The organism is Streptomyces cyaneus (assembly GCF_004028635.1).
Lineage (GTDB): Bacteria > Actinomycetota > Actinomycetes > Streptomycetales > Streptomycetaceae > Streptomyces > Streptomyces cyaneus.
In genome coordinates this window covers 225915-341257 of record NZ_RQJW01000010.1, presented here as the reverse complement: position 1 = coordinate 341257, position 115343 = coordinate 225915, and the positions used below count along the sequence as shown (strand labels likewise).

Below are 115343 nucleotides of genomic sequence, written 5' to 3'. Positions count from 1 at the left end.
GCTCCGTCCGGACCGTGTCCTGACGGAGCCGGCGACCGTGCCTGTCGTCGAGCGATGCGCCACCGCCCCGCCCCGCCGCAGAGTACTCGCCGGACCCTCCGTCGGTGCGGCGGCTCAGGCTTCGGCCGTGCGCAGCCGGGCGAGGATTTCTTCCACCCGACGTCGGCGTGATCGACCAAGTCCGGATGACAGTTTCGTCACGGTTGGGCTCTGCGGCTCTCACTCATGCGCAGGCGACGGTCCCACGCCTCAGCGCAGGGTGAAGAAGATCATGGGGTTGTCCCTGCTGTCCCGCAGGGGGTGCCCCAGATCGAGGGTTCGCTTGACGTCGTTGAGGCGGTCGTGGATCTCGGGTGCGCGGGCCCGGGAGGGGGTGAAACAGGTGTTCTCCTGGTCGGCGAGCCAGCGCAGGACGACCGCGCCCTCGGTGAACGGCAGCGGCCTGCGGCCGTGGAAGACGTCGTGGACGCACACCGGTATGCCCGGTCGCATGCGCGGGAACAACTCGCGGATGTACCAGCGGGCGAAACTCGCCGAGTGCGCCGCGTCGATGAAGAGGAAGTCCGCGGTGTCCGGGATCTTCTCCAGGTTCTCCCGCGCGTCCCCCTGGGTGAACGTCCAGCGGCCGGTGGACAACTGCTCGGGGATGTTGCGCACGACGTGGTCCACGACGTCGTAGGAGTACAGGTGGCCGGTGCCATTGTCCCTCAGTGCCTGGAGGATCCAGGTGGTGGACCAGCCGTGGAAGGTGCCGATCTCCACCACCGTCTCCGGTCGGGTCTCGCGCAGCAGGAGGTAGGTGATCTCCGCTTCGATGTCGTCGAGTTGGGCCTTCAGCGAGGTCGGCGGCGCGAGCAGTTTCCGCTGCTTCTCGCGGGCCCGGTCGAGGTCGCCGGCGTAGGCGCGGTAGAGCCGGATGATGTGGTCGAGGTCGATGGTCTGGTGCATGAGCGCTCCGTGCGAAACCGGTCTGGTTGATCAAGGCGCGGTGACGCTAGAACGTGGGGACGACTCGGCACGTCCCACCCAGGTGCCAACTCCGGTGTCACACCTGGGTATGACGTGAGGTAGCCCCGGGGGCCGGGGGTGTGCCGGTGCCCGGATCGTGACGGTGGCGCCAGGCTTGCCCGTCCGTGATGACCGCAGTCGGCCGCGCCGGGCGTGGCTCAGCCGGACCTCCCCGGAGCGACCAGCCCCGACTCGTAGGCCATGACGACGAGTTGGGCCCGATCGCGGGCGCCGAGCTTGGCCAGCAGCCGGCTCATGTGGGTCTTGACGGTCTGTTCCGACACCACCAGCGTCGAGGCGATCTCCGCATTCGACAGGCCCCGCGCGACCAGCAGCAGGACCTCCGTCTCCCGTGGCGTGAGGCCGTTGAGCCGCAGGCGGGTGTTCGGGCGCGGGACGGGGCGGCGCCGAGCCACGTCCTCGATGAGGCGACGGGTGATGGACGGGGCGAGCAGCGCATCACCTGCGGCGATCACCCGCACCGCCTGGATGAGTTCGGCGACTGGGGCGTCCTTGAGTAGGAAGCCGCTGGCCCCGGCGTGCAGGGCCTCGTAGACGTAGTCGTCGATGTCGAAAGTCGTCAACATCAGCACCTTTGGGCGGTGCACCACACCGGGCGGCGGATCGAGCAGTCGGCGGGCCGCCTCCAGCCCGTCCATCTCCGGCATCCGTACATCCATCAGCACCACGTCGGGGTGCGTGCTGCGGCTGACCTCGACGCCCAGTCGGCCGTTGGGCGCCTCCCCCACGACGTCGATGTCGCTCTGCGCGGACAGCAGCGCGGCGAACCCCGAGCGCACCATGTCCTGGTCGTCCACGACGACCACGCGGATAGTCATGCCCATCTCTCCTGTCCTGGTCACCTGACGAACCCGTGCCGCCAGGCCACATGGCGGCGAAGGCGTGGTGGCTGCGGCGGTATCGCCGTACCGCTGCGGTACGGGGCTGAGACCGGGCTCCACTCTCCCCTCTCAGCAGGGACCACCACCTCGGCCGAACGGCCATGAGCAACCGGCCCGGACACGCGGGACCTCGGCCGAACGGCGGATTGAGGGGCAGGGAGTTGACAGGCAGAGTCGGGTGGGTCCCCGACCGACGCCCGCGTCCAACGCCGCCGACAACAACGGCACCACCCAGAAGTGGACCCTCACCTGACCTGAAGCCGATGGGCCGCCGGTCCGCGGGTCAATGGGCGCTGAGCGAGGCCCTGGAGGTTCCAAAACCTGGCACCGTCATACCCAGGTGTGAGGCCAGAAGTCAGCACCTGGGTGTGATGTGCGTTCGCAGTTCGATTTCCTACCTTCTGCGCGCCCCCGACAACGGCCACCAGCACGGAGCGCGCGCATGCACCAGCACATCGACTTCGACCACATCCGTAGCCTCTACTGGACCTGCGCCGACGGCCTCGGCCGGGTCCGTGAGAAGTAGCGCGAGCTGGTCGCACCGCCGCTCGCCGCCGCGCTCAGGAGCAGCGCGGACAGCCCCATGGTCTTCTTCGCCCTGGGCTGAAGACGCGCTGATCTCCAGGACCGCCAGGCCCAGGGCCCCTCTGCGCCGACGGTGAGAGTCAGCACGGCGGGGGCCATGTACGGGCCTCCCTGCACACATCCAGTCGGCCGTCCGGTCGCAGCCCTCGGAGCTCGCCATCAACACCGCACAGGGACAAACGCACCCTCTTCTCAAGCCTGCCGTCGTTCGATCCCGGAGTCCGCGACGCGAGCCGCATGCCGCACTGGCGGTCATCGTGCCCATGATGGTCACGCTGGCCCTGGGCCTGTGGGGGATACGCCGGAAGAACAGTATGTGGGGCGACGAATCCGTCACCTACCAACTCGCGCACCGCAGCGTGGCGCACATCTGGCGCACCGTCCAGCACGTGGACCTCGTGCACGCGCTCTACTACACGCTGATGCACGGGCTGTTCAAACTGTTCGGCGGTGAGCTGCTGACGTTGCGCCTGCCCTCAGTGGTGGCCATGTCCTTGGCCGCAGCCGGCGTCGGACTCGTGGGCCATCGTCTCGCCGGTTCTCGTGTCGGACTGCTGGCCGGTCTCGTCTTCCCCCTGATCCCTCAGATTCAGCTGTACACGCAGGAGGGCCGCTCGTACGCCATGGTGTGCGCTCTGGTCACCTGGTCCACATACCTGCTCGTCCGCACCGTCGCCCGCCCGTCCCGAGGGCGGTGGTGCGCTTACGGCCTTGCCATGCTGCTCGCCGGCCTGCTCCACGAGTTCGCGATCCTGGCCGTGGCCGCCCACGGCGTGACCCTGCTCGTCTCCGGGGTCCCTCGCCCTGTGATGCGGGCGTGGACGGTGGCGGCCTGGGGCGCCGCGGCGGGGCTGCTGCCGCTGGCGGTGTTCAGTGCGGGGCAGTCCGGACAGGTCGCCTGGATCGCCTGGCCGCACCCTGTGCAGCTGCTGGGCCTGCTGGCCATGGCGGTGGTGGGCGTCTGGTGCGCGCGAAGCCCCGTGACCGGGCGCGGGCCCATCAGCCTGGCAGCTCTGGCGCTGCCGATCCTGATCCTGCCCGGTCTGCTCCTTCTCCTTCTCCTGCTCGCGCCCATCAAGCCCCTGTTCGTCGACCGGTACGTCCTCTACAGCACCATCGGTTTCGCGTTGCTGCTGGGCGCCGGCATCGATCACGCCTTCCGTCGGCCGCCGACGGGATGGGCCCCGTGGGCGGTTGCGGCCGCGGTGCTGGCCTCCCTTATGCCGGTGAGCATGCACCTGCGGACACCGCAGAGCCGCCACGACGACGTGATCGCCATCGGCCGCGCGGTACGTCAGTCCGCCGGCCCCGGCGACGGTCTCCTCTACCTGTCGGGCCGCCACCGCGTCTGGACCCAGGCACGTCCGCAGGACACCCGGGTACTCACCGACCTCGCGCTGGCACGGGACGCCGTGTCCTCGGACACGCTGTCCGGCACCGAGCTGCCCGCCCAGGAGATCGCCCACCGCATGCGGGCCTTCCGACGCATCGTCGCAGTCCGCGACGCGGCGGGCGCGCACTCGGACATCAACGCCCAGGAACTGGCCAAACACCGCACCCTGGAACGGTACTTCCGCGCATGCACGACCAAGAACGTCACCGGCGCCCGCGTCACCGTCTACGCGCGCGACGACGTCCCGTGCCCCGGCCAGGAGAGCGGAGGAACGGATCAGCTGTAGAAGTTCTTCTGCCAGCGGTGTTTGGTCAGCAGGGCGAGTTCCTCTGCGGTCAGCGGCGGTGCCTCGGTGACCGCGGCATTGCGTTCCACGTTCGCCAATGACCGCATCCCGACGATGACCGTGGAGACCGCCTGCCCGGCGAGCGCGAACCGCAGTGCGGTGGAGGCGAGTTCGTCGACGCCGATCCCCAGGTCGGCGAGGAGCGTGTCCACGCGCTTTTGGACCTGGGCGGTCCGGTCGTCCCTGAAGTACCAGTTGCGCCAGTCGCCCTCGGGGAAGGTGACACCCGTACGGATCGAGCCCGTCAGGGCCCCCTCGTCGAGTGCGACCCGCCCGATCACCCCCACGCCGTACTCCTCGCAGGCCGGCAGCAGGGCGTCGGACGGGGCCTGCTCGAAGACGTTGTAGATGACCTGGACCGCATCCAGCACGCCGGTACGCAGCACCGTGAGCACGTTCTCGGGCTGGTGGTCCTTGACGGAGATGCCGAAGAACCTGATCTTCCCCTCCTGCTTGAGGGCGGCCACCGTCTCCAGCAGGTCACCCCGGCCGGTCCACTCGTCCTCCCAGGTGTGCAGCTGAAGGAGGTCGACGTGGTCGCGGCCGAGCTCGCGCAGGCTGGTCTCCAGGCTCTCGCGCAGGTGCGAGCCAGGGAACGCCTCCATGGGGTCGAGCCCGCTGGGCGCCAGCGAGACCGGGACCTTCGGCCCGACCTTTGTCGCCACGTACACACCGTCACCGCCGCCCGGGAGTTCCCTCAGCGCGCGGCCGACGACGCGCTCGCTGCGGTCGTACGCCCTGGCGGTGTCGATGAAGTTGACGCCCAGATCGAGGGCACGGTGCAGGGCACGGACGCCGGAGTCGTCGTCGGCGCCGACCCAGGCCCCCTGGCCCAGTCCCCAGGCCCCGTACCCGATCTCCGACACGGTCAGCCCGGTGCGGCCGAGTTCCCGAAAACGCATGTGCTGTTCAGCCCCTTGCTGACGGTCCATAGCAAGGGCCGCTCTGCGCGTGCCCCTCAATGCCACGACTTGCCTGCACGACCGTACAGACGGTGGCATTCAGTCACCACCTGCGGAGGATCACTGAAACTTTCGCTCGCACCGCGTCGGCGAGTCCGCGTCAGGCCGACCCGATCGTCGAGCGCCGCGTGCAACGGCGATACGAAGGCTCCGAGTTCGATGTCCGATGCCTCACCCCCGGCACGGCTCAACCGGCTCCCCGCAGTGGCCGCTGGTCGCCACCAGGGCGATGGTGGCCGCGCTCCCGCTCTCTACGGCGTGGGGCCGAGCGCACCGAGGCGGTCACGACGGCTCCTCTCCGCAGGCAGAGTCGCCGTAACTTCCCAGCCGCGGCGGTCGGAGCGGGGTCCCGTACGCAGCTTGCCGCCGAGCGCTGTGACCCGTTCGGTGAGGCCGACCAGGCCGAAGCCGCCGCCGCGTGCGGCCTTGGGCAACCGGCTGCCGCCGCGGCCGTCGTCGCGTACCGTCACCTCCAGCACGCGGCCGTCGTAGGTCAGGCCGACTGTCACCTCGGTGGCGTCGGCGGCGTGCCGCCGTACGTTCGTGAGGGCCTCCTGGACGACCCGGTAGGCAGCGGCCTGGACTTCCTGCGGCAGGTCGTCGGGGACTGAGGGATCGCGGCGCAGCGCGGTCTCGGGGCCGACGGGCCCGCGGAAGCCCTCCACCAGCTCGGGGAGCGCGGCCAGATCGCCCCTCGGACCGCGGTCGTCGGTCCCGGCCTCGGCGAACTCGGGGACCTCGCGCAACAGACCGACGGTGCGGCGCATGGAGGCGAGGGCCTCCACGGCGGCGCGTTCGACGTCCTTCAGGATGCCGCCCAGACGCTCGGGTTCCGAGGTGGCGAGGAGTTGGGCCAGCTGCGTCTGCACCAGGATCCCGGTGACATGGTGGGCCACGAAGTCGTGCAGATCGGCGGCCATGGCGAGGCGTTCGGCCCGCTGTGTCTCGGTGACCGCGACGCGGCGGCGGTGGTCCAGGGTGCGCAGGTACCCGCCGAGTCCGGCGACTGCACCCGTCGGCAGCAGGAACTGGAACGGGTTGACCGACGTGGCATAGGGGTGGCCGGCAACCGCTCTGTAGGGCAGGGCGAGAACCGCCGCACCGACCAGAACGCCGCACACCGCCGCCCATGGCGTGGGGCAGTCACGCACCGCGATCAGGAGCAGGCACAGCAGGATCACGACTTCGCCCGGGCCGTACCACAGCTCCCGGCCGGACAGGAACGCGACCGCCGTCATCGTGCCGGAGAGGGCCGCGGGCACGGCAGTGCGCACGGCCGCGGTGAGCCACGCCGGCCGCACGTGAGCGGGCCAGAGGACCGCCGCCAGACCGATCGGCAGCACGACCAGCTGAGGCCACAGCGGCCTGCCCTCGAAACCCGCCATCACCAGGTCCACACCTGCCGCGAGCAACAGCAGGACGATGCCGAACGCCCGCAGAAGGACCTGCCAGCGGGCAGCCGGTCCCGGTCCGCCGGACACATCAAGGGCACGCACGCGTTTCAGGAGATCCACGGCCCGACCCTAATCCCCCGCCGGCACAGCCGGATCAGCCGAAAGGCCACACGCCGCGATGCGGCAGGGCCGCGCAATCGGCCGAACGGCCGAGACTCCCCGAGAACAGGACTTCTCCCCGATTTTTCAGTGCCCGCGACGGGCTACTGACCAATCCCCCCGCGTCCAAGACTCGGTTCCGACCGACGGCAGCCCCCCGCCGACGGTCTCAGGCGGCCCCGGCTCACACCCCCCTCGTGCAGCCCGGGGCCGCCCCATGCGCCCGCGCAGGCGGCCGCGACTCGGGACCATCCACCGACCTATGGGGAAGCGAGAAAGCACCTTGCGGAACAAGCACGACAGCAGCAGGAAGAGACTGACGGCGCGGGGCGCCGCGTACGGGATACCGGCCCTGCTGGCGCTGGCCGGGCTCACCGCCACCACCGTCACCCCGGCGACAGCGGGCCCATCGGCGGCGGGCCTGTCAGCCGCGGCGGCGAGCGACTCGGCCCGGGCCGCCGCCCGCGTGACACTCGTGACCGGCGACACCGTGAGCGTGGACGGGACGGGCCGGGTGACCGATGTGCGGCGCGGCAAGGGCCGCGGACACATCGGCTTGTCCGTACGGCGGTTCGCCGGCCACACCTACGTCGTCCCGCAGGACGCGAACCGGCTGCTGGGCAGCGGACGGCTGGACCGCCGCCTGTTCGACGTCACCCAGCTCGTCAAGGACGGCTACGACGACGCCCACTTGGGTCGGCTGCCGCTGATCGTCTCCTATCGGGGCGGCAGCGGCACCCGGGCCGGTACCAAGCGGGCTCTGGCCTCCGCCGACGCCGAGGTCGAGCGTCTGCTGCCCGCCATCCGCGGCGAGGCGCTGTCCGCCGACAAGCCGGACGCCGGCGACGTGTGGCGGGCGCTGACCGACCCCGTCGGCGACCGCACCGCCGTGACCACCGCGCCCGGTATCGACCGGGTGTGGCTCGACGGGCGGGTCGAGACGGCGGCCTCCCAGGACAACGGCGCCCCAGACCCCGAGGGCGGTGTCGCGCAGATCGGTGCCCCCGAGGCCTGGAAGAAGGGCTACGACGGCAAGGGCGTGAAGGTGGCCGTCCTGGACACCGGCGTCGACGCCACCCACCCGGACCTGAAGGGCAGCATCCTCAAGGCGAAGGACTTCTCCGACTCCGGCTCCACTTCCGACGGGCAGGGGCACGGCACCCATGTCGCCTCCACCATCGTCGGCTCCGGGGCGAAGAGCCACGGCAAGTACAAGGGTGTGGCGCCCGGCGCGAAGCTGCTGGTCGGCAAGGTCCTGGACGACACCGGAGTCGGATCCGACTCGTCGATCATCGCCGGTATGCAGTGGGCCGTGGCGCAGGGCGCCAAGGTCGTCAGCATGAGCCTGGGCTCCACCGACACCCCAGGGGTGGACCCCATGGAGAAGGCCGTGAACGACCTGTCGGCCTCCTCCCATGCCCTGTTCGTGATCGCCGCGGGCAACGAGGGTCCCTCCGACACGACCCTCGGAACTCCCGGCTCCGCCGCGGCCGCGCTGACCGTCGCCGCGGTGGACCGCCACGACAAGATCGCCGACTTCTCCAGCCGCGGCCCGACCGCCGACGGCCGCCTGAAGCCGGACATCGCCGCACCCGGCGTCGACATTGTCGCCGCGCAGGCCGCGCACACCAGCGAGGGCGAGGAGGTGGCGCCCGGCTACGTGTCGATGTCGGGCACCTCCATGGCCACCCCGCACACCGCGGGCGCCGCCGCGATCCTCGCCCAGGAGCACCCCGGCTGGACCGGCGAGCAGATCAAGGCCGCGCTGACGGCGTCGGTGAAGCCTCTGACCGGCACCACCGCGTACGAGGCCGGGGCGGGCCGGGTCGACCTGACCCGGGCGACCGGCGCCGACGTCATCACCGAGCCGTCGTCCGTCGACTTCGGCACCGCGAGCTGGCCGCACCATGACGACCGGCCGGTGACCCGGACGCTCACCTACCGCAACCCGGGCACGAAGCCCCTCACCCTGGACCTGACCGCCGACGCCACCGGCCCCGACGGCGGCAACGCACCCACCGGCATGTTCACGCTCTCCCCGGCCCGGCTCACCGTCCCGGCCGGCGGCACCGCGCAGGCCACGGTCACCGCCGACACCCGGCTCGGCGGCGCAGACGGCGCCTACTCCGGCGCCGTGACGGCGACCTGCGGCGGACAGAGCGTGCGCACCGCCCTGGGCGTCATCCGTGAGGTGGAGTCGTACAAGCTGACCCTGACGGTCACCCGCCGCGACGGCAAGCGCGACGACGGGCCCGGCGTCACCGTGGCGGGTCTGGACACCGGCAAGCAGTACACGCCCTTCGACGACGACAAGGACCACCCCGACGGCACGGTCACCCTGCGGCTGCCCAAGGGCCGCTATCTGATCGACGTCCAGAGCATCGATCCCCGGGGAAGGACCGCCCTGATGGTGGCGCCCCACCTCGTGCTCGGCCACGACACCGCCCTCACCTTCGACGGGCGCAAGGCCAAGCCGGTGAAGGTCACCGCCCCCGACCGCCGGGCCACCCTGCGCGACGCGCAGGTCCTCTTCGCGGCCCACGGCGCCAAGTCGGGCTACGACTACGCCGGCGGAAACACCGTCGACGCCGACACCACCCTCGGCCAGGTCGGCCCCGGCACCCCGGCCGACTCCTTCGTCACCCAGCTCGGCGGGATCTGGCAGCGCACCGCCACCTCACCGACGTACAACCTGGTCACCACCCGTTCCGGCTCCTTCTTCACCGGCCTGAACCGCACCTTCTCCTCCACCCGGGGCATGGCCCGGGTGAACACCTCCGTCGCCACCGCCCTGCCCCAGGCCGGAACCGCCCCCCAGGTGAGCTGGTCCACCCCCGACTGGCCGCAGCTCGACCGGGCGTCCCTCTTTTCGGAAGGCGCCCGGCGTCCGGCCCCGACCGCCTCTCTCGTGCAGTACCTGAGCACCGACCGCGGTCTGCGCTGGAACCTGGGCGCCCGGATCGCCAACGGCTCGCACAACGAGGATTCGGTCTCCTTCCTCACCGCCCGCCGTTTCGAGCCGGGCCGCACCTACCGGGTCGCCCTCAACGGCGGCGTCCACGGCCCGGCCGTAGCGCCGGCGTCCGGAACCGGCGCCAAACGGCTCGGCGGGTACTACTACGTGTGCGTGCCGATGTTCTCCGACGGCCCGGGCAACCTGGCCTACCTCCCCCAGGCCGCCATCACCACCCGGCTCAGCTCCGGCTCCCGGGTCTTCACTTCCACCACGGACGACACCTGCCTGAACGTCTACGGCGGCCTGCCCGCCGCGCCGACGCGCTACCGGCTGTCCATCAGCACCGACCGCGCCAAGGACTACAGGACCAGCGACCACGTGGCGGCGGCGTGGACCTTCACCTCCCGCGACAACGGCGAGACCAAGGGGGTCCCCTTCCCCCTCTCCGTCGTCCGCTTCCACCCGAAGCTGAGCCTGACCAGCACCGCCAAGGCGGGCGCCCACGTCACCGTGCCGCTGTCGCTCCAGGGCCCGGCCGCGGCCAAGGGCCACCTCAAGTCGCTGACCGTGCGCGTGTCATACGACGGCGGCCGCACCTGGAAGCCGGTCACCGTCCACACGAACGACGCCGGCAAGCGGTACCTGACCCTCACCCACCCGAAGAAGCCCGGCACCGTCTCCTTCCGGACCTCCCTGGCCGACACCGAGGGCAACACCTACGCCGGCACGATCCACAACGCCTACCGCACGGTGCGGTGAGCGCTGCAACGCACGGCCGGGATTGACGGGACATCGGGCGGAAACCTGGCTTCGGCCCCCACAGCTTGTTGAAGGTGGGAAGGTGCCGCCCGGTGGGACGACGGGAGAAGCCGCTGGATCCGGACGCGGGTCCGGTCCAGCGGCCCGCCCACGACCAACGGCACCCTGCGCCTGTGGGGGACACCGCCGGGCAGTGGCTCCTCCGCAGCGACCTGCCCACACCAGGCGACGAGATCGACACCCTCGCCTTCACCGGCGACGGTGCCACCCTGAATGCCGGCGACCCGGACGTGCTGCTCCAGCGCCACCCGGTCTCCGGGTAACCCCCGGTCTCCGGGTAACCCCCGGTGCGCGTGGAACGCCCCGCAGAACTGCACCCACAGCAAGGCCGTCAGCAAGACGACGTCGTACCAGTGGTCGGTCGGGATGACCATCGGAGGCGAGGCGAAGAAGGAGCCGTTCCGCGCGATAGCGTCGCTCGCCGGGGGCCACCGCTCCTCGAGCACCTCGATGACCTACACGTCCGGCCTGGTACAGGCCGGGGAAGTTCGCCCAGCCCATCCGTGTGGTCGAGCGCCGGTGGCGGATCGGTGACTTCGTGGATGCCTACGTCCGCGCCGGCGACGAGGGCGCCCGACGGTACGCATTTGCTCCTGGGCGGACAACATCAAGGTACGGGAGTACGGGACCTTCCACTTCCACTGGTGACCGTTGCCCCCTGAACCACGGAGGCCCTGCCTCTGGCCAGTGTTCGGGCAGGGCCAGGGCCTCCGCCCTTCCGCCGCTGTCATCCACACCACGCGCGCGGCGGGGCCGCACCCACGAAGCGGGGACGCGGGGAATGAGGCGGACACCGCTCAGGCTCTGCTCCACGCGGAGGAGGACGGGCGGGCACCCTACCGGGGTCGGCACGGTTCCAGCCGGACGACCGTGACCTTTTCTTCGGCCGGGATCCGCTGGTGGAAGTCCTCCCTGCTGCGGGCCGGGCTGTTCCCCTCCCTTCGCCGGGAATCGGGAAGCGGGGCCGACCCGCCGTGCTGCGCGTGCCGACGCCGGGCACGTGGCCGGTGGCGACGTACGGGCATCTGCCGGCCCCGGCGAAGGACAAGCCGGCGAGCTGGGTGCTGGACCAGTTCGAGGAGGTCTTCACCTGTGCCGGGAGCGTGCGGAGCGGGCCCGCTTTATCGACCTGCTGCGCGCCGCCGGGAGCCGGACAGCCGACTGCGGGTGAGCATCGCCGTACGGGCGGACTGCTACGCCCGGTGCACCGGGCGCCGCGAGCCTGCGGCCACCGCGCGCCGCGGCATCGACGACCGCACCATGCAGCCCGGCCGGTTGAAGGCCTTGCTCGCCGAGGTCATGGTCACCGCCCGCCGAGCCATCTCGGGGGTCGGCGCAGCCAACGGCAGGCGCCGGTGCGGCCGGTACACCAGATCCGCGTGCAACTCATCGGCGACGACGAGCAGATCGTGGCGCCGCACCACATCCGCCACGGCGGACACTCGGCCCGGTGGACACACGGCCGACTGTCCCGCCGGAAGCCCTTCGTCGTCCCCGTCCTGCAGTGGCCCTTCGTTGTAGGCGCCCCCGGGGTGTGCGGTGCGTGACGACATCGGAAACGGCCGGCCAATCCTCGGCGCGAAAATTTTTCACCCTGACCAAACGGCCTGCTGAACAACGTCCCGCTCTCCAATCTCGGTCTCGTCCCGCCGGATTTCCCGATTCCCGGCACGAACCACGCCGGATTCCCGGCAGACCGAGCAACTGGAGACGCAGCACATGTCCCACGCAGTCAAGCGCAGCAGGAGTTCCCGCGGCCGCCTCGGCAAGGCTTTGCTCGTCGCGCTCAGCGCCACCGCGCTGACCGTCGGCCTGCAGGGCAGCGCCTCCGCCGCCGTGCTGACCCCGCTGACTCCGAACGCCACCGCCTTCCAGAAGAAGTACATGCCGCTGTTCGATTACGACTCGGACAGCTGCTTCCCCGCAGCGGCCATCGACACGAACGGAACTCTCAACGGCGGCCTCAAGAACAGCGGGCCGATCACCGGCGATTGCCGGGCCGGTCACCTCGGCAAAGCCAACACGTACGCGCAGTCGCTGTGCAGAAACGGCTGGTGCGCGTACGTCTACGCCCTCTACTTCGAGAAGGACCAGGGGACGGCCGGGACGGACCGCATCGGGCATCGTCACGACTGGGAGTCCGTCGTGGTCTTCCAGAAGCAGGGTGAGGAGCGCCCCCGCTACCTGGCCGCCTCCCGGCACGGCAACTTCAGCACCCACCCGATCAACGAGGTGCCCATGGACGGCAACCACGTAAAGATCGTCTACCACAAGGACGGCGGGGGCACGCACGCCTTCCGCTTCGCCAAGTGGGGCGAGGTGCCGGAGGCCTGGAGCAACGGCGGCTGGGACAAGCCGGGCCTGGTCACCCTGGACCGGATGAGGAGCGACCTGCAGACCAAGCTGTCCAACGCCGACTGGGGCAAGGCCAACTTCCCGCTGGCCGGCAACCTCGTCCACAACATCAACGAGGCCCGGCCCTCATCGGTCCCCGCGTTCTGACGCACGGGCCCCCTCCCGAGCCGTCCCCGCCGGGACACTCCCCCTGTCCCGGCGGGGCGCCGGCGGGGATCGACAGAGGTAGATCCCGGGGCGCGCCGGTTCGCACCCTGCGGCACAGGATCCACAAAGAGCACGTCAGAACGGTTGACGCTCCGATGGCCAGACCCTACATTCTGATCGATTTCCCGAACCTTGTTCGAAATGTCGGGCAATTTCCGGCACCCCCGCACGCCACCTCGGAGAGCAAGATGAGCGCAAACCCGCAGTTGTCCCGCCGCACCCTCCTGGGCATGACCGCCGCCGTCCCCCTCGCCCTGACCCTCGGCACGGGCACAGCCCACGCGGCCGACTCGGCGTACGCGATGGTGTACTTCACCGAGACGAACAACCGCGGCTCCGGCACCGACTACAACCTGCACCTGGCCGTCAGCCCCGACGGGCTCGAGTGGACGCCCCTCAACCAGAACAACCCCGTCGCCACCCCCACCGAGGGCGCCCTCGGCCTGCGCGACCCGTTCGTCCTGCGCAAGCAGGACGGCACCTTCGTCGTCCTCGCCACCGACCTCAAGGGCACCAACTGGAGCTACAACAGCCAGTACATCCACGTCTGGGACTCCGCCGACCTGCGCACGTTCACCGGCTACCGGCGCATGAAGCTGCACGGCATGGAAACCCACAGCTGGGCACCCGAGGCGTTCTGGGACGCCGGCCGCGGCCAGTACGCGGTCATCTACTCCTCGGTCAACGGCAGCGGCCACAACGTGATCATGGTCAACTACACCAGCGACTTCGTCACCGCCTCCACCCCGCAGGTCTTCTTCGACCCCGGATACGAAGTCATCGACGGCGACATGGCCCTGGGTGTGGGCGGCTACAACTACCTCTTCTTCAAGAAGGTCGACAAACTGGTGGCAGCCAGATCCACCACCCTGGACCCGGGCAGCTTCACCGAGTTCAGCACCAACGAAGGCGCCTCACACAACGGCAACACCGAGGCCCCCACGATCGTCAAGTCCCTGTCGTCCAACACCTGGTACCTGTGGGGCGACAACTACCGGCCCAACGGCGTCTTCTACGCCTGGCAGTCCACCGACCTCGCCTCGGCCACCTGGACCCCCCTCGACCAGAAGACCTACACCCAGCCGGTCAACTCCAAGCACTGCGGCATCACGCCGATCACCACGGCCGAGTACAACAACCTGCTCGCCAAGTGGGGCACCCCGACCTGGAACCGGCTCAAGTCGTACAACTTCCCGGGCCGTTACGTCCGCCACGCCAGCTTCGTGGCCCAGCTCGACGAGTACCCGATCACGCCCTACAGGGACTCGCAGTGGACCCTGGTCCCCGGGCTCGCCGACAGCTCCGGGGTCTCCTTCCGGTCGTCAAACTACCCGACCCGTTACCTCCGGCACATCAACTACGGGCTCCAGCTGGACGTGAACGACGGCACCTCGCAGTTCGCCGCCGACGCGACCTTCTACCGCGAAGCGGGCCTGGCGGACTCGAGCTGGGCGTCGTTCCGTTCGTACAACTTCCCGACCCGCTACATCCGCCACTCGAACTTCATGCTGCGCATCGACCCGGTCTCCTCGACCACGGCCCGGCAGGACGCGACCTTCCGGGTCGGGTACTGACCCTGGAAGGCACCCCTGTCTCGTAGTACACCTCCGCGCGGAACCGGACTGGACGCATCACCGTGCGCGTCCTCACCCCCGGTCTGGCCGGCCTGACATCCCAGGCCGGCCACAAGCCGTCGCCACCGCTGTCCGCCGAGCCGACCGCCATCAGCACCAACCAGGCCGGGGCCACCCCGCCACCGACGGGCTCGGCCTCCTGGAACAGCTCCGCCGGCAACACCACCAGCTGAGGCCACAGCGGTCGGCCGTCAACGCCGGCCAACAACTGGTCCACGCCTGCCGCCGGCAAGAGCAGCACGATGCCGAACGCCTTCAGAAGGCCCCGCCGACGGCCGTCCGGTCCGGGAGGCGTACCGAGGGCACGCACGCTGCTCAGAAGATCCACGGCGCGACCCTGACCTCCCCATTACCGTCTTCGTAGCCCCGCAACGGGGTTACCGGCCTTCGGAGTTGGCATGACTACCTCCCCTTGTCGAGTGCATGGCCCGGGGGGGTGGTGTCACCAGCTCCGAAGGCACTGACAGACCGCTGATTAGCGCCTCTGTGTGTCAAGCGACTGCTGCGAGTTGGTGTCGTTGATCGCGCTTCATGATCCGATAGACCACGTTCGACAGGCGCCGCTTCAAGGCCCGACGGGCTTCGGCGGGTGTCTTTCCTTCGGCGATCTTGCGCAGGTAGTACTCCTGACCGCGGCCGCCGTCCCGGATCTGGCAGACGGCGATGATGTGCAGTGCCGAGTTCAAGGCCCGGTTGCCGCCGGTGTTGAGACGGTGACGGACATGCCGGCCGCTGGAGGCATCCAGCGGCGCGCTTCCCGTGTAGCTGGCGAAGTGGTGTTCCGTGGGGAATCGGCTGATGTCGCCGATGTGGCCGAGGACTCTGGCGGCCAGCACAGTCCCGAGGCCCGGCAGCGCGGTCAGTGTCGTGCGGGAAGCCGCGAGGGCTTCGCGCATCTGCGCTTCGTTGTCCCTGACCTGCCGGTCGAGCCGGCGAAGGTCTGCCAGCAGATCGCGGGCGAGGTCGCGTCGGCAGTTGTCGGTCGCAGTGATGGGCCGGATGCCCTTCATCAGGGCGGCGGCCTTGTCCGCCGAGAGCCGGGTCGGAGCCCCTCCGGGCAGCAGGTCACGCAGCAGTGCATGAAGCCGGTTGGTGAGGCGGGTGCGTTCGTTGACCAGGTCGTCGTGCCGCTCGGTCAGCAGCCGCAGGATCGTCGACTGGCCCTCAGAAGTGACCTTGCGTAAGTCGGCGCGGAACAGTGCGACTTGGGCGACGTGCAGCGCGTCGGCGGGGTCGGTCTTGCGATCTCCACCTGTGGCCAAGAGGCGGGCCCTGGCGGACAGGGTCGAGGGCACGTCGACCACGTCTTCGCCAGCCGCGGCCAGCTGCTGGGCGAGCGTCCGCCCAAGGCCGCCGGCGCCCTCGACCGCGAAGCGGCGCTCGGACCACGGCTCGCACCACCGGACGAGCTGGCCGAAGGTTCCGGCGTTGACGACGAACTTCCGCTGGCCGATCTTGTGGCCTGCCGCATCGATCGCGACAGCGGTGTGAGAGGACTTGTGGGGGTCGATCCCGATGGTGATCACGCGCTTCCTGACCAGATGCTCGATGGGGCAGAAGTGTGCGGTGGGCACCCTGACTTGAAGTTGCGGTCTCACACATTCATGCCTCTGTCGAGCCACACCGCGCGGGTGCCGGACGGCGGCGGCACGCTAATCATGAGCCAGCCCTGCGGGGCGGCATGGGGCAATGCGAGCCCGTGCCGACCGGCACCCTGGACGCTACGGCTGCAGACCGGGCGTCTGAGGTCGATTTAACAAGTCAGGGGCATGACCACCGGCTTCTTCGCAGGTCGGGAGGCTCTTCGTAATGTGGATGTGGCGATCAGTGCCGTGGCAGGCCGGGTGAACAGCACCGAAGGAACCACGACGTGATCGACACCAGCGACATCGACGTCTACCTCGGACTGGACGTCGGCAAGGGCGAACACCACGCCACCGCACTCACCCCGGCCGGGAAGAAGACCTTCGACAAGCGGCTGCCCAACAGCGAACCCAAGCTCCGCGAGGTCTTCGCCGGGCTGCAGGCCAAACACGGCACCGTCCTCGTCATCGTCGACCAGGTGGCCTCGATCGGGGCCCTGCCGCTGGCAGTCGCCCGGGACCTGGGCTGCCACATCGCCTACCTGCCCGGATTAACGATGCGGCGGATCGCCGATCTCTATCCCGGCGAGGCCAAGACCGACGCGAAAGACGCGTTCATCATCGCCGACGCGGCCCGGGCGATGCCGCACACGCTTCGCTCGGTCGACCTCGACGACGAGACCATCGCCGAGCTCCAGATGATCGTCGGCTTCGACGACGACCTCGCCGCCGAGGCGAACCGCCTCTCCAACCGGCTCCGCGGCCTGTTCACCCAGATCCACCCACACCTGGAACGAGTCATCGGCCCGCGCATCCAGCACCCGGCCGTCCTCAGAATGCTGGACCAGTTCGGCTCGCCGGCACAGATCCGCAAGGCCGGACGCCGACGACTCATCACCCTGATCCGCCCGAAGGCACCCCGCATGGCCGAGCGTCTGATCAACGACGTCTTCACCGCACTCGACGAACAGACCGTCGTCGTTCCGGGCACAGACGCGGCCGCGCTGATCGTCCCGAGCCTCGCCAACTCACTCCAGGCGGTGCTCGACCAGCGCAAAATCCTCGCCCACCGGATCGAGGAACTGCTGGAGGCCCACCCTCTTTCCAAGGTCCTGACGTCCATGCCCGGCATCGGCATCAGGACCGGAGCCCGCATCCTCATCGACGTCGGCGACGGCACCGCCTTCCCGTCCGCCGCCCACCTTGCCGCCTACGCCGGCCTCGCCCCAGCCACCCGCAGCTCCGGGTCCTCCATCCGCGGCGAACAGCCCTCCAGACGGGGAAACAAGCAGCTCAAACGGGCCTTCTTCCTCTCCGCGTTCGCCGCCCTGGCCGACCCCGCCTCCCGCACCTACTACGACAAGAAGATTGCTCAGGGAAAGCACCACACCCAGGCTCTCCTCTGCCTCGCCCGACGCCGAGCAGACGTGCTCTTCGCGATGCTCCGCGACAAAACCTTCTACGAACCCCAGCCCGCCGCAGCTCGGTGAGGAGTTGAGACCGCTCGATCAGTCCTCCGGCCGCAGCCTCTGCCGAGCGGCCTCAAGCTGCTGGTCATAATCAGGCGCGAACAGCTCGGGAAGCGCCTTGTCGAGTGTTCCGGCGATCCGATGGATCGGCGCCCAGACCGCCGGATCGTCGACAACACGACTGAGGTCCGTCATCTGAAGCTTCTCCAGCCAGTGCGACAGGACCAGTGCCTCGTCACTCGTGAGCTTGATCGTCACCTGGCTATCACCCATGCACACCCCTACGGCTCGGCCCGCCCTCGACCACACGAACCTACTGGCCTTCGACCTTGACCAAACACATAGGGGCACCCCCCCCGGCCCCGCGGGATCAGCCGAAAGGCCACGTGCCGCGACGCGACGCGGCGCGCACATCGGCTGAACGGCCGAGACCTCGCGCGCAGGGACGGCTTCTCCGGATTTTTCAGTGCCCGTGAGGGGCTACTGACCAATTCCCCGCGGCCCAAGACTCGATCCCGGTCGACGGCACTCCCCCGCCGACGGCTCGGACGGCCCCGGCTCACACGCCCCCCTTTTTTGTGTGGGCCCGGGGTCGCCCACGCGCCCGCTCAGACGGGCTTTGCCCGGGACCATCCACCGACCTCCGGGACCATCCACCGACCGATGGGGAAGCGAGACAGCACAGTGCGGAACAAGCACAGCCGCGGCGGGAAGAGACTGACGGCACGGCGTACCGCGTACGGCATGGCGGCACTGCTGGCGGTGGCCGGGCTCACCGTCTCCGCCACCGTCACCTCCGCGGCACCGAGTGCGCCGACGGACCGGTCCGCCGGAAGTGCGAGCGGACCGGCTCGGGCGACCGCGCACGTGACGCTGGTGACCGGTGACACCGTCGGCGTCGACGGCCAGGGCAGGGTGACCGATGTCCGCCCGGGCAAGGGCCGGGAGGGCGTCGGTCACTCGGTACGGCACTCCGGAGGCCACACCTACGTCATTCCGTTCGACGCGGCCAAACTGCTGGCCGACGGGCGACTCGACCGCCGGCTGTTCGACGTGACGGAGCTGGTGAAGGACGGGTACGACGACGCCCGACACGTCCTCGCCACCGACACCGATGTCGAGCGCAGGCTCCCGGCCGTCCACGGCGAGGCGCTGACCGCCGACAAGGCGGACGCCGCGAAGGCGTGGCGGGCGCTGACCGACCCCGTCGGCCGGAGCAACGCTGTGACGGCGGCGCCCGGTATCGACCGGGTGTGGCTGGACGGCCGGGTCACCGTGACCTCGCAGGTCGGCGCCGCCCTCGACCCGAAGAGCGGAGTCGCGCGGATCGGCGCCCCGGCCGCCTGGAAGGCCGGCTACGACGGCAAGGGGGTGAAGGTGGCCGTGCTGGACAGCGGTATCGACGCCACCCACCCGGACGTGAAGAACAGCCTCCTCGCCGCCAAGGACTTCACCGGCGGTGGCTCGCCCGTCGACCTGACCGGCCACGGCACTCACGTGGCCTCCACCATCCTCGGCTCGGGCGCGATGAGCGGCGGGAAGTACAGGGGCGTGGCGCCCGGCGCGAAGCTGCTCGTCGGCAAGGTCACCGACGACTTCGGCCACGGCAGCGACTCGCAGATCATCGCCGGGATGCAGTGGGCGGTGGCACAAGGCGCCAAGGTCGTCAACATGAGCCTGGGCACTCCCGACACTCCGGGGACCAACCCGCTGGAGAAGGCGGTGAACGACCTGTCGGCGTCCTCCGGAGCGCTGTTCGTGGTGGCCGCCGGCAACGAGGGCCCCTCCGACGGCTCCCTCGTCACCCCCGGCTCGGCCGCGTCCGCCCTGACCGTGGCCGCGGTCGACCACGCCGACAAGATCGCCGTCTTCTCCGGCCGCGGTCCGAACGCGGACGGTGCCCTGAAGCCCGACATCGCCGCGCCCGGCGTGGGGATCATCGCCGCGAAGGCCGCGCACAGCGAGGCCGAGCCGGTGGCACCGGGCTACGCCAAGCTGGAAGGCACCTCCATGGCCACGCCGCACGTCGCCGGCGCCGCCGCGATCCTCGCCCAGGAGCACCCCGACTGGACCGGCCAGCGGATCAAGGCCGCGCTGATGGCCTCCGCCAAGCCGCTGACCGGCACCACCGGCTACCAGGTCGGGGCGGGCCGGGTCGACCTGACCCGCGCCATCGACGCGACCGTAACCGCCGAGCCCGCCTCGGCCGCCTTCGGCACGCAGGCCTGGCCGCACGGCGACGACACCGCCGTCACCAAGACCCTGACCTACCGCAACTCCGGCACCCGGCCCGTCACCCTTGACCTCGCCGCTGCCGCCTCCGCACCCGGCGGCGGCAGCGCATCCGCCGGAATGTTCACCGTCTCCCCGGCCCGGCTGACCGTCCCCGCGGGCGGCACCGCGCAGGCCACGGCCACCGCCGACACCCGGGTCGACGGCCCCGACGGCGTCTACTTCGGCGCGGTCACCGCGAGCGGCGACGGACAGAACGTGCGCACCGCCCTGGCCGTCAACCGCGAGGTCGAGTCGTACGAACTCACCCTCACCGTGACCCGCAGGGACGGCAAGCGCGACAACACACCGCAGCTCACCGTGGCCGGGCTGGACTCCGGGAGGACGTACACCCCCTACGACAACAGCGCCGGCCGGAACGGCACCGTCACCCTGCGCCTGCCCAAGGGCCGCTACCTGATCGACTCCCAGAGCACCGGCTCCGACGGCAAGGTCGCCCTGCTGGTCGCACCCGGCCTGACCCTCGACCACGACACCTTCCTCGCCCTGGACGGGCGCAGGGCCAAGCCGGTCAAGGTCACCGCCCCGGACCGGCGGGCGACGATGCGCGCGGCCCAGATCGTCTTCGCGGCCCACGGTGCCAGGTCCTCGTACGACTATGCTGACGCCGTCGCACTCACCCCCGGCAGCGCCTTCCTCGGTCAGGTCGGATCGGCCGCCCCCGCCGGATCCTTCGTCGCCCAGGTCGGCGGGGTCTGGCAGCACACCGCCACCTCACCGGCTTACCACCTGGTCACGACCCGCACCGGCACCTTCTTCGACGGCCTGACCCGCACCTACTCCTCCACCCGGGGTATGGCCCGGGTGGACGCCGCGGTCGGCACCACGCTCGCCCACGCCCAGACCACACCACAGAACCAGTGGACCGTGCCCGGCTGGCCGGCGTTGAACTCCATGGTGCAGGGCCTCCAGGGCCAGTGGCGCGCGGCTCCGGCCGCCTCGCTCACGCAGTACCTGACCACCGACTACGGCCTGCGCTGGAAACTGAGCGTCCAGATCGCGAACGGCAGCCACTCGGATGGGGTCGACCTCCAAGGCTCCCGCCGCTTCGAGCCGGGCCGCACCTACCGGATCACGCTCAACGGCGGCGTGTACGGCCCCGTCGTCTCGCCGTCCCCCGCGTTCGGCGGCACGCGGACCGGCGGCCACTGGCTGGTGTGCGTGCCCATGTTCGCCGACGGAGCCGGCAACGAGACCGGCGGGGACGCCACCGTGCGCGCCCGCCTCAGCTCCGGCTCCACCGTCCTCGGCACCCTGACCGACCCCTGCCAGCAGACCGGTGGCGGCATGCCGACCGGAACGGCAAGGTACCGGCTGGCCATGACCGCGACCCGCGACAAGGACTACAAGGCCAGCGACCGCGTCGAGACGGTGTGGACCTTCACCTCCCGCTGCGACGACGAGAGCAAGATGAGCACGCTGCCCCTGTCCGTCGTCCGCTTCCACCCGAAGCTGAGCCTGACCGGTACCGCCAAGGCGGGCGCCCGCGTCACCGTGCCGCTGTCGCTCCAGGGTCCGGCCGCGGCCAAGGGCCACCTGAAGTCGCTGACCGTGCGCGTGTCGTACGACGGCGGCCGCACCTGGAAGCCGGTTGCCGTGCACACGGACCGCGCCGGCAAGCGGTACCTGACGCTCACCCACCCGAAGAAGCCCGGCACCGTCTCCTTCCGGGCGTCCCTGGCCGACACCGCCGGCAACACCGCCACCGAGACCATCCACACCGCGTACCGCACCGTGCGCTGACCCCGGGGCGATCGCGCGACGTGTCTCCGGCCGCGCCGGCCGGAGACAGGTCCGTGTCGGTGCCCCGTCCACGTAATGGGCCGGAATTGCCCCTGCTCTGCAGCCGTACGTAGGTTGGGCGCCGATCACTGGTGTGTTTGCAGGGTGAAAGGTACGGCCCGGTGGGACGACGCGAGAAGCCGCTGGACCCGGATGCGGGGCCGGTGCAGCGGCTGGCGCACGAACTGCGCCTGCTGCGGGAGAAGGCGGGCAAGCCGCCGTACCGGGAGATGGCCGAGCGCGCGGGCTACTCGACGACCGCCCTGTCCCAGGCGGCGGCCGGCGACCAGCTGCCCTCGCTCGCGCTGGTGCGGGCGTACGCCCAGGTGCTGGATGCCGACCCCGACGAGTGGGAGCGGCGCTGGCGGGAGGCGGACGCGGAGGTGCGGGCGCCCTCGGCGGAGGAGCGGGCCCCGTACCGGGGGCTGGCCCGCTACGAGCCGGGGGACAGCGACCTGTTCTTCGGCCGGGACAGGCAGGTCGGCGAGCTGCTGGGCCTGGTGCGCGCGCACCGGTTCGCGGCCGTGTTCGGCCCCTCCGGCAGCGGCAAGTCGTCGCTGCTGCGGGCCGGGTTGATTCCCGCGCTGAGGCAGGCGCAGGGCGCCGACCGCCCGGCGGTGATCCGAGTGCTCACTCCGGGTGAACAGCCCTCGCGCACCCACGAGGAGGCCCTCGTCCCGAAGGACGGCGACCTGGACACCTGGGTGATCGTCGACCAGTTCGAGGAAGTGTTCACCCTCTGCCACGACCGCGAGGAACGCGACCGCTTCCTCGACCTGCTGCTGCGCGCCCGCGTCCCCGAGAGCCGAGTGCGCGTGGCCATCGCCGTGCGCGGCGACTTCTACGGCCACTGCGGCGCCCACCCGGGACTGGCCGAGGCGGTCAGCGGCGCGAACCTGCTGGTCGGGCCGATGGGCCGGGACGAACTGCGGGAGGCGATCACCGGCCCGGCGACCGCCGAGGGCCTGAACGTGGAGCGCGCGCTGACCGCGCGCGTCATCGACGAGGTCACCGACCAGCCCGGCGCCCTGCCGATGGTCTCGCACGCCCTGCTGGAGACCTGGCGCCGGCGCCGCGGCCGCACCCTCACCCTGGCCGCGTACGAGGAGGCCGGCGGCGTGCGCGGTGCGATCGCCGCGACCGCCGAGCGGGTCTACGGCGAACTCGCGCCGGAGCAGGCCTGCGCCGCCCGCCGTATCCTGCTGCGGCTGATCGCACCCGGGGACGGGATCGCCGACACCCGCCGCCCGGCGCCCCGGGCGGAACTGGGGCCCGACGCCCAGGACGCGCTGGAACACCTCGCCGCCGCCCGGCTGGTCACCCTGGACGGTGACACCGTCGAGCTGGCCCACGAGGTGCTGATCACCGGCTGGCCCCGGCTGGCCGGCTGGATCGAGGAGGGCCGGGAGCAGCTGCGGGCGCAACGGCTCCTCGGGGAGTCGGCCCGCGCCTGGGAGCAACTGGACCGTGACCCGGGAGCGCTGTACCGGGGGACACGGCTGACCCAGGCCGAGGAGCTGTTCACCGAGCAGGCCCAGGACGACCTCGCCGAGCTGGAGTGGGCCTTCCTCGACGCCTCCCGTGCCGCACGCGACGCCGAGCGGGAGGCCGGGGCACGGACCGCCCGCCGTACCCGCCTGCTCACCGTGGGGCTCTCCGCGTTCCTCGTGCTCGCCCTGGCCGCGGGCCTGCTGGCCTGGCAGCGCGACCGGGCGAGCGAGCAGGAGGCAGCCAAGGCGGCCGCCCGCCGCCTGGCCACCGTGGCCAGCAGCATGCGCACCGCCGACCCCCGCACGGCCGCCCTGCTCTCCGTCGCGGCCTGGCGCCTCGCCCCGCTGACCGAGTCCCGTTCGGCCCTGCTCGACGCCCTGGCCCGGCCGGAGCGGGACGCCTTCACCGACCCACAGACAGGCGAGAACACCCAGCGCTTCCTCACCGGTCAGGGTCGCGCCCTCATCACCGTCACGGGCTCCGAAGTGACCGTCCGCGACGTGGCCGACCACCGTGTCACCGCCACCTACCACCTGCCCGGCGGCACAGAGGCTTCGGACGCCGGCCTCGATGCCCGCTTCCTCGTCCTCACCGGCCAGAACGGCAACGAGCTGTGGAACCTCGCCGCCCGCAGAACGGTCGCCGAGCTGGGCGACGCGGCCTACTGGGCGGCGCCCGACGGCAGCTCCTATGGCACCGGACCAGTGGACGGTCCCGGTCCGGTCAAGGTGCACCGGGCCGGCGACGGCAAGGTTCTGTTCACCACGGACACGCCCCGCACTTTCACCGCCGCCGCGGTCGGCCCGGGCGGCCGCATCTTCGCCCTGTGCCCGGCCGACGGCGCACCCCAGGTGTGGGACACCGTCCACGGCAAGAGGCTGCCGGGTTCCTGGGAGAAGGCGGCCGGCACCGTCTGCGGCACCGGCTCGGGGGCGGACCACGGCTCCCGGTTGCTGCGGTTCAGCGGGGACGGCCGGCGGCTGGCCGTGGTCTCCGGGAACACGGCCACCGTCTGGAACATCTCCGACGGACGGGAGGTCGCCGACTTCCAGAGCAGCGGCACCAGTGGCTTCGCCCAGGCCGACCTCTCGCCGGACGGGCGGTTCCTGGCCACGGCCGACGACCAGGAGATCGCCGCGTGGTCGCTTGACCTGGGCGGCGGGCAGGTCTTCCACACACCGCTGGCCGGAGCCGAGGTGAGCGGCCTGACCTGGGCCCCGGGCAAGAACCGGACGCTACGCTATCTCGACGGCGCCACGGTGCGCACGTACGACCTGAGCGACCGCCTGGACGCCCGCTGGCAGAGCACTCCGGCCGACGCGACCGCGCTCAGCCCGGACGGCACAGTCCTGGCCACCGCCACCCGCTCCGGCGTCGGCTACCGCTTCGAACTCCGCTCCACCAGCACCGGAACGGTTCTCGCCCGCACCACGCTCGGTCCCCTGCCGACCGACGGCGAGGGGCCCCCGCAGCTTGCCTTCAGCCCGGACGGCCGGGCCCTCGCCGTTGCCGACACCGTCTCCTCGCACGGCTCCCTTCGGCAGCGCTTCAGCGTCTGGGACGTCCCCGCTCACCGGGTCCGTACGTCGTTCGAGACATCCGGTGCGGCGGACCGCATCGTCTCCGCTCTCGCCCTCGGTTCCGGCGGACGGACGCTGCTGGCCGCGCGCTCCGCCACCGGCGACGGCACGTCCGAGGTCTGGGACACCGCCGCCCACCGCCGCACGGCCACCCTGGGCGCCCTCGATGCGGGCAGGATCGCGCTGCGGCCCGACGGCCGGCTGCTCGCCGGTTCCGCCGACCGGTACGCCGAGCTGCCCTCCGGTCGTGTGAGCGGGCGAGCCCTGGCCAACGGCCAGCAGGTCACCGCGCTGGCCTTCAGCCCCGACGGCACCCGGCTCGCCGTCGGCGACGGCACGGGGCACGTGACCCTGTGGGACGGCGACCTGCGCCACCGTATGGGCATCCTGACCGGCACCTCCGACACCGTCTCCGTGGGCGAGCCCGAGGCCGTGGGCGCGCTCGCCTTCTCCCCCGACGGCGCCACCCTCGCCGTGGGCGGCCGCTACGGCACCTTGCGTCTGTGGGACACCGCCGGGCAGCGGCTCCTCGGCAGCGACGTGCCCACGCCCGGCGACGGAATCGACACCCTCGCCTTCACCCACGACGGCGCCACCCTCTACGCGGGCGGCCCGAACGTGCTGCTCCAGCGCCACCCCGTGGCCCCGGACGACGTCGTCCGCATCCTGTGCGGGCGGGCCGGCGGAGGACTCACCGAGGCGCAGTGGCGGACGTACGTCTCTGACGCGCCGTACCGACAGGTGTGCCCCACAACACGCTGAACGGCAAAGGCGTGCGCGAAGTGCGGGACCTTTTTGTTCACAGTGACTCCAGCGGTCGCTGAAAAACGGCCCTGACCTGGACGATCGGACCCGGTAAGCCCTCTAGCCCAGGTTCTGGTCCCATGCGCACACGTCTCCTGTTCCCCTCCCTCCTGCTGCTCGGCTCGCTCTCCCTGACGGCGGCCTGCTCGTCCGGATCCTCCGGGGCATCTGACTCCGCGACCGCCGGAGCACGGCCCGGACCGTCCTCCGGCACCTCGCCGGTGCGGGCCGTGGACCCCTCGAAGATCAGGGGTCTGCGGATCGTCAACGACAACGGCGAGAACAGCTCCTGCCCCTTCGCGACCAGCTACCCGGACGTACCCGGCGCGACCGCGATGACGGACGCGATGAAGAAGGACGTGGAGCAGCGCCTGGCAACCTTCCGCCAGCTGTGCGACGACGACCCCACCGGCGCCGACGGCCGCGAACTCAACATCAGCCACCAGTTCCTGGTCGCCTCCGGGAACGTCCTCGGCGTCCGGCTCACCACACAGGACCGCACCGCGGCAGGGGGCGGACTGCGCACGCGCACTTACTGGTACGACGGCAAGGCGGGCGCGGACCGCACCGCGCTCGCACTCGTCGGCGACGGCTCCCGGGGCGCCTTCATCGCCGCCCTGAAGAAGCAGCTCAAGGGGCGGGACGGCACCGACGCGGGCACGGTGGACGAGGCGTTCGCCGATCGGTCGAACGTCGTCGCCATCCTGGACGACATGGCCTTCACCGCGGACGGCGGACTGCGGGTGACCTTCGACCGGGACGAGGTCGGCGCCGCCGCCGCCGGCCGCTACGTCGTGGCCTTCTCCAAGGCGACGGTCACTCCCTGGCTGTCCGGCTTCGGCAAGCGCGCCCAGCATCAGACCGTCCAGCCGTCGCGCTCACTCGACCTCGGGGCGACCGCCACGCCCGCCCCCGCCGTGCCGACACACACGGCCTCCGGCGACGACGACACCGACTGCAAGAAGGTCCGGTGCATCGCCCTGACCTTCGACGACGGCCCCGCCGCCCCGGAGACCGCGACCCTGCTGACCTACCTCGCGCAGTACCACGCCCGGGCCACCTTCTTCGTGGTCGGCCAGAACGTCGCCGCCCACGCCGACCTGGTGCGTGCCGAGGCCCGCGCCGGTCACGAGGTGGGCAACCACTCCTGGAACCACCCCGACCTCACCAAGCTCACCCCCGAGGAGGTCACCTACCAGCTCAACCACACCAGCGCCGCGATCAAGGCCGCGACCGGTAAGGCCCCCACCCTCTTCCGGCCGCCCTACGGCGCCGTCAACAGCACCGTCCGAAGCGCCACCAAGCTCTCCCCCGTGCTGTGGACCCTGGACACCGAGGACTGGAAGTACCCCGACTCCGCGAAGGTCGCGCAGAGCGTCATCGCCAAGGTGCAGCGCAATGACGTCGTCCTCATGCACGACATCCACGCCACGTCGGTGGCCGCGGTCCCCGAGATTCTGCGCACCCTCAGCGCCCGCGGCTACCGCTTCGTCACCGTCAGCCACCTGCGCGCCACGATGTGACCCGTACACCGCCCAGAAGTACCTGGCCGGCACCGACGGCTGGAACCCGGTCCGCTGACCGCGCCGAGGCGGATCACCCTCGCCCGCCGCCGTGTGAACGTCCTCTGGGCACTCCTACGCGATGGGCGGTGCCACGAGCTCAACCCGTCCCGTGCCCTCGCAGCTTGACAGACCTCACGAGGACTCACTGACCCCGAGCACGGTGGCCGACAGGTTGAAACCTCAAGGCCCGGCTCGGCGCCCGTATCGAAGAACACAGAAAGAGCACAGCCATGGAGAACGAAACCGGCGTATCCGTACGTGGATCCCGCCGCAGGAGATGGACCGTAGCCGTCACCGGAGCCCTTGTGGCAACAGTGTCGATCGGGCTGGCCACGACCGGCCTCAGCCCCGTGGACGGCAGTGAGCGGAAGGCGGCCGCCACGGCGAATCTGCCGGACACCGTCGTCGTCGATGGACGCGCCACCGTGCCGCACGGGGTTGCCCCGCTCGGTACCGCTCAGCGGGGCGAGACGTCCGTGCGGAGCGTCATCGACGACGGCAAGGACATCGGCTGGTTCCTGAAGGACGGGAAGGCCGGCTACAAATCGATGATCGACGCGGTCCGCAAGCGGGTCAAGTCACGAACCATTCACGCCAGCGTCGATGGCACCACGACCAACGCGAACGACTACTTCACCGTCAATATCCGCAACATAACCCACGGCCACGGGGACGCCGCGGACATCCGAGTGGTCATCCGGGCGCGCGACTTGTACGTCCAGGGGTATTACGTCCCACGCGGCAACACTTACCTCCACTTCAGGCCTCGCAATGCGCAGGACCGGGTGCTGACGAACTACCGGCCCACCTCGCAGACCCGAGTACTCCAACTCCCGTTCGAAGGGGGCTACAACTCAATCGAGGCGTACGCGAGGGGCGCGGACGGGAGGGCGTACACCCGGAGATCCGTGAGGCTGAGCACCACGGACCTTTCCGACGCCGTCACGAATCTCGCCTGGAGCGAGGCGTCGGGACGTTCACGCGCTCGCGACCTGCTGCACGTCATCCAGGCCATCTCCGAGGCCGCGCGCAATGACTGGATCTCCGGCCGCGTCTACAACAACATCGAAGGTGCGGGCTACCAACCGAACGCCACCGCGGTGGGTCTGGAGAACAACTGGCAGAGCCTCGGGAACAACTTCCAGAGGCGTCTGGACGACCCCCGGGTACCGGCCCACCCGCCCATCGGTGAGCTGCAGTTCTCCTCGATCACCGGCATGGCGCTCATCCTGGCGCTCACGCTGCTCCTCTGACAGTGATCGCTGACCCGTCGCAGGGCCTTGAAGGTGGTCTTGAGCAGGGAGTTGCCCGTTCGCACACGACTCGGTCAGGTCGCCGCCCGCGGGCTTCTTGACCGGGTAGCGGAAGCCGTCCCTGGCGTTCTCGTACCCGAGACCGACCAGGGTCGGCACGCCCAGCCGAGCTGCGACCCGGTTGAGCGGGCCGTGCCGACGGGCGCAGGCGGTGTCGTGCTCGCGGCCCGGGTGGACCGGCGAGGCCCAGATCGGCCAGCCGTCCAGGGCGGGGATGACCTGCACGTTCCCTCCGTGAGCCGGTGCTTGCCCGACCACCACAGGTCCGAGCCGTTTGGGCCGGGGGCCTCGGCCGTCGACGGCGGGCGGCGGGCGGCGGACCGTCATCTCCCAGGCCGAACCCAACGACGTCGTCCTGGTCCACGACATCCACCCCACCTCGGTCGCCGCCGTCCCCGAGGTCCTGCGCACCCTCACCGCCTGCGGCTACCATTTCGCCACCGTCAGCCACCTGCGCGCCACGATGTGACCGTCGTGCGGGTCACACCGCCACACGCCGCCTCCGGGCACTGGCCTGCGCTTAAATCGTTTCAGGCTTGCGACGCACTCATTTTCGACACAGGCATTGATCACCTGGACGCGGAACCCTAACCTCCGGGCATTCGCCTTGAAACCTTTCATGAGCCGAGGGTGCACCATGTCCTGGGACCTGTCGCGTCGAAGACTTCTCCAACTCGGTGGCGCCACGGCCGCCTCGGTCGTGCTGACCGGCCCCCGGGCACTCGCGGCCGGGGGCGCGGGCGCCCCCACGCCCCCCCCGGCAAGCCGCCCGGGCCGACCGGGATGCTGGCCGATCTGCTCCCGCAGGCGCTCGCCACGAGCGCCGGGCAGCGCCCCCGGTTCAGCTGGCAGGTGCCCGACTTCGGCGCCGGTACCCTCCAGCGCGCGTACCAGCTGCAACTGGCCGCCGCACCTGGCGGTTTCGAGGACGAGCGGATCGTCTGGGACTCGGGTAAGCGCAACTCCGCGGACTCCACCGCCGTGCCGTACGCGGGGCCGGCCCTCCAGCCCCGTACCGCCTACTGGTGGCGGGTCGCCAGCTGGGGAGAGAAACGATCCGCCTGGTCTGAGCCCACCCTGCTCGCCACCTCCGTCGAGGACGAGTGGGAGGCCGAGCCGATCTGGGCACCGGCCGGACCGGTCATGACCGACGGAACCTTCGCCGCCCGGCTGAAGATCACCGCGGTGGCCGCCGGGGTGTGGTTCCGCGCCGCGAACACCGCCAACAACTACATGTGGCAGCTGCGCGCGGGCAGTCCCGGCATCCTGCGCAAGCACGTCTGTGTGAACGGCACGTACAGCGTCCTCGGCGAGATCCGGCTGCCGTCCGCCGTCCTCACCGGGGAGTGGCTGGACCTCGCCGTCGCCATGGCCGGCTCCACCTTCACCACCAGCGTCAACGGCACCGTTGTCGACGTCACCACCGACACCCGTTACGCCTCCGGCAACGTCGGCCTGCGCAACGGCCTGACCGAGTCCCAGGTCTACGACCGCGTCACCTTCACCGCCGCCGACGGCACCGTCCTCCTCGACGACGACTTCGCCTCCGACAAGGGCACCTTCTCCGCCGGCACGGTCTCCGGCGGCACGCTCACGTTCCCCACCGGCGCCTCCTCGCTCTCCTCCTACGGGGCCGACGACACCTGGGCGCTGCTGCGCCACGAGTACGACACGGCCGCGGGCAAGGAGATAGCCGCCGCCGTCCTCTACGTCGCCGCCGCTTCGCCCGACCCGGCCCGGCAGTACGTGGCCAAGGTGTGGAGCAACGGCACCGTGGTCGGGCACGCCTCCGTGCGTTCCGGCACCGGGACCGCCTACCAGGCGTTCGAGGTCACCTCGACCCTGCGGGCCGACGGCGGGCCGAACGCGCTCGCCGCGCTGTGCTGGACCACCTCGCAGCAGAAGTTCCTGGCCCAGCTGGAGATCACGTACACCGACGGCAGCCGTACCACCGTCGCCTCGGGAGACCACTGGAAGGCGCGCCGCCAGGCCGGGTTGCTGCCTTCGAAGGGCAGTGCGGGCAGCAGCTACTTCACCGTCCCGCAGGAGTACTGGGATCTGCGGCAGGAGCCGGTCGGCTGGACGCGGCCCGGCTTCGACGACGGCGATTGGCACACCCCGGCCGTCCGCGCCGCGATCAGCGGACTCGTCCCGGCCCCGATCGAGCCGCCGCGGCTGCACGACGTCACTCCCGCCTCCGTCACCAAGGTCGCCGACGGCCGCTGGCTGGTCGACCTCGGCCGGGAGATCGTCGGCGGGCTGTCCCTGGAGGTCACCGGGAGCGCGGGCGACACCGTCGAGGTGCGCCTCGGCGAGGAGCTGAACTCCGACGGAACCGTCAAATACCAGCTGCGCGCCACCAACACCTACCGTGAGGTGTGGACCCTGCGCGACGGCAAGCAGAGCTTCGAGCACCGGGGTTATCGCGGCTTCCGCTGGGCCGAACTGCGCACGACGCTCGACCTGTCCGGGGCCGTCGTCACCGGGCGGGCCTGGCGGCTCGACTGGGACGACTCGGACGCCTCCTTCCGTAGCTCCGACCCCGCTCTGGACCGGGTCTGGGAGCTGTGCCGGTACTCGATCGAGGCCACCCGCGGCGATCTCTACACCGACACCCCGACCCGGGAACGCGGCCCCTACGAGGGCGACGCGCTGATCAACCAGCTCTCCGAGTACGGCGTCCAGCGCTCCTACGCCCTGGCCCGCTGGTCCAACGACTACCTGGTCCGCAAGGGCACCTGGCCCACGGAGTACCGGCTGATGTGCGCGCTGTCCGCGTGGGAGGACTACCTGGCCACCGGCGACGACCGGCAGCTCGCCAAGGACTACGACCTGCTCGCCGCGAAGAACCTCACCGCCTACCTGGATTCCCAGGGCCTGGTGCGCAAGTCCCCCGGCGGCAGCAGCCAGGACCTGGGCGACCTCGTCGATTGGCCGGTCGCCAGTCGCGACGGATACGTCTTCACGAAGGTCAACACCGTCGTGAACGCCTTCCAGTACGCGGCGTTCGACGCCCTGGCGAAGTGTGCCGATGTGCTCGGCAAGGACGACGACACGACAGCCCTGCGCGCACGTGCCGACACCCTCGCCACCGCCATGCGCGCCACCCTGCTCGACGGCACGGCCGGTCGGTTCCTCGACGGTGAGGGCACCACGCACAGCGCCCAGCACGCCACCGCCTTCCCGGTCGCGCTCGGTGTGGCGGACGCCCTCGACGACGCCGCGCGGACCCGGCTCGGGGACACCCTCGCGGCGGGCGGCATGCGGACGAGCGTGTACGGAGCGCAGTTCCTCCTCGACGCCCTCTTCCGCCTCGGCCGCGCCGACGCCGCGCTCGCGCTGCTCACCTCCACGGCCACCAACTCGTGGCTGCACATGCTGGATTCGCTGAAGGCCACCATCGTCACCGAGGCCTGGGACCCCGCACTGAAGTCCAACATGACGTTCTCCCACGCCTGGGCGTCCGCCCCGGCCAACGCGATCCCCCGGCACGTGCTCGGCGTCCGCGTCACCGCCCCGGGCGCGGCGGAGTTCCTGATCCGCCCCAGGACCGGCGCCCTGACCGACGTCGCGGGAAGAGTGCCGTCCCTGCGCGGACCGGTCGAGGTCACCGTGCACCGATCGAACGACGCCCATACGACACGGGTGACGGTGCCTCCCAACTCCCGCGCGGTGTTGGAGGTGGAGATCGGCGACGCCCGCCCGGCGGACTACCGGGTCACGGCGTCGGCGCCCGGCGGACGCGGACGGGTGGAGGTCAGACCGCTCACCGACCTGACCGGAACGGTGCTGCGGATAGGACCCGTCGGCTCCGGCACGACGAAGGTCGAGCGCGCCCTTTCCTGACGGCGTGGCCCCTGGGTTCCGGCCCGGGGGCCGCCCTTGTCACCTCGGCCGTTCTCATATCCGGTCATGAGGATGTCACGTCTTGTTCGCCTCCGCAGCGTGCACCCCACGTCGCGGAATCGCATCCTCCACGACGTGAAGGTGCACAGATCATCCAAACCGCCGCGCGTGCTCGTCGTGGACGCCGACAGCGGTACGCGTCCGCTGCTGACGAAGCTCCGCGAGCTCGGCTTCGAGGTGTACGTGGCCGGTCTCGGTGAGGACGCCGTCCCGGCCGGCCTCTCCGTACGCCCCGACCTCGTGGTCCTCGACGTGTTCCTCCCGGACGGCGACGGCTTCGAGACATACGGCGCCCTGCGTGCCGCCGGCATCGACGCGCCCGTCCTCTTTCTCACCGCCCACGACCGGACGGAGGCGAAGGTGCGCGGGCTGATGTTGGGCGCCGACGACTACGTCACCAAGCCCTTCGAGCTGGAAGAGCTGGTCGCCCGCGTCCATGTGCTGCTGCGGCGCGGGCGGGCCCTCGACTGCCGGCTGCTGCGCGCCGGGGGCGTGACACTGGATCCGGCGACCCGCGAGGTGTGGCGGGACGGGCGGGAAGTCACCCTCTCCTGCCGGGAGTTCGACCTGCTCGGCTTCCTGATGGACAACGCGGGTCAGGTCGTCACCAAGGCGCAGATCCTCGACCGGGTCTGGCGGTCGGAGTTCCACGGCGAGTCCGGCGTGGTGGAGACCTACGTCTACTACCTGCGGCGCAAGCTGGGCGACCGCGACCAGTCGCTGATCAGGACCGTGCGCGGGGTCGGTTATCTGATGGCGCGGGACGCGGGTCACCGGGCTCCGTCGGCCCGGTGACCGCGGAAGGCCGCTACTTGCAGTTGCCGGGCTTGTCGCGGACGACGTAGTCCATGGCGGGGGTACCGTCACCGTTGAGGACGTCCGCGTAGGTGTCGACGTAGTAGCCGTAGGACCAGATGCGGCTGTAGCCGCGTCCGCGCCAGCTGTGGACCACGGTGCCGACCTCGGACTGGCCGTCGCTCCAGTTGTAGTACTGAACGTGGAACACCGGGTTGATCCGGACGGTCCGCTTCAGCGGGCGGGCGTCGATGTAGCCCTGCCGGCCGTACGAGGGATTGACGGTGACCGTACGTCCCAGCGTGTGGGTCTTGGACCAGGACCAGGAGTAACTGGCGCTGAAGCCGATTTCGGCGGAGAGCTGGTCGGTGAGCTTGTAGGAGAGCTTCGTGTTGACTCCGATGGACACGGAGGCGCCGCGGGTGGTCGCGTAGGACTCGTTGACCGACAGACCGCCCCCGCCGTGCCCGCAGTTGGTCACCGAGTCGTTGGAGATCCTCCGCTCCTTGTCGTACCAGGTCCAGGTGGACGACTGCGGGAACTCGCAGTTGCCGACGACGACCTCCCAGCCGTTCGTGAGCGCCCAGTGCTCGCCGTACGGCAGGTCGGAGTGCACACTGCGGGACGCACCGGCGGCGATGTGGTAGTACGGCGCCTTCCCGTACGCCTTGTCGCTGTCGACGATCTGACCGGTGTTGATGTTGAAGACGAAGGACTTGTCGGCGCCACTCATGTCGCCGCACAGCTTGGACATCAGCGTGTCGGTGTTGAAGGGCTCCTTGCCACGGATGTTGACACCGGACGACGGGTTGGCGCCGGCAGCGGGGGCGGTGGCGACCACGCCCGCGATCGCGGTGACGACGGCCGCACAGGCCGTCGCGTAGCGCTTGATTGTGTTGGTCACTCGTCTCTCGCTTCTGTGCCCTGGGGGTCGTGGACGGCGGGTTCCGACGGAGGGGAGCGCGGGTCGGCCCGGCCGCTGTGCACCAGGGAACAGAGCCTGCCTCAGAGCGGCATCACACCCTGATCAGAGCCTGATCAGAAACGCGGCGCGCATGTTGTGGCGGCCACGTGCGAGAGGTCGACCGGCACGCCGAGGCGGTTCACCCCTCGCACCATCCCGCGGCCGAACGCCGACAGGCCGCCCTCGTCCCACTCCGTCTCGAACACGACCGCAGCTCGCCCGTTGTCCGATGCCGCGAAGCCGTAGATCACGGTACGACACCACGCGCAGCGCGACCCGCTCACCTGGAGCCCTGAGGAGTGCCCGTACGGCAGCTACGCATCCCCTGTGAGAGTCAGCAAAATCGTTGACGATCACGTCGGCCTGCCACTACGTTCGCGCCTGCCAACCCCCACGGAGCGAAAGAGGCCCAACAGTGCGGCGCAGGACGATCCTCAAGGCGGCGACGCTCGGCACGACCACGGCCGCGGCGCTTCCTGTGCTCTCCGGTTGCTCGGACGACGACGGCTCGCCCAGCAAGAGCATCTCCCTCACATTCGACGCGGACGCCTACGAGACCAAGACCAAGACCGTGTCCACGGCGGACGGCGACAAGAAGGTCACCTACCGTTTCTGGGAGGCGGTCATGTATGTCGCCAAGCCCGTGGACGAGAAGTACCAGAGCCTCAACGTCATGGTGCCCGTGAAGATCGGGGACAAGGAGATCGACGCCTCCGGCGCCCCGATCCTCCTCGACAACGCCATCGCCGGTTACATGTCCTCCTCCGTGACGGGCGGCAGCGGCGGCATGGGCGGGGGCGGCGCGGCTCCCGGCGGTGCCGCCCCCAGCGGCGCCCCGGGCGGCGGCGGTGGCATGCCCACCGGGGCCGCGCCGAGCGGTGGGGCCGCTCCCGGCGGTGCGATGCCGAGCGACGCGGCAGGCGGCGGCGCCCCGAGCGGGGGCACGCAGCCCGGCGGCGGCATGATGGGCGGCGGCCAGATGGTCGGCAACGGCGACCTCGCCCTCGCGGCCGGCTACGTCGTCGTCCAGCCCGGCGCCCGCGGCCGTGACAACGAGAAGGACGGCAAGTACTACGGCAAGGCGCCGGCCGTGATCGTCGACCTGAAGGCCGCGGTGCGCTACATCCGCCACAACAAGGGACGCATCCCGGGCAACACGAACTGGATCGTCTCCTCCGGCACCAGCGCCGGCGGCGCCATGTCCGCGCTGCTCGGCGCCTCCGGCGACAGTCCTCTCTACGACGCATACCTCAAGGAGATCGGCGCGGCCGACGCCGGCGACGCGATCTTCGCGAGCGCCGACTGGTGCCCGATCACCGACCTCGACCACTCCGACATGGCCTACGAGTGGATGTACAGCGGCGCGGACATGGGCGGCAAGACCGCCGACCAGACCGTCTCCAAGGCGCTCCAGGCGCAGTTCGCCGAGTACCAGGCATCCCTCAAGCTCAAGGGCGAGGGCGGCTTCGGCACCCTCACCGCCCGCAACTACGACGACTACCTGCTGAAGACGTACCTGGAGCCCGCCGCCACGACCTATCTCAAGGCCCTGTCGGACTCCGAGCGCACCGCCTACCTGAAGGCGCAGTCCTGGATCACCTGGTCCGGCGGCAGGGCGACCTTCGCCTGGGACGACTTCGTCGCGCACGTGGGACGGAGCAAGAGCGTCCCGGCGTTCGACGCCTTCGACACCTCCGCCGCCGAGAACATCGAGTTCGGCGGCGAGACCACCGACGCCCGGCACTTCACGCTCTACAGCCTGCGCCACGCGACCGGGAAGTCCGGTGCGCAGCTGGATGGCGACCTGCCCGAGAAGATCAAGCTGATGAACCCCATGTACTTCATCGGGCAGAAGAACTCCGCCCGTTCGAAGAACTGGTGGATCCGCGTCGGCACCAGCGACACCGCCACTTCGCTCACGGTCGTCGGCAACCTCGCCGCGAGCCTGGAGAACCTCGGCGACAACGTCAACACGCTGATGTACTGGGACGGCGGCCACGGAGCCAACGAGGACGCCGACGACTTCATCAAGTGGATCGCCCAGATCACCGGCTATGGGAAGTGACCTGGGAACACACCGCGGGAGCACGGGTATTGACGGCGATATCGTCCGCCTCCTACGGCCCACCCGGCAATACGAACAATGTTCGACATATCGATCGTGCGCGGTGAAGGACAGTTCCTCCCGAAGCTGAAAGGACGAGCCGCCCATGCCTTCCTTGCTCACTCTGCGCCGCCCTCCGCGGCGTCTACCCAGACCCCTGCTGGTTCCGCTCGTCGCCGCCACGGTGGCGTGCGCCGTCCTGCCCGCGCAGGCGGCGCCACCGTCGGCCGCCGACCCGCAACTCACCGAGGCCGCCGCCGCGTTGACCGTTTGGAACGCGGACGACGTACGCGGCTACCTCACTCTCCCCACCACCTCCCTGCACGGCGCGGCCGTGAAATGGGCGTCCAGCAAGCCCCGGACCATCACCCCGACCGGTGAGGTCAACCGCCCCGCCCACGGCCGGCCGCCCGCCCATGTCACCCTGACGGCCACCGTCCGGCTCGATCACCACCAGGTCAAGCGCCGCTTCGACGTCAATGTCCGCCCCCTCCCGGAGCAGAAGCCGATGGAGGGGTACTTCTTCCCCTACTTCGCGGGCGAGCGCTACACCGACGGCGAGCAGGTGTACTTCGGGGCCTCCCGCGGCAACGACCCCCTGCACTGGGACGACCTGAACGACAACGAACCGGTGCTCACCTCCGCCCTCGGCGAGAAGGGCGTACGCGATCCCTTCATCGTCCGCTCCCCCGAGGGCGACAAGTTCTACCTCGTCGCCACCGACCTGAAGATCAACGGCGGTAAGGGCTGGGGCTACGAGATGCGCTTCGGCAGCCATTACCTGGAGGTGTGGGAGTCCACCGACCTCGTCCACTGGTCCGAACAGCGCCACGTGAAGGCCTCCGGCGACCAGGCCGGCATGACCTGGGCGCCCGAGGCCACCTGGGATCCGAAGCTGGGTGCGTACGTCGTCTACTGGGCCTCCAACCTCTACGCGGCCGACGACACCGAGCACACCGGCAGCACCTATCCGCGCATGATGTACGCCACCACCCGGGACTTCCGCATCTTCAGCGAACCGAAGGTCTGGAACGATCCGGGCGGCGGCGTCATCGACTCGACCGTGACCAAGGACGGCGACTGGTACTACCGCGTCACCACCGACGACAAGGTCGTCGGGTCCTGCACGCGCGACGTCGTGCTGGAACGCTCCCGCGTCCTGACCGCCGTCGACACCCCCGACACGACACCGCGCAAGTGGCAGCTGGTCGACGACTGCGTCCGCACCGGCGTCGGTACCGACTGGGTCGAGGGACCCACCGTCTTCAAGGACAACTCCGGTGACGGCTGGTGGGTGTTCATGGACGAGGCCGGCGGACGCGGCTACCTGCCCGTCCACACCGACAGCCTCGCCGAACCCGACTGGTCACTGCCGAGCGACTACCAGCTTCCCTCACGGCCCCGGCACGGAACGGTGCTGCCCGTCACCGCCGAGGAGCTGGCGCGGGTGCGTGCCGCGTATCCGAACTCCTGAGCCACGCAGGGCCGGAAACCTTAACATTCTACACCCCGAAAGGTTTTGGAAATCGGTCAGAGATAGCGCTTGTCTCGCCCGCCTCGCGTATGCGAAGGTGAGCCTCCCTTGAGACAGCCACGGCCCTGACCAGGCGAAAAGACGTTCTCAAGGTATGAACCAATCACTCAGCGCTTTCCGACGGAACGTCATTTCGTATGCCGTCCTGCCATGAAAAGGAAAGGCTTCCGTGCAGGTTTCCCACCCCCCACGCCCGCCGTACCCGCCCCGCCCCGGACTGCCCCTCGGCGAACCGGATCCGGACCTCGTCGCCCAACTGGGCGGCGACGTCGACGAACGGCACCACGCGACAGCCGTGTTGCTGGCCCGCCACTGGCTCTCCGCCCGCGACTACGCGCTTCTGTGCCTGGCCTCGGCGACCCCCACCGCCCAGTTCGTGGCCGCCAGCGCCTTTCAGCGGCTGCTGGACCGGCTCGCGAGCGGAGCGCCCGCCGCCGCCCTGCGCCCGCAGTTGCTCGTGACAGTTCGTGAGACCGTCCGTGCCTGGGCCTCGAACGACAGGACCTGCGCAGCCATACCGGAACTACGCAAACCGACCGGCGGCCGCGGTCTGCACGCGGCCAAACCGGGAGCGCCCGGGCACCGGAAACTCGCCGAACGCGCCTTCGTGGCGTTGTCGGATTTCTCCCAATGCCTTCTGTGGCACACAGAAGTCGAGGCGGAACCCATAGAGATACCCGCCGGTTTGCTGGGTATGGAAACCGTTGCCGCGAGAACGGCAGTGGGCCACGCCCGTGAACAATTCCGGAACGGCCTGGTCCGGGCCCACATGCAATTCGCGCCGTCCGCGGAGTGCCGGTTCTACAGCAGCCTTATCGACATTCCCATTCGTCGGGGCGGCACACTGCTCCCCGATGTCCAGCAGCATCTGACGCGGTGCACCCATTGCCGGTTCACAGCCGACCAACTCGCATATTTCGACGGCAGGCTGGGGCTTCTGCTGGCCGATGCCGTGCTCGGCTGGGGAGGCCGGCGTTACCTCGCCACGCGCCCCGGCCGCAGCACCCCCGAAGCGTGGCAGCCCGCACCGGAGCGGGACCAGGCAGCTCCGGTCACAGGCGGACGCCACCGCACCACGACCGAGAGGAGACATCGCGCACTCGCCGCCGCGGCCCTGGCCTCTCTCGCTCTCCTGGTGGCCGTGCTGGCAGCCCAGAACTGGTCCGATGACAACGACACGCCCGCGCCGAACACACCGACATGGGGAGCTCCCGCCAACAGTTCCCCGAGCCCCACCTCCACCGGACAGGCTGGCGCCGTGTCCTCCACCTCACCGGGCACCTCCGGCACACCTGCCCAGGGCAGGCTCCGCAACCTGGCCACCGGAATGTGCCTGGCCGTCGACAGCCGGGCTGCGGTCGGCGCGGGCATCCGGCTGACAGCGTGTTCGTCGGCCGAATCCGAGCGGTGGACCTACGAGTTCGACGGTCTGCTGCGCAGCGACGCCGACCCCTCCCTCTGCCTGGCCGCCGACCCACAGACCCGCAACGTCCGACTCTCACTGTGTGTCGCGCACACCGGCGAGGTGACGTACATCCTCACGAGCCACGGGGAGCTCCTGCTGCGCCGACGCCAGGACCTGGCTCTGGCGCCGGACCCGAACGACAAGCCCTCCGAGGTGGTCGTGTCCGACCGCGACGCAATCAGCGGCCAACAATGGGCGCTCGAGGCCGCATAGGTGGAGGGCTTCTCCCAAGTCCCGTACGTAGCCGCACAGTTCGAGAATGTGACGCGACAGGGGAGCGACGGCATCAAGTGGATCCGTGCGGTGAATCACCCCTGGCGAGGACCCAAACCGTCCACGTACGGCCATCGACTCCTGGGAAAGAGCGCCCGAACTCTCGACAGAACCCGGGTAACCGGCGGTAACTTCAGCCCCGTCCCCACCGCAACCGCTTTCTCTCTCCAGGAGCCACACCCCCATGCGCAGACTTCTCGCGTGCCTGACGACGGCAGCCGCCGTTCTCGGCGGGCTCACCGCGGCCGCCGCCTCCGCGGCGGCCGCCGACTCCGGCACCTTCAGCGTCCTCAGCTACAACGTGGCCGGCCTGCCAGAGGCCATCTCCAGCGCCCCGACGCCCCGCGAGTCGGCCACCACGACGATCGGCGAGCGGATTGCGCCGTACGACATCGTCCACGCCCAGGAGGACTTCAACTACCACGCCTACCTCTACGCCGCCGACACCGCCCACGCCTACCGCACCCCCACCAGCGGCGGCGCCGGCATCGGGAGCGGACTCAACACCCTGTCGAAGATCCCCTACGACGAGGACGACTTCGAGCGGGTGGGCTGGAACACCTGCACCTACGGCTCGGGCGACTGTCTGACCCCCAAGGGATTCACCTTCATGCGTGAGCGTCTCGCCGAGGGCGTCTACGTCGACTTCTACAACCTGCACACCAACGCCGGTGTCAACGACGACGACCTCGCAGCCCGCGCCGACAACCTCAGCCAGCTCACCGACTTCATCGCCACTCACTCCGCCGGCAACGCGGTCGTCGTCATGGGCGACACCAACACCCGCTACACCCGCTCCGGCGACACCATCGCCGAGTTCGCCGCCGCCAATAGCCTCACCGACGCCTGGGTCCAGCTGATCCGCGGCGGCGTGGCCCCCACCAAGGGCAGCGACGCGCTCGTCTGCGACCAGACGGGAACCACCGTCCCGAACGACTGCGAGGTCGTCGACAAGATCCTCTACCGTGGCAGCAAGCTGGTCTCGCTGAACGCCACGTCCTACAACAACGAGCACTCCAAGTTCCTCACCGACGACGGGCTGATGCTCTCCGACCACGACCCGCTCACCGCGGGCTTCACTTGGTCGCGCAACGCCGCCTTCCAGCTCAGCGACCAGTTCGGCGGCCCGCACGGCGACTACTACAACGACATCGACAGCGTGCCCGCCGGCGCCCGCGCCACCACCATCGCCCTGCGCGCCGGGTCCCGGGTCGACCAGGTGAGCCTCACCCTGGCGAACGGCACCACGCTCACCCACGGCGGGACCGGCGGCACCGCGTCCTCCCTGACGCTCGGCAGCGGGGAGTACGTGACGACGGCGTACCTGTGCCAGGGCCAGAAGGACGACCACACGCGGATCTTCTACGCCAAGTTCACGACCAACCTCGGCAACACCCTGGCCGGCGGCACCACAACCTCCGACTGCGTGACCCGCACCGCGCCGTCCGGTTGGCAGATCGCCGGATTCCACGGCCGGACCGGCGACGAGGTCGACAAGGTTGGCTTCATCTACACCCAGCGCTGACCCACCTGCCCCGGGGCCGAACGACTCGCGCCCCGGGGCACACAGGAAACACATGAGCGCGCCAGGACGATTGACGAGCACATGATCAAGCTCTGCCGGCGCAACACGCTCTACATCCAGGCGCTGCCCTTCATCGCCAACGCCTGCACCATCTACCAGTTCCACGCGTTCTTCCGGAGGCTCTTGGCGAGTATCGAGGATGCCGGTGTTCGCGGCGCCGACAGCACGCCTGACAACGCGGGTGGGCGCACCCAGGACCTGAAATTCCGGCCTGTCCCGCCTGTACCCGCTCGCAAGGCCAGGCGGAACGACACCATGGGCCCAGCTCACATCCAACGCGCCGCGACTCCGCCAGGTCGGGCTACGACGTCCGGCAGTGGCTGGGTATCCGCGTGGGATTCACCTCGGACAGTGTCCTGCTGCCGCTCGCGATCATCGCGCCGCCGCTGATCCCCGGAGCCGACATGGGCCCAATGGGCAGCGCCGACAACGTGTTCATGACGAAGGCGTACGCGCGGACTTCGGCGCGTCAGCCTTTCGTATGAGTTTCCCGCTGGCCACAAACCGCTCCGACCTGCGAATTCCGGCACGCGGTCCCCTCCATGAGAGGCCAGAGGGTGTCGACGACCCGGTCCGGAAGGCGGGCGTCCCGGTCGCCGGTGCGAATGTAGGACGAGTAGAAACTGCCGATCATCATGTCGGCGACGACCTGCGGGTCGACCCCAGGGCGCAGGACTCCTTCCTCGCGCAGGTGGTGCAGTGTGTCGACGAGGGGCTGCACGCGAGGGGCGACGGCGTGGCGCCGTACCAGTTCCAACAGGCCAGGATTGTGCGCCACCTCGGTCAGGACGTTCCCGATGAGAGACATGCCCCGACCCGTGGAACCGAACGGGGTGGCATAGCGCAGCGCTCGCTTCAGCGCCTCGACGGGGGGCAGTTCCTCCAGCGAGCCGAGCGGGTCGCGTTCGCGCTCCTCCTGGAAGTTGAAGTCCAGCGCGTCCACGACGAGGTCGTGCTTGTTCGCCCAGCGCCGGTAGACGGTGGGCCTGGTGACACCCGCGTCGGAGGCGATGTCGCCGATCGTAATGCGGGAGTAGCCGTCCGACGCGAACCGCTGGATGGTCGCCCGGAGGATCGCCTTCTCCACCGACGGGTCACGCGGCCTGCCGGGCCCCTTGACCGTCGCTGGTCGCTCCCTGCCGTTTTCGGCCATCTCGTGCATCCGCTCAGCGTAACTTGCCATTGCTTTACTTGACAGTCACGTAACGAAATCAGGATGGTTGGTCTGCACACGGAGAGATCCGATCCAGGAGGCACTGTGTCAACTCCCCCCACGGACACAGGCGATGGGAAGAAGTACCTGACCGTGCACCGCACCGACCTGCGGGCGCACGGTGTCAGACGAGCCGCCGACGACGGCCGACGCAGAGTCGGCGGAGAAGGCCGGACAGGCGGACGCCCGTTCACGAGGAGCGGTCCTTCCCGGAGTTGATCCGGCCGGGCCGCACGACCTGGCCTCCGGAGTCGGCCGACGGCCGGCCACCCCACGTCCCGCACAGCCACACAACGCTCCCGGTGCGCCCCTCGTCCAGGAGCCACCGACCGGTTCCGGCACGGTGCCGACGGCCCGCGTCCCACCAAAGCCGCACGGCTGTCCACGCCGCCCCCCTCAATCCAGACCGCGGTGCGTGCCTGTGCGCGGTGCGGCCGTGATGTCGGCCGGTTGCCGCTGCCCGTATGCCGGGCTGCGGGGCCACGGCGGAGTCCTCGACCACGCCCCGAACCACAAGAAGCAATATTTGATGGAAAGTCGGTGAAGATGGTGTCTTCGGCACCTGAAGAGAACGGCCGCGGCACAACGACGCCCGAGCCCTCACACTCCGGCATGACGACCGGCGACGAACACTCGCGCGGCGCCGGGCGGCTGGAGTCGGTGGACGCCGCCGTACGGGACCCCACGGACGGCTTGGCGCACAGCATCGCCGCGCTCATGGAGGCGTACGCCGAACGCCCCGCCCTGGGCGAGCGGGCCAGGGAAGCCGTGACCGACCCGGTGTCCGGTCGCACTGCGCTGCGGCTGCTGCCGCGTTTCACGACGATCACGTACGCCGAACTCTGGGAGCGGGCGGGTGCGGTCGCGGCCGAGTGGACACTCGACGACCAACGCCCTGTCAAGCCTGGGGACTTCGTCGCCACCTACGGTTTCACCAGCGTCGACCACACGGTGCTCGACCTGGCCTGCCTCCGCCTGGGGGCGGTGGCCGTGCCGTTGCAGTCGGGCGCCCCGGTCTCGCGTCTGAGGCCCGTCATCAAGGAGACCGGGCCGCGCGTCCTGGCGGCCAGTGTCGAAGTCCTGGACAGTGCGGTCGAGTTGGTGCTGGCCAGCGCGTCGAAGCCGCGGCTGGTCGTGTTCGACCACCACCCGGAGATCGACGACGAGCGCGAGAAGTTCGAGGCCGCGCGCCGACGGCTCGCGGACGCCGGCCTGTCCTGCATCGACGCCCTCACCGCCGTCACAGAGCGAGGCCGCACACTTGGGTGCCCTCCGGTGTACCGGCCCGCGGCGAGCGACGACGACCCGACGCGGCTGCTCATCTACACCTCCGGCAGTACGGGGACGCCGAAGGGCGCCATCTACACGGAGCGGATGCTCACGCGCCTATGGACGGGCTGGCTCCCGGCGCAGGACGCGCTCTCCCCCACCACCATCAACTACATGCCGCTGAGCCATATGGCAGCGCGCGCCTCCCTCTACGGCACTCTGGGGCACGGCGGCACCGCCTGCTTCACCGCGAAGAGTGACATGTCGACCCTGTTCGAGGACATGAGCCTCACCCGGCCGACCCAACTGCTGCTGGTACCGCGCGTCTGCGACATGCTCCACGAGGAGTACCGGACCGAATCGGCCAGGCGGGCCCCGGAGTTCACCGACACCGATGCTCTGGAGACCGCGGTGCGGGCGGATCTGCGCGAGCGACGCCTCGGCGGCCGAGTGCGGCAGGTGACGTGCGGCACTGCACCGATCTCGCCGGAGCTGAAGCGGTTCGTGGAGTCATGCCTGGAGGTGCCCCTGCACAACGGTTACGGGTCGACCGAGGCCGGCCCCGTCCTGCTCGACTCTCGGGTGCAGAGGCCTCCGGTCATCGAGTACAAGCTGGTCGACGTGCCCGAGCTCGGCTACTTCACCACGGATGTTCCGTACCCTCGAGGGGAGCTGCTGCTCAAGACCGAGTGTGTCACTCCCGGTTACTACAAGCGGCCCGAGGCCACGGCAGCGGTCTTCGACGAGGACGGCTTCTACCGGTCCGGCGACATCATGGCCGAGACGGGGCCGGACCAGCTCGTGTACGTCGACCGCCGCAACAACGTCCTGAAGCTGGCCCAGGGCGAGTTCGTCACGGTCTCCCGGCTGGAGAGCGTCTTCGTCACCAGCCCGCTCATCCGGCAGATCTACGTCTACGGCAACAGCGAACGCGCCTACCTGCTCGCCGTGATCGTGCCCACCGACGAGGCGGTGCGGCAGGCCACCAGCCATGACGACCTCAGGCGAACGCTGGCCGAGTCACTGCAACTGATGGCGCGGCAGGCCGAGTTGGAGACGTACGAGATCCCTCGCGACTTCCTGGTCGAGCCCGAGCCGTTCAGCGTGGAGAACGGCCTGCTGTCGGAGGTCCGCAAGAACCTGCGCCCGCAGCTCAGGAACCGCTACGGCGACGGTCTCGAAGCCCTGTACGAGCAGTTGGCGGGCGGACGGCAGGAGGTCCTGCGTGACCTGCGCGAGGCCGGGCCCGGCCAGCCGGTGTTCGAGGCGATCCGGCGCGCGGCCAGTGCGCTGTTGGGGTCTCCGGCTGCGGACCTGAGCCCTACTGCGCGCTTCACGGACCTGGGCATCGACTCGCTGTCGGCGCTCTCGTTCTCCCGGCTGCTGCACGACATCTTCGAGGTCGAGGTCCCGGTCGGCGTACTGCTCAGCCCGGCGAACAACCTCAAGGGGATCGCCGATCACATCGAGGCGGCACGCGTATCCGGCACACGGCGGCCGTCGTTCGCCACCGTGCACGGACCCGGCAGTTCCGCGGCGCGCGCCGCAGACCTCACGCTGGAGAAGTTCATCGATTCCGAAACCCTGGCAGCGGCTCTCCGGCGCGGCCGTCCGCCGGAGCAGTCGGCTCCGCGGACGGTGCTGCTGACCGGGGCCAACGGCTATCTCGGCCGGTTCATGTGCCTCGACTGGCTGGAACGCCTGGCCACCACGGGAGGCAGGCTGGTCTGCATCGTGCGGGGCCGTGACAACGCCGATGCCCGGCGCCGCCTCGACGCCGCCTTCGACAGCGGCGACGAGGAACTGCTGCACCGCTACCGGGACCTGGCCGCCCGCCGTCTCGACGTGTTCGCCGGCGACGTCGGCCAGGGTCGGCTCGGCCTGGATCAGGACATGTGGAAGAGCCTGACCGAGGACATCGACCTGATCTTCCATCCGGCCGCACTGGTCAACCACGTCCTGCCCTACGACCAGCTCTTCGGCCCCAATGTCGCCGGCACCACCGAGCTGATCCGGCTGGCACTCACCGGCAGGACCAAGCCCTTCACGTACCTGTCCACCGTCGGCGTGGCCACCGCGTTGGACCCCTCGCGGCTCGACGAGGATGCCGACATCCGGGAGGTGAGCCCCGTACGCGAACTCTCGGACGCCTACGCGGGCGGCTACGCGACCAGCAAGTGGGCCGGCGAGGTACTGCTCCGGGAAGCCCACGACGCGTGCGGCCTGCCGGTGACTGTCCTGCGCTCGGACATGATCCTCGCCCACCGCCGCCACACCGGTCAGCTGAACGTGCCCGACATGTTCACCCGCCTGCTGTTCAGCCTCGTCACCACCGGCATCGCACCGACCTCCTTCTACCGCACCGACGATGACGGCAACCCCCGGCGTGCCCACTACGACGGCCTGCCCGTCGACTTCGTCGCCCGGGCCGTCAACACCCTCGGTACGGACAACACCGACGGCTACCGGACGTACAACGTCGTCAACCCCCACGACGACGGCATCTCGCTCGACACCTTCGTCGACTGGCTCACCGACGCCGGCCACACGATCCACCGCATCGACGACCACGGCACCTGGCTCACCCGCTTCGAAACCGCCCTGCGGGCCCTGCCGGAGACACAACGCCGGTACTCCGCACTGCCGTTGCTGCATGCCTTCCGACGACCGGACGAACCCGTCAACGGCTCGCTCGTCCCGGCCCACCGGTTCGAGAAGGCAGTCCAGGAAGCCGGGCTCGACGGCGGGGGCATTCCGCACCTGTCCACCGACCTGATCGCCAAGTACGTGACCGATCTGCGCCACCTCAACCTGCTCTGACGGCCGTTCGCCCGGGGCAGCACGCGAGGGAACCGCCATGGCAGTCGAGTGCGTGACGGTGGGGGTGGGCCGGCGCCCTCACCGGTCATCGTGGTGCAGAAGATCGACCACACTCGTTCGTCGATGTGGTTCGTCGATGTGGTGGTCCTCGTCGAGGAGTTCGCATGCCCTCTGGTCTTCGACGCAGAGGACTGCTGCCGAAGGTGCTCCGCTTCGCCGGCGGAGCGGAGCACCTTCCGAAAGCCGGCTGCGCATCCGGCACGTGGCGCGGGGGCCCGGGCCACGCTCTGCGGCGCGCTTCCCCTCGCCCCGGATACCCAGCACCGAGCCGGTGCCGGCCGGAGCCGGGGGAAGTGGGAGTCCACGGCCCTGACACCCGCCGCCATGGTGCTGACTCGGCCTGCACAGCGGTGGCCGGCCCGTGGCGCAGGCCAAGGGTTCCCCTCGGGTACAGCGCCCGTCGGGCACCCCGCGCCGCGTACGAAGTCCCGGTGCTCGTCCGGGGCTGACCCCGACCGGCAGGGCGACCTCCTTACAGCGCAGTCCGGGAACATGGCGGGCGCCGGGAGATCGCGCTGGAGTCCTACGACCGTGTCGTCGGCCTCTCAGGCTGCTGCTGCTGCGACGGCGTCGCGGTGGCGTTGTGCGGCTGCGGGGAAGAGGTCGAAGGCGCGGTGGCCGAGTGCGTCGACTTCTTGCGGTGTGAGGACGTGGGAGTTCTGGAGCGCGTCGATGTTGCGTTTCATGTTGTTCTCGTTCGAGCAGGGGACTCCGGCGTCGGCGCCGTAGACGATGTGGTCGGGGGGCACCATCGTGACGGCCGCGGCGAGGTTGGCGTCTGTGCCGGCCGCGGCGGTGTCGAGGTAGAGCTTCGCCAGGTCGGTGCGGATGTCGTCGGCGGTCAGGCCCAGTGGGTTGAATACATAGTCCTCCGCCCCGAGCAGCCCGAGGCGGCCGGAGAGCGCGGGCAGGGCGCCGCCGCAGTGGGCGAGGACGACGGTGAGACGGGGGTACCGGCGGAAGAACCCTGTGTAGAGGAGGTCCACGACGGTCCGGGTGGTCTCGAACGGCAATTCGACCAGGACAGCGGTCTGCCGGAACGGGGGCGGTACGGCGCTCGGATGGATGAACAGCGCGGCCGAGCGCCGGTCGAGCTCCTCCCACACCGGCGCCAGACGCGGGTCCCCGAGCCGGACACCTGACCGGCGGGTGGTCAGCAGGTAGCCGTCAGGGTGGGTTTCCGTGTCGCCGCGCGCGATCTCGGCCAGCGCCGCGTCCGGGTCGTCGGTGGGCAGCGCGGCGAGCAGGCCGAAGCGGCCGGGGTGGTCGGCGACGAGCTGGGCGCCGTAGTCGTTCCAGGCGCGCAGTTGCGGCAGCGGGGAATCGACGGGCACCGGGCTGAGCATCTGCATGGCGATGCCCAGGCGATCCATAGTGGCGAGCATCGCCTCGGGTTGCCAGTGGTAGGGCTCGGGTGCCAGGAGGTGCGCGTCCCGCAGCTGACGCCACTGGGCCTCACGCTCCTCTGCCGTGGTCGGTGGGGTGAAATGCGCGTGGATGTCCACCCAGCCGTTGGTCTTGTCCATGATGCGTCCTTCCGTAAATTAAATTGCACCCCGGTGCAACAAGCTTGATGTTTGCACAAGAGTGCAACAATGTCCACATGAGGCAGACGGAGGGCGAGAAGCAGGACGGGAGGACGCGCAATGCCCGGGCCAACCGGGAGCGCGTCTATGCGGCAGCGATCAAGGTGTTCACGTCGCGCGGCTACGACGCCGCCACGATGGACGAGATCGCGGCGGAAGCCGGGGTGGCACGGCGGACCGCGTTCAATCACTTCCCTGCGAAGTCGGACATCGCCACGGAGTGGGCTGTACGAGGCGGGGAGTCAGTGTTCGCCCTGGTCCGCGACGTCGACCACATCACCTCTGCCGCAGACCGGGTGCGGGCATATTTCCACGAGCTGGCCCTGACGGCGGAGCTGAACTGGGACGAGACCCGGCAGATGACAACCGGACTGCTGCGCGGACACGGCGTACCGCCCCACCGCTCACGGCTCTCCGCGGAACTGCGCGACTGGCTGCGTGACTGCCTACGGGAACGACCGGGCAACGGACCGACGCCCTCCGCCGATCCCGCCCTGACCGTAGACGTGCTCTACGACGTCTTCCAGGGCGCACTCATGCGACGGCTGTCTCAAGAGACTGCGCCGCACCGGACGTTCACAGCCGAGGTGGACGCCGCGATCGCGCTCGTGCTGGCCGGATTCGCGAATGGTGCAGGACACGCATAGACGAGCGATGGTGAAGAGATTGCCGTGTGGGGCCTGGCGCGCATTCCACGAAGGCAATCACGTGCGCAGGCTCGTGTGACCCTTGGAGGTCGCGCAGGTAGGTGTGTGCTCATGGACGGCGGTTCGGGCGTTCGTCCCGGCGGTAAGTCGTCCATGCCTGACGGATCATGCCGCGCACGGTGATGACGGTGTCGGCCAGGACGATGAAGGCACCGATGACGGTAACCCGGCACTCGTAGCAGCGAGCGAGGCGGTGAGCCGTACTGTGCGACGGCGTCGCTCGTCGCAGGATTCAACCGCTCCTCGACACCTCAATGAGCTACACGCCCGGGAAGGTGCACGCCAGGTCAGTTCGTCCAGCCCATCAGCGTTGTCGAGCGCCGATGGCGGAGTGGTGGTTCGTGGGCGCCTGCGTCCGCGCGCCGGAGCGGGCCAGATCCGCGGGGAACTCATTGGCGACGACGAGCAGATCTGGCGCCGCACCATATGTGCTGCGTCTCCAGTTGCTCGGTCTGTCGGGAATCCGGCCGCGTGCCCGGCGTCAGCACGCGCAGCACGGCCGGTCGGCACCGCTTCCCGATCATCAGCCGAAGGGAGGGGATCAGCCCGGCCCACAGCAGGGAGCGCTTCCACCAGTCGATCCCGGCCGAAGAACAGGTCACGGTCCTCCGGCTCGAACCGTGCCGTGAATACGGCAGGGTGTCTCCGTGGGGTCGGCCGCGCACGGTCCCCGGGCTCGCCGACAGCTCCGGGTCTCCTTCCGGTCGGTCAACTACCCGAACCGGTACCTACGGCACTACAAGTACGCGCTCCAGGTGGACGTGAACGACGGCACGTCGGGATTCGCCGCCGACGCGACCTTGGCCGGGGCCACCCCGCCACCGACGGGCTCGGCCTCCTGGAACAACTCCGCCGGCAATATCGACTTCGACGCCGTCAAGCAGCAGACGGACACCCTGCTCTCCTCCGGCATGGCCGCGGCCAGCTACCGGACGGGATCCTGTGGCCGACGGCATGGAGGCCGTCGCCGACCACATCCAAGCAATGCCTGCTGGCCGACATCTGTACCGATGGCGGCCAGCCGGGCTGCGGCTACTACTACCCAACACCATCGGCCTTCTTCGATGTCGGCCCGGCGGAGACATTAGGCACCAAGACCGTCACGTACGCCTCCCGCCAACCGGGGAGCCGACGGCCGGACAGGACTGCGGCGGACGGACACCTACCCGGGACGGCGCAGAGGCCCCCGGTGCCGTCGGCCCCTGAGGCCGGTCCCCTCTTCGGGGCTGTCGCCCGGTCTAGGGCACGGGGGACAGATCGAGTGATACGGGTTCGTCGCGGTCGCAGTGGAGCCTGCCGTCGACGACCCGTGCGGCGGCGACCTGGAGTGAGGAGCGGCGAGTGGCGTAGGTGTCGTCCTGCGCGGTGTCACCCACCCGGCCCGGGTGGGTGAAGTAGAAGACGTAGGCCGTCTCGCCCTGGACGACGACGTCGGCGTGGAGGCCGATGGTGCCGTCGTCGGGGCAGCTGCCGGGCTTGTCGAGGATCAGGCCCTGGTGTTCCCAGGTGGTGAGGTCGTCGGAGCGCAGTACGCCCTGGCCGCGCCATTCGTCGACGAGCATCCAGTAGTGGCCGCCGAGTTCGAAGACGTTGGGGCCCTCGTGCGGGCGATGGCCGACGGCGAGGCCGGTGGGGCGCCATTCGTACAGGTCCGGGCTGTCGGCGGCGTAGGTGAGCGAGCCGCGGCGGCCGTCCTTGAACCACATGCGCCAGCCGCCGCCCGGCAGCGGGAACACGCAGGCGTCGATGACCCCGTCGGAGCCGAGGTCCAGGGCGCCGTGGTGGGTCCAGTCCAGCAGGTCGGGGCTGGTGTAGTGGCGGATGTGGGCGGCGCCGTTCCAGTCGTCGCGGATGCCGCGGATGTAGCTGACGTACATGTGGTAGAGGCCGTTGTGCCAGATGATCTCCGGTGCCCAGAAGGTGTTGCGGCCCCATTCGGTCTCCAGGCCGGGGAGGGTGCCCCGGTAGGTCCAGGTGCGACCGCCGTCCGCCGACGCGGCCACGCCCAGGTCGGTGCCGTACACCCAGGAGACGCCGCGGCCGGGGGCCGTGGTGCGGCGGTTGGTGTAGACGAGCCACCATTCGCCGGCCTGGCGGTTCCAGATGGCCACGGGGTCGGCGGCGCCGTCGTGTATCGGGTCGCGAAAGAGTGGCGCCTCGGCCACGGGGTTCACAGGGGTCTCCTTTGTTCGTGCTCATGCGGCGCGGCGGGTTCAGCCTCCCGTCGACTCCCGGATCACCAGCGAGAAGTCGCCGACGAAGTCCCGGTGCCGCGTCGAGGGCCCGGTCTGGTCGATGCGCCGGACGAGGAGGTCGACCGCGCGCTCGGCCATGCCGTCGTGATCAGGATCGATGGTGGAGAGGGAGGGGATGAAGAACTCGCTGTCCGAGACGTTGTCGAAGCCGATCACCTTGACCTGGTCGGGCACCCGGATCCCGGCATCGGCCAGCCCTCGTATCACGCCCATGGCCAGGGAGTCGGTCACGCAGAACACTCCGTCGAAGTCGAGCCCGCTCTGCATCATCTCCCGGGCGCGCCGCGCACCTTCGCGCATATCGAGCCTGCCCACCTGCTGGATCAGGCCGGGGTCCGCGGGCAGGTCGGCATCCTCGAGTGCCTGCCGGTAACCGGTGAGGCGGAGGCTGGAGGGGTTGACCTCTTCCACGGCCCCGCACAGGATCGCGATGCGCCGGCAGCCCCGCTCGACCAGGTGCCCGGTGGCCGCCCGGGAAGCGTCGAGGTTGGGCATGGCGACGTGGTCCACGGGACCGCCGAAGATCCGGTCGCCGAGGACGACCACCGGGTGCTCCACCTTGAGCTGCTCGGCGTCGGCCTGGCTCATGCCGGCGGCGCTGAGGATGAGCCCGTCGTACTGGTGGTTGCGCGACAGGGACAGCGCGTCCAGCTCGTTCTCCCGGGAGGCGGTCTGCTCGATGCTCACCCGCAGGCCCCGGCGCTCGGCGGCGGCGATGATGCCGGCGGCCAGCCGTCCGTAGTAGGCACTGTTGACCTCGGGGACGGCGAGACCGATGACCCCGGTGCGGCCCTTGCGCAGATTGCGGGCGGCGACATTGACCCGGTAGTCGAGCCGGGTCATCGCCTCCAGGACCTTCGCCCGCGTCGACGGGCGCACGTTCGGATGATCGTTGATGACGTTGGATACGGTCATCGGTGAGACTCCGGCCGCCTTCGCCACGTCCTGCATCGTTACCACGTTCGCCCCCGGTCTGCGGTCTGGGACCCCACTGGCATGCTAAGCCGCGCGTCCGTGCGCAGAACGGTGAAGGAGTACGGCGGGACGGCGCAGTCCGGCCCGGTCAGCCGGTCGTGGACCGGGGTGGCCGGGACAGGGCCGAAACGGCTGTCGGCGTCCGGGGAGACGGTGAGGGTGGTGCGCGCGTAGCCGGTGTCGCCCTCGGCGCCGGACAGTCGGACGCGGACCGTGGCGGCTTCCGGCGTGGTGTTCGCGATCTTGACGATCACCTCGCCGGTGGCGCTGTCGCGGACCGCCGAGACGGCGAAGACCTCGGGCTCCGGCCGGACGTCCTCGACATCGTGGACGAGTTCGCCGTCGCGGTAGCACCGGATGCGCCGGCCGTCGACCTCGACCCGCAGGTCGTACCAGCGGCCGCTCTCGACCGGCTCGGCCCGGCGCTCACTGAGTTCGTCCGGTACGCCGTCGTCCACGCGCTGGAGCCACGTCGAACGGTTCCCCCAGCCGCCGAGCGTCCAGTGGCACCAGTTCCCGGGTGACGTGCCGGCGAAGCCCAGGACGAAGCCCTCGGCACCGTCCGTCTTCCGGGCCCGTACGGAGAGGACGTACGACGGTCCGTCCACCGCGTCCGGCAACAGCAGCCTGGCGTCCGTTCCGGTCGCGGTCTGCCGGACACCGCCCTCGCCGTACGGCTCCCATGTGCCGGACTCGGCCTGCCAGTCGCCGAAGTCCGGGGCCGGCTCGGGCTCACCGCTCAGCGGGCCGATGGACACGTCCGTGAACTCCGCGCGGGTGTCGGCGCCGGTTCCGATGTGGACCGTGTGCCGCGGGCTCTGCGGAGCGAACGGCTGCTGGGGTGCTCCGGTGACCGTGACGGGCAGGGCGGTGTCGCCCGAGTTCACTGAGTGCATCCGCTGTACGTGGTAGTTGAGGGTGGGCCAGACGTTCGTGTTGTCGAAGTAGATCAGGTCGGGCAGCCACTGGGTGTGGTCACGCTTGGCGAGCAGGGGGGCGTAGGAGGCCAGGCGTACGACGTCTCCGTTGCGTTCCATGGCGATCATGTAGGCCGCTTCGGCGATGGCGCTGCGGCCGTTGTTGCGCCAGCTGCCGTACTCGCCGATGTAGAGGTGGGGGCCCTCGCGGTCCATGGTGTCGAAGCGGCGGGTGTTCTCCAGGAGCCAGCGGGGCGATTTGTAGGAGTGCTCGTCGACGACGGGAAGGTTTCGCTCGCGGGCGAACGCCCAGCCCTTCTCCCAGTCCTCCCCGAAGGTGGACGGGCCTAGGGTGCCGATGACCGTGATCTCGGGGTGGTGCTCGCGCAGGGCGTCGTGGATGCGGGAGAAGCGGTCGCGGAAGGTGTCGGTGACGGCGTCCTCGTTGCCGACGCCGAGGTATTCGAGGCCGAACGGTTCGGGATGTCCGGCGGCGGCGCGCACAGCTCCCCAGGGCGAGTCGGCGGGGCCGTTGGCCCACTCCACCAGGGCCAGCACCTCGGCGACGTAGGCGTCCATCTCCTCGTCGGGAAGGCCGGCCTGGCCGGTCACGTCACTGTTCTGGCAGCAGACCCCGGCGGGGACGACGGGCAGCGGCTTGGCGCCGATGTCCTCGCAGAACTGGAAGTACTCGTAGTAGCCGAGGCCCATCGACTGGTGGTAGTGCCAGATGTTGAACTGCTGCCGCCGCTCGTGCAGCGGGCCGACGGTCTCGGACCAGCGGTACATGTTGCCGAGGCCCTGCCCGTGGGCGAGACAACCGCCCGGGAAGCGCAGGAACTTGGGCTTCAGGTCGGCAATGGCCTGCGCCAGGTCGGCACGCAGGCCGCCCGGCCGGTTGAGGAAGGTGGCCTGTGGGAAGAGCGAGACCAGGTCCAGGTGGACGGTCCCGGTCCCGGTCGCGGTGAGAGTGAACCGGGCGTCCGGGTCGGTGGCCTCGCAGGTGATGACCGCCGCGTGCCGCTGCCAGGATCCGTCCACGGGTCCCAGCTCCACCCGGCCGTGAACCCGGCTGCCGTCCCGGCTCTCGATCCGCGCCACGAGCCGGACCACGGTGCCGTGGGCCAGGCGGGCGAAGGCGCTCACGTCGTAGGTCTCGCCCGCCCGGACGGGGATGCCGTCGAAGCCCTCGTTACGCAGGCCCGCCCCGAGGCCCGCCGTACCGGTGGCGGCTGTGTGCAGGACCACGTAGTGCGGGTTGGCCGGGTGCAGCGGGTCGTCGGTGGAGACCGTGAGCCATCCGGCCGCGCCGTCCCGCTCCAGCAGCTCCCACGCAGTGAGGGCGTGCCAGTCCGGGTGGTCGGCGGGCCCGTGCTCGAAGGACCTGTTCTGCACAAGTTCGGCGTAAAGACCGCCGTCCGCTGCATAGTTGATGTCCTCGAAGAACGCCCCGAACAGGTCGGGCGAGATGGCGGTGCCCGGGTGCCGGGTGTCCACCTCGATGACCGTCTCGACAGGGGGGTTGGCGTCAGGCACGGAGATTCTCCTGCTTGGGTGCGGCGTTGCGTGAACGGTGTGACGGGCGGCCCCGCGGGGGAGCGCGGGGCCGCCTGGGATTACTTGGCGTACATCAGCTGGCCGAAGCCGAGCTGGTCGTAGGCGCCGCTGGTGGTGCCGTAGTCCCCGCCGCCTCCTTCGATGCCGACGAGGTCGCTCATGGCCGCGATGTACTTGTCGTCGTAGCCCTTGATGCGGTTGTAGTGGGCGTGGAGCATCGCCCAGATCGGGCGGATGCCGCCCCGGCCGGAGGAGGCGATCGCGGTCTGCTCGTTGTACGTGCAGGCGCTACCGCTGCCCCAGGTGTAGGTGGTATAGGGGACGTTCAGGCCGAGGTTGTACTTGGCGACGTACTGGGCGCCCTTGAAGAACCGGTTGTTGTCGTAGCCGTACAGGTCGACGCCCTGGTTCCAGGCCATCTCGCACAGCGCGCCCATCTGGCCGATACCCATCAGGCTGTGGCCCTGGTCGCGGCCGGACTCCTGCCACTGACCGAGCGCGTAGCCGTCCTCGTCGGTGTAGAGGAACGGGACCGCGTGGCCGATGGCCCCGTTGCCCACGCCGCTCTTGAAGTAGGTGACGGCCTCGTCGAAGATGCCGCCGTCCTCGCAGAGGATGCCGATGGCCATGAGGGAGGCCATGTTGCACAGGTCCCAGTTGGCCCAGTAGTGGCTGTCGCAGACGAAGTTGTGGTCGCGCAGGAAGCCGTGGTTGAGCGGGTAGAAGACGCCGAGCATCATCTCCTGGAACGCGGCCAGGTCGAAGGCGTCGTAGTCGCGGAGCAGTTCGCCGACGTTGGCGAACTGCCAGCCGTAGATGCCGGCGGCGAGGAGCGCGTCGGTGCTGCCCGAGATTCCGGACAGGGTGCTGGACCAGGCGTTGCAGATGGCGGCCGCGCAGTCGGCGTGGGCGGTGTCGCCGCTGATCAGCCAGCGCAGGGCGTTCTGGTAGGCGGCGGCGATGTCGTTGTAGAGGATCGCGTAGTTCTGGTAGCTGCCGCCGCGGTAGACGATCTCCTGAGGGTTGGCCACCCAGGTGGAGGCGGAGTGGGGGTTGGCGGTCAGCACCTGCCAGTCGGCGTACCAGGGATTGATGCGGGCGGCCACTTTGACCTTGGCGCGGTTGATCTCGCCGGGGTGGTGCAGGGCGCCGGGGTGCGTCCAGGTCGCGGGCGCCGCGTCCGCCGTGGTGGCGACGGACACGGCGCCCAGAGCGACGGCCGCGGTGAGACCGCCGGCGGTCTTGAGCAGACCGCGACGGCTCAGCTCACCTGTGGGTTGGTGCTGGTGGGGGGAAGTGCGGCTCATTGTTGTGCACTCCAATCCGTGGGGGATCAGTCGGTGGTGATGCTCACCTCGTTGAACGCGGTGGTGCAGCGGGCCAGTTGGTTACGGGAGCAGACCACGAGGCCCACGTAGTAGGGGGCGTCACCGAACCCGGGGATCTCGCCGGTGGCGAGGGTGGTCCAGGTGGCGCCGTCATCGGTGGACAGGGCTGCGGTGAAGGCGGTCCCGACGCGCTTCAGCCGCAGCAGGGCGGGGAGGGTGGCTGTCCCGTTCCCGGTGAAGTTCGACCGTCCGGCGACGGTCGTGCGCAGCATCAGCTGCGCGGTCGTCCCGCCGGTGACGATCGCCCCGGCGGCCTGGTCGAACGGCGACAGCGACTTGGCCATCAGCAGTCCCACCTGGTCGGCACTCGCGCCCGTGCGGGAGCCGAGCCGGGCGGTGATCTCGCAGTCGCCGGTGACGGGTCGCCGGACGAACTGGCCTGTCATCCCTTGGTTGTTGGCGGTCAGGTCGACGCCCGCACCGCGCACGGTGAAGGTGCCGTCGACGTACGACGTGCTGCCCGGGGTGCGGATCGCGACCACGCCCAGCGTCCCGAAGGCGCGCTCGTCGAGCACGGGGTCACCGAGGTCGCCGTACGTCCAGGGGGTCGGCGGGGGTGTGCCGACGGTGACGGTGAGCGTGCCGGTGCCTTCGCCGGAGGCGTTGCCCGCGGTGGTCCTGACCGTGAACTCCCCCGACTCGGTGGGCGTTCCGGAGATCAGACCCGTGCGCTTGTCGATGCGCAGACCGTCGGGGAGGCCGTCCGCGGTGAACCGTACGGGCTCGTGCGAGGCACGTAGGAGGTGCCGGAACGGAACGCCCTTGTTGGCGAACGCCGCTGCCACGGAGGCGAGTTGAGGCGTGGAGGGGGCGGGCATACAGGCCGCCGCCGACTCCGAGAGCGGGCCGCGTCCGCCGGCGTTCGTCTTCGTGACGGTGTAGTGGTACGTCGTCCCGGGCGTGCCGGTGGCGTCCGGGTACCGGATGCGGGTGCCGAAGCCGACCGGGCCGATGCCGGTCGCGATGACGTGGTAGGGGCCGTCGGCGTCCCTGGCGCGCAGCACCTTGTAGCGGGCGGAGAGGTCCGGGTCGGTCCAGGCCAGCTCCACGGCGTCCGCACCGGCGGTCGCCGTGAGGCCGGTGGCGGCACCGGCGGGGCGGGGCACAGACCACACCTCACCCGACGCCGAGGTCACGGTGACGTTGTCGAAGGCACCGGTGCCGGTCTCGGCGTAGTCCTGGTCGACACCGAGACAGGAGCTCAGGACCAGGCCCGCGTACGCGGAGTGGCCCAACTCGACCTCGCTGGAGCCGACCTGGGTCCAGCGGATGCCGTCCGGCGAGATCGCCCCGGTGCACCAGCGGCCCTGCCGGGTCACCCGCACCCAGTACGGCGCCCGCAGCCGGTAGCCGTCGCCCGCGCCCTCGACGTACGGGGCCTCAAGCGGGGTCGCCGACTCCGGCAGGGTGCCGAGGCCGGTGATCGGGAAGGACGCGTTCACCGTGATCGCGTCCTGTTGGGAGGGCGGCACGGGGGTGCTGCCGGTGGCGGAGATGTCCGCGTCGGCCGAGGGGCGTACGGTCCACACGCCACTCCAGGTGTGCAGCGGCAGCCCTTGGATCAGCATCGAGGCATGGGCTGCGTCCGTGTCGAGGCCGGCCCGGACGGTGACGCCGATCTTGGCGTACTGGGAGCTGAGCGGCCACACGATCCGGGCGGTGACCGTGCCGTCGCCGCGCAGCGGGAGGTGGACGATGCGGTGAGTGTCGGCGGTGCCGCTCGCCTCCAGCACGAACCGCTCGCCGTCGAAGGCGGCGGAGCCCGGGATCTTCACGTCGCCGACGTCCCGGGTGCCCCAGGGGTCGGGGAGACCGGCGGTGGTGGCGGCCAGGCTCGATGTGGCGCTGGTGCCCAGGGAGTTGGTGGCGGTGACGGTGTAGTAGTAGGTACGCCCGGACCGCACGCCGGCATCTGTATGCGACGTACCGTCGACCGCCGACGCGATCTCCTCGTACGGCCCCTCGGGCCTGGCGGCCCGGCGGACGCTGTACGTCGTCGCGTTGACGGACGGCAGCCAGGCCACGGTGATCGACGTGCCGTCCGCGTCGCCCACCGCCGTGACACCCGCCGGGACAGCCGGCACGGTCGGATCCGGCGCCTTCGTCCCGGCGTACGCGAACGTCCCCCAGCTGGGCAGGTCGTCATTGCTGCCCTCGACGAGGCGGGTCCCGCCGGTGCCGCGGAAGACGGCCGCCTTGGTGTACGGGGTGTCGAGGCCGCGGACGCCGGCGTAGTGGGCGTAGTACATCTCGTAGACCGGCGGCAGGGTGCCGCGAACCTTGTCGGAGACGGTCGTCTTGATGTACTTGCCGGTGCGGTCGAGGTCGGGGGTGAAGGAGACGTCGCCGCCGAGGTTGTACTTCGCCGCGTACTCGGCGTTGGCGAGGATGCGGTTGTCGTCGAAGCCCCACAGGTCGACGCCCTGGTTCCAGGCGGCCTGCGCGGCGTCGCCCATGAGGCCGACGGCGAGCTGCTCGTGGGCCTGGTCGCGGCCGCTCTCCTGACCCTGGCCGGCGTCGGTGACGACCCGGCACCGGACACTGCCGTTGCCGGCGCCGGCCGCGGCGAAGCGCAGGGCGTCCTCGAAGAGGGTGCGCTCCTCGCAGAACACGCCGATGGCCAGGATGGACTGAATCGCCGTCAGGTCCCAGTTGCCGTTGGCGTAGAGCATGTAGCCGGAGATCGCCGGATACCAGACGTCCAGGAAGGACTCTTCGCAGCGCGCGATGTCCGCGTCCGCCCATCCGTCGTAGCCGCTGTGGCGGAGCAGTTCGGCCGCGTTCACGAACTTGAAGACCTGAAGGCCTGCGCCGAGCGGGCCGTCCGCACCGGTGATCATGGTGAGGGAGGCCGACCAGGCGTTGAGGATGTCGCGGGCCTTGTCCGCATGGGCGCGCTCGCCGGTGACACACCACATCAGCGCGTTCTGGTAGGCGGCGGCCGCGTCGGCGGGAGCCTGGTTCTGGAAGTTCGCGGGACCGCGGCCCCAGGAGGTGATCTGCCCGGTGTTCTGGATCGGGTACGTGGACTTCGAGCGGGCGTGGGCGGCGAAGGCGAGGTAGCCGTCGTAGACCGGCGACTCCTTGGCAGCCACCGCGGCCTTCATGCGGGCGAGGTCGTCGGCGGTGTGGAGCAGCCCCGGGTGAGCGAAGGCTCTGCTGCCGGTGTTGTTCTGGTCGGCCGCCCGGGCGGCGGTGGGCACGAGCAGTCCGCTCGCGCCCGCCGCCAGCAGCAGGGCCGCCGTGCCGCCGAGGAAACCCCGGCGGCTCGTGGCGGGGAGGCTCATGACGCGGCGGCCGCCTCGGCCTCGGCGGTGGTCAGGAACTTCATGTTGGTCACGTGCTCGTTGGCGTACCACTGCACGGCGTCGGTGGTGTAGTACCAGCGCGGCTTGCGCATCGTGTCGGCGATGACCGTGCCGTTGACCACGAGGTTCTCGAAGGTGACGTTCTTGATGGCGTGGTCGGCGTCGTAGCCGAGGAACAGCGACGGCTCGGCGCGGGAGCCTGTGTAGGTGAGGTTCTTGATGTAGACGTCCTCGATGCCGCGGCCGGCCGAGGTGTTGTACGTCTTGTTGAACATGACCCTGAAGTTGAGAAGCTGGCCCCAGCGGAAGTCCTCGACCCGGACGTCCTCGATGCGGATGTTCTTGATCAGGTTGGAGTCGCCGGCGTTGAGGGCGATGCAGCCCTGGTAGTTCATCTGGGGCTCGCGGTGGTCGAGGATGTCGACGTTCTTGATGACGAGGTTCTCGATCACCTCCGGGTTGTCACTGTCGCCGTGCGTGCCGACGTTGACCGGGTGCGCTACGTCCGCCCACAGGGTGGCGTTCTTGATGGTGATGTTGCGGGTGTCGCCGTACCACTCGCCGCGGTGGGCGTAGATGGAGTGGCTGTCGTCGGAGCTGCGCACGAAGCAGCCGTCGTAGGTGATGTTCTTGGAGCTGTAGAGGGGGAGGCCGTCGCCCCACTGTCCCCACGTGAAGACGCGGACCTTCTTGACCAGGCCGCCGTCGGCCTCCCAGCAGCCCAGGCCGTTGCCGAGCAGGATGACGTCCTCGACGCGGATGTTCTTGCTCTGCGTCAGCTGGACGCCGCCGACATTGCCTCGCGGCACCAGCACACCGTGGCCCCGGAGGCATGACTTCTCGGCTTCCTTGAAGTTGATCTGCCCGATGAGGACGGCGCCACCCGCCAGGTAGACGGTCTTGCCGCTGGGGACGTAGAGGATGTCGCCGGGGATCGTGTGCAGACCGGGGCCGTAGTAGATGACGTCCGGGTCGTCCGCGGCCGGCGCGTGGTGTTCGACGCGGTTGGTGATGACGTGCAGGCAGTCGAAGATCTCGTCGTTGATCTGGACGACGACGTCCTTCGGCTCGTCGAGCGTGAACACCAGGGTGTCACCGCCGAGTTCGGGCTTGATGCCGAGCGCGTCCGGTCGCACCCGGGCCTTGGTGGTGCCGCCCTTGAGGTAGGTGACCTCCACCTCGACGGAGCCCTGGAAGTCGAAGTACACCATCGACGAACCCCAGACCTTGCCGGAGCCCGTGGTGGGGTTGATCTCCTTCGTGCCCGGCGCGTAGCAGGAGAGTGTCTGCCACTCTCCGTCGGGAGCGGTGCGCACCCGCACCTTGAAGCTTGCCTGGGTGGCCACGCCGGACGGTATCGGGTAGGTGACCAGCTTCGGCCCGGGAGCGGTGTTGTCGCCCGCCGTGCCGTCGGCGTGGGCCGCCGTGGCGGTCAGGGAGGACAGGCCGGCGGCGAGGGCGGCGGCTCCGGCGGCCTGGAGGGTTCTGCGACGGGTCAGGTCGGTGCTCATGTGCGGCTCCTTGTCAGGATGAAGTACGGCTGGGAACGGGTCTCTTGAGGCCCCGGAGCCGACGGCGGGCAGCGGTGCGCGGCCGGCCCGGGCCCCACGGGGAACACGGCGCCGGGCAGGTCAGCCCAGCGGCGCCCGGACGGTGACGAACGAGTGGGGCGGCAATGTCAGGGTGAGCCCCTGCTCGGTCGCCTTCAGATCGTCGAAGGGGCGCGGACTGACCGCCGCCGGTGTGCCAGGAGTGTTGTGGTCCTGAAGGCGGTCGGCGGTCAGGATGCGGGCGGTCGGCCCGCCTATGGCGCGGCCGCGGAGGTCGAGAGTCAGCTCGACGGGCTCTTCGGCGTCGAGGTTGGACAGCGAGATCAGGACGTGGCCGTCCTTGACACTCGCGGAGGCGGACAGGGTCTCCAGCTCCGTGTCCCCGACCGTGCGGCGGGTGTCGTCACCGCCCAGGTGGACGGCGAGCGAGGTGGCGTCCTGGTGGCCCTTGTTCATCTCGAAGACGTGGTACGTCGGGGTCAGGACCAGCGCTTCGCCGTCGGTGAGGAGCATCGCCTGCAGGACGTTGACGGTCTGGGCGATGTTGGCCATGTACAGGCGTGCGGCGTGCTTGTGGAAGATGTCGAAGTGAGTGGAGGCGACGAGCGCGTCGCGCAGCGAGTTCTGCTGGAACAGGAACCCGGGGTTGGTGCCGGGCTCGACGTCCCACCAGGTGCCCCACTCATCCAGGACCAGGCCGACCATGCGGCCGGGGTCGTAGACGTCCATGACGGTGGAGTGGCCGGTCAGGATGCGGTCCGTGCGACGGGCCGCGACCATCGTGCGGTAGTAGTCGTCGGTGTCGAAGACGGTCGCGCTGCCCTTCGCCTCCCAGTGGCCGGCGATCGTGTAGTAGTGGACGGACAGGCCCTGGAAGAAGTTCTTCGGGGTGGCCTCGCAGCCGAAGCAGCTGATCTGCTGCATCAGCGTCTCGGTCCACTTGTAGTCGTCGTTGGAAGCACCCGAGGCGACGCGGTAGAGCTTGTTGTCGCCGTGGTCGCGGCAGTACGTGGCGTACTGCCGGGCCAGGTCGGCGGAGTACTCGGCGCGCATGTTGCCGCCGCAGCCCCAGGTCTCGTTGCCGATGCCCCAGAACTTCACGCGCCACGGCTCGTCGCGACCGTTGGCCCTGCGCAGGCGGGCCATGGGGCTGTCGCCGTCACGGGTGAGGTACTCGACCCACTCGCTCATCTCCTGGACGGTGCCGGAGCCGACGTTGCCGCTGATGTAGGGCTCTGTGCCGAGCAGTTCGCACAGGGCCATGAACTCGTGGGTGCCGAAGTGGTTGTTCTCCTCGACGTCACCCCAGTGGGAGTTGACCATGCGGGGGCGCTGGTCGCGTGGGCCGATGCCGTCCTTCCAGTGGTACTCGTCGGCGAAACAGCCGCCCGGCCAGCGCAGGTTGGGGATGTTCAGGGCCCTTAGCGCCTGAACGACGTCGAGCCGGATGCCTCCTTCGTTGGGTATCGGCGAGTCCTCCCCGACCCAGAAACCGCCGTAGATGCAGCGGCCGAGGTGCTCGGCGAAGTGGCCGTAGAGATGGCGGCTGATCGTCGGGCCCTCGATGTCGAGGTTGATCACCGCGGTGGCGTGGGACACGGACGTACTCCTGCGTCGATGGGGAGATGCGTGGGGGCGCGATGAGTTGCGGGGCGTCGTGGCGGGGCGTTGTTGCGGGGCGCGAGCAGGGGTGGCGCGGCGATCCCCGACTGTGGCTGCCTTGTTCGAGGTTTCGAAACAGTTAGTAACCGGTTTCTTGTAGCGATAAAAGAAGCTGCCACCGTCACACCGCAAGAGTCAAGAGGCTTGCACCAAGGTCACCTCGGCGGACGTGAACGCCCGGTCGGACCCATGTTTTTGGGATGTTCCGAACCCTTGACACCACTCGGAGACCGCACCTAGCGTTCGCCGAAAGTTTTCCCAACCGGTTTCCCGTGGCAGGCGTTCCGGGGCGTGACGCCACACGGACGAAGTGCCGGTCCATCAACTCTCGGCGTTCACCGGTGCATTCGGCAGCAGCCCACCAGGCCGTACGCCACGTCCGGGTGCACGACAGCGCCTCCTTCACGCTGCCCTGACGCCCTCCCCGCGTGTCCTCCCCGCGTGGCAGCGCCGTTCCCCGACACCCCTGCCCTCAACCCGCGCGAAAGGCTTTACCGTCATGCCCGTTTCATACAGAGGCTCCCTCGACCGGCGCCGCTTCCTCGCCGCCTCCGCCGGTGCGGCTCTCTCCGCTGCCGCCCTGCCCGGCTGTGCCGCTTCCGTCGACTCCGGCAGCGGATCCGACAGCGGCAAGACGCTCACCGTCATGGCGAAAGTCGACGAGTGGGACGCGAAGGGCAAGAAGGAGATCGAGAAGACGCTGGGTGTGAACCTGCGGCTCATCACCTACGACGTGACCAAGCTCAACGCCATGCTCTCCAGCAAGAATCCGCCGGACCTGGTCCGCGGCCTCGGCGCGATGGAGGCGCCCTACTTTGCGGCGCGCGGCCTGATGACGGACCTGGACCCGTACTTCGCCAAGAGCGAGGTGCTCAAGCCGTCCGATCTCGCCGACGCGAACGACGTGTGGCGCTACGACGGCGAGAAGCAGGGCGCCGGCCCCCGCTACGGCCTCGCCCAGGACTACTCCCAGGACTGCATGCTCTGGTACCGCACCGACGTGTTCGAGGAGGCCGGCCTCGACCTGCTCAGCGAGACCGAGCCGCTGTCCATGGACGAACTCCTCGACATCGGCAAGCGGCTGACCAAGCGCCGGCTCGGCAAGGTGAAGGTGTACGGCCTGAGCGCCGGCGGCAGCCTCACGTCGTTCATGTGGATGACCGCGTCGGCCGGCGGACGTCTGATCGCCGAGGACCAGGCCAGTGTGGACTTCTCCTCACCCGAGGCGCGCAAGGCACTGCAGTGGTACATCGACTACGCGAAGGCGGACGTCGGCCCGAGCCTCGTCAATCCCAACCCAGACGGCTGGGACGGCCCCACCTACCAGGCCAACCGGATGGCGATCACCACCAGCGGCCACTGGTTCGGCGGGATCGTCTCCACCGACGACAAGCTGGCCGAGGTCTCCCGCTTCGCCCCCGCCCCGCAGCTCGGCAGCCACCGGGTCAGCCCCATCTTCGGCGGCACCGGCTTCTGGATCCCCAAGGACGCCAATAACAAGGAGGCGGCCTGGAAGTTCTTCGAGTGGTACTTCGCCGGCGCACCCGCCAAGCGGCGCCTTGACGGCGGCTGGGGCCTGCCCACCCTGAACTCGATGCGCCCGAAGCTGCCGCAGAAGACCGCACTGCAGAAGCAGGCCTACGCGGTCCAGGAGAAGGAACTGCCGTACATCTCCGTACTGCCCGTCAGCCCATACGCCCAGATCGACGCCCTGAACGCGATCCTCACCAAGGTGCTCCCGGACGCGATCAAGTCGGGGACCGCGGTCGGCAAGGTCGCGGACGCGCTCAACTCCCGTATGAACGAACAGCTCGCGCGCGGCAAGGAGCTGGTGGGGTGAGCACCGGCCAGCTCACCGGACCGCACGCGCCCGCCTCGGCGCGGGCGGCGGACCGCGGGACGAGCGGACGCCGGGCACGGGTGACCCTGTCCCGGCGGACCCGCCGGGACAGGGCCTTCTACGTCTTCCTCGGCCCCTGGATCCTGGGCTTCCTCGGTCTGACGGCCTACCCGCTGGGCTACGCCCTGTGGCTGAGCTTCACCAACTCCGACGGCCTGTCCCCGAACACCCGCTTCATAGGCCTGGCCAACTACCGGGAGGTCTTCACCGATCCCGACACCCTGGCCTCCCTGGGCCGCACCGGCCTGTTCACCGCGATCACGGTGCCGCTCACGATCATCGCGGGACTGTTCCTCGCGGTCCTGGTCAACCAGCCGATCCGGGCCCGCGGCCTGTTCCGCACCCTGCTCTACCTGCCCGCCGTGGTGCCACCGGTCGGGGCCGCCCTCACCTTCAAGCTGATCTTCGACCGTGACTCCGGTGCGGCCAACGGCGTCCTCGACCTCCTCAACGTCAACGGCGTGGCCTGGCTGGCCGATCCGTACGCGCGCTACGTACTGATCATGCTGACGCTGTGGGGCACGGGCAACGTCATGGTCATCTCGCTGGCCGGCCTGCAGGACATCCCCCGGGAGTTGCACGACGCGGCGCTGATGGACGGGGCGAGCTGGTGGCAGTCCTTCACCCGGATCACCCTGCCCCTGCTCTCTCCCGTGCTGTTCTTCCAGGTCGTCACCGGGATCATCGGCGCGCTGCAGACCTTCCTGCCGCTGCTCATCGCCCTGGACCCCACCCCCAAGGGGGTGGGCTCCGTTCCCGAGAGCAACAACCTGATCATGATCAACGTCTTCGCCCAGTTCTTCGCCAACAGCCGCTACGGCTACGCCTCCGCTCTGCTGTGGGTGCTCTTCCTCTTCATCATGCTAGTCACCTACGCCGTCTTCCGGCTCAGTAAGGGCGCGGTCTTCTACTCCGTGGAGCCCGAGCAGGCCAAGGACAAGGCCACGTCCCGTAAGACGGGAGGCAAGTGATGGTCATCGCCCGACGCAAAGTCGTCTACATGCTCCTGGTCGCGGCGCTCGTCCTCATGCTCAGCCCCTTCGGCTGGCTCCTGATCACCGCGCTCAAGGACCCCTCCGAGCTGCGCGCCGTCCCCATCCACTGGTGGCCGCACGACCTGACCCCGGAGAACTTCTCCCAGGCCCTGACCTTCTTCGACTACCTCGGCTACGCCCGCAACTCCCTGACGATCGCCGTCATCACCTCGACCCTGACCACCCTGGCCTCGGCCTGGGCCGGGTACGGCCTCGCCCGCCTCGACGCACCCGGCAAGCGGATCGTCTTCGGACTCCTGCTGTCGACGATGATGATGCCGGCGATCATCACGCTGATCCCGACCTACCTGCTGTTCGCCAAGATCGGCCTGGTCAACACGTATGTGCCCTGGGTGCTGTGGGGTCTGTGCGGCGCACCGTTCCTGATCTTCCTCTTCCGGCAGTTCTTCACGGGTATACCCAAGGAACTGGAGGAGGCGGCGATCATCGACGGCTGCGGGCAGATCCGTATCTTCTGGCGGATCTTCCTCCCGCAGTCCTGGCCCGTCATCGCCACCAGCGTGATCCTCACTTTCAGCTGGTCCTGGGGCGACTACGTCGGCCCGGCCCTGTTCCTGGACGACGACCGCACCACCCTCGCGGTCAAGATTGCCGGCGGATACGTCAACGAACACGGCACCGGGCTCTACACCCTTGTCGCCGCGGGCGCCGTGACCTACATCGTGCCCGTCCTGGTTCTCTTCCTCATCCTCCAGCGCGGTTTTATCTCCGGCACCGCGACATCAGGACTCAAGTGACCGGCCCAGTTCCTCGAAAAGGGGACCCCCCATAACCGACGCCCGAGGCACCGGGCGGACCGGGCGGACGCTCTCGGTGCGTGGCGCCCCGCACCTGGCCCGCACCCGGCCCACACCCCGGTCACGGCCACCCCCGGTCGCCCGACGCCTCAGGGCTGCTGCCCTGGCGCGGGCGCAGGTGGCATCACCTGCCTGGAGGGCATCCTCACCACGCCGGGCGGAATCGACGTCCGGCCCGGTCCAGAGACATCGGCCGGACCTGAGGCCGCGGCCGGCGCCGCTGCTGAAGTCGAACAAGCGCGTCGACCTCTCCTTCGACGAGTGGAACGTCTGGTACCGGAAGCGGCCCGCCGCGCGTGTCCTCGAGGACCGGCACGTCGCGCCGTGCCTCCCCGGAGGGCGCGTCCCCGTCGTTCGACCCCGCGGTCGCCGACTCGGTGTCGACCGCTCTGCCGCTGCTCGCCGACGGGTCGCCGCCGCCTCGCTCGCCCGACTCGTCGACGTCATCGCCCCGATCATGACCGAGCCGGGCGGCCCGGGGCGGCCCACCTTCTCGCTGCGCAAGCAGCATCACGTGGGGTGCGCTGCCCTCCTCGTCGGCGCCGCTGCCCTGGAACCTCATCCGACGGTCGGCGTCGACCATCGCCATGCTCCCGATCCGAGAGGCATCCCCCGTCATGACCGTCTTCACCGCACAGGACGGCGTCCTCGAACGACGCACCCCGCACGAGGTCCTCCTCATCGAACCCTGGGGGCCGCACTCGGTCCGGGTCCGTGCCCGCGCCGGTCGAGCCCCCGACGACACACTCCCCGCTGCCCTCGACATCCCCGCCGCAGACTCCGCCGCCACTGCGACCGCGCACCCGGACGGCAGCGCCCACATAGTCAACGGCCGCCTCACCGTGGAGGCCGGCCAGGACGGCTCGCTGCGTTTCCTGCACACGGAAACGGGCCGCGAACTCCTCTCCGACAAGCGCCCCTACCAGGCGTGCCCGCAGGCGCGCTCCTACGCACCGCTCGACGACGGCACCCACCGCATCGAGCAGCGCTTCGAGGCATACGACGGCGAGCGGATCCACGGCCTGGGCCAGCACCTGCACGGCTATCTCGACCAGAAGGGCCTGGTGATCGATCTGGTCCAGGGCAACACGGTGGTCACCATCCCGTTCCTGCACTCCTCCCGCGGCTACGGCCTGCTCTGGAACAACCCCGCGATGGGCAGGGTCGAGCTGGGCAGGGACGCCACCCGCTGGGTCGCCGACTCGGCCCACCAGATCGACTACTGGATCACTGCGGGCGATACCCCGGGCCAGATCATGGAGGCATACGCCGACGCCACCGGGCACCCGCCGCTGCTGCCCGATTGGGCGGCCGGTTTCTGGCAGTCCAAGCTGCGCTACCGCACGCAGGACGAACTCCTGGCGGTCGCCCGGGAGTACAAGGAACGTGGACTGCCGCTGTCGGTGATGGTCTGCGACTTCTTCCACTGGACCCACATGGGCGACTGGGACTTCGATCCCACCGACTGGCCCGACCCAGACGCCATGATCAAGGAACTGGAGTCGCTCGGCGTCAGGTTGGCGGTGTCCGTCTGGCCCACCGTTGGTCCCGGGAGCAGCAACCACGACACGCTGCGCGACGCCGGCCTCCTCGTCGGCGACAGCCACGGCGGCCTGCTGACCTTCCCCTGGCCCGCCCGCGGCCACGGCACGGACTACCAGTCGATGACCTACTTCGACGCAACCCACCCGGCCGCCCGCCGCCACCTGTGGCAGCAGCTGAGCGAGCACTACCACTCGCTCGGTGTCTCCGCCTTCTGGCTCGACGCCTGCGAGCCGGACATGCCTTCCGAACTGGCCGCCCGCGCCGCCTACTCGGCGGGCCCCGGCACCCAGGTGGGCAACCTCTACGGGAAGCTGGTCGCCCGCGCCGTCGCCGAAGGTCTGAACGAGGCCGGCGACGAGCGTCCGCTCAGCCTCGTCCGCTCAGCCTGGGCAGGCAGCCAGCGCTACGGCGCCGCCCTGTGGTCCGGTGACATCCAGCCCACCTTCGAGTCGCTGGCCCAGCAGATCCGGGCAGGACTGAATGTCGCGATGAGCGGCATCCCGTGGTGGAACACCGACATCGGCGGCTTCCTCGGCGGCGACCCCACCGACCCGGCGTACCAGGAACTGCTGGTCCGGTGGTTCCAGTACGGCACCTTCAGCCCCCTCATGCGCCTGCACGGCGACCGTGCGCCGAACCACCCCACCTTCTCCGCAGACATGACCGGCGGCCCGAACGAGGTCTGGTCATACGGTCACCAGGCATACCCGATCCTGACCGCGCACCTGCGACTGCGCGAGCGGCTGCGCCCTTATCTGCTGGAGCTGTCCGAACAGGCACACCGCACCGGGGCGCCCGTGATGCGTCCCCTGTTCTTCGGCTTCCCCGAGGACGCACACGCCTGGACCGTCGACGACCAGTTCCTCCTCGGACCTGACATCCTCGTCGCGCCGGTCGCCGAGGCCGGAGGCCGCAACCGCTCCGTCCACCTCCCGGCCGGCGCACGCTGGACCGACACCGCAACCGGCGAGATCCACGGGGGCGGCACCACGCTCGACGTTCCCGCGCCACTGGAACGTATCCCGGTCTTCGTCCGCGAAGGCGCCGCCGTCACGGCCGCGTTCACGGAGCTCACCGCCTGATGACCTGAGCGCCTGCCCTGGCAGCATGATGAACCGATCCGAAGAGAAGGCCGGATAACCCAAGCCCGCAGGCGCAGCTCCCGCCCCGAGTTTCCGGGCGGGAGCTGCGCGCATCTGCGGGAGCCCGGCGACCGAACGCGGGGAGATCCGGGCTCCCGCCGCCCGCGGGCACCGGCAATTGGCCATGACCCTCGACGACGTCGAACCGGTTCGATGAAGCTAGCACCGCCGAAACCGGCCAGCAATACCCCGCGATACGGATCCCTTCGGCCGCGTACGTGCGCCCGTCCTGACGGGTTCGGGTGTTCCCCTTCCTCGAAAACGGCGCCTGCCCTGCCGGTGATCGGGTGTACACCTGGACAGGCCAGGCATTACACCGCCGCACGCGACGTTTCCGGGCCGTTACGAGAAATTCGGCGCGAGGCGTTGACACCCGTCCGGGTTACTCCTAACTTCACTTCACGCGAACCGGTTCGACGATCGGCAACTGCCGATTTCGCCCCCTGTAATCATCGAACCGGTTCGACCCATCGGCAAGGAGCGCCCGTGAACATCGGTGAGATTGCCAAACGGGCCGGTGTCTCGCGGAGCACCGTGTCCTACGCTCTGAGCGGGAAGCGCCCCGTGTCCGAGGACACCCGGCAGAAGATCCAGCGGGTCATCGACGAGCTGGGCTACCAGCCCAACGCGAGTGCGCGGGCCCTGGCCAACGGCCGGACCAACACCATCGGTCTGGTCTTCCCGCCGGCCGGGAACCACTACACCGGCATGCAGTTGGACTTCATCGGCAGCGTCACCGAGGCCGCCGCGGCGTACGACTACGACGTGCTGCTCTCGCCGAGCGGTGCGGACAGCGACCGCTCGTTCCAGCGGCTGCTGGGCGAGCGGCGGGTCGACGGCGCGATCCTGATGGAGATCCGGCTGCAGGACGACCGGCTCGACCACCTCACCGCGGTGGACTTCCCCTCCGTCGCCATCGGCCGCACCGCCCACCCAGAGGGCGGCTGGTGGGTGGGTCTGGACCACACGGCGCTGGCAGCGGCCTGTGTGCACCACCTCGCGGACCTGGGCCACCGCAGGATCGCCTTCGTCAACCGGCCCGAGCAGCTCCTGCGGGCCGGGTACGAGTCCGCCCACCGCGGTCTCGACGGGTTCACCAAGGCCGCGGCGGAACGCGGGCTGGCGGTGCGGACGTACTGCTGCGGGGACGACGCCGCCTCGGGCCAGGCTTGTCTGGAGCGGATCCTGCACGACGACCCCGCCACCACGGCCCTGGTCACCCTGAACGAGGCCGCTCTCGGCGGCCTCTACCGAGGGCTCGCCCAGGCGGGCCGCCATGTGCCGCGTGACTTCTCCGTCACCGGGGTCGTGGCCAGCAGGTGGGCGGAGACGGTGACCCCGCAGCTCACCGCGGCCGACGTACCGGCGGAACAGATGGGCCGCCTCGCCGTTGACCTGCTCGTAGAACGTCTCGACCACCCCGACACACCGGCCCGGCATCACCTGCTCGCGCCGCCGATCTCGTTGCGAGCCAGCACCGCACCCGCCGGCACCACGCCCGGCGACCCCGCTGCGGACCTCGGCGCCCCCATGCACCCCTGACCGTCACCCCGCACACTCCCCTTCACCTTCCGCACCCCATACCGGCCGACTGCTGGGCTCACCGCCCGGTTCGGCGAGCCGATCAGGCCCCGATCACCCCTCCCAGGGCACACCTGTGCCGAAAACCATGAGGAACACGCAATGAACAGACCTGCCAGACGGCGTCTCACCGCCGCGATCCTGACCGTCGTCACCGTCACCGCCGGCGCCTCCGCGTGCTCCTCCGGGGCGGGCAGCGCCGACACCAAGGGCGCCGGCAGCGGCACGTACACCATCTGGGACCCGTACCCGCAGTTCGACAAGACCTCGGCCTGGGCGAAGCTGCTGGACAAGTGCGGCACCGAGGCGGGCGTGAAGATCAAGCGGACCGCGTTCGACACCAGCGACCTGACGAACAAGACGCTACTGGCGGCCCAGCAGGACAACTCCCCCGACGTCCTCATCGTCGACAACCCCGTGGTGTCCACCCTGGCCGAGGCGGGCGTGCTCACCACGACCGACGACAACAAGCTGGACACCTCGAAGGTCAACCCCAACCTCCTCGCGGCCGGCCAGTCGGGCGGGAAGACGTACGGCACGCCGATCGGCGCCAACACCCTCGCCCTCTACTACAACAAGGCGGTACTGAAGGACGCCGGGGTGGACATCGCCTCGGTCAAGGACTGGAAGTCGCTGACCGCGGCGCTCGCGAAGGTCAAGAACGCGGGCAAGAAGGGCATCACCTTCTCCGCGATCGGCACGGAGGAGGGCAGCTTCCAGTTCCTGCCCTGGTTCTGGGGCTCCGGAGCCCAACTGGCCGCACTCGACTCCGACCAGGCGGTCTCCGCGCTGTCGCTGTGGAAGAACTGGCTGGACAAGGGCTACGCCCCCAACTCGGTCATCAACAACACCCAGACGACCAGTTGGCAGGAGTTCGCGAGCGGCGACTACGCCTTCGCGGAGAACGGCACCTGGCAGCTCGCGGGCGCCGAGAAGGCCGGCTTCGAGTACGGGGTCATCCCCGTCCCGGGCACCTCGGGAGGTGACGCTGCGGCACCGACGGGCGGTGAGTTCGTCACCATCCCGGTCCAGGGCGACACCGGCCGCTACGCCACCTCGCAGAAGCTCGTGTCCTGCCTGACCAACAGCCAGAACCTGCTCGACACCGACACGACGCTCTCCTACGTGGCCCCCACGGCCGAGGTCCAGGACAAGCAGGTGGCTGCCAACCCCGACCTCAAGCCCTGGGTCGACGCGGTCCAGGCCGCCAAGGGACGCACCAGTGACGACCTGGGCACCAAGTACCCCAAGATCTCCGAGCAGATGTGGAAGGCGGTCCAGTCCGCCCTCAGCGGGTCGGCGTCGCCGAACGACGCGCTCGGCTCGGCACAGTCGGCCGTCAAGTAAGCAGGACTCCGGCCAGACGATGAAGCACACGACACAGCTGCCGGACCGCCGGCCGGTGCAGAGCCGGAACGGGGCGGCGACCGCCGCCCCGCCCCCGGCCCCCGCGCGAGCACGGCGCCGTCCGGCCTCCCAGCAGTGGGCCGCCTGGGCCTTCCTCGCCCCGGTGACCCTCTACCTCGCCCTCTTCTACGCCTATCCGCTCTACCGCAACATCGACCTGAGCCTGCGCAACTACACGGTCCGTTCCTTCGTCCAGGGCGACGCGCCCTTCACGGGCCTGGAGAACTACCAGACCGTCCTCGACGACCCGGTCTTCGCCCCGGCTCTGCTGCACACCGTGGTGTTCACCGCCGTGTGCCTGGTCTTCCAGTACGTCATCGGCCTGGCCCTCGCGGTCTTCTTCCACCAGCACTTCCGGCTCTCCGCCACCCTGCGGGCCCTGTTCCTGGTGCCCTGGCTGCTGCCACTGATCGTCTCGGCCTCCACCTGGTCATGGATGCTCAACAGCGACTCCGGTGTCGTCAACGCCGCCCTGCACGCCGTGGGCATCGACCCGGTGAACTGGCTCACCTCACCGTCCTGGTCGCTGACCTCGGTAATCATCGCGAACATCTGGATCGGCGTCCCCTTCAACCTGGTCGTGCTCCACAGCGGCCTGCAGTCCATCCCCGCGAGCCTGTACGAGGCCGCCGCCCTCGACGGGGCGAACGCCTGGCAGCGCTTCTGGCGCATCACCTTCCCGCTGCTGCGCCCGGTGTCCGCCATCACCCTCCTGCTGGGCCTCGTCTACACACTCAAGGTCTTCGACATCATCTGGATCATGACCAAGGGCGGCCCGGCCGACTCCTCCACCACCTTCGCCACCTGGTCCTACCAGCTCGGCTTCGGCAACCTCCTGCCCGCCTTCGGCCCCGGCGCGGCCGTCGGCAACCTGCTCGTCGTCGCCGCCCTGGTCTTCGGCCTGGTCTACCTCCGAGTCCAGCGAAAGCAGTACGCCTCATGACGACCGTCACAACCGCACTCCGCCCGCGCCGGGGACGCAGCACCAGGTGGAAGACGGCCACCGGACTCCTGCTCACCGCGGTCATGCTCTTCCCGGTCTACTGGATGCTCAACGTGTCCTTCACCCGCGAGCAGGACATGCGCAAGGGCCCGCCCGACCTGCTGCCCATGCACGGCACACTGGAGGGCTACCGGGCAGTCCTGGACCAGCAGTTGCCCTATCTCGGCACCAGCCTCGTCATCGGCCTCGGCACCGTGGCCCTGACCGTGACGCTGGCCGCCCCCGCCGGCTACGCGCTGGCCAAGCTCCGTCCGCGCGGCGGTGGGGTACTGAGCTTCCTCCTCCTGGTCGCCCAGATGATCCCCGGCATCATCATGGCGATGGGCTTCTACGCCATCTACCTCCAGCTCGGTCTGCTCCAGTCAGTGCCCGGCCTGATCGTCGCCGACTCCACGCTCGCCGTCCCCTTCGCCGTACTGATCTTCACCGCCTTCATGTCCGGGATCCCCGGCGAACTACTCCAAGCCGCGACGATGGACGGAGCCAGGGCCCTGCGCACCTTCTGGTCGATCGTCCTGCCGATGAGCCGCAACTCCGTCGTCACGGTGTCCCTGTTCGCGTTCCTGTGGTCCTGGTCCGACTTCGTCTTCGCCAGCACGCTCGTCAACGGCGGCGCCCACGAGCCCATCACCCTCGGCATCTACCACTACATCGGCAACAACAACCAGGAGTGGAACGCCATCATGGCCACCGCCGTCGTGGCCTCACTGCCGGCCGCGGTCATCCTCGTCCTCGCCCAGCGCTACGTCGCCGCCGGCGTGACCGCCGGAGCCGTCAAGGACTGACACCGGAGCGCCCGCACGCGGCGGAGCTCCGCATGAGCCGCCGCACGAGCACCAGCGCCCCGAGCGGCAGACCGCCGGCCACCCTGCCCAAGAAATGAGTGTCCCTTCATGACCGCCGCCCCGACCGGCCCGCCCTTCTCCGTCCACGACATACCCTTCAGCGCGCACGGCTCCTGGTTCGGCATCTCTCCCGTGCTGGCGGAGAAGACACGCGCCGAGGACCTCCACCTCGTCTCGCACCAGAACGGCATGCACGCCGTCCTGCGCCTCGCCCCCCTCGACGCGACGACGGGCGACCGCGCCGAGACCCGCGTCGAGGCGACGCCGGACCTGCTCAGCTGGACCGGCGCGGACGGGCACGTCGACCTCGCCTACGAGTCGCCGGACACCGTACGAGTTCACGGCACAGGGCTGGGCCTGCGCGTCACCACGGCGGCGAAGGCCCTGACCCCCTTCAGCGGGACCTACTTCTACCGCGACCCGGTGGACGACGCGTATGTGTTCACCTCCTACGAGACCGGCCGCCGCTACCGGATCACCGTGCTGTCCGGCACGGTTGCCGAGGTGTCCGGTTCCCAGACCCTGGGCAGCGGGGAGCGCGGTCTCACGGTCACCGCCGAAGCCGACGGATCATGGGAGTTGGCGGTCGAGGAACTCGACAGTGCGCGACAGCCCTACCGCCCGTCATCGACGTTCGGCGAGGTCACGGAGGCCGCGCGGCAGTCGTTCGCCGAGTTCGTCGACGCGGTCGCCCCGTGGCGCTCGGCCGCCACCCCGGCCGCCCAACTCGCCGCCTATGTGGTGTGGTCGGCGACCGTGCGCCCGACGGGTCTGGTCACCCGGCCCGCCGTACTGATGTCCAAGCACTGGATGGACAAGGTGTGGAGCTGGGACCACTGCTTCAACGCACTCGCTCTGGCCCCGGGTTGCTCCGGCCTCGCCTGGGACCAGTTCTCGCTACCTTTCGACCACCAGGACGACAGCGGCGCGCTGCCCGACTCCGTCACCCACTCCGAGGTCCTCTACAACTTCGTCAAACCGCCCATCCACGGCTGGGCCTTCGGCCACCTGCGCCGACGGCTCCCCGAGCCGCCCACCCCGGCGCAGCTGACCGAGGCGTACGACAGACTGACCCGCTGGACGGACTTCTGGCTCACCGCACGGCGCGCGCCCGCCGCCGACCTGCCCCACTACCAGCACGGCAACGACAGCGGCTGGGACAACGCCACCACCTTCGACCCCGCTCGCCTCGCCGTCACCGCCGACCTCGCCGCCATGCTGATCCTCCAGCTCGACGAACTGGCCCGACTGGCCGCCGAACTGGGCTTCCCGGACGACGCCCAGCGCCGCACCGACACAGCCGACGCCATCCAGGCCGCCCTCCTGGACGAGCTGTGGGACGGCGAACGGTTCCTGTGCCGCCCGGCCCACGGCGGAGCCCCCACTTCGAGCGCCAGCCTGCTCGACCTGATGCCGATCGTGCTCGGCGACCGCCTGCCAGCCAAGGTCCGCGACCGGCTCGCCGAACAGATCGAAGCCCACCTCACCGCGTTCGGCCTGGCGACCGAACACCCAGGCTCCCCTCACTACGAGCCCGACGGCTACTGGCGCGGCCCGATCTGGGCCCCCGCCACCGTCCTCGTCGAGGACGGCCTGCGCCGCGCCGGGCACGAACACCTCGCGGACGAGATCAGCGCCCGCTTCCGCGCCCTCTGCGAAACCTCGGGCTTCGCCGAGAACTTCGACGCCCTGACCGGCCAGGGACTACGCGACCGCGCCTACACCTGGACCGCCAGCAGCTACCTGGTGCTCGCCCGCGACCACCTCCGCCGCGGGGACACCGAGACCGACACCACCGACGCCTGACCCGCGAGCAACAACCCACCACACGTCCGGCACGGGGGGTCGGCCGCAGCAACAACCAGCCGCATCGCTGAAGGGACACACGCACATGCCAAGAATCGGGCAAAGACGCTCGACGACGAGACGCCTTCGCAACGGCATCAGCACGTCACTGCTCTCGCTCACCGTCATAGCCGGCACCGCCACCATGATGGCAACGCCGGCCTCCGCAGCCACCCCCACCCTTACCGTCGACCTGGGCACCACCACCGGAGCCTTCCACGGCGGTGCCTCCGGGGCTCTGTACGGCCTGTCCGCCCCGGAGGTACCGACGAACAACCTCATCGAGGGGATGGGGCTGCAGACCACCAACACCAAGTACCAGGACGGACAGCAGCACACAGGTTCGGACGCCCTGGAGGTCGCCAAGCCCTTCGTCGACAGCGGCGGCAAAGACGTCATGATCTACATGACGGACGTGTACCGCAGGTGGCCGTACGAACGGGCCAGCTACGCCGAATTCCAGGCATACATGAAGACCCAGGTCGAGCAGGCGATGGCCAGCCCGTACAAGGACCAGATCGTCTTCGTCCCGTACAACGAGCCCGACGGCAACTGGTTCCCGGGCCTGCGCACCAACGGAGGGTCGCAGGCCGCGTTCAACGCCGAGTGGGCGCAGACCTACGACTTCATCAAGGGCATCTGGCCTGCGGCGCGTCTGGCCGGCCCCAACAACTCCAGCTACACCGACTCCGCCCTCAACAGCTTCCTCACCTACTGCAAGGCCAACAACTGCCTGCCCGACGTCGTGACCTGGCACACCTTGGGCAGCCCGGCGGCCGTACGCAGCACGGTCGACTCCTACCGCGCGCTGGAGACCGCGGCGGGGATCACCACGCCGCTGCCGATCAACCTCAACGAGTACGCCTACCGGTACCACCTCACCGACCCCGGTCAGATGGTGCAGTGGATCTCGGCCATCGAGGACAAGAAGGTCGACGGCAACCTGCCGTACTGGAACATCAACGGCCACCTCGGCGACTCCGCCGCCGGCCAGAACACCCCCAACGCCCAGTGGTGGCTGTACAACTGGTACAGCTCCATGAGCGGCAACACAGTCAAGGTCACCGGCGCCTCGAACAACGACGCCTACACCCTCCAGGGCCTGGCGAGCCTCGACACGGCCAAGAAGCAGGCCCGTGTCATCCTCGCCGGCGGCGGCACCAGCGGTGACTCCAACACGGTCATCAAGAACATCCCCTCCTCGGTCTTCGGCAGCACCGTCCACGTCAGCGTGTTCCAGGACCGCTACAGCGGCTACATCGGCGCGGCGGCCACCCCGACCCGGCTCTCCGACGTCGACGTCACCGTGGGCTCCGACGGCTCGATCACCCTCCCCATCACCCTCGACGCGATGTCCGCGTACGAGGTGATCGTCTCCCCGGGCGGCACCGGCAGCACCACCGCCTCCGACAGCACCTGGTCAGCCAGCTACGAGGCCGAGAACGCCACCCTCAGCGGCAGCGGATACAACATCAACACCGAGGGCACCACCGGCAACGTCGCCAAGTTCGCCACCTCGGGCACCAAGGACGTCGGCGGTCTGCGCACCGGCTCCACCACGGTGATCTCCTTCCCCGTCTCCGTTCCCACCACCGGTGACTACAACCTGTCGGTGTTCGGCAACAGCTCTACCACGGCATCCGCCGTCAAGGGCCCGACGAACGTGTACGCACGGGTCGACGGCGGCGCCTCGCACCGGATCGACATACCGGTGGGCTTCCAGTGGGTGGTGTGGGGGCACGACGACACCACCGTGCACCTCACCGCGGGCAGCCACACCATCACCCTGGCCACCACCGGTGACAACGGCGCGGCGACCGTCGGCGACGCCATCATCGACAAGATCGACCTGACGTACAAGGACGCCGACGTCCAGGGCACCACGCTCCACGAGGCCGAGCAGGCCGTTCTCTCCGACAGCGGCACCGCCACCTACACCTCCCAGGGCCAGTCCGGGGCCGGTGCGGTGAACCTGACGAGCGGCAAGTCCGCGACCTTCTGGGTCTACTCCGCCCGGGACGGATACGCGGACCTGACATCCCGCTTCCGCAACACCGGCCAGGCCGACCTCACCGTCAACGGCAAGACCGTCAACGACCAGACGCTCTCCGGCGCGACGCCCACCGCCTGGTCCACCTCCACCAACCGGGTGTACCTGAGCGAGGGCATCAACAAGGTCAAGGTGACCGGCACCGGCGGCACCCTCGCCCTCGACCGCCTGGCCGTCACCCCGTTCAGCGCCACCGACGCCGTCACCACCGATAACGTCGTCACCTACCAGGCCGAGAACGGCACCCTCACAGGCACCGCGGCCGCCGACACCACCTACACCCAGGCCAACGGCGGCGTCGTCACCGGCATCGGCAACGGAAGCGCCAACTCCCTCACCCTCAACGTCAACGCGCCCGAGGCCGGCACCTACGCCATGACCATGAGGTACGCCAACCACGAGATGCTGACCCCCTACTACGGCAACCCCGACATCATGGTCGAGCACGCCGACGTCAGCGTGAACGGCGGCTCCGCCAAGCGCGTCAACTTCGCCAACACCTTGCACTGGAACCAGTTCGCCACCCACACCGTCCCCGTGACTCTCAACAAGGGTGCCAACACGGTCAAGTTCACCGCCTCGCAGCTCTACAACTCCGACGGGACCACCATCGGCCTGGTCCACTCCGGCGGCGGCAGCGACGTCGGAAAGCCCATGCGCTCCAGCTCCGCGCCCAACCTCGACGAAGTCTCCTTCGCCCCGCAGAACCTGCACATCGGTGCCTCGTCCGGCTTCTCCTCCACGGCCGTCGCCCAGCACAGCTCGCTCTGCCTCGAAGACCCCGCCCAGTCCACCGCCGACGGCACCCAGTACCAGCAGAACACCTGCGGCAGCGGCCAGGAACAGGTCTTCGACTTCCACCCCGTCAGCGGCGCGGCCGACACCTACACCGTTGTCAACCACTCCAGCGGCAAGTGCCTCGACATCTCCGCGTACTCCACCGCCAACGGCGCCGCCGTCCAGCAGTGGACCTGCCACGGGGGCACCAACCAACGGTTCAAGCTGAACGCGGTGACCGCGCTCGGCAACAGCCACGACTACCAGCTCGTCGCCGTGAACAGCGGCAAGTGCGTCGACGTCAGCACCATCTCCACCGCGCCCGGCGCCCTCATCCACCAATGGACATGCGACACCGGCAGCACCCTGACCACCAAGAAGAACCAGATCTGGCGGCTCACCGGCAAGGACTGACCAGCAGCGGATCCCGCTGAGTCCCCCGGCCACCCCGGTAGAAACAGGCCCTGCTCCACGCAGGGCCCCGAGAGAGGGTCACGACACCCGGTCGCGGCCCTCTCCACGTGCGTACCAGACTCCCAGCCTCGCCGACCACCGTGGTGGGGGCTGGGGATGCGTATCTGCAAGGAGAAGGAGCGCGGCACCGTCGAGGGTGCCCGCCCGGCGGGCCTCGCCGTCAACCAGCGGACCGGCAGGGTCTACGCCTCCCCCGCCCCTCTCGGCTTCGCTCCAACAGGCCCGGCCCGCCTTTCCAACTACGGCACGACAAGCGGCAGCGACTCGCGGTGCGCGTCGTGGTAGCCGCCGGCGACGAGCTGTGTGATGGCGGACAGTCGGCGGTCCAGCCAGTCGCCGTTCGGCAGCTTCACCGCGTCCGCCGGAATGACGAAATAGCCCCGGACGGTGTGACGTGTCGATCGGTGGCCGTCGCACCACGAGTGTGGCGGTGGTGAGCCCGGCCGCAGGCCCGGAGGTGGGAGGACCTCGGGCAGCGATCGGGGGCACGGTGACGGGGGTCCCATCGGACTGCGTCAGAGTCTTGGGCGTCCGCGGATCGGTCAGCAGCTCCGCCGGACCGCTGAACCCGTGCGTGGGCCGCCCCCACAGCACGACTCGGGCGCCTTCTCGCGCGATGCATGGGGCGTCCGGCAGCTTGGCCGGAGAGAGAGTGGTCACATCCGCTCCGGCGGCGGCCAAGAGGATTGCGGGAGACCGGCCGAAAACATAGCTTGACCCGGCAAAAAGAAAGCCCTTGCCCATCGCAAGGCACCCGCAGCGGGACGTCGCAGCGCCGCGACAGCTCGTGCACCGCGCGCCCGCACTCATGCCCCCCGGCACCTCACGGACCCAGGTTCACGTATGCCTCGACACGCCCTCGCCCCCGTGCTTTTCCTGCTCGGCTCGCTCGCCCTCACGGGCGCCTGCTCCACCGGCTCCTCCCCGGCGGACTCCGCGCCCTCCCCGGACAACCCGTCCCGGACCCGAGGCAACGACACCGGCACCCAGGTCGACCTGACCAAGCTCAAGGGCGTCAGCATCGTCAGCGACAGCAGCACCGACCGGTCCTGCCCCTGGGCCACGAGTTACCCCGACGTCCCCGGCGCCGACACGATGACGGCCGCGATGAAGAAGGACGTGGGGGAACGCCTCGAGGTCTTCCTCGGCGAGGACACCGACAGCCAGGCCACAGGCTGCGGCGGCATGGACGGCTTGGAGGGCCCCGAGCTGAACGTCAGCTTCTCGTTCCTCGTGGCCTCCAGCGACGTACTGGGCGTCCGGCTGACGACGCTCGACCGTACGTCGAACGCGGATGGCGTGGGCACCGAGGCGTACTGGTACGACGGTGCCGCCAAGCGGTACCGGCCGTCCCCGGGCCTCATCGCGGACGGCTCCCGTGACGCCTTCGTCGCGGCCGTGAAGAAGCGCCTGGAGAAGCGGGAGGGAGTCACTCCGGAGACCGTCACGGCGCTGGACGACCCCGACGCCTACCTGGACGACATGGCCTTCACCGCCGACGGCGATCTGAAGGTGGACTTCGACCGCGGCACCGTGGGCGTCCCCCCGGCCGGCCGCATCTCCGTCACCCTCCCCGAGGCGACCGTCACCCCGTGGCTTTCCGACTTCGGCACCCGCGCCCAGCGGCAGACCACCGCCCCTGACGACAAGCTCGACCTCGGTGCCGCCCATACCCCCGCCCCGACCGTCGCCGCCCAGCCTGACCCCGGCGAGGATCCGACGGACTGCTCGAAGGTCAAGTGCATCGCCTTGACCTTCGATGACGGCCCCGCCGCCCCGGAGACGGGAACGCTGCTCAAGTACCTCGCCCAGTACAAGGCGCGGGCCACCTTCTTCGTCGTCGGCCAGAACGTCGCCACCCACCCGGACATCGTGCGCGCCGAGGTGCAGTCCGGCCACGAGATAGCCAACCACTCCTGGAACCACCCGGTCCTCACCAACCTCACCCCCACGCAGATTCGCTCCCAGCTGGAACGCACCAACGCGGCGATCAAGGACGCCACGGGCAAGGAACCGACGCTGTTCCGCCCGCCGTACGGCGCGATGGACGACAGGGTCAAGGCGGCCACCAGCCTCTCCCCCGCCCTGTGGGACGTGGACACCCTGGACTGGAAGTCCCACGACCCCGCCAAGGTCGCCCAGACCGTCATCTCCCAGGCCGAACCCAACGACGTCGTCCTGGTCCACGACATCCACCCCACCTCGGTCGCCGCCATCCCCGAGGTCCTGCGCACCCTCACCGCCCGCGGCTACCACTTCGTCACGGTCAGCCACCTGCGCGCCACCCTCTGAGCCGTGAGGCAGCCTGGCGTTTCGGGCCGACGTGCCCTGCGGGCAGCCTCACAGGGCGGGCGTTTTCCGCAAGACGGGTCAAGACGTCGTGGGCAGCAGGAAGAGCGCGCCGGACGCATGAAACGCGAGGTCGTCATAGCGGCGCAGGCGCGGACTGCTCATCTGCGTGCCCTCCTGGTAGTTGCGAGCCGACCCCTCACCAGCCTCCTCGTCGGCGCGGCGGCGCTCGGGGCCGGCATCGGACTGGACGCGTGGGCCTCGTGCGTCACACCTCCGACGCCGAGCTGGCGGGCGAGGCACTTCAGGCCCCGGCACCCGGCACTGCGCACCACCCCGGCGCGCTTACCGAGACTGTCCAACGGCGGGACACTGGTCCGTCGCCCGGCCGCTTTCCAAGGGCGAGGCCACCGGGCTGACCTGGGACCCGGGCAAGCTTCGCCTCCTGCGCTACCTCGACGGCACCACGGTCCGCGCCTTCGACCTGACCGACCGCCCCACCCCTCGGTGGCAGAGCACTCCGGCCGACGCGAGCCTGCTCAGCCCGGATGGCGCCGCCCTGGCCACCGTCACCCCCGGCGGTGGCTACCGCTTCCAGTTGTGTCCCACGCGAACGAGCGGTGTCCTCACCCATGCGCTACTCGGCGCGCTGCCAAGCACGCCGCCGAGAACCTCCCCTTGCCGGCCTTCAGCCCGGACGGCGACGCTGGCCGTCACCGACACCGTCTCCTCGCACGGCTCACTACGGCTGCGCTTCTCCGTGTGGGACGTACGGGCACACAAGGTGCGTACGGTCCTCGACGCCTCCAGCGCTGCCGACCGACCGGCCACCACACTCACTCTGGGGCCGGCGGGCGCATGCTGCCGGCCGGCCGCGTTGCCAGCTCCATGACGGAAGTCTGGGACACCCGCGACCACCGGCGATCGAGGACCGTGCGTGGTCTGTCCGGGACGTACTGGCCGCGCGGCTGTGGGACGGCGGCCTACGGCACCGTACGGGCGCGCTGGCCGACACCTCCGACACGGCCACCCAGGGCGAGCCAGAGGCGGTGGGGGCGCTCGCGGCGCCGGCGGCGGACTGACCGAGGCGCAGTGGTGGACCTATGACCCTGACGCACCGTACGAGCAGGTGCGCCCCAAACGCGACTGAAGTATCTGAAAATCGCTAGAAAACGACCTGGGCTGGTTTTTTCAGGGTGACTCTGCGGGTCGCTGAAAAATACCTCTGCCCAGCACGATCCATGACCAGAACGACCGCGGCGCCCCATCGGCGGCGTCCGCACATTCCCCTCAGTCAGGTTCTGGTCTCATGCGCACTCGCACTCTGCTCCCCTCGCTTCTCATGCTCGGCACTCTCGCCGTCACGGCGGCCTGCTCGTCCGGATCGGACGGCTCCTCGGCGTCCTCCGGCGCCCGGCCCGGAGCCAACCCCAGCCCCTCACCCGTCCGCAGCGTCGACCCGTCGAAGATCAAGGGCCTGGAGATCGTCAGCGACAGCAGCGAGCAGAGCTCCTGCCCCTACGCGGCGAGCTATCCGGACGTGCCCGGTGCGGAGGCGATGACGGCCACGATGAAGAAGGACGTGGAGAAGCGCCTGGCCGACTTCCGCTCACAGGTGTGCGAGGGCGGCGAGGGTGACGCGGAGGCCCGCGAGTTCAACATCAGCTACCAGTTCCTGGTCGCCTCCGGCGACGTTCTCGGCGTCCGGCTCACCACCCAGGACGCCAGTGGCGCCGGGTCCGGGGTGACGACCAGGACGTACTGGTACGACGGCAAGGCCGGCGAGTACCGCACGGCCCTCGGGCTCGTCGCCGACGGCTCCCAGGACGCCTTCGTCGCCGCATTGAAGGATCGGCTCGAGGGGCGCGAAGGCGTCGACGCCGCCGCGCTCGACGACCTGTTCTCCGATCCGGCGTCCCGCGCCTCTGTCCTGGACGGCATGGACTTCACCGCCGTCGGCTCACTGCGGGTGACCTTCGACCGCGGCGACGTGGGCGCCCCGGCCGCCGGGAGCTACCTGGTGACCCTGCCCAAGAAGACGATCACCCCCTGGTTGTCCGCGTTCGGCAAGCGTGTCCAGCGGCAGACCGTGAAGCCCAGCGGTTCGCTCGACCTGGGCGCGGCACACGTCCCCGAGCCGGCCGTGCCCACCCACACCGCCTCCGGCGACGACGACACCGACTGCAAGAAGGTCAAGTGCATAGCGCTGACCTTCGACGACGGACCGGCCGCGCCGGATACCGCGACCCTGCTGACCTACCTGGCGCAGTACAAGGCCCGCGCCACCTTCTTCACCGTCGGTCAGAACGTCGCCGCCCACCCCGGACTGGTCCGCGCCGAGGCCCGCGCCGGACACGAGGTCGGCAACCACTCCTGGAACCACCCCGACCTCACCAAGCTCACCCCCGAGCAGATCGCCTCCCAGCTGGGCCGCACCAGCGCCGCCATCAAGGCCGCCACCGGCAAGACCCCGACCGTCTTCCGCCCGCCCTACGGCGCCATCGACGACAAGGTCCGGGCCGCCACCCGCCTCTCCCCCGTGCTGTGGGACGTGGACACCGAGGACTGGAAATACCGCGACGCCGCCAAGGTCGCCCAGACCGTCATCGGCAAGACGCAGCGCAACAACGTCGTCCTGATGCATGACATCCACCCCACGTCGGTCGCCGCGGTCCCGCAGATCCTGCGCACGCTGACCGCCCAGGGCTACCACTTCGTCACCGTCAGCCACCTGCGCGCCACCCTCTGAGCGCACCACGCCCTCATCCTCGTACGCCGAAATCCCCGTCCGCACGAAACGGAACACTCATGCCCCAGCACGCCCGCCGACACCTGACCCGCCGAGACGCCCTCCGCAGAACCGCCGTCGGCGGCCTCGCCCTCGCCGGAGGCGCCGCCGTCGCCGGACCACTCGTCGCAGGCGCCGACGCGGCCACATCGGCCTTCGGATACCGCGACGACGGGCGCGCGTACGTGGTCGACACCGGAGCCGACCTGGTCTTCAAGGTCGACCGTCGTAACGGCGACCTGACCTCGCTGGTGTACAAGGGCACCGAATACCAGGGCTACGGCAACCGGAACTCCCACGTCGAGACGGGCCTCGGGGCGTCGTCCGTGAGTATCCGTAAGACCGGTGACACGATCCTGATCACCGTCGTGCACGGCTCGATGCGCCACTACTACGCCGCCCGGCGCGGCGAGAACAACGTCTACCTGTGGACGAACAAGGCGGACGGCTCCATCACCGCCACCCGCTACATCGTCCGCGTCAGGCCCGGCCTGTTCCCCAACAACGATCCCGACTCCTGGGACGCCCGAACCGACACCCTGCTCGAGGCACAGGACATCCGCCGCAAGCCGAACGGCACCACCCGCTCCAAGCACTACTCCAACCAGCGCGTCATCGACTACGACCACGTCGGCTGGAGCACCGGCAAGGTCGGCATGTGGATGGTGCGCAGCAACCACGAGAAGGCATCCGGCGGCCCGTTCTACCGCTCGCTCATGCGCCACCGCTACGAGGACGGCGCCGGTCTCTACGAGATCCTCTATTACGGCGAGAACCAGACCGAGCCGATGCGCTTCGGCCTCCAGGGCCCGTACGTCCTGGCCTTCACCGACGGCGGAGCGCCCGCTGACTCGCTGCGCCACGACCGTATCGACACCTCCTGGGTCGACAGCCTGGGCCTGGCCGGCTGGGTCGGCCGCAGCGGCCGCGGCCGGGTCGCGGGGGTCGGCATCACCGGGCGGGACAAGGCGTACGCCTACACCGTCGGCTTCGCCAACGCCGAGGCGCAGTACTGGGCCCACGCCGACCCGGCCACAGGGCGTTTCAAGTCCCCGTACATGCTCCCCGGCACCTACACGCTCACCGTCTACAAGGAAGAACTGGCGGTGCACACCACACGGGTCACCGTCAGCGCCGGGCGGACGACCCCACTGCACACCCTGGCGATCAGCGCCGACCCGAGCAGGAAGCCGGCGATCTGGCGGATCGGCGACTGGAGCGGCACCCCGCGCGGCTTCAAGAACGCCTCGCTGATGACCACAATGCACCCCGCCGACGTACGGGCCAGGCCCTGGACCGGCGCCGTCCACACGGTGGGTGACTCGCACGTCGCGGACTTCCCCTGCTACCAGTGGGCGGGCATCAACAACCGCCTGAAGATCCGCTTCAAGCTCACCGCCCAGCAGCTGACCTCCGGCCACACCCTCAACATCGGCATCACCACGGCGTTCGCGAACGGCAGGCCGCGAATTGGGGTCAACGACTGGGTCTCGGCCCTCCCCGCGCCCGCCAAGGAGCCGACGACCCGCTCCCTGACCGTGGGCTCCTACCGGGGCAACAACCACACCTACAGCTACGCCGTTCCGGCGAGCGCCTGGCTCAAGTCACCGGATACCTACCAGGAGTTGACCCTCGACATCGTCAGCGGCTCCGGCGGCAGCGCCTACCTCAGCGCCGGCGTGTCGTACGACGTGATCGAACTTCTGCCCTGAGCGGCCCCCGATGGACCGAAGTCCTGTTTCTGGCACCTAGTTGACGATCCATCAGTTGACCCGGCATGGGCCGCGTCTCTAAGGAGCAGCGCGTTGCACACATCAGTCAAGCGGGGGATGATCCCCGCACCCACAGGCGGGGTGACTGGCACGGGCGCCGCGCCAGGGCCAGTCGCACAGGCCGTCGGCCCGGCGGCGGTGTCGGCTTCGGTGGGGCATCATGCCGAGGCTAGGGAAGCGGCGGCCAAAACGGTCACCCTCATCACCAGAGACCGGGGCACCCTGCGCCCCCGTCCGGGCGGCGCGGCTCCCGCCGTGTCCGTGCTGCCCGGCGAGGGCCGTCAGGACATGGGCGTCCATATCGTGCACACTGCCCGTGCCGGAACCCCGCACATCAACCTGATTCCCGCCGATGCCGAACACCTGCTGGCCGCCGGTACGTTGGACGCGCGGCTGTTCGACAGCACGGAGCTGATCCGCATCGGCCGGGACGACGCGCGCTCGCCCTCACTGCCGCTGATCGTCATGGAACGCCGCGGCAAAGCGCCCGCCCGTTCCCCCCTCACCGCGCACGGCGCCGACCTCGGCCGCACCCTGCGCGCCCTGAACGGCGGCACCCACACCCAACCCAAGGACAGCACCGGCGGCCTGTGGCAGTCGCAGCTCAAGGGCCGGCCTGCCGACCGCATCAGCAAGCTCTGGCTGGACGGCAAGGCGAAGGCCCTGGACGACGAGAGCAACAAGACAGTCGGTGCTCCCACTGCCTGGAAGTCCGACCTGACCGAGGGCCTGCTCCCGCTGCTGCTGCTCACCTCGGTCGAGGTGGTTCAGGCTGTCGAATGGAGTAGCGCATGACAGACCCACTCCTTCCGGTTGATGAGCCACGTCGGCACTCCAGGGGGCCCACAGACCGTCGCCATCGGCGGCAGGCCGCGGATGCCCGGACCTCTCCGCCGGTCTCCCGGCGTCGGTCACGCCGCCAGGCACGCCGCCGGGCACATCGGCTCATGGTGATGGCGACCATCTTTATGGCGCTCCTGGGGGTTGGCGCGGCCTTCGCCTACCAGGATCTGAACGACAACATCGCCTCCCAGGACGTCGACGGGCAGCTGAACGCAGACGTCCGGCCGGAGCGGAAGGCGCCGGGAGCGGTGAATGTGTTGCTGCTCGGGTCGGATTCGCGGTCGGGATCCAACCGTGAGTACGGCCGCGACGAAGGCAGCGCCCGCTCCGACACGGCCATGGTCGTCCACATAGCCAACGGCCGCAGGGACGCCTCGGTGATCAGCATCCCCCGGGACACCCTGGTCGACCGGCCGACTTGCCCCACCAAGTCCGGAACCGCTCCGGCCGCGAAGGCGGTCATGTTCAACTCCGCCTACGAAACCGGAGGCATGACCTGCACGGTCGCCACGGTCGAGCGGCTGTCCGGGCTGCGGATGGACCACGTCGTGGAGATCGACTTCACCGGTTTCAAGAAGCTGGTCGACACGCTCGGCGGCGTACGCGTGAACGTCCCGCAGGACATCCGCGACCCCTACAGCCACGCCCATCTGTCCAAGGGGACGCACAGCCTGAACGGCGAACAGGCCCTCGGCCTCGTACGGACCCGGCACGGCATCGGCGACGGCAGCGACCTCGGCCGCATCAAGCTCCAGCAGACCTTCATGAAAGCCCTGATCACCCAGATACGCTCCGCCAACCTGCTGACGGATCCCGTGCGGCTCTACCGGCTCCTCGACGACCTCACCAGCACCATCACCACGGACAAGGGCCTCGGCTCGCTGTCGGCGCTGACCTCCTTCGCCCGCTCCCTCGACGGCCTGGACGCCGACCGGATCGACTTCCGCACCCTCCCGGTCACCCCCGCCCCGCAGGACCCCAACCGGGTCGTCCCCCAGCAGCCGCAGGCGAACGCTGTGTGGCAGGCACTGAGCGCGGACCGGCAGTTGCCCGCCCCGAGTGAAGGGGGCGGACAGTCGTGAACGAGCCCAAGACCCTCGTGCTGAACACCAGGACCTCCGTGCGGGACGGCAGGACCCTCGCGGCTCGGTGAGCCACGGCACCCGGAGCCGGGCAAGGACGCACGCCGACCCACTTCACCAGGCCGCGCGTTCGCTCCGACAAACAGTTACCCGAGCGTAACTTACTCGAGTATTACCGGCGTTAACTAACAGTGCTAGTTTTTCGCGCACCTGCAACGAAGCAGCGCGAGGAGTGAACTGTGAGCCGCTACAGAATCCGTCCGCGTTCCGCGTTCCACCGCTTGACCGCCGCCGCGATCGCCACCGCGGCCTGCGCCTGCGTCAGCGTGACCCAGGCCGACGCCACCGGGACTGATACCGAACCCGTCGTGTCCCGGGGAATCACCATCCCGGCCTTCTACACACCGCCCGCCCAACTGCCCGCCGCCAACGGCACCTTGATCCGGCAGGAGCCCCTCCCCCTGGGACTCTCGCTGCCCGGCCTCGACGGCCGGCCCCTGCCGGGCACCGCCACCCGCCTGATGTACAAGTCCACCGACTCGGGCGGCCACCCCGTCGCGGTGACCGGCGCCTACATCGAGCCGTCGGCGCAGTGGAAGGGCGACGGGCCCCGCCCCCTGGTGGCGGTGGCCTCGGGGACCATGGGCCAGGGCGACCAGTGCGCGCCCTCGTACGCCCTGGAAAACCCGCTCACCGTCAGCGGGGAGACCCTGTCCGTCGGCTACGACAACCTCGCGATCTACCGTCTCCTGGCCACCGGAGCAGCCGTCGTCGTCACCGACTACGTCGGTCTGGGCGCCACCGACCGGCTGCACACCTACGTCAACCGCGTGGACGAGGGGCGCGCGGTGCTGGACGCCGTCCGTGCGGCGCGTGCTCTCCCCGGTACGTCCCTCACCGCCGCCTCCCGCGTCGGCCTGTACGGCTACAGCGAGGGCGGCGGTGCCACCGCCTCGGCGGCCGAACTCCAGCCCACCTACGCGCCCGACATCCAACTCGCCGGCACCTACGCGGGCGCCCCGCCCGCCGACCTGACCGCCGTCATGAAGGGCATCGACGGGAGCGCCCTGGTCAGCGCCCTGGGCTGGGCGATCAACGGCTTCGCCCAGACCTACCCCGAGATGCGCAGCATCGCCGAGGCGAACCTCAACGACGCCGGGCGCAAGGCCCTCGCCGACACGTCGACCATGTGCGTCGGCGACGCGGTCATCCGCTACGGCTTCACCCGGAGCACCGCCTGGACGACCAGCGGCAAGTCCGTCGCCGACATCATCGCCGCCGAACCCGGCGCCCAGGCCGTCCTCGACGAGCAGCGCATCGGGACGCTCAAGCCGGCCGGTCCGGTCCGTGTGGCCACCGGCGTCCAGGACGACATAGTGCCGCACCGCCAGGCCCGCCAACTGGCCGTGGACTGGTGCCGCAAGGGCGGCAACATCACCTACGAGGCCGTCGACCTGCCCAACCTCGGCGACAGGATCCTCACCAACCACCTCGCCCCCCTCATCACCGACCAAGGATCAGCGATCTCCTGGCTCACCGACCGCCTGGAGGGCAAACCGACCACGTCCAACTGCTGGACGATGCCCGCCCAGCGCTGAGCGATCCATCCGGCGACCCGCCCACCCGGCCTCCGGACGGAGGCCGCAGCACAGGACGCAATACGGGGAATCCGGAACGGGAGAAATCCACCTGATGCGCTCCTCCCGGTTCGCCGTTGGCCACACCCCCCTGCGAGGGCGGCCAGCTCCTCCGGCTTCACAACCACGGCTCGTCTCGCTGCTCCTGCCCCCACACCCTGACCCCGGTCGGCTCCCAACCAAGATCCGGACCATACGCGGACCAGAACCCGAGCACCTCCCTTCCGATCCAACGTTCTCGCAGGTCACGGGCCCGCGCACGCTGTACCACCAAGAGACGAGGAACCTCCTAGGCACTCTCCGGCGCAGCACCTTCGGATCGGACGCAAGCGGCGCTGCCGAGAGAGAGCGGCGACAACGGAATCTTGTGGAACCTCAACAAGGCGGCAGTGTGAGCGACGCCGTCCCTCCGCAACGCCTGACTCGACCGCCAGCCAGGTCAGCATCGGTCCCGGCGCCACCGAACCTGCAAACGCCTCCGCAAGCCCCGAAGCTGGCAAAAGAGCCCCTCACCCGAGCCTGACGAGGCGTCAGCAAAGTCAGCATTAGGTCAGCAAGAGTCCTGCCACAGCCGCCCACAGACAGCCACACCGTGGAATCGCCAACCGCACCGGTCCGAGCCAGCCGGCTGTTTGGACGCCTCCCGGCAAGCAGGTGGAAGACAGTGAGAATCACCCGGCCGCCTTCCGCCTGCGGCCACCGACGCTGACGCGTTTCCGCAGGTCAACGCACTCTTCCTCGCGGTTTCAACGGCACCAGCGGCAACTCCGGTGCGGGCAGTGGAGCCCCGTCGTACCCCTTCACCTCCCCGAACCGGGAGCCTTCCATCCAGTCCTGGCGGGCCTGTACGATCTCTTCCTGAGATCGCCCGATCCAGTTCCAGAACATGATCAGCTCCTCCTCGAACGGCTCGCCGCCGAGAAGCATCAGTCCGGCGTCCGACTCCGCACGCAGCGGGAGTTCGGTGCGGCCGCAGCCGAGGTAGAGCATCGAGCCGGGCAGCACCGGCACGCCGTCCACATGGGCCTCGCCGGACATGGACAGGACGGCGTACTCGAAGTCCGGCTCCAGCGGGAGGCGTACGTCGGCGCCGCGCTCGAGGGTCAGGTCGGCGCCGACGATCGGGGTGTACGTCGTGCCGGGTGAGGTCGCGCCGTCGAGGCCGCCCAGGATCAGCGTGGCCCGCAGGCCCGGCGCCGTGACGACCGGCAGTTCGGCGTGGTGTTCGAAGTGCGGGTCGGTGTGGCGGTGACTGTCCGGGAGGGCGACCCAGAGCTGGGCGCCGTGCAGGAAGCGGGCGTGGGGCTTCGGGCTCTCCTCGGAGTGGCTGATCGCCCGGCCGGAGGTCATCAGGCCCAGTTCACGGGGGCGGATGGTCTGCAGGCTCCCGGTCGAGTCGCGGTGCAGCACCTCGCCCTCGTGCAGCCAGCTCACCGTCTGCAGGCCCATGTGCGGGTGCGGCGGCACCTGCATGCCGGGCTCGTCGGCGATGTCGTCGGGGCCGTAGTGATCGACGAAGCACCAGGCGCCGACCATGCGCCGCCCCAGGTTGGGCAGCAGGCGACGGACTTCGGTGGACTCGCCGAGCTTGACGCGGCGAGGGCTGAGAAGTTCGCGTACGGGCTCCGCCACGACGAAACCGCGGCCGCCGCAGATGGCAGGCACCGCCTCGCGATCAAGATTGCTCATGTCGCCCAAAGTAGCCCTGCCGGGGCCGCCGCGTCAGTCCGTCACCCGGCGCTGTCTCGATGCGGTTCAGAAAATAGTAGCCATGGATATAGTGTCCATGTAGTGTATCGAGCGTGAGCGAGGAGGTGTCGGGCATGAGCAAGGGTTCCGAGAAGGTCTCTCCCGGGTTTCTGGTGTGGCGCCTGTCCACGAAGTGGCGGGTCGCGGTCGACCGGGCCGTGACCCCGCTGGGGCTCACCCATGCGCAGTACGCGCTGGTGGCCTCGCTGTACGGCATGCAGCGCCGCGGAGAGCGCCCCAGTCAGCGGCGCCTCGCCGACCACACCGGGCTCGAACCGCTGTACGTCTCCAAACTGGCGCGCTCCCTGGAAACCGCCGGCCTCCTCGAACGCACCCGGGATCCCCGCGACCCGCGCGCGGTACAGCTGGCGCTGACCGAGCAGGGCCGTGAGCGGACCCAGCAGGCGATCAAGGTGGTCCAGGGGCTTCTGCAGCAGCTGCTGGCGCCGCTCGGCGGCCTGGACAGCGCGCGCACGCGGGAGTTCACGCGCGACCTGGCGACCCTGCTCGACGTACCTCTTGACCCGCTGGCCACCGACACCGAGTCCGACAAGGAGCAGTCATGACCACCACCACTCCCCTGGTCAACCCCCGAGTCATAGCTCTGGCCCACTACGCCGCCCGCGCGCTTCTGGAGGATGTACTGGCCCGGCACGGCGCGACGTTCCAGCAGTCCGTCACCCTCCGGCTCGTCGCCATCGCCGACGGACCGGTCGAGCGGGACGACGTCATCGACGGTGTCGTCGGCGCACTGAAGATCGACGCCGCTCAGGCGCACTCCGTGGTCGAGGAGCTGATCGCCGCGGGGCTGCTGGCCCCTCAGGAGCCGTCCCGGGTGCGGATCACGGACGCCGGACGGGAGCTGTACGACAGGACTTCCGCCGCAACCGCCCCCATTACCGGCCGGATCTACGCGGGCATTCCGACGGAGGACCTGGCCACCGCCGGACGAGTGCTGGCCCTCATCACCGAGCGGGCCAACGCCGAACTCGGCGCCATGGCTCGATGACCCAGTTGGGGATCTCGATGACCCAGTAGTGGAATATTGAACCACCGTGCTCCGTTGACGGCGTCGAAGTCGAAGGAGGTCACGAGTGGACACGACGTACTACGACCACGGAACACCGGCCGAGCGCTGGGAGCGCGCGCAGATGTTCTTCGACGCCAAGGACTACGCCGCTGCCGCGCGCGTCCTCGGCAGGCTGGTCGAGGAGGCGCCGCAGCAGACCGGAGCGCGGCTGCTGCTGGCGCGCGCCTACTACCACTCGGCCCAACTGCGGCGCGCGGAGGGCGAGTTGCGCGTCATCGTCGAGCACGACCCCGTCGAGCAGTACGCCCGGCTGATGCTGGGCCGCACTCTGCAACGGCAGGGGCGGCACGAGGAAGCCGAGCCGCACATGCGCCTGGCCTCGGCGCTGGCGGGCGACTTCGAGCAGCTCTGAACAGTGTGTTGGGGCCCGGTTCCCGGTTCCCGGTTCCCCCCGGAACCGGGCCCCAAGTCCTTCACCCCTGCAGCATCCCCCTAGTTCACTTCCGCGGGCGTCCGCTTCCCCCGCCGATGGGCTACCTCTCCGAGGACGACGTCGACGACGATGAACGCGGCCAGCGAGATGCCGAACAGCGGCACGAAGTAGCCGAGTACGGCGACGACCGCCACCAGCGGGACCAGGATCTGCGGGGGTACCTGCTGCCAGGCGCCGCGCGGGACGGGGCGGCCGAACGCGGAGCCGCGGCCGCGCTGCCACCACATGCGGTAGCCCCACACGATCAGCAGGATCAGCGAGAGCGCGAGCAGCATCAGGGCGATCTGGTTGACCAGACCGAAGAGGACACCGGTGTGCAGGTCGATGCCCCAGCGGGTCAGCTTGGCGAGCACCGGGTAGTCGGCGAACCGCAGCACATCGACGACCTCGCCGTTGGCCGGATCGATCGCGGCCGAGTCCTGCTTCGTCGGCCAGCTGCGCTGCACCTGCTTCACCACGTACGCGGACGAGGCGTCGGCGGGCGGCACGATCTCCACGGGGTCGCCCAGGCCCTCGGCGCGCGCGGCCGCCAGGACCTTGTCGAGGCCGACGCCGTGCTCGCCGCTTCCGCCGGTGCCCGCGGCGGCGCCGTGAGCGGCATGGTCGCCGCCCGCCGAGGCCGAGACGGACGGGGTAGCCTGGCCGAGCGAGGTGCGCAGCTCGTCGATGTTGGCGCCGGCGTACGCCGACCAGGTCAGGCCGGTGGCCGAGAGGAAGAAGAACCCGGCCGCGGCCCAGACGCCGACCGTGCCGTGCAGACCAAGTGTGCGGCGACGCCCGCTGGCGCCCCGCACCTTCCTGAGGGCGCGGCGGCGGGAGAACCACAGCACCAGGCCACCGCCCGCGATCACCCACAGCCAGCTCGCGGCGAGCTCGCTGTAGAGGCGGCCACTCTCGCCGAGGTGCAGGTCGCGGTGGAACTCGTCGATCCAGGTGCGCAGGGGCAACGCGCCGGTCGCGCCGTACTGTTCGAGGGCGCCACGCACCTTCGCGGTGTACGGGTCGACGAACACGGCGAGCGTGTGGTCGGCGTCGACGCCCTTGACGCCGGACAGCAGGACCCTGGTGGACGCGTCGTCCGCCGGGGAGGGCCGTATCGCCGAGACCGTGCCCTCGGGGTGGGCCTTGCGCGCGGCGGCGACCTGCTCGGATATCGGCAGCTTCTCGTCACCGACCGGGACGGTCATCTCGTGGGCGTACACGAGCTTCTCGGCTTGGAACGCGCCGGCGTACAGGAAGCCGGTGGCCGCGGCGACGAGCAGGAACGGTGCGACGAGCACTCCGGCGTAGAAGTGCAGACGCAGGATCAGCGGGCGCAGTGGTGCCCATCTGCGGGGCGCCGACGCCGGGGCGTCGGGCTGCGTCGCCTCCTCCGTGGCGGGCGAGGGAGCGGTGGACATCGGCGGCATCTCCGGGGCGTGGGACGGGGAGCGGGGACGTTTCTGTCTCTGCTGTAGCGGTCCAGTAGTCGGGCGGAGAGTCCGTCGAGTTCCAGGCTTGTTAAGTGGCGTACGTCACACAGGAGTCGGTGGGTTACGCGCGAGCCGTGGCATGCTGGCGCGATGGCAACTCCGAGCGATCGCGCACCCCTGGCCGAGCAGGTCGAGCAACTCCTCGCCACTGAGGGCCCGCTGACCATCGTGGCGGCCGGCGACCCGGTGCTGCGGCGTCCCGCCGAGCGCTTCGACGGCCAGCTGGACCCGGCACTGCTGGCCCGCTTCGTCGAGGCCCTCCGGATCACCATGCACGCGGCGCCGGGAGTAGGCCTCGCCGCACCGCAGGTCGGCGTGGGGCTGCGGATCGCGGTGATCGAGGACCCGGCACCGGTGCCACAGGAGGTGCGGCTGGCGCGCGGGCGGGTGCCGCAGCCGTTCCGGGTGCTGGTGAACCCGTCGTACGAGCCCGTCGGCGCCGGTCGGGCCGCGTTCTTCGAGGGCTGTCTGAGCGTGCCGGGCTATCAAGCGGTGGTGGCCCGCCACGCCGAGGTGCGGCTGACGGGCGAGGACGAGCACGGGCGTGCGGTCGACGAGGTGTTCGCGGGGTGGCCCGCCCGTATCGTGCAGCACGAGACGGACCACCTCGACGGCGTGCTCTACCTGGACCGGGCCGAGCCGCGCTCACTGTCCTCGAACCAGGCGATCGCGGAGCGCTGGGCCGAGCCGACACCGGCGCGGGCCGCCGAGGCGCTGGGCTTCGAGCTGCCCTAGGGGAGAAAAATCGCAGGCGTCCGACACGGCGCCCGCGTTACCCTGACCGCATGTCTACGCCCCGAATTTCCTAGCTGAGGACCCGCTTACACGCCACCCGTGTGTCCTCTTGCTTGTTCGGAGCGTCTTCTCATGATCACCGTAAGTGGTGTCGACGTGCGCGTCGGCGCGCGTCTGCTGCTGTCCGGCATCTCCTTCCACATCTCCCCCGGCGACCGCATCGGCCTGGTCGGCCGCAACGGCGCCGGAAAGACCACCCTGTTGAACATCCTGGCGGGCACGGTGCGCCCGGCCGCCGGGACGGTCACCCGCACCGGCGAGGTCGGCCATCTGCCCCAGGACTCGCGCGCCGCGGACCCGACGGTCACCGTCACCGACCGCATTCTGTCCGCGCGGGGCCTCGACGGAGCCGTGCGCGCCCTGCGCCGTGCCGAGGAGGCCATGGCCGACGGCACGCAGCGCGCGATGGACGCCTACGTGCGCGCCGAGGCCCGGTTCCAGGCCGCCGGCGGTTACGCCGCGGAGGCCGAGGCGGCCCGGGTGGCCGCGGGTCTCGGGGTTCCCGCCCGGCTGATGGACCAGCCGTTGGGCGCGCTGTCGGGCGGGCAGCGGCGTCGCGTGGAGCTGGCCCGCATCCTCTTCGCGGAGCACGGCACCCTGCTGCTGGACGAGCCGACGAACCATCTGGACGCGGACTCGGTCGCCTGGCTGCGCACGTTCCTGACGAACCATCAGGCCGGGCTCGTGTTGATCAGCCACGACACGTCACTGCTCGCCGGCGCGGTGAACCGGGTCTTCCACCTGGATCCGCAGCGCGCCACGATCGACGTCCACAACACGGGCTGGGACGTCTATCTCGCCCAGCGGGAGGCCGACGAGCGGCGCAGGGCGCGCGAGCGGACGAACGCCGAGCGCAAGGCGGCGTCGCTGCACGCGCAGGCCGGAAAGATGCGGGCCCGTGTGTCGACGGCCGTGGCCGCGAGGAACATGGCCCGCCGCGCCGACCGTATGCTCGCCGATCTCGAACCGGTCCGCCGCACCGCGAAGGTGGCGAGGATCCGGCTGCCCGAACCGGCGCCGTGCGGCCGGATCCCGCTCGGCGCGATCAGTTTGACCAAGTCGTACGGCGGCCATCGCGTCCTGCGGGGCGTGGACCTGGCGGTCGACCGAGGCAGCCGCCTGGTCGTCCTCGGCCCCAACGGTGCCGGAAAGACCACCCTGTTGCGCATCCTCGCCGGTCAGGCCAGGCCGGACGGCGGCCGGGTGGTCCACGGGCACGGGTTCCGTCCGGGCTACTTCGCCCAGGAACACGACACGCTGGACGGGGAATTGACCGTGAGTGCGCAGCTGGCGTCCGCAGCGCCGCATCTGACGTACGGCGAAGTGCGGCGCGTCCTGGGGTCGTTCCTGTTCACCGGGGAGGACGCCGACAAGCCCGTCGGGGTCCTGTCCGGCGGCGAGAAGACCCGTCTGGCGCTGGCGGGCCTGGTGCACTCCGGGGCGAACGTCCTTCTCCTGGACGAGCCGACCAACAACCTGGACCCGGCCTCCCGCGCCGAAGTCCTGGCCGCGGTGGGCACGTATCCCGGCGCGATCGTCATGGTCACCCATGACGCGGGCGCCGTGGCGGCGCTGCGCCCGGACCGGGTGCTGCTGCTGCCGGAGGCGGACGAGGATCTGTGGAGCGAGGAGCATCTGGAGCTGGTGTCGGCGCATTAGCCGGCAGCGGTGAGCAGCAGGTGCCGGGTGCGACCACCGATGGCCCGGCGGTCGCACCCGGCACCAACTCCCCTGCCGAGGAAGTCAGTTGTCGCGGTACGACTCCAGCAGCCGCAGCCACACCTCGCTGATCGTCGGATACGACGGAACCGCGTGCCACAGCCTGCTGATCGGTACCTGGCCGGCGACGGCGATGCTTGCCGAGTGGATGAGTTCGCCGACGCCGGGGCCGACGAAGGTGACACCGAGGAGGATCTCGCGTTCCAGGTCGACGACCATGCGGGCGCGGCCCCGGTAGCCGTCGGCGTACAGGCCCGCGCCGGCCACCGAGGAGAACTCGACGTCGACGGCGCGGACGCGGTGGCCGGCCTGTTCGGCCTCCGCCAGGGACAGGCCCACGGCGGCGGCCTCGGGGTCGGTGAAGACGACCTGCGGGACGGCGGCGTGGTCGGCTGTCGCGGCGTGGGCGCCCCAGGGGTGGGACTCCAGGTGGGGCACGCCGGAGGCGCGGGCGGCGATGGCCGCGCCCGCGATGCGGGCCTGGTATTTGCCCTGGTGGGTGAGGAGGGCGCGGTGGTTGACGTCGCCGACCGCGTACAGCCATTCGCTGCCGGTGACGCGGAGGCTGTCGTCGACCTCCAGCCAGGAACCCGGTTCCAGTCCGACCGTGTCCAGGCCGATGTCGTCGGTGCGCGGGGTACGTCCGGTGGCGAAGAGGATCTCGTCCGCCTCGATGCGGTCGCCGCCGTCGGTGACGACCAGGACGGCGCCGTTCCGGCGGGTCACCGCCTCGACGGAGGTGCCGGTGCGGACGTCGACGCCCGCCTCGGTGAGCGCCTCGGCGACCAGTTCGCCGGCGAAGGGCTCCATGCGGGACAGCAGGCCCTTGCCGCGGACCAGGAGCGTGACCCGGGAGCCCAGGGCCTGCCAGGCGGTGGCCATCTCGGTGGCGACCACGCCGCCGCCTACGACGACCAGCCGGCCGGGCGCGGCCTTCGCGCTGGTGGCCTCGCGGCTGGTCCACGGCTTGACCTCGGCGAGGCCGGGCAGGTCGGGCAGCTGGGCGCCGCTGCCGGTGCAGACGACCACGGCGTGCCGGGCGGTCAGGACGTGCCGTACGCCGTCGGGGCCGGTCACCTCCAGGGTGCGGGGCCCGGTGAGGCGCCCGTGGCCGCGGTAGAGGTCGGCGCCGATGCCGTCCAGCCACCCGACCTGGCCGTCGTCCTGCCAGTGCGAGGTGTATTCGTCCCGTCGGGCGAGGACCGCGGCGGCGTCGAGGGGGCCCTGTACAGCCTGGCTGAGGCCCGGCAGGCGGCGGGCGTCCGCCTGGGCGATGACCGGGCGCAGCAGCGCCTTGCTCGGCATGCACGCCCAGTACGAGCATTCGCCGCCGACCAGCTCGCTCTCCACGACCGCGGTGGAGAGGCCGGCCGCACGGGTACGGTCGGCGACGTTCTCCCCCACGGGCCCGGCCCCGAGCACCACGACGTCGTATGCGATGGAATCCGTTTCCGTCATGGGGTCAGTCTTACGGGTGGTGTGCGGCCTGGCCACACGGGTATGCGCGCGGAAATGCGACGGAATACGCAGCCGTACGGTCGTGTTGTCGCCGACGGCTTCGCCCCGACACCAGGAAGAGGGAATACGCCATGAGCAGCACCGTGGAGCTCACCAAGGAGAACTTCGACGAGACGGTCACGGACAACGAGTTCGTCCTGATCGACTTCTGGGCGTCCTGGTGCGGGCCGTGCCGTCAGTTCGCCCCGGTCTACGAGAAGGCGGCCGAGGAGAACCCGGACCTTGTGTTCGGCAAGGTCGACACCGAGGCGCAGCCGGAGCTGGCCGCCGCCTTCGGCATTCAGTCGATTCCGACGCTGATGATCGTCCGTGACCGGGTCGCCGTGTTCGCGCAGCCCGGGGCGCTGCCCGAGGCCGCCCTGGCGGACGTCATCGGGCAGGCCCGCAAGCTCGACATGGACGAGGTCCGTCAGGCGGTGGCCGCTCAGCAGGCGCAGGCCGAGCAGAACGGCCAGTAGGACGCCGTCCGGGAAGCAGTCGCTTGAGAACCGGGAAGCAGTTGCTTTAGAAGGGGTACGCCGCCACGTCGCCGCGCACCGTCGTCCAGCGGACGTCGGTGAACGCCTCCAGGTTGGACTCGCCGCCGAACCGGGCTCCGGTGCCGGAGGCGGCGATGCCACCGAAGGGCGCGACGGCCTCGTCGTTCACGGTCTGGTCGTTGATGTGCACGATGCCGGTCGGGATGCGCTCGGCCAGGTCGAGGCCGCGGGCGGCGTCACCGGTGACGATGCCGAGGGAGAGGCCGTAGGAGCTCGCCGCGGCGAGGGCGGCGGCCTCGTCGACGGTGGTGAAGGGGCGTACGGGCGCGACCGGGCCGAAGACCTCCTCGGCGTACGCGGGGGTCTGCTCGTCGACGCCGGCGAGCACCGTCGGCCGGTAGAAGAGCTGCTCGTGGGTGCCGCCCGCGGCGAGCTTGGCGCCCCGGGACGTGCTGGCCTCCACCAGGCCGTGCACCTTGTCCAGCTGACCGGCGTCGATGAGCGGGCCGAGGTGGACCTCGGCGCGGTGCGGGTCGCCCACGGCGAGGGAGTCGGCCTTGGCCGCGAGCCGCTCGACGTACTCCTCGTACAGGGACTGGTGGACGAGGTGGCGGCCGGTCGTCATGCAGATCTGGCCCTGGTGGAAGAAGGAGCCCCAGGCGGCCGTGGAGATCACCGCGTCGATGTCGGCGTCCTCCAGCACGATCAGGGCGGAGTTGCCGCCCAACTCCAGGTGGGCGCGCTTGAGATGACGTCCGGCGGCCTCACCGACGGCCCGGCCCGCGGCGGTGGAGCCGGTGAAGGAGATGACGGGCACGCGCGGGTCGGCGACCAGCGCCTGGCCCACCTCCGCACCGCCCGGCAGGACGTGCAGCAGCCCCTCGGGCAGACCGGCCTCCGCGAAGACCGCGGCCAGCGACAGGCCGCCGCACACCGCCGTGCGCGGGTCCGGCTTCAGCACGACCGCGTTGCCGAGCGCGAGGGCCGGGGCGACGGAGCGGATGGAGAGGATCAGCGGGGCGTTGAACGGGGAGATCACGCCGACGACGCCGACGGGGACCCGGCGCGTGTATGACAGCCGGGGCGCCTCGCTGGGCAGGATGTGCCCGGCCGGGCGGGAGGCGAGGGCGGCGGCCTCGTAGCACTCCTGGGCGGCGACGTGCAGTTCGAAGTCGGCCTTGCCGGCGATCGACCCGGACTCACGGACGAGCCATTCGCGCAGTTCGTCGGCGTGCGCGGCGAACAGGTCGCCGGCCTTGCGGAGCACTGCGGCGCGCACGAAGTGCGGCAGGCGGGCCCACTCGGCCTGGGCGGCGCGGGCGGCCTCGGCGGCCGTGCCGACGTCCTCGGCGCCGGCCAGGGTGACGGTGCCGAGCGTGTCGCCGGTGGCGGGCTCGGTGACGGCGTACTCATCTCCCGACAGGGAGCTGGACTGCCAGGCCTTCGGGTCGAGCAACGGCATTGCGACTCTCCGTTCGATCACCGGCGGGACTCACATGGGCAGCGGAAGTCCCGAGTAGTTCGCCGCCAGTTCGGCGGCGGCGTGGCGGGATGCGGTGATCCGGCGCAGACGTGCGAGCTGCATCCGGTCGTCGAACGCACCCCCATTTGGTTGAGTGTGCAACATCCTAGTCATGTCGTCCGAGAAACGGGTGGCCTGCCACACGCGCTGAAGGCACAACTCCGAGTACCTGTCGAGGAGTTGCGCGTCCCCTGTGCGGTGCAGCCGGACGAGGCCGCGGGCCAGGACCCGTACGTCCGAAACGGCGAGGTTGAGACCCTTGGCGCCCGTCGGCGGGACGATGTGCGCGGCGTCCCCGGCGAGCAGGAGCCGTCCGTGGCGCATCGGTTCGTGGACGTAACTGCGCATCGTCGTGACGGACTTGGTGGTGATGGGGCCGCGGTCGAGGGTCCAGTCGGCGTCGATGGCGAAGCGGGCGGCGAGTTCGTCCCAGATGCGGTCGTCGGGCCAGTCGTCGGGGTCGGTGTGGTTGGGGACCTGGAGGTAGAGCCGGGAGACCGAGGCTGAGCGCATGCTGTGCAGCGCGAAGCCGCCTTCACCGCGTGCGTAGATCAACTCGTCGCAGGACGGCGGCACTTCGGCCAGGACCCCGAGCCAGGAGTACGGATACTCGTGCCCGTACGAGCGGCTCACCTCGGCCGGGAAGGCGTCGCGGGAGATGCCGTGGAAGCCGTCGCAGCCGGCGACCCACTCGCAGGTCAGGGTCCGCTCGCGACCCTCGTGCAGGAACCGGACGACGGGCGAGGCGCTCTCCGGCTTCTCGACGGCGAGCGCCTCCGCCTCGAACAACAGCGGTGGCCCGTCGGCGAGTTGCAGCGCCACGAGGTCCTTCACGATCTCGGTCTGGGCGTAGATCGTCACCGTCCGGCCACCGGTCAGGGCCGGGAAGTCGATGTGGTGGCGTTCCCGCTCGAAGCGCAGCTCGATGCCCTGGTGCACCAGGCCTTCGGCCACGAGCCGCTCGGCGGCGCCGGCCTCGCGCAACGCGTCGACCGTGCCCTGCTCCAGCATCCCGGCCCGCTGGCGCTGCTCGACGTACTCCCGCGTGCGGCTCTCCAGGACGACGCAGTCGATGCCGGCTCGGTGCAGCAGGCGGGCGAGCAGGAGTCCGGCGGGGCCGCCTCCGATGATGCCGACGGTCGTGCGCATGTCCCGCCTCCCCTGGGTTAGCTGGATTCGCGGTGCACCACCGTCGCTCCCAGCACCTTGTGCGTCTCGGGTGCGGCACCGGGGTTGCGCACCGCGCGGTCGACCAGCTCCGCGAGCTCGCGGCCGGACGGCAGCTCGATGTGCACGGTGCTCAGCCTAGGCCGCAGCAGCCGTCCGAGCATCAGGTCGTCGGCGCCGATGACGGCCGTGTCGGCTGGGACGCGGACACCCTCGTCCCGCAGGGCGCTCATCAGCAGCATCGCGTACTCGTCGTTGTAGGCGAACACGGCGTCGAGGCCGAGGTCGCGCCAGCGGGCGGCGAGCCGAGCGGCGGAGTCCTCCGTGTAGGCGAGGGGCAGCTCCGTCACGGTGGCGTCCGTGCCGTGCAGGGCGCGGCGTACGCCTTCGAGGCGGGGCGCGGAGAACGACTCCAGGCCGGCCTCCTCGGGCACCACGACGCCGATGCGGCGCCGGCCTCGGTCGTACAGGTGGCTGCCCGCGCAGTGGCCCACGGCCTCGTAGTCCATCAGCAGGGCGTGGGCGCCCTCGACGGACTCGGGGCCCAGCGAGACCACGGCCCGGGCGCCGGAGCGCTTGAGCACCGTCACGCCCTTCGGACCGAGGCCGGAGCCCGACACCAGGACGGCGACGGGGCGCAGCTCCGCCCAGGCGCGGGCGGCCTCGTCGCCGTGCAGGCCGACGCTGCCGTGCTGCACGACGGTGTAGTCGAGGCGGCCGAGCGCCAGCTGGAGGTCGCTGAGGAAACGGCTGTAGAGCGGGCCGACGGGGAAGCTCGGCGCGGGCATCAGGACCATACGGCTGTGCCCGGCGCGCAGGCTGCGGGCCGCCGCGTGCGGGACGTAGCCGAGTTCCTTCGCGGCCTCGTGGACGCGTCGGCGCGTGGGTTCGCTGATCCGGACGGCGCTGGTGTTGTTCAGGACGTAGGAGACGGTCGCGCGCGAGACGCCGGCGAGGCGGGCCACATCGGCGCTCGTGGGTACCGAGCGCTGTGCGGGGGAAGCGGGCGCGGGCGTTTTCGGTATCTGCACCATGACGTACGGCATCTTTGCAGAACCTGTGAGCGGGGCTCACTCAGGGTCTCCCCATGCTCACACGCCGGTGCGGGTCACGCGGTCGACCAGGTCGAGCCAGCCCTTCTCCAGCCGCTCCATGGACATACCGCACTGCCTGGTCAGGTGGTTGATCAGGGCGGGGTCGAGGTACGCCATGAGCGTCTGGGCGAGGAGATCGCAGTCGGCGTCCGGCAGGGTCTGCCGCAGCAGCATCGTGACGTGTGTGTGCAGCGCCCGGGCCGAGGGGTGGGAGTAGCGGCGGGTCGGCTCCGGCTGGGCGGCCAGTTGCAGGTCCAGCTGCTCTGCCGACCGGTACAGCACCGCGATGCCGAACGCCCGCAGCCGCTCGACCGGGGGTGCCCCGGGGCCCAGCGGCGGCGGGCCGCCGAGGAAATCGGCCTGCAGCTTCTTCGCGGAGTGGTCCAGCAACGCCGTCAGCAGCCCCGTGCGGTCGCCGAAGCGTCGGAAGACCGTCCCCTTGCCCACGCCGGCCTCGGCGGCCACGGCCTCCATGGTGACCCCGGCCGCACCGTGCTCCGCGATCAGCCGTGCGGCGGCCTCCAGCAGCCGGGCGCGGTTGCGGGCCGCGTCGGCGCGCAGGCAGGGCTCGTCGGGGGCGGAGCCGACCTCCAGCAAATGTGGCTTGTCGACGGGCTCCTGGGGCTGCGGGAACGGTGGCAGGGCGGCGGACATGAAGCCAGCGTAAAGCATCGGGAATGAAACTGGACCGCGGTCCGGTTAAGGTGCTAGAAACGTAACCGGACCTCGGTCCGGATCGTTACGGCAGTGTTTCAGCATCCTTGGAGTTCGCATGTCTGTTCGCATCCTCGCCCTCGTCGGCAGCCTTCGCGCCGGTTCGCACAACCGTCAGCTGGCCGAGGCGGCCGTCAAGCTCGCTCCCGAGGGCGCTGAAGTCGTGCTCTACGAGGGCCTGGCCGAGATCCCGTTCTACAACGAGGACATCGACGTCGAGGGCAGCGTCCCCGCCGCAGCCGCCAAGCTGCGCGAGGCCGCGCTGACGTCCGACGCGTTCCTGCTCTTCTCCCCCGAGTACAACGGCACCATCCCGGCCGTGCTGAAGAACGCCATCGACTGGCTGTCCCGCCCCTACGGCGCGGGCGCCTTCGGCGGCAAGCCGGCCGCCGTGGTCGGCACCGCCTTCGGCCAGTTCGGTGGTGTGTGGGCGCAGGACGAGACCCGCAAGTCCCTGGGTGTGGCCGGCGCCAAGGTACTGGAGGACGTCAAGCTCTCCATCCCCGGCTCGGTGACCCGCTTCGCCGAGACGCACCCGGTCGACGACGCCGAGGTCGCCGCCCAGCTGACCGAGGTCATCGCCCGCGTCCACGGGCACGCGGGTGAGGCGGCCGCCGCCTGATCGGACCGGACGCCCCCGAGAGGCCGGAGCCCAGAGCCCCGGCCTTTCGTCATGCCGGGCCACGCGGTCGCGCCAAGCCACCGCGTCATGCCAGGCCTGCTGCACGCCAAGCCCCCCAGGCGCATGCCCAGCCACCGCCTCACTTCACGCAACCGCCCCGACCGCAAGCTCCCGCAGCTCCCCCAGTGCCGCCTTCACTGCCGGGCGTTCCCGGCAGCCTCGGCGGGTGCAGGTGAGTACCTTGCGATGCGGGTCGCCCGCGCAGCGCACCCGCATGATCGGCAGGTGAGGGGTCAGCTGGGCCAGCCGTGGGATCATGGCGACGCCGAGCCGGTGGGCGACCAGGTGGGCGATGACGTTCCAGTCCCGCGCGTGATGGACCACGTCGGGGGTGAAGCCGGCCGCCCCGCACGCCGACATCAGATGCGTGCGACAGGGATTCCCCGGCACCGGCGCGATCCAGTCCTCGTGCGCCGCCTCCGCGAGGTCGACACGCCCGCGTCCGGCCAGCGGATGGTCGTCGGGGACGACGAGGTCGTACGGGTCGTCCAGCAGCGGCTGCTGGTCGAAGCGCGCGTCGCTCAGCGGCGGGTTGTGCGGGGTGACCTCCACCACGGCCAGGTCGACCTCCCCCTGGAAGAGCTGGTCGAAGCTCTCCGGCACCCCCGTCTCCTCGATCCGTACGGTCAGCTGCGGATGCAGCTCCCGCAGCCGTACGACCATCGGGGCCAGCAGCACCGACACGGCCATGGGAAAGCCGCTGACGCGCAGTTGCCCGGAGGGTGCGCTGTACTCGGCGCGCAGGTCGAGCTCGGCCGCCTCCCAGCGCTCGGCGATGGCGTCCGCGTGCGCGAGCAGAGTCTCGGCGGCCGCGGTGAGGCGCACCCCGCGGCCCTGCGGTTCCAGCAGGTCGACACCGAGATCGCGGGCCAGTTGCCGGATCTGCTGGGAGGCGGCGGAGGGCGTGAAGTGCAGGGCGCGGGCGGCCGCGGTGACCGTGCCGTAGTGGGCGACCGCCCTGAGGACATGCAGTCGGCGCAGGTCAATCATGAAGCCCACGCTTCATGGTGACGTCCGGAAAGTCAACCTGGACGTGTACGAAGGCGCACCGCACCCTGGGTGGTGTCGCGACGGTCAACCAGCCACGAGGTACGAGGAGTCGCCATGACCAGCACGACCAGCACGACCGGCACCGCCTGCCCGCACTGCGGGTGGCCCGACGGCGCCGACCCCTTCCAGGTGGTCTCCCGGCACAGCACCGCGGCGGGCAGCACGATATGGACGCGGTGCGGCTGCGGCTCGTTGCAGGTCCGGGTCGTCGACTCCCGCGGGATGCGGATCGTCTCGCGCAGCCGGCCGGCCGACGCCCGGTCGGACGCACCGTGCCGTTGAGCAATGCTGATCAGTCGAGTTCGGCCAACCGCCGGACCGCCGGAGCCGCGAAGTCCTCGATGAACGCCGCCGGTTCGCCGGTGCGCGGGCCGAGGATCACCGTGTCGATGCCGAGCTTCGAGTAGTTCGCGATGTCCCGGGTGAAGGCGTCGAGGTCACCCTCGGCGGCCGCCTCGCCCATGTAGAGGACGGTCTTGCGGATCTCGTCGTAGTCGCGCCCCTCGGTGTCGCAGTGGCCGCGCAGCACGTCGAGCTTGTGCCGAACCTCCTCCGGCGAGGTGGTGAACAGGTTGCACGCGTCGCCGTAGCGGGCCACCAGTCGGAGCGTCTTCTTCTCCCCTCCCCCGCCGATCATGATCTCGGGATGCGGGGCGCTGATCGGCGCGGGCACACACAGGGTCTCGGCCAGCCGGTAGTGCTTGCCCTCGAAGGGGCCGTTGGCCTGCGGGTCCCACATCTGGAGGCAGATCCGCAGGGTCTCCTCCAGTCGCTCGAAGCGCTCGGCGACCGGCGGGTAGGGCACGCCGAGCCCCTCGTGTTCCCGGCCGTACCAGGCCGCGCCGATCCCGAGGGCGGCCCGGCCGCCGGACAGGACGTCGAGCGAGGTGGCGATCTTGGCGAGGAGGCCGGGGTGGCGGTAGGTCACGCCGGTCACCAGGGCGCCCAGGCGGACCGTGGAGGTGTGGGCGGCGAGATAGCCGAGGGTCGTGTAGGCCTCCAGCATGGGGTCCTCGGCGCGGTCGTTGAACTCCATCTGGAAGTAGTGGTCCATCACCGACAGCCAGCTCAGCCCGGCCGCCTCGGCGGCGGCGCCCGCGGCGGCGAGTTCGCCGCCGAGCGCGGCGCCGCCTCCGGGATGGTCGAACCGATTGATGTGCACGCCGACCCGCATGTCCTGTCTCCGTTCACCAGGGCCTTGCACCGACCCTGACGACGCTAGAACTTCGAGCGCTCTCGAAGTCAACCCCGGCCGGCGAGCCGGTCCCCGAGTTCGGTGCGCCGGTACAGCACCCGCCGTCCGTCCCGGGCCCGGGTGACGAGTCCCGTCGCGTGCAGCACCTTCAGGTGCTGGGAGACCGCGCTCGGCGTCACGCCGAGGCGGCGGGCGAGCTCGACCGTGGGCAGCGGTTCGGCGAGCAGCCGCAGGACGGTGGTGCGGGGTGCGCCGAGCAGTGCGGTGAGGGCGGAGGTGTCGGGCTCAGGCTCGGGTTCCCACAGGGTCGCGGCGCCCCGGCTCGGATAGGCGAGCATCGGGGGTTCCTCGGCGCTGACCGGGGGCGCGGGTTTGTGCGCGAACAGGGACGGCACCAGGCGCAGCCCGCGCCCCGATCCGTCCACCTCGTGCCGTCCGATCATCTGGTCGACGCGCAGGACACCGTCGCGCCAGCGCACGTTGCGGTGCAGGTCGGAGAAGAGCAGGTGGGCGCCGCCCGTGGCCAGCTGCCGGGCGCGGTGGGTGATGTCGGCCTCCAGTACCAGCCGCATCCGTGGCCAGTCCGGTCGTATGGCCAACTCCCAGTATCTGAGCAGCAGTTCGCACAGTTCCTCCATCAACTCCGCCATGGGGGCGTCGCCGGGTGCGGTGATCTGCCGCAGGGCGTCCGGGAGAGGGTGCGGGGCATGGGTCGTGAGCAGGTCGCGTCGTACGAGATCCGGTGGCGTCGCCCGTACGACGGCGAGCTGGTCCTCCAGCGCGGGCGCGAAGGTCGTCGGGCGCGGGGTCAGGAAGTCGGGCAGGGTCAGGTTCTGTCCCACCAGGGCCCGCAGCAGCCGGGCGTCGGCGGGGGCGAGACGATCGAGCACCGAGCGGCGCCACGAGGTGTGCAGGGGGAAGAGGGCGGGGGCGCGCAGGGCCCGCAGGCTGCCCATGACCTCGCGCAACGGCGAGATCGCGAACCGGGTGTCCGCGAGGTCGTCGACGTCGAGCAGGAAGCTGATCATTAAGCCCCGGGCTTCATCCGTTGGCAACCGGCCGTCGTCGCCGTGGACTTCGGCGTATGACGGATCACAACCACCGGCAGACTACCTCCGCGATCACGCTGCTCGCCTTCGCGTGCGGGGTCGCCGTGGGCAATGTCTACTTCCCGCAGGCGATCGGCCCGTTGGTGGCGTCGGGACTGGGTGTCTCCCCCGACGCGGCCGCCACGGTGGTCACCGCGACCCAGTTCGGCTACGCGGCCGGCATCTTCCTGCTGGTCCCGCTCGGCGACCGGCTGCGCCCGCGCCGGCTGCTCGTCACCCTGCTCACGCTGACCGGCCTCGGCCTGCTCGCCGCGAGCACCGCGCAGGGACTGATGCCGCTCGTCGCCGCGAGCACCCTCGTCGGTGCGGCGACCGTGATCGCCCCGCTCGCCGGTCCGCTGGCGGCCGGCCTGGTACCCGCCGAGCGGCGCGGCGTCGTCAGCGGCACCCTGCTCAGTGGCGCCCTCGCCGGCATGCTGCTGTCCCGCGCGGTGGGCGGCGCCCTCGGCGACTGGCTGGGCTGGCGGGCGCCGTACGTCCTCGCCGCCGCGCTTTCCCTCACGGTCGCCGCCCTGCTGGCCCGCCTGCTGCCCGCACTGCCCCAGGCCGCCGCGGCGCCCTACCCGGCACTGCTCGCCGCGCCGCTGAGGCTGCTGCGCACCGAGCCCGAGCTGCGCCGCTCGTGTCTGTACCAGGCGACGGTGTTCGCCGGGTTCTGCGCGGTGTGGACCGGGGTGGCGCTGCTGCTCACCGGCCCGGTGTACGGCATGGACGCGACGGCGGCCGGACTGCTGGCCCTGGTCAACGCGGCGACGATGCTGTGCACGCCGGTCGCGGGGCGGCTGGTGGACCGCGAGGGCTCGGACCGCGTGAACCTCGCGTGCTTCCTCGTGGTCGGCGTGTCGGCGGTGGTGCTGGCCTTCGGCGGTCTGGGCGGCGTACTCGGGCTGACCGCGCTGGTCGTCGGCACGCTGCTGCTCGACATCGGCATGCAGTCCGGGATGGTCGCCAACCAGGTGCGGATCTACGGCCTCGGCGCGGACGTCCGCAGCCGTCTCAACACCGCGTACATGACCTGCGCCTACCTCGGTGGCACGGTCGGCTCCTGGCTGGGCGCCCGCGCCTATGGCCGCTTCGGGTGGACCGGCGTGTGCGCACTGGTCGCGGGCCTCACGGCCGTGGCGCTCGCCCGCCATCTGAGCAGCCCGCCGCACCGGGCGCTCGTCTCGGTCGGGCCCCGCGCGATCGCTTCGGCGAAGCTGCGCGAGGCCGCCGAGGACGACCGGAACAGGCAGGCCCATCGATGTCCGGCGCCTTGACGGCGGACGCCATGGACAAGGCGCCGAGCTGCGCCCGCTACCCCACGCGTTCCGACGCCGCCTGCTCCTGCTTCTTCGACGCGCGCAGGCTGGTCACCGTCGTGACCGTCAGGACGAGCACGATGAAGCCGAGCGAGAAGGGGATGCTGATCTCGGGAACGTGTACGCCGGACTCGTGCAGTGCGTGCAGCACGAGCTTGACGCCGATGAAGCCGAGGATGATCGACAGGCCGTAGCTGAGGTGGACCAGCTTCTTCAGCAGGCCGCCGATGAGGAAGTACAGCTGCCTGAGGCCCATCAGGGCGAAGGCGTTGGCGGTGAAGACGATGTACGGGTCCTGGGTCAGCCCGTAGATGGCGGGGATGGAGTCGAGGGCGAACAGCACGTCGGTGGAGCCGATCGCCAGCATCACGACCAGCATCGGGGTCATGATCCGCTTGCCGTTCTCGGTGATGAACAGCTTCGTGCCGTGGTAGCGGTCGGCCACGCCGAAGCGCTCCTCCGCCATCTTCAGCAGCTTGTTCTCCTGGTACTCCTCCTCGTGCTCCTCCTTGCGGGCGTCCTGGACCAGCTTCCACGCGGTCCAGATCAGGAAGGCGCCGAAGAGGTAGAACACCCAGGAGAACGCGGAGATGATCGCCGCGCCGGCCGCGATGAAACCGGCGCGCAGCACCAGGGCCATGATCACGCCGACCATCAGAACGCGCTGCTGGTACTGCGAGGGAACCGCGAACTTCCCCATGATCAGGACGAAGACGAAGAGGTTGTCGACGCTCAGCGACTTCTCGGTGATGTACCCGGCGAAGAACTCGCCCGTCGGCTTGCCACCCCCGTAGAGGAACAGCCCGAGGCCGAACAGACAGGCAAGTACGATCCAGACGACCGTCCATGTCCCCGCCTCCCGGATGGAGACGTCGTGGGGTTTGCGACCGATGAAGAAGTCCACGGCGACGAGCGCGCACAGGGCGACGACGGTCAGCAGCCAGACGGAGAGGGAGACGTTCACGGGTAGTACTCCTGGTGCAGGTGGGGCCTTGACAGCGTTGTCGCCGCTGGTGATGACTTCCACCTACGACAGGTGAACAGCGGGTCATGTCATGGCAATGTCCAGGCCACGCAGATGCCACCCGCCGTGCGGCGGGCAGGTTCCGCCGTACGGCGGCCCTCCGGTCCGGTCCGGCGCACAGATCATGACGACAGAGCCGCCGGGCATCCACGTGCCCCCGTGTGAGGAGAAGCCATGACCAAGGTCCCGCCCCCGTTCGATCCCGAGCTCGCCGCCGCCCTGGAGCTCATCAAGGACGTGATCTCGCCCGGCCTCACGATGGACGAGATAGCCGACATCCGCCAGGGCCCGGGGATCCAGATGCTGGCCCAGCTGGATCTGACCATGGACGGCTTCTTCGAGGTCGAGGACAGGGTGGTGCCGGGTCCCGAGGGCGCGCCGGAGATCTCCCTGCTGATCTGCCGGCCGACCACCCCGGCGCAGGCGGGCCCGCGGCCGGTGATCTACCACGTGCACGGCGGCGGCCTGGTCATCGGCAACAACCGCGTCGGCGTCGACGTGGCCCTGGCCTGGGCGAAGGAGCTGGACGCGGTCGTGGTGTCGGTGGAGTACCGGCTCGCGCCCGAGCACCCGTACCCGGCGCAGATCGAGGACGTGTACGCCGGTCTGGAGTGGACGGCGAAGCACGCCGGCGAGCTCGACGGCGACCCGCAGCGGATCGTCGTCGCCGGGGCGAGCGCCGGCGGCGGGCTGTCCGCGGCGCTGGCGCTGCTGACCCGGGACCGCGGGGGCCCGGAGCTGATCGGGCAGTTGCTGATGTGCCCGATGCTGGACGACCGCAACGACAGCCCCTCCGTGCACCAGATGGCGGGCCTCGGTGTCTGGGACCGTACGGCCAACGAGACCGGCTGGACGGCGCTGCTCGGTGAGCGCCGCGGCGGCCCCGATGTCCCGGCGTACGCGGCGCCGGCCCGTGCCGAGGATCTGTCCGGGCTGCCGCCGGCCTTCCTGGACGTCGGCTCGGCGGAGACCTTCCGGGACGAGGTCGTCGCGTATGCCTCGCGGCTCTGGCAGGCCGGTGGGGTGGCCGAGCTGCATGTGTGGCCGGGCGGCTTCCACGGCTTCGACGGGTTCGCTCCGCAGGCGGCGCTGTCGCAGGCTTGCCGGGGGGCGCATCTGGCTTGGCTGAAGCGGCTGTTGAGCAGCTGAAACGTCGCCTACTCGGCTGCCGAGGTCCGTAAGCCCGCGGGTGCGGGTCGCAGGTGGCTTGTCGTGCAGTTCCCCGCGCCCCTTGGTGGGACACCTTCCCCGGCATTTTGAAGCGGATGCCCATCGATGCTCCCCACACTTGACCCCGTACCGCACCATGGGCCTATGAAAGAGCTGGCCGGGCGCCTTACCGCGCTCGATCCGGATGCCGGTGCCGCCGTCCGGGTCATCGCGTACTTCGATCGGCTCGCCGAGTCGCGGGCGGGGCTCGAGGCGCTGGTGCGCGGTGCCGCCGTGCTGGCCGGGGTGCCGGCGCGGCTGGTGGACGCGGATCGGCGGGTGCATGTCCGGGTCGAGACCGACGGGACGCGGCGGGAGAGCGAGCTGCCGCCGGATGCCGCCTGGCCGTCCGCCGCGCTGACGCCGGGCGGTGCTCCGGCGCTGTGGCTGGAGCGGGCTCAGGAGGCGAAGCCGAGTGTCGTCGACGCGGTGATCCTGGAGCGGGCCGCCGGGGCGATACGGCTCGTTCTCGACCGGACGCGCGGGCGGGCGCCGGCCGATGACCCGGCGCTCGTCGAGACCGTCCTCGACGCCACGGCTCCGGAGGCGGCCCGGCTGCACGCGGCCCGCCGTCTGGGGCTCGACCCCGCCGCTCCGGCCCGTGTCCTCGCCCCGCTGGAGGGCCGTCCCCGGATCGTCCCCGCGCAGCCGGACGCCGAGCCGCCCGCCGGGCGCGTGGGGGTGGGTCCCGCCGTACCGGTGCTCGACCTGCCGCGCTCCTGGTCGCAGGCCCGCATCGCACTGCGGTTCACGGCCGAGGGCACCGCGCAGGACCCGGGCCCGGGCGTCGTGCACGCGGACGAGTTGGGCGATGTCGCCCTCCTCGCCGGCCTCGTCGTCCCGGGCGCCGAGTCGCCGCCCGACGTCCAGGCCCTGGAGGCGGCCGCGGCGGCCGCGCCCTGGCTGCTCGTCACGCTGCACGCCGTCGCCTCGACGGTGAGCCTGCGGGCGGCGGCGGCCGAGATCAACGTCCACCACTCCACCCTCCAGGAGCGGCTGGCACACGCCGAGCACCTGCTGGGCTGGCCGCTGCGCACGCCACAGGGCCGGTTCAGGCTCGGGCTGGCCCTGGCGATGCGGCACCTGGCCCGGACCTAGGACAGGCCTCGGCCCCAGCGGGCGGCCGCCGTCACCGGAACTCGTGCACGACCTCGATCGTGCCGACGATGTGGGCGTTGAACTCGTCGAGCTGCTCGGCGGGCACCCACAGCTCGAGGATCGTCTCGCCGCCCGCCTGCTGGACGGGGTACCGGCGCAGGAACTCCGACTCGACCTCGAACCGGGTCACGAAGCCGGCGCCGTCGTGCTTGACGTTCCAGTCCCGGGCGATCTTCACCGCGTAGTCCTCGTTGAGCACCGGGTAGAAGATCGGCTGCTCGGGCAACCGCGGCGGCCAGGCACGCCAGTTGAGTGCGCGAACCAGGTCCAGCTCCTTGGGGCCGGTGGGTCGCCACAGGGTGGTGGTCGGGGGCGGGCTGATCATGGGAGGGGACGATACCCACGCCGCGAGCGCGACGGCCACGGAGATTCATGGAGTTCCGCGGGGTGTCGTGGGGTGTCGCCCAATGCTTGCAGGCGCGCTCTACACGCATTCGCTGGAAATTTCACGTATGGCCTATCCTGGATGTCATTCACTTCGGGACAAAGGACACCGGCGCCATGACCGCCACGGACCCCGCGCTCACCGCCCTCGCCCAGGGCTGGTGCGCCCTCTCCCTGCTCCACGGGAGGATCGAGGCGCACATCGAGCGCGCCCTGCAGACCGGGCACGACCTGAGCGTGCGCGAGTACTCCCTGCTCGACGTACTCAGCCGCCAGCACGACGGTGAAGGCGGGCACCTGCAGATGAAACAGGTCGCCGACGCCGTCGTCCTCAGCCAGAGCGCCACCACCCGGCTCGTCACCCGCCTGGAAGACCGCGGCCTGCTCTCCCGCTACCTCTGCCCCACCGACCGCCGCGGCATCTACACCGACGTCACCGAAGCAGGCCTCACCCTCCTCGAAGAAGCCCGCCCCACCAACGACACAGCCCTGCGCCAGGCCCTCGACCAAGCCGCGCAAAACCCCGAACTGGCCCCACTGGTCCGGGCCGTGGAGACACTTCGCGCACCTGTCTGAGGTCGCGCACCCCAGGCGCTGCCCGCATGCGCGATACATGCACTGACATGCGTTCATTGACGCGATCTCCGTTGTGCCCGTACACATGGCCTCTATGAGCGCGCCACACCTTCCCCTGTCCGGCATCACCGTCGTCAGCCTGGAGCAGGCCGTGGCCGCCCCGTACGCCACCCGGCAGCTCGCCGACCTCGGGGCGCGTGTGATCAAGGTCGAGCGGCCCGGGGACGGCGACTTCGCCCGCCGGTACGACACGACGGTGCACGGTCACTCCAGCTATTTCGTGTGGCTCAACCGGTCCAAGGAATCCCTCACCCTGGACCTCAAGGACCCCCGGGGCCGCGAGGTCCTGCATCAACTCCTCGACGACGCCGACGTGTTCGTGCAGAACCTGGCGCCGGGCGCCGCCGACCGCCTCGGACTGGGTGTCGAGGCCCTCGGCGAGCGGTGGCCGCGGCTGATCCCGTGCACGATCTCCGGGTACGGCACGTCCGGGCCGTGGGCCGAGCGGAAGTCGTACGACCTGCTGGTGCAGTGCCAGACGGGGCTGGTCTCGCTGACCGGGACCCCCGACGAGACCGCGCGGGTCGGTATCTCCGTCGCCGACATCGCCGCCGGGATGTACGCCTACAGCGGCATCCTCACCGCCCTGTTCACGCGCGCCACCACGGGCACGGCCCACCCGGTGGAGGTCTCCCTGTTCGAGGCGCTGGCGGAGTGGATGGGCCAGCCCGCCTACTACACGCAGTACGGCGGCACCCAGCCCCAGCGTCTGGGCACCCAGCACCCCACCCTCGCGCCGTACGGTGCCTTCACGGCCGCAGACGGGAATCAGGTGCTGTTCTCCATCCAGAACGAGCGCGAGTGGGCCGTCCTGTGCGCGCAGTTCCTCGGCCGGCCCGAGCTGACGGACGACCCGCGCTTCGCCACGAGCTCCGCCCGCGTGGCCCACCGCGACGAGCTGAACGCCGTCGTCGCCGAGCGCTGCGCCCGCTCCGACGCCGAGGAGATCCTCAAGGACCTGGAGTCGATCAACATCGCCTGCGCCGGGGTCAACGACGTCGCCGCGTTCCTGGACCACCCCGTCCTCGCCGCCCGCGACCGCTGGCGTGACGTGGCCGTGCCCGGTGGCGCGACGGTGCAGGCCCTGCTGCCGCCGGCCGACCTCGCGGGACTGCCCGCGCGCATGGAGCCGGTGCCGGCGGTGGGCGAGCACACCGAGGCGATCCTCGCCGAACTCGGGCGTACCGGCGAGGAGATCGAGGCCCTGCGCGCCGACGCCGTCATCTGAGAGGGGCGCGGCGCCGGGGCGTCGAGGCAGCAGGCGTCACCACGCACCTTCGAGATCGGCATGGTCACCGAGCTGCGCGCCGGCAGCGAACGGTTCGCAGAGCTGTGGGACCAGGGCGTCGTCGGCCGGCTCGAGGCCTCCCGCAAGACGATCGAGCATCCGCAGGTGGGCCTGCTGACTCTGGACTGCGACCTGCTCCGCGTGGAGGGCAACGACCTGCGTATCCTCGTGTACTCGGCCGAGCCGGGCACCGAGGCAGTCGAGAAGCTGGAGCTGCTCGCCGTCGTCGGCGCCCAGTCACTGGTGTGAGTCGAACGCGACGGGCCGTTGGCGCGTCACAGTGTCGGGGCGGCCGCGGCACCGCCTCTCCTGTTCCCGTCGCCGTCCGTTCGGGGGATCCATGCGTACGACCACTTCACGCACCGTCCAGCTGCTGACCGTACTCGGCCTGCTCGCCACCGGCTGCGGCGCCGGCGGGGCAGGCGCCGGCGGGCCGGGCGCCGACAACTCCGAGCCGGCGCCGCACACCAGGCCACGCGCCCTCAAGGTCGCCAAGGCCTGGGACGGTTCCCCGGCTGCCGAGATCTGGCGCGAGGGCTACTACCCGATGGCGGAGCCGGTGCAACCGCCCGAGGGCGCCTTCCACAACGAGGCCGACAAGGAGGCGTACATCAGCGAGAACTTCGTGCTGCGCGGCGACCTCCCCGAGACCCCGGAGAAGGACGCGAAGGTGACTTGGCAGGACGGTGACTCGCTCACGCTGCCGCTCATGAGTGCGTGGGAGGCGTACGAGAAGCTGGACAACAACGGCTCACCCGCGCCAAGCCTCACCGTGACCGGGGCGAAGCTGAGCGAGACGACGCTGGCCACCAGCCGCGGCCCGGCCACCGTCCCGGTCTGGCTGTTCACGCTCAAGGGCTATGACACCCCGCTCAAGCAGGTCGCCCTCACCCCCTCGAAGCCGCCCAAGCCGCCCATCGGCGCTGTGGGCCAGGTCAGCGCCGATCTGTGGGAACTCAACAAACTGGTCGAGGTGGCCGCGGACGGCCGGTCCGTCACCGTACTGGCCCACCACGGGGCGTGCGACGACGGACCCGTCGTGGACGTGCTGGAGACGGACGGCAGCGTGGTCCTGTCCGGCCGCATGGTCGGAACGAGCGACGGTGTCTGCACGCTCCAACTGCTCGCCAAGAAGGTGACGGTCAAGCTGGACCGCCCACTCGGCGACCGGATCCTGCTGGACGCGTTCACCGGCCGTCCCGTGCGTGGCACTGACTGAGTCACTGAAGCT

At 70.2% G+C, this 115343-nt stretch carries 83 protein-coding genes and 5 pseudogenes; 53 read left to right on the top strand and 35 right to left on the bottom strand.

Annotated features, from left to right (window positions below):
* Window positions 1-249 precede the first annotated feature (249 nt).
* From EHO50_RS33695 to EHO50_RS33685, 3 genes are all read right to left on the bottom strand, one after another.
* The gene (locus EHO50_RS33695) at window positions 250-948 is read right to left on the bottom strand and encodes a class I SAM-dependent methyltransferase (RefSeq protein ID WP_128435033.1); all 699 of its coding nucleotides are present in this window, start codon (window positions 946-948) and stop codon (window positions 250-252) included.
* A gap of 218 nt (window positions 949-1166) precedes the next feature.
* Complete coding sequence (locus EHO50_RS33690; protein ID WP_128435032.1) at window positions 1167-1847, bottom strand: response regulator; 681 nt, start codon at window positions 1845-1847, stop codon at window positions 1167-1169.
* Between the two features lie 543 nt (window positions 1848-2390).
* A complete protein-coding gene (locus EHO50_RS33685; protein WP_128435031.1) occupies window positions 2391-2594 on the bottom strand; it encodes a hypothetical protein in 204 nt (67 codons plus the stop codon).
* A gap of 164 nt (window positions 2595-2758) precedes the next feature.
* On the opposite strand from EHO50_RS33685, the gene EHO50_RS33680 reads away from it, so the two are divergent.
* Entirely contained in the window at window positions 2759-4174 is a 1416-nt protein-coding gene (locus tag EHO50_RS33680; RefSeq protein ID WP_164905022.1) for a glycosyltransferase family 39 protein, read from the top strand.
* Here EHO50_RS33680 and EHO50_RS33675 read toward each other — a convergent pair.
* Window positions 4165-5136, bottom strand: coding sequence for an aldo/keto reductase (locus EHO50_RS33675; protein WP_128435030.1), 972 nt, complete (start codon window positions 5134-5136; stop codon window positions 4165-4167). The genes EHO50_RS33680 and EHO50_RS33675 overlap by 10 nt on opposite strands.
* Window positions 5137-5447: 311 nt before the next feature.
* Window positions 5448-6710: a sensor histidine kinase gene (locus tag EHO50_RS33670; protein ID WP_425472305.1), complete on the bottom strand. Its 1263-nt coding sequence runs from the start codon at window positions 6708-6710 to the stop codon at window positions 5448-5450.
* Window positions 6711-7032: 322 nt separating this feature from the next.
* On the opposite strand from EHO50_RS33670, the gene EHO50_RS45700 reads away from it, so the two are divergent.
* Complete coding sequence (locus EHO50_RS45700; protein ID WP_164905021.1) at window positions 7033-10464, top strand: S8 family serine peptidase; 3432 nt, start codon at window positions 7033-7035, stop codon at window positions 10462-10464.
* Between the two features lie 92 nt (window positions 10465-10556).
* The gene (locus tag EHO50_RS33660; RefSeq protein ID WP_128435028.1) at window positions 10557-10787 is read left to right on the top strand and encodes a hypothetical protein; all 231 of its coding nucleotides are present in this window, start codon (window positions 10557-10559) and stop codon (window positions 10785-10787) included.
* 930 nt (window positions 10788-11717) lie between these two features.
* Here EHO50_RS33660 and EHO50_RS33655 read toward each other — a convergent pair.
* Window positions 11718-12077, bottom strand: a complete 360-nt coding sequence (locus EHO50_RS33655) for an aminotransferase class I/II-fold pyridoxal phosphate-dependent enzyme (RefSeq protein ID WP_128435027.1) — start codon at window positions 12075-12077, stop codon at window positions 11718-11720.
* A 166-nt stretch (window positions 12078-12243) separates the two neighbouring features.
* On the opposite strand from EHO50_RS33655, the gene EHO50_RS33650 reads away from it, so the two are divergent.
* The 3 genes from EHO50_RS33650 (at window position 12244) to EHO50_RS44265 (ending at window position 14893) form a co-directional block, all read left to right on the top strand.
* Complete coding sequence (locus EHO50_RS33650) at window positions 12244-13026, top strand: NPP1 family protein (protein WP_128435026.1); 783 nt, start codon at window positions 12244-12246, stop codon at window positions 13024-13026.
* A gap of 248 nt (window positions 13027-13274) precedes the next feature.
* On the top strand, window positions 13275-14660 hold the full coding sequence (locus EHO50_RS33645) for a glycoside hydrolase family 43 protein (protein ID WP_128435025.1): 1386 nt from the start codon (window positions 13275-13277) through the stop codon (window positions 14658-14660).
* Window positions 14661-14722: 62 nt separating this feature from the next.
* The gene (locus EHO50_RS44265; RefSeq protein WP_164905020.1) at window positions 14723-14893 is read left to right on the top strand and encodes a hypothetical protein; all 171 of its coding nucleotides are present in this window, start codon (window positions 14723-14725) and stop codon (window positions 14891-14893) included.
* 318 nt (window positions 14894-15211) lie between these two features.
* Here the strand turns inward: EHO50_RS44265 and EHO50_RS33640 are convergent, their stop codons facing one another.
* Window positions 15212-16294 (bottom strand): IS110 family RNA-guided transposase, encoded by a 1083-nt coding sequence (locus tag EHO50_RS33640; RefSeq protein WP_246101652.1) that lies wholly within the window; start codon window positions 16292-16294, stop codon window positions 15212-15214.
* Between the two features lie 296 nt (window positions 16295-16590).
* On the opposite strand from EHO50_RS33640, the gene EHO50_RS33635 reads away from it, so the two are divergent.
* Window positions 16591-17793: an IS110 family RNA-guided transposase gene (locus EHO50_RS33635; protein ID WP_128435024.1), complete on the top strand. Its 1203-nt coding sequence runs from the start codon at window positions 16591-16593 to the stop codon at window positions 17791-17793.
* Window positions 17794-17811: 18 nt separating this feature from the next.
* On the opposite strand, the gene EHO50_RS33630 is transcribed toward EHO50_RS33635, so the two are convergent.
* A complete protein-coding gene (locus EHO50_RS33630) occupies window positions 17812-18045 on the bottom strand; it encodes a hypothetical protein (RefSeq protein ID WP_128435023.1) in 234 nt (77 codons plus the stop codon).
* A gap of 471 nt (window positions 18046-18516) precedes the next feature.
* Between EHO50_RS33630 and EHO50_RS33625 the strand changes: the two genes are divergently transcribed.
* From EHO50_RS33625 to EHO50_RS33610, 4 genes are all read left to right on the top strand, one after another.
* On the top strand, window positions 18517-21807 hold the full coding sequence (locus EHO50_RS33625; protein ID WP_164905019.1) for a S8 family peptidase: 3291 nt from the start codon (window positions 18517-18519) through the stop codon (window positions 21805-21807).
* A 161-nt stretch (window positions 21808-21968) separates the two neighbouring features.
* The gene (locus EHO50_RS33620) at window positions 21969-25679 is read left to right on the top strand and encodes an nSTAND1 domain-containing NTPase (RefSeq protein WP_128435021.1); all 3711 of its coding nucleotides are present in this window, start codon (window positions 21969-21971) and stop codon (window positions 25677-25679) included.
* 122 nt (window positions 25680-25801) lie between these two features.
* Window positions 25802-27244, top strand: a complete 1443-nt coding sequence (locus EHO50_RS33615) for a polysaccharide deacetylase family protein (protein WP_128435020.1) — start codon at window positions 25802-25804, stop codon at window positions 27242-27244.
* Window positions 27245-27591: 347 nt separating this feature from the next.
* A complete protein-coding gene (locus EHO50_RS33610; RefSeq protein WP_164905018.1) occupies window positions 27592-28539 on the top strand; it encodes a ribosome-inactivating family protein in 948 nt (315 codons plus the stop codon).
* 12 nt (window positions 28540-28551) lie between these two features.
* On the opposite strand, the pseudogene EHO50_RS45375 reads toward EHO50_RS33610, so the two are convergent.
* Window positions 28552-28926, bottom strand: a pseudogene (locus EHO50_RS45375) (transposase family protein); the annotation flags it as partial.
* Between EHO50_RS45375 and EHO50_RS44255 the strand changes: the two are divergent.
* The 3 genes from EHO50_RS44255 to EHO50_RS33595 all read left to right on the top strand — a co-directional run bounded on the left by EHO50_RS44255 (window position 28874) and on the right by EHO50_RS33595 (window position 33300).
* Window positions 28874-29068 carry a polysaccharide deacetylase family protein gene (locus tag EHO50_RS44255; protein WP_164905017.1) on the top strand — a complete coding sequence of 65 codons (195 nt, stop codon included), beginning with the start codon at window positions 28874-28876 and terminating at the stop codon, window positions 29066-29068. The pseudogene EHO50_RS45375 and the gene EHO50_RS44255 overlap by 53 nt on opposite strands.
* 314 nt (window positions 29069-29382) lie before the next feature.
* Window positions 29383-32445, top strand: coding sequence for a family 78 glycoside hydrolase catalytic domain (locus EHO50_RS33600; protein WP_246101650.1), 3063 nt, complete (start codon window positions 29383-29385; stop codon window positions 32443-32445).
* 135 nt (window positions 32446-32580) lie between these two features.
* Window positions 32581-33300 (top strand): response regulator transcription factor, encoded by a 720-nt coding sequence (locus tag EHO50_RS33595; RefSeq protein ID WP_246101648.1) that lies wholly within the window; start codon window positions 32581-32583, stop codon window positions 33298-33300.
* 13 nt (window positions 33301-33313) lie between these two features.
* Here EHO50_RS33595 and EHO50_RS33590 read toward each other — a convergent pair whose 3' ends face one another.
* Window positions 33314-34204 carry a hypothetical protein gene (locus EHO50_RS33590; RefSeq protein WP_128435016.1) on the bottom strand — a complete coding sequence of 297 codons (891 nt, stop codon included), beginning with the start codon at window positions 34202-34204 and terminating at the stop codon, window positions 33314-33316.
* 152 nt (window positions 34205-34356) lie between these two features.
* A pseudogene (locus EHO50_RS33585) lies at window positions 34357-34512 on the bottom strand (membrane dipeptidase); the annotation flags it as partial.
* Between the two features lie 167 nt (window positions 34513-34679).
* Here EHO50_RS33585 and EHO50_RS33580 point away from each other — a divergent pair.
* From EHO50_RS33580 to EHO50_RS44250, 5 genes are all read left to right on the top strand, one after another.
* A complete protein-coding gene (locus tag EHO50_RS33580) occupies window positions 34680-36329 on the top strand; it encodes a subtype B tannase (RefSeq protein WP_246101646.1) in 1650 nt (549 codons plus the stop codon).
* Window positions 36330-36474: 145 nt separating this feature from the next.
* Window positions 36475-37842, top strand: coding sequence for a glycoside hydrolase family 43 protein (locus EHO50_RS33575; RefSeq protein ID WP_128435015.1), 1368 nt, complete (start codon window positions 36475-36477; stop codon window positions 37840-37842).
* 229 nt (window positions 37843-38071) lie between these two features.
* Complete coding sequence (locus tag EHO50_RS33570) at window positions 38072-39580, top strand: RICIN domain-containing protein (RefSeq protein ID WP_128435014.1); 1509 nt, start codon at window positions 38072-38074, stop codon at window positions 39578-39580.
* A 244-nt stretch (window positions 39581-39824) separates the two neighbouring features.
* Complete coding sequence (locus EHO50_RS33565) at window positions 39825-41165, top strand: jacalin-like lectin (RefSeq protein ID WP_128435013.1); 1341 nt, start codon at window positions 39825-39827, stop codon at window positions 41163-41165.
* 392 nt (window positions 41166-41557) lie between these two features.
* A complete protein-coding gene (locus EHO50_RS44250; RefSeq protein ID WP_164905016.1) occupies window positions 41558-41710 on the top strand; it encodes a hypothetical protein in 153 nt (50 codons plus the stop codon).
* Here the strand turns inward: EHO50_RS44250 and EHO50_RS33560 are convergent.
* Window positions 41695-42408, bottom strand: a complete 714-nt coding sequence (locus tag EHO50_RS33560) for a TetR/AcrR family transcriptional regulator (protein WP_128435012.1) — start codon at window positions 42406-42408, stop codon at window positions 41695-41697. The two genes, EHO50_RS44250 and EHO50_RS33560, sit on opposite strands and share 16 nt — an antisense overlap.
* A 642-nt stretch (window positions 42409-43050) precedes the next feature.
* Between EHO50_RS33560 and car the strand changes: the two genes are divergently transcribed.
* A complete protein-coding gene (gene car, locus EHO50_RS33555) occupies window positions 43051-46527 on the top strand; it encodes a carboxylic acid reductase (protein ID WP_128435011.1) in 3477 nt (1158 codons plus the stop codon).
* A gap of 605 nt (window positions 46528-47132) precedes the next feature.
* Here the strand turns inward: car and EHO50_RS33550 are convergent.
* On the bottom strand, window positions 47133-48113 hold the full coding sequence (locus EHO50_RS33550; RefSeq protein WP_128435010.1) for an amidohydrolase family protein: 981 nt from the start codon (window positions 48111-48113) through the stop codon (window positions 47133-47135).
* Window positions 48114-48190: 77 nt separating this feature from the next.
* Between EHO50_RS33550 and EHO50_RS33545 the strand changes: the two genes are divergently transcribed.
* Window positions 48191-48820, top strand: a complete 630-nt coding sequence (locus tag EHO50_RS33545; protein ID WP_164905015.1) for a TetR/AcrR family transcriptional regulator — start codon at window positions 48191-48193, stop codon at window positions 48818-48820.
* Window positions 48821-48929: 109 nt separating this feature from the next.
* On the opposite strand, the pseudogene EHO50_RS45370 reads toward EHO50_RS33545, so the two are convergent.
* Window positions 48930-49073 (bottom strand): annotated as a pseudogene (locus EHO50_RS45370) (IS5/IS1182 family transposase); the annotation flags it as partial.
* 470 nt (window positions 49074-49543) lie between these two features.
* Between EHO50_RS45370 and EHO50_RS33540 the strand changes: the two are divergent.
* A pseudogene (locus EHO50_RS33540) lies at window positions 49544-49680 on the top strand (AbfB domain-containing protein); the annotation flags it as partial.
* Here the strand turns inward: EHO50_RS33540 and EHO50_RS44245 are convergent.
* The 8 genes from EHO50_RS44245 to EHO50_RS33505 form a co-directional block, all read right to left on the bottom strand.
* Window positions 49617-49775 (bottom strand): hypothetical protein, encoded by a 159-nt coding sequence (locus EHO50_RS44245; protein WP_164905006.1) that lies wholly within the window; start codon window positions 49773-49775, stop codon window positions 49617-49619. The pseudogene EHO50_RS33540 and the gene EHO50_RS44245 sit on opposite strands and share 64 nt — an antisense overlap.
* Window positions 49776-50118: 343 nt before the next feature.
* Window positions 50119-51054 carry a glycoside hydrolase family protein gene (locus EHO50_RS33535; protein WP_128435008.1) on the bottom strand — a complete coding sequence of 312 codons (936 nt, stop codon included), beginning with the start codon at window positions 51052-51054 and terminating at the stop codon, window positions 50119-50121.
* A gap of 39 nt (window positions 51055-51093) precedes the next feature.
* Window positions 51094-52086 (bottom strand): LacI family DNA-binding transcriptional regulator, encoded by a 993-nt coding sequence (locus EHO50_RS33530; protein WP_128435007.1) that lies wholly within the window; start codon window positions 52084-52086, stop codon window positions 51094-51096.
* A 2-nt stretch (window positions 52087-52088) separates the two neighbouring features.
* Complete coding sequence (locus EHO50_RS33525; protein ID WP_128435006.1) at window positions 52089-54563, bottom strand: alpha-L-arabinofuranosidase C-terminal domain-containing protein; 2475 nt, start codon at window positions 54561-54563, stop codon at window positions 52089-52091.
* 80 nt (window positions 54564-54643) lie between these two features.
* A complete protein-coding gene (locus EHO50_RS33520) occupies window positions 54644-55891 on the bottom strand; it encodes an alginate lyase family protein (protein WP_128435005.1) in 1248 nt (415 codons plus the stop codon).
* A gap of 26 nt (window positions 55892-55917) precedes the next feature.
* Window positions 55918-59259 carry a putative Ig domain-containing protein gene (locus EHO50_RS33515; RefSeq protein ID WP_128435004.1) on the bottom strand — a complete coding sequence of 1114 codons (3342 nt, stop codon included), beginning with the start codon at window positions 59257-59259 and terminating at the stop codon, window positions 55918-55920.
* Window positions 59256-60791 (bottom strand): glycosyl hydrolase family 28 protein, encoded by a 1536-nt coding sequence (locus tag EHO50_RS33510; protein ID WP_128435003.1) that lies wholly within the window; start codon window positions 60789-60791, stop codon window positions 59256-59258. The genes EHO50_RS33515 and EHO50_RS33510 overlap by 4 nt, the downstream gene beginning before the upstream one ends.
* Window positions 60792-60911: 120 nt before the next feature.
* On the bottom strand, window positions 60912-62429 hold the full coding sequence (locus EHO50_RS33505) for an alpha-N-arabinofuranosidase (RefSeq protein WP_128435002.1): 1518 nt from the start codon (window positions 62427-62429) through the stop codon (window positions 60912-60914).
* Between the two features lie 562 nt (window positions 62430-62991).
* On the opposite strand from EHO50_RS33505, the gene EHO50_RS33500 reads away from it, so the two are divergent.
* From EHO50_RS33500 to EHO50_RS33490, 3 genes are read left to right on the top strand one after another with little or no spacing between them, the layout of a single operon-like run.
* Entirely contained in the window at window positions 62992-64332 is a 1341-nt protein-coding gene (locus tag EHO50_RS33500; RefSeq protein ID WP_128435001.1) for an extracellular solute-binding protein, read from the top strand.
* Window positions 64329-65363 carry a carbohydrate ABC transporter permease gene (locus tag EHO50_RS33495; RefSeq protein WP_128435000.1) on the top strand — a complete coding sequence of 345 codons (1035 nt, stop codon included), beginning with the start codon at window positions 64329-64331 and terminating at the stop codon, window positions 65361-65363. The genes EHO50_RS33500 and EHO50_RS33495 overlap by 4 nt, the downstream gene beginning before the upstream one ends.
* On the top strand, window positions 65363-66184 hold the full coding sequence (locus EHO50_RS33490) for a carbohydrate ABC transporter permease (RefSeq protein ID WP_128434999.1): 822 nt from the start codon (window positions 65363-65365) through the stop codon (window positions 66182-66184). The genes EHO50_RS33495 and EHO50_RS33490 overlap by 1 nt, the downstream gene beginning before the upstream one ends.
* 205 nt (window positions 66185-66389) lie before the next feature.
* On the opposite strand, the gene EHO50_RS33485 is transcribed toward EHO50_RS33490, so the two are convergent.
* Window positions 66390-66833, bottom strand: coding sequence for a hypothetical protein (locus tag EHO50_RS33485; RefSeq protein ID WP_128434998.1), 444 nt, complete (start codon window positions 66831-66833; stop codon window positions 66390-66392).
* A 28-nt stretch (window positions 66834-66861) separates the two neighbouring features.
* On the opposite strand from EHO50_RS33485, the gene EHO50_RS33480 reads away from it, so the two are divergent.
* The 13 genes from EHO50_RS33480 (at window position 66862) to EHO50_RS33410 (ending at window position 89285) form a co-directional block, all read left to right on the top strand.
* The gene (locus EHO50_RS33480; protein WP_128434997.1) at window positions 66862-68871 is read left to right on the top strand and encodes a glycoside hydrolase family 31 protein; all 2010 of its coding nucleotides are present in this window, start codon (window positions 66862-66864) and stop codon (window positions 68869-68871) included.
* A gap of 546 nt (window positions 68872-69417) precedes the next feature.
* Complete coding sequence (locus tag EHO50_RS33475) at window positions 69418-70473, top strand: LacI family DNA-binding transcriptional regulator (RefSeq protein WP_128434996.1); 1056 nt, start codon at window positions 69418-69420, stop codon at window positions 70471-70473.
* A 141-nt stretch (window positions 70474-70614) separates the two neighbouring features.
* Window positions 70615-71859 carry a sugar ABC transporter substrate-binding protein gene (locus EHO50_RS33470; protein ID WP_128434995.1) on the top strand — a complete coding sequence of 415 codons (1245 nt, stop codon included), beginning with the start codon at window positions 70615-70617 and terminating at the stop codon, window positions 71857-71859.
* 19 nt (window positions 71860-71878) lie between these two features.
* Complete coding sequence (locus EHO50_RS33465) at window positions 71879-72862, top strand: carbohydrate ABC transporter permease (protein WP_128434994.1); 984 nt, start codon at window positions 71879-71881, stop codon at window positions 72860-72862.
* Window positions 72859-73707, top strand: coding sequence for a carbohydrate ABC transporter permease (locus EHO50_RS33460; protein ID WP_128434993.1), 849 nt, complete (start codon window positions 72859-72861; stop codon window positions 73705-73707). The genes EHO50_RS33465 and EHO50_RS33460 overlap by 4 nt, the downstream gene beginning before the upstream one ends.
* Before the next feature lie 108 nt (window positions 73708-73815).
* Window positions 73816-75573, top strand: a complete 1758-nt coding sequence (locus tag EHO50_RS33455) for an amylo-alpha-1,6-glucosidase (RefSeq protein ID WP_128434992.1) — start codon at window positions 73816-73818, stop codon at window positions 75571-75573.
* 85 nt (window positions 75574-75658) lie between these two features.
* Window positions 75659-78853, top strand: a complete 3195-nt coding sequence (locus EHO50_RS33450; protein WP_128434991.1) for an RICIN domain-containing protein — start codon at window positions 75659-75661, stop codon at window positions 78851-78853.
* A gap of 903 nt (window positions 78854-79756) precedes the next feature.
* A complete protein-coding gene (locus tag EHO50_RS33440; protein ID WP_128434989.1) occupies window positions 79757-81205 on the top strand; it encodes a polysaccharide deacetylase family protein in 1449 nt (482 codons plus the stop codon).
* A gap of 1306 nt (window positions 81206-82511) precedes the next feature.
* A complete protein-coding gene (locus EHO50_RS44700) occupies window positions 82512-83951 on the top strand; it encodes a polysaccharide deacetylase family protein (protein ID WP_220096482.1) in 1440 nt (479 codons plus the stop codon).
* Window positions 83952-84010: 59 nt separating this feature from the next.
* Window positions 84011-85702 (top strand): rhamnogalacturonan lyase B N-terminal domain-containing protein, encoded by a 1692-nt coding sequence (locus EHO50_RS33425; protein ID WP_128434988.1) that lies wholly within the window; start codon window positions 84011-84013, stop codon window positions 85700-85702.
* 315 nt (window positions 85703-86017) lie between these two features.
* The gene (locus EHO50_RS33420) at window positions 86018-86557 is read left to right on the top strand and encodes a hypothetical protein (RefSeq protein WP_128434987.1); all 540 of its coding nucleotides are present in this window, start codon (window positions 86018-86020) and stop codon (window positions 86555-86557) included.
* A 158-nt stretch (window positions 86558-86715) separates the two neighbouring features.
* A complete protein-coding gene (locus EHO50_RS33415) occupies window positions 86716-87687 on the top strand; it encodes an LCP family protein (protein WP_246101643.1) in 972 nt (323 codons plus the stop codon).
* Between the two features lie 239 nt (window positions 87688-87926).
* Window positions 87927-89285, top strand: a complete 1359-nt coding sequence (locus tag EHO50_RS33410; protein WP_128434985.1) for a lipase family protein — start codon at window positions 87927-87929, stop codon at window positions 89283-89285.
* 762 nt (window positions 89286-90047) lie between these two features.
* On the opposite strand, the gene EHO50_RS33405 is transcribed toward EHO50_RS33410, so the two are convergent.
* A complete protein-coding gene (locus EHO50_RS33405; protein WP_128434984.1) occupies window positions 90048-91013 on the bottom strand; it encodes a pirin family protein in 966 nt (321 codons plus the stop codon).
* Window positions 91014-91147: 134 nt separating this feature from the next.
* On the opposite strand from EHO50_RS33405, the gene EHO50_RS33400 reads away from it, so the two are divergent.
* The 3 genes from EHO50_RS33400 to EHO50_RS33390 all read left to right on the top strand — a co-directional run bounded on the left by EHO50_RS33400 (window position 91148) and on the right by EHO50_RS33390 (window position 92515).
* The gene (locus EHO50_RS33400; RefSeq protein WP_128434983.1) at window positions 91148-91639 is read left to right on the top strand and encodes a MarR family winged helix-turn-helix transcriptional regulator; all 492 of its coding nucleotides are present in this window, start codon (window positions 91148-91150) and stop codon (window positions 91637-91639) included.
* The gene (locus EHO50_RS33395) at window positions 91636-92082 is read left to right on the top strand and encodes a winged helix DNA-binding protein (protein ID WP_128434982.1); all 447 of its coding nucleotides are present in this window, start codon (window positions 91636-91638) and stop codon (window positions 92080-92082) included. Before EHO50_RS33400 ends, EHO50_RS33395 begins: the two co-directional genes overlap by 4 nt.
* Before the next feature lie 85 nt (window positions 92083-92167).
* Complete coding sequence (locus EHO50_RS33390) at window positions 92168-92515, top strand: tetratricopeptide repeat protein (RefSeq protein ID WP_128434981.1); 348 nt, start codon at window positions 92168-92170, stop codon at window positions 92513-92515.
* An 80-nt stretch (window positions 92516-92595) separates the two neighbouring features.
* On the opposite strand, the gene EHO50_RS33385 is transcribed toward EHO50_RS33390, so the two are convergent.
* The gene (locus EHO50_RS33385) at window positions 92596-93996 is read right to left on the bottom strand and encodes a PepSY-associated TM helix domain-containing protein (protein WP_128434980.1); all 1401 of its coding nucleotides are present in this window, start codon (window positions 93994-93996) and stop codon (window positions 92596-92598) included.
* Between the two features lie 162 nt (window positions 93997-94158).
* Here EHO50_RS33385 and EHO50_RS33380 point away from each other — a divergent pair, with 162 nt between their 5' ends.
* Window positions 94159-94803 carry a peptide deformylase gene (locus EHO50_RS33380; protein ID WP_128434979.1) on the top strand — a complete coding sequence of 215 codons (645 nt, stop codon included), beginning with the start codon at window positions 94159-94161 and terminating at the stop codon, window positions 94801-94803.
* 132 nt (window positions 94804-94935) lie between these two features.
* A complete protein-coding gene (locus EHO50_RS33375) occupies window positions 94936-96522 on the top strand; it encodes an ABC-F family ATP-binding cassette domain-containing protein (protein ID WP_128434978.1) in 1587 nt (528 codons plus the stop codon).
* A gap of 84 nt (window positions 96523-96606) precedes the next feature.
* Here EHO50_RS33375 and EHO50_RS33370 read toward each other — a convergent pair whose 3' ends face one another.
* Entirely contained in the window at window positions 96607-98040 is a 1434-nt protein-coding gene (locus EHO50_RS33370) for a dihydrolipoyl dehydrogenase family protein (protein WP_128434977.1), read from the bottom strand.
* 131 nt (window positions 98041-98171) lie between these two features.
* Here EHO50_RS33370 and trxA point away from each other — a divergent pair, with 131 nt between their 5' ends.
* On the top strand, window positions 98172-98558 hold the full coding sequence (trxA, locus tag EHO50_RS33365) for a thioredoxin (protein ID WP_128434976.1): 387 nt from the start codon (window positions 98172-98174) through the stop codon (window positions 98556-98558).
* A 46-nt stretch (window positions 98559-98604) separates the two neighbouring features.
* Here the strand turns inward: trxA and EHO50_RS33360 are convergent, their stop codons facing one another.
* Genes EHO50_RS33360 through EHO50_RS33345 form a run of 4 tightly spaced genes read right to left on the bottom strand, consistent with a single transcriptional unit; the run spans window position 98605 to window position 103034 of the window.
* Window positions 98605-100041: an aldehyde dehydrogenase family protein gene (locus tag EHO50_RS33360; protein ID WP_128434975.1), complete on the bottom strand. Its 1437-nt coding sequence runs from the start codon at window positions 100039-100041 to the stop codon at window positions 98605-98607.
* Between the two features lie 30 nt (window positions 100042-100071).
* The gene (locus tag EHO50_RS33355) at window positions 100072-101250 is read right to left on the bottom strand and encodes a 4-hydroxybenzoate 3-monooxygenase (protein WP_128434974.1); all 1179 of its coding nucleotides are present in this window, start codon (window positions 101248-101250) and stop codon (window positions 100072-100074) included.
* Between the two features lie 17 nt (window positions 101251-101267).
* Window positions 101268-102314 (bottom strand): LacI family DNA-binding transcriptional regulator, encoded by a 1047-nt coding sequence (locus tag EHO50_RS33350; RefSeq protein WP_128434973.1) that lies wholly within the window; start codon window positions 102312-102314, stop codon window positions 101268-101270.
* Window positions 102315-102359: 45 nt separating this feature from the next.
* Window positions 102360-103034, bottom strand: coding sequence for a TetR/AcrR family transcriptional regulator (locus EHO50_RS33345; RefSeq protein ID WP_128434972.1), 675 nt, complete (start codon window positions 103032-103034; stop codon window positions 102360-102362).
* A 100-nt stretch (window positions 103035-103134) separates the two neighbouring features.
* Between EHO50_RS33345 and EHO50_RS33340 the strand changes: the two genes are divergently transcribed.
* Window positions 103135-103698, top strand: coding sequence for an NAD(P)H-dependent oxidoreductase (locus tag EHO50_RS33340; protein ID WP_128434971.1), 564 nt, complete (start codon window positions 103135-103137; stop codon window positions 103696-103698).
* A gap of 144 nt (window positions 103699-103842) precedes the next feature.
* Here the strand turns inward: EHO50_RS33340 and EHO50_RS33335 are convergent, their stop codons facing one another.
* Complete coding sequence (locus tag EHO50_RS33335) at window positions 103843-104748, bottom strand: LysR family transcriptional regulator (RefSeq protein WP_128434970.1); 906 nt, start codon at window positions 104746-104748, stop codon at window positions 103843-103845.
* A 114-nt stretch (window positions 104749-104862) separates the two neighbouring features.
* Between EHO50_RS33335 and EHO50_RS33330 the strand changes: the two genes are divergently transcribed.
* On the top strand, window positions 104863-105090 hold the full coding sequence (locus EHO50_RS33330) for a hypothetical protein (protein WP_128434969.1): 228 nt from the start codon (window positions 104863-104865) through the stop codon (window positions 105088-105090).
* Window positions 105091-105100: 10 nt separating this feature from the next.
* Here EHO50_RS33330 and EHO50_RS33325 read toward each other — a convergent pair whose 3' ends face one another.
* Complete coding sequence (locus EHO50_RS33325; protein ID WP_128434968.1) at window positions 105101-105982, bottom strand: LLM class F420-dependent oxidoreductase; 882 nt, start codon at window positions 105980-105982, stop codon at window positions 105101-105103.
* 68 nt (window positions 105983-106050) lie between these two features.
* Entirely contained in the window at window positions 106051-107031 is a 981-nt protein-coding gene (locus tag EHO50_RS33320) for an ArsR/SmtB family transcription factor (RefSeq protein WP_128434967.1), read from the bottom strand.
* A 56-nt stretch (window positions 107032-107087) separates the two neighbouring features.
* Between EHO50_RS33320 and EHO50_RS33315 the strand changes: the two genes are divergently transcribed.
* The gene (locus EHO50_RS33315) at window positions 107088-108371 is read left to right on the top strand and encodes an MFS transporter (RefSeq protein ID WP_128434966.1); all 1284 of its coding nucleotides are present in this window, start codon (window positions 107088-107090) and stop codon (window positions 108369-108371) included.
* A 37-nt stretch (window positions 108372-108408) separates the two neighbouring features.
* Here the strand turns inward: EHO50_RS33315 and EHO50_RS33310 are convergent, their stop codons facing one another.
* Window positions 108409-109377, bottom strand: coding sequence for a TerC/Alx family metal homeostasis membrane protein (locus tag EHO50_RS33310; protein ID WP_128434965.1), 969 nt, complete (start codon window positions 109375-109377; stop codon window positions 108409-108411).
* A gap of 234 nt (window positions 109378-109611) precedes the next feature.
* Between EHO50_RS33310 and EHO50_RS33305 the strand changes: the two genes are divergently transcribed.
* Together EHO50_RS33305 and EHO50_RS33300 are read left to right on the top strand one after the other, a co-directional pair.
* Window positions 109612-110586: an alpha/beta hydrolase gene (locus EHO50_RS33305; protein ID WP_128434964.1), complete on the top strand. Its 975-nt coding sequence runs from the start codon at window positions 109612-109614 to the stop codon at window positions 110584-110586.
* A 165-nt stretch (window positions 110587-110751) separates the two neighbouring features.
* Window positions 110752-111744 (top strand): helix-turn-helix domain-containing protein, encoded by a 993-nt coding sequence (locus EHO50_RS33300; RefSeq protein WP_128434963.1) that lies wholly within the window; start codon window positions 110752-110754, stop codon window positions 111742-111744.
* Window positions 111745-111775: 31 nt separating this feature from the next.
* Here EHO50_RS33300 and EHO50_RS33295 read toward each other — a convergent pair whose 3' ends face one another.
* Window positions 111776-112129 carry a hypothetical protein gene (locus EHO50_RS33295; protein WP_128434962.1) on the bottom strand — a complete coding sequence of 118 codons (354 nt, stop codon included), beginning with the start codon at window positions 112127-112129 and terminating at the stop codon, window positions 111776-111778.
* Window positions 112130-112305: 176 nt separating this feature from the next.
* Between EHO50_RS33295 and EHO50_RS33290 the strand changes: the two genes are divergently transcribed.
* From EHO50_RS33290 to EHO50_RS33275, 4 genes and pseudogenes are all read left to right on the top strand, one after another.
* Window positions 112306-112764: a MarR family winged helix-turn-helix transcriptional regulator gene (locus EHO50_RS33290; protein WP_128434961.1), complete on the top strand. Its 459-nt coding sequence runs from the start codon at window positions 112306-112308 to the stop codon at window positions 112762-112764.
* 94 nt (window positions 112765-112858) lie between these two features.
* Window positions 112859-114052 carry a CaiB/BaiF CoA transferase family protein gene (locus EHO50_RS33285; protein WP_128434960.1) on the top strand — a complete coding sequence of 398 codons (1194 nt, stop codon included), beginning with the start codon at window positions 112859-112861 and terminating at the stop codon, window positions 114050-114052.
* 60 nt (window positions 114053-114112) lie between these two features.
* Window positions 114113-114361, top strand: a pseudogene (locus tag EHO50_RS33280) (MmyB family transcriptional regulator); the annotation flags it as partial.
* Window positions 114362-114452: 91 nt separating this feature from the next.
* Window positions 114453-115331 (top strand): hypothetical protein, encoded by an 879-nt coding sequence (locus tag EHO50_RS33275; protein WP_128434959.1) that lies wholly within the window; start codon window positions 114453-114455, stop codon window positions 115329-115331.
* The last annotated feature ends 12 nt before the right edge of the window (window positions 115332-115343 follow it).

Coding starts and splice junctions, on each gene's coding strand:
- EHO50_RS33695 (WP_128435033.1), bottom strand. CDS start 948: ATGCACCAGACCATCGACCTCGACCACATCATCCGGCTCTACCGCGCC.
- EHO50_RS33690 (WP_128435032.1), bottom strand. CDS start 1,847: ATGACTATCCGCGTGGTCGTCGTGGACGACCAGGACATGGTGCGCTCG.
- EHO50_RS33685 (WP_128435031.1), bottom strand. CDS start 2,594: ATGGCCCCCGCCGTGCTGACTCTCACCGTCGGCGCAGAGGGGCCCTGG.
- EHO50_RS33680 (WP_164905022.1), top strand. CDS start 2,759: ATGATGGTCACGCTGGCCCTGGGCCTGTGGGGGATACGCCGGAAGAAC.
- EHO50_RS33675 (WP_128435030.1), bottom strand. CDS start 5,136: ATGCGTTTTCGGGAACTCGGCCGCACCGGGCTGACCGTGTCGGAGATC.
- EHO50_RS33655 (WP_128435027.1), bottom strand. CDS start 12,077: ATGTCGTCACGCACCGCACACCCCGGGGGCGCCTACAACGAAGGGCCA.
- EHO50_RS33650 (WP_128435026.1), top strand. CDS start 12,244: ATGTCCCACGCAGTCAAGCGCAGCAGGAGTTCCCGCGGCCGCCTCGGC.
- EHO50_RS33645 (WP_128435025.1), top strand. CDS start 13,275: ATGAGCGCAAACCCGCAGTTGTCCCGCCGCACCCTCCTGGGCATGACC.
- EHO50_RS33630 (WP_128435023.1), bottom strand. CDS start 18,045: ATGGGTGATAGCCAGGTGACGATCAAGCTCACGAGTGACGAGGCACTG.
- EHO50_RS33625 (WP_164905019.1), top strand. CDS start 18,517: ATGGCGGCACTGCTGGCGGTGGCCGGGCTCACCGTCTCCGCCACCGTC.
- EHO50_RS33615 (WP_128435020.1), top strand. CDS start 25,802: ATGCGCACACGTCTCCTGTTCCCCTCCCTCCTGCTGCTCGGCTCGCTC.
- EHO50_RS33600 (WP_246101650.1), top strand. CDS start 29,383: ATGCTGGCCGATCTGCTCCCGCAGGCGCTCGCCACGAGCGCCGGGCAG.
- EHO50_RS33575 (WP_128435015.1), top strand. CDS start 36,475: ATGCCTTCCTTGCTCACTCTGCGCCGCCCTCCGCGGCGTCTACCCAGA.
- EHO50_RS33565 (WP_128435013.1), top strand. CDS start 39,825: ATGCGCAGACTTCTCGCGTGCCTGACGACGGCAGCCGCCGTTCTCGGC.
- EHO50_RS33560 (WP_128435012.1), bottom strand. CDS start 42,408: ATGGCAAGTTACGCTGAGCGGATGCACGAGATGGCCGAAAACGGCAGG.
- car (WP_128435011.1), top strand. CDS start 43,051: ATGACGACCGGCGACGAACACTCGCGCGGCGCCGGGCGGCTGGAGTCG.
- EHO50_RS33550 (WP_128435010.1), bottom strand. CDS start 48,113: ATGGACAAGACCAACGGCTGGGTGGACATCCACGCGCATTTCACCCCA.
- EHO50_RS33545 (WP_164905015.1), top strand. CDS start 48,191: ATGAGGCAGACGGAGGGCGAGAAGCAGGACGGGAGGACGCGCAATGCC.
- EHO50_RS33530 (WP_128435007.1), bottom strand. CDS start 52,086: ATGCAGGACGTGGCGAAGGCGGCCGGAGTCTCACCGATGACCGTATCC.
- EHO50_RS33520 (WP_128435005.1), bottom strand. CDS start 55,891: ATGAGCCGCACTTCCCCCCACCAGCACCAACCCACAGGTGAGCTGAGC.
- EHO50_RS33515 (WP_128435004.1), bottom strand. CDS start 59,259: ATGAGCCTCCCCGCCACGAGCCGCCGGGGTTTCCTCGGCGGCACGGCG.
- EHO50_RS33510 (WP_128435003.1), bottom strand. CDS start 60,791: ATGAGCACCGACCTGACCCGTCGCAGAACCCTCCAGGCCGCCGGAGCC.
- EHO50_RS33500 (WP_128435001.1), top strand. CDS start 62,992: ATGCCCGTTTCATACAGAGGCTCCCTCGACCGGCGCCGCTTCCTCGCC.
- EHO50_RS33490 (WP_128434999.1), top strand. CDS start 65,363: ATGGTCATCGCCCGACGCAAAGTCGTCTACATGCTCCTGGTCGCGGCG.
- EHO50_RS33485 (WP_128434998.1), bottom strand. CDS start 66,833: ATGGCGATGGTCGACGCCGACCGTCGGATGAGGTTCCAGGGCAGCGGC.
- EHO50_RS33480 (WP_128434997.1), top strand. CDS start 66,862: ATGACCGTCTTCACCGCACAGGACGGCGTCCTCGAACGACGCACCCCG.
- EHO50_RS33470 (WP_128434995.1), top strand. CDS start 70,615: ATGAACAGACCTGCCAGACGGCGTCTCACCGCCGCGATCCTGACCGTC.
- EHO50_RS33465 (WP_128434994.1), top strand. CDS start 71,879: ATGAAGCACACGACACAGCTGCCGGACCGCCGGCCGGTGCAGAGCCGG.
- EHO50_RS33460 (WP_128434993.1), top strand. CDS start 72,859: ATGACGACCGTCACAACCGCACTCCGCCCGCGCCGGGGACGCAGCACC.
- EHO50_RS33455 (WP_128434992.1), top strand. CDS start 73,816: ATGACCGCCGCCCCGACCGGCCCGCCCTTCTCCGTCCACGACATACCC.
- EHO50_RS33450 (WP_128434991.1), top strand. CDS start 75,659: ATGCCAAGAATCGGGCAAAGACGCTCGACGACGAGACGCCTTCGCAAC.
- EHO50_RS33440 (WP_128434989.1), top strand. CDS start 79,757: ATGCCTCGACACGCCCTCGCCCCCGTGCTTTTCCTGCTCGGCTCGCTC.
- EHO50_RS44700 (WP_220096482.1), top strand. CDS start 82,512: ATGCGCACTCGCACTCTGCTCCCCTCGCTTCTCATGCTCGGCACTCTC.
- EHO50_RS33425 (WP_128434988.1), top strand. CDS start 84,011: ATGCCCCAGCACGCCCGCCGACACCTGACCCGCCGAGACGCCCTCCGC.
- EHO50_RS33415 (WP_246101643.1), top strand. CDS start 86,716: ATGGCGACCATCTTTATGGCGCTCCTGGGGGTTGGCGCGGCCTTCGCC.
- EHO50_RS33405 (WP_128434984.1), bottom strand. CDS start 91,013: ATGAGCAATCTTGATCGCGAGGCGGTGCCTGCCATCTGCGGCGGCCGC.
- EHO50_RS33400 (WP_128434983.1), top strand. CDS start 91,148: ATGAGCAAGGGTTCCGAGAAGGTCTCTCCCGGGTTTCTGGTGTGGCGC.
- EHO50_RS33395 (WP_128434982.1), top strand. CDS start 91,636: ATGACCACCACCACTCCCCTGGTCAACCCCCGAGTCATAGCTCTGGCC.
- EHO50_RS33385 (WP_128434980.1), bottom strand. CDS start 93,996: ATGTCCACCGCTCCCTCGCCCGCCACGGAGGAGGCGACGCAGCCCGAC.
- EHO50_RS33380 (WP_128434979.1), top strand. CDS start 94,159: ATGGCAACTCCGAGCGATCGCGCACCCCTGGCCGAGCAGGTCGAGCAA.
- EHO50_RS33375 (WP_128434978.1), top strand. CDS start 94,936: ATGATCACCGTAAGTGGTGTCGACGTGCGCGTCGGCGCGCGTCTGCTG.
- EHO50_RS33370 (WP_128434977.1), bottom strand. CDS start 98,040: ATGACGGAAACGGATTCCATCGCATACGACGTCGTGGTGCTCGGGGCC.
- trxA (WP_128434976.1), top strand. CDS start 98,172: ATGAGCAGCACCGTGGAGCTCACCAAGGAGAACTTCGACGAGACGGTC.
- EHO50_RS33360 (WP_128434975.1), bottom strand. CDS start 100,041: ATGCCGTTGCTCGACCCGAAGGCCTGGCAGTCCAGCTCCCTGTCGGGA.
- EHO50_RS33355 (WP_128434974.1), bottom strand. CDS start 101,250: ATGCGCACGACCGTCGGCATCATCGGAGGCGGCCCCGCCGGACTCCTG.
- EHO50_RS33350 (WP_128434973.1), bottom strand. CDS start 102,314: ATGCCGTACGTCATGGTGCAGATACCGAAAACGCCCGCGCCCGCTTCC.
- EHO50_RS33345 (WP_128434972.1), bottom strand. CDS start 103,034: ATGCTTTACGCTGGCTTCATGTCCGCCGCCCTGCCACCGTTCCCGCAG.
- EHO50_RS33340 (WP_128434971.1), top strand. CDS start 103,135: ATGTCTGTTCGCATCCTCGCCCTCGTCGGCAGCCTTCGCGCCGGTTCG.
- EHO50_RS33335 (WP_128434970.1), bottom strand. CDS start 104,748: ATGATTGACCTGCGCCGACTGCATGTCCTCAGGGCGGTCGCCCACTAC.
- EHO50_RS33330 (WP_128434969.1), top strand. CDS start 104,863: ATGACCAGCACGACCAGCACGACCGGCACCGCCTGCCCGCACTGCGGG.
- EHO50_RS33325 (WP_128434968.1), bottom strand. CDS start 105,982: ATGCGGGTCGGCGTGCACATCAATCGGTTCGACCATCCCGGAGGCGGC.
- EHO50_RS33320 (WP_128434967.1), bottom strand. CDS start 107,031: ATGATCAGCTTCCTGCTCGACGTCGACGACCTCGCGGACACCCGGTTC.
- EHO50_RS33315 (WP_128434966.1), top strand. CDS start 107,088: ATGACGGATCACAACCACCGGCAGACTACCTCCGCGATCACGCTGCTC.
- EHO50_RS33305 (WP_128434964.1), top strand. CDS start 109,612: ATGACCAAGGTCCCGCCCCCGTTCGATCCCGAGCTCGCCGCCGCCCTG.
- EHO50_RS33300 (WP_128434963.1), top strand. CDS start 110,752: ATGAAAGAGCTGGCCGGGCGCCTTACCGCGCTCGATCCGGATGCCGGT.
- EHO50_RS33295 (WP_128434962.1), bottom strand. CDS start 112,129: ATGATCAGCCCGCCCCCGACCACCACCCTGTGGCGACCCACCGGCCCC.
- EHO50_RS33290 (WP_128434961.1), top strand. CDS start 112,306: ATGACCGCCACGGACCCCGCGCTCACCGCCCTCGCCCAGGGCTGGTGC.
- EHO50_RS33285 (WP_128434960.1), top strand. CDS start 112,859: ATGAGCGCGCCACACCTTCCCCTGTCCGGCATCACCGTCGTCAGCCTG.
- EHO50_RS33275 (WP_128434959.1), top strand. CDS start 114,453: ATGCGTACGACCACTTCACGCACCGTCCAGCTGCTGACCGTACTCGGC.